Source organism: Chitinophaga sp. XS-30 (genome assembly GCF_008086345.1).
Lineage (GTDB): Bacteria > Bacteroidota > Bacteroidia > Chitinophagales > Chitinophagaceae > Chitinophaga.
Window position 1 is genome coordinate 3,056,588 of record NZ_CP043006.1, and the last position, 115,343, is coordinate 3,171,930.

At 51.5% G+C, this 115,343-nt stretch carries 101 protein-coding genes (2 of these 101 running past the window's edge); 54 read left to right on the top strand and 47 right to left on the bottom strand.

Translation table 11 applies throughout. The annotated features are described in order from the left end of the window. Positions 1-279: the end of a nucleoside triphosphate pyrophosphohydrolase gene (mazG, locus tag FW415_RS12565; protein WP_148385437.1), read on the top strand. The gene continues 486 nt to the left of window position 1, outside the view; the window shows 279 of its 765 coding nt (coding positions 487-765); its start codon lies beyond the left edge, outside the window; it ends in the stop codon at positions 277-279. Between the two features lie 4 nt (positions 280-283). Beyond that, the gene (locus FW415_RS12570) at positions 284-4,042 is read left to right on the top strand and encodes an ATP-binding protein (protein WP_148385439.1); all 3,759 of its coding nucleotides are present in this window, start codon (positions 284-286) and stop codon (positions 4,040-4,042) included. Positions 4,043-4,246: 204 nt separating this feature from the next. Here FW415_RS12570 and plsX read toward each other — a convergent pair whose 3' ends face one another. Genes plsX through FW415_RS12585 form a run of 3 tightly spaced genes read right to left on the bottom strand, consistent with a single transcriptional unit; the run spans position 4,247 to position 6,005 of the window. Next, positions 4,247-5,194 (bottom strand): phosphate acyltransferase PlsX, encoded by a 948-nt coding sequence (plsX, locus tag FW415_RS12575; RefSeq protein ID WP_148385442.1) that lies wholly within the window; start codon positions 5,192-5,194, stop codon positions 4,247-4,249. Positions 5,195-5,241: 47 nt separating this feature from the next. Further along, a complete protein-coding gene (rpmF, locus tag FW415_RS12580; RefSeq protein ID WP_146863302.1) occupies positions 5,242-5,436 on the bottom strand; it encodes a 50S ribosomal protein L32 in 195 nt (64 codons plus the stop codon). A gap of 32 nt (positions 5,437-5,468) precedes the next feature. After that, positions 5,469-6,005: a DUF177 domain-containing protein gene (locus FW415_RS12585; RefSeq protein WP_148385444.1), complete on the bottom strand. Its 537-nt coding sequence runs from the start codon at positions 6,003-6,005 to the stop codon at positions 5,469-5,471. A gap of 194 nt (positions 6,006-6,199) precedes the next feature. On the opposite strand from FW415_RS12585, the gene FW415_RS12590 reads away from it, so the two are divergent. Further along, entirely contained in the window at positions 6,200-8,665 is a 2,466-nt protein-coding gene (locus FW415_RS12590) for a PAS domain S-box protein (protein ID WP_148385446.1), read from the top strand. 3 nt (positions 8,666-8,668) lie between these two features. On the opposite strand, the gene FW415_RS12595 is transcribed toward FW415_RS12590, so the two are convergent. Continuing rightward, positions 8,669-9,547, bottom strand: coding sequence for a fructosamine kinase family protein (locus FW415_RS12595; protein WP_148385448.1), 879 nt, complete (start codon positions 9,545-9,547; stop codon positions 8,669-8,671). Positions 9,548-9,563: 16 nt separating this feature from the next. On the opposite strand from FW415_RS12595, the gene FW415_RS12600 reads away from it, so the two are divergent. Next, positions 9,564-10,637 (top strand): DUF3810 domain-containing protein, encoded by a 1,074-nt coding sequence (locus tag FW415_RS12600; RefSeq protein ID WP_148385451.1) that lies wholly within the window; start codon positions 9,564-9,566, stop codon positions 10,635-10,637. Here the strand turns inward: FW415_RS12600 and FW415_RS12605 are convergent. Both FW415_RS12605 and FW415_RS12610 read right to left on the bottom strand, forming a co-directional pair. Further along, the gene (locus FW415_RS12605) at positions 10,634-11,581 is read right to left on the bottom strand and encodes an arginase (protein ID WP_148385454.1); all 948 of its coding nucleotides are present in this window, start codon (positions 11,579-11,581) and stop codon (positions 10,634-10,636) included. The genes FW415_RS12600 and FW415_RS12605 overlap by 4 nt on opposite strands. Positions 11,582-11,615: 34 nt before the next feature. Further along, positions 11,616-12,755, bottom strand: a complete 1,140-nt coding sequence (locus tag FW415_RS12610) for an acyl-CoA dehydrogenase (RefSeq protein WP_148385457.1) — start codon at positions 12,753-12,755, stop codon at positions 11,616-11,618. A 193-nt stretch (positions 12,756-12,948) separates the two neighbouring features. On the opposite strand from FW415_RS12610, the gene FW415_RS12615 reads away from it, so the two are divergent. The 3 genes from FW415_RS12615 (at position 12,949) to FW415_RS12625 (ending at position 16,708) form a co-directional block, all read left to right on the top strand. Next, entirely contained in the window at positions 12,949-13,620 is a 672-nt protein-coding gene (locus FW415_RS12615; RefSeq protein ID WP_148385459.1) for a YggS family pyridoxal phosphate-dependent enzyme, read from the top strand. Positions 13,621-13,637: 17 nt separating this feature from the next. After that, complete coding sequence (locus FW415_RS12620) at positions 13,638-14,867, top strand: TlpA disulfide reductase family protein (RefSeq protein ID WP_148385462.1); 1,230 nt, start codon at positions 13,638-13,640, stop codon at positions 14,865-14,867. 578 nt (positions 14,868-15,445) lie between these two features. After that, positions 15,446-16,708, top strand: a complete 1,263-nt coding sequence (locus tag FW415_RS12625) for a serine hydrolase (protein ID WP_148385464.1) — start codon at positions 15,446-15,448, stop codon at positions 16,706-16,708. Between the two features lie 7 nt (positions 16,709-16,715). Here the strand turns inward: FW415_RS12625 and dcd are convergent, their stop codons facing one another. Next, positions 16,716-17,252, bottom strand: a complete 537-nt coding sequence (gene dcd, locus FW415_RS12630) for a dCTP deaminase (RefSeq protein WP_148385467.1) — start codon at positions 17,250-17,252, stop codon at positions 16,716-16,718. A gap of 69 nt (positions 17,253-17,321) precedes the next feature. Between dcd and FW415_RS12635 the strand changes: the two genes are divergently transcribed. The 10 genes from FW415_RS12635 to FW415_RS12680 all read left to right on the top strand — a co-directional run bounded on the left by FW415_RS12635 (position 17,322) and on the right by FW415_RS12680 (position 29,173). Next, a complete protein-coding gene (locus FW415_RS12635) occupies positions 17,322-17,957 on the top strand; it encodes a 4'-phosphopantetheinyl transferase superfamily protein (RefSeq protein ID WP_148385469.1) in 636 nt (211 codons plus the stop codon). Then, the gene (locus tag FW415_RS12640; RefSeq protein WP_148385471.1) at positions 17,954-18,460 is read left to right on the top strand and encodes a shikimate kinase; all 507 of its coding nucleotides are present in this window, start codon (positions 17,954-17,956) and stop codon (positions 18,458-18,460) included. The genes FW415_RS12635 and FW415_RS12640 overlap by 4 nt, the downstream gene beginning before the upstream one ends. Beyond that, complete coding sequence (locus tag FW415_RS12645) at positions 18,453-18,842, top strand: DUF423 domain-containing protein (RefSeq protein WP_148385474.1); 390 nt, start codon at positions 18,453-18,455, stop codon at positions 18,840-18,842. Before FW415_RS12640 ends, FW415_RS12645 begins: the two co-directional genes overlap by 8 nt. Before the next feature lie 84 nt (positions 18,843-18,926). Then, complete coding sequence (locus FW415_RS12650; RefSeq protein WP_148385476.1) at positions 18,927-19,145, top strand: hypothetical protein; 219 nt, start codon at positions 18,927-18,929, stop codon at positions 19,143-19,145. Positions 19,146-19,188: 43 nt separating this feature from the next. Beyond that, positions 19,189-21,777, top strand: a complete 2,589-nt coding sequence (locus tag FW415_RS12655) for a DNA translocase FtsK (protein ID WP_148385479.1) — start codon at positions 19,189-19,191, stop codon at positions 21,775-21,777. Between the two features lie 133 nt (positions 21,778-21,910). Further along, positions 21,911-22,579 (top strand): outer membrane lipoprotein carrier protein LolA, encoded by a 669-nt coding sequence (locus tag FW415_RS12660; protein ID WP_168208798.1) that lies wholly within the window; start codon positions 21,911-21,913, stop codon positions 22,577-22,579. Positions 22,580-22,836: 257 nt separating this feature from the next. Beyond that, positions 22,837-26,916 carry a carbohydrate-binding protein gene (locus tag FW415_RS12665; protein ID WP_148385484.1) on the top strand — a complete coding sequence of 1,360 codons (4,080 nt, stop codon included), beginning with the start codon at positions 22,837-22,839 and terminating at the stop codon, positions 26,914-26,916. A 157-nt stretch (positions 26,917-27,073) separates the two neighbouring features. Next, a complete protein-coding gene (gene lpdA, locus FW415_RS12670; protein WP_148385486.1) occupies positions 27,074-28,480 on the top strand; it encodes a dihydrolipoyl dehydrogenase in 1,407 nt (468 codons plus the stop codon). A 109-nt stretch (positions 28,481-28,589) separates the two neighbouring features. Further along, complete coding sequence (locus FW415_RS12675; RefSeq protein ID WP_148385489.1) at positions 28,590-28,859, top strand: AbrB/MazE/SpoVT family DNA-binding domain-containing protein; 270 nt, start codon at positions 28,590-28,592, stop codon at positions 28,857-28,859. Further along, positions 28,847-29,173 carry a type II toxin-antitoxin system PemK/MazF family toxin gene (locus FW415_RS12680; RefSeq protein ID WP_210420877.1) on the top strand — a complete coding sequence of 109 codons (327 nt, stop codon included), beginning with the start codon at positions 28,847-28,849 and terminating at the stop codon, positions 29,171-29,173. Before FW415_RS12675 ends, FW415_RS12680 begins: the two co-directional genes overlap by 13 nt. A 100-nt stretch (positions 29,174-29,273) precedes the next feature. Here FW415_RS12680 and FW415_RS12685 read toward each other — a convergent pair whose 3' ends face one another. The 5 genes from FW415_RS12685 to FW415_RS12705 all read right to left on the bottom strand — a co-directional run bounded on the left by FW415_RS12685 (position 29,274) and on the right by FW415_RS12705 (position 37,949). Further along, positions 29,274-31,106: an alkaline phosphatase gene (locus FW415_RS12685; RefSeq protein ID WP_148385494.1), complete on the bottom strand. Its 1,833-nt coding sequence runs from the start codon at positions 31,104-31,106 to the stop codon at positions 29,274-29,276. Positions 31,107-31,253: 147 nt separating this feature from the next. After that, positions 31,254-32,855 carry a RagB/SusD family nutrient uptake outer membrane protein gene (locus FW415_RS12690; RefSeq protein WP_148385496.1) on the bottom strand — a complete coding sequence of 534 codons (1,602 nt, stop codon included), beginning with the start codon at positions 32,853-32,855 and terminating at the stop codon, positions 31,254-31,256. A 75-nt stretch (positions 32,856-32,930) separates the two neighbouring features. Further along, positions 32,931-36,314 carry a TonB-dependent receptor gene (locus FW415_RS12695; protein WP_246859022.1) on the bottom strand — a complete coding sequence of 1,128 codons (3,384 nt, stop codon included), beginning with the start codon at positions 36,312-36,314 and terminating at the stop codon, positions 32,931-32,933. 41 nt (positions 36,315-36,355) lie between these two features. Further along, positions 36,356-37,321 (bottom strand): FecR family protein, encoded by a 966-nt coding sequence (locus FW415_RS12700; RefSeq protein ID WP_148385498.1) that lies wholly within the window; start codon positions 37,319-37,321, stop codon positions 36,356-36,358. A 46-nt stretch (positions 37,322-37,367) separates the two neighbouring features. Continuing rightward, entirely contained in the window at positions 37,368-37,949 is a 582-nt protein-coding gene (locus FW415_RS12705; RefSeq protein ID WP_148385501.1) for an RNA polymerase sigma factor, read from the bottom strand. A 126-nt stretch (positions 37,950-38,075) separates the two neighbouring features. Between FW415_RS12705 and FW415_RS12710 the strand changes: the two genes are divergently transcribed. Next, positions 38,076-40,259, top strand: a complete 2,184-nt coding sequence (locus FW415_RS12710; RefSeq protein ID WP_148385503.1) for a S46 family peptidase — start codon at positions 38,076-38,078, stop codon at positions 40,257-40,259. 65 nt (positions 40,260-40,324) lie between these two features. Here the strand turns inward: FW415_RS12710 and FW415_RS12715 are convergent, their stop codons facing one another. Continuing rightward, a complete protein-coding gene (locus tag FW415_RS12715; RefSeq protein ID WP_148385506.1) occupies positions 40,325-41,218 on the bottom strand; it encodes a bifunctional 2-polyprenyl-6-hydroxyphenol methylase/3-demethylubiquinol 3-O-methyltransferase UbiG in 894 nt (297 codons plus the stop codon). Between the two features lie 40 nt (positions 41,219-41,258). Then, positions 41,259-42,812, bottom strand: coding sequence for a methylmalonyl-CoA mutase (locus FW415_RS12720; RefSeq protein ID WP_148385508.1), 1,554 nt, complete (start codon positions 42,810-42,812; stop codon positions 41,259-41,261). A gap of 55 nt (positions 42,813-42,867) precedes the next feature. Here FW415_RS12720 and FW415_RS12725 point away from each other — a divergent pair, with 55 nt between their 5' ends. Then, positions 42,868-43,770 (top strand): M23 family metallopeptidase, encoded by a 903-nt coding sequence (locus FW415_RS12725; RefSeq protein WP_148385510.1) that lies wholly within the window; start codon positions 42,868-42,870, stop codon positions 43,768-43,770. A gap of 41 nt (positions 43,771-43,811) precedes the next feature. Here FW415_RS12725 and FW415_RS12730 read toward each other — a convergent pair whose 3' ends face one another. The 6 genes from FW415_RS12730 to groES all read right to left on the bottom strand — a co-directional run bounded on the left by FW415_RS12730 (position 43,812) and on the right by groES (position 49,069). Beyond that, complete coding sequence (locus FW415_RS12730) at positions 43,812-44,345, bottom strand: hypothetical protein (protein WP_148385512.1); 534 nt, start codon at positions 44,343-44,345, stop codon at positions 43,812-43,814. A gap of 71 nt (positions 44,346-44,416) precedes the next feature. Further along, a complete protein-coding gene (locus tag FW415_RS12735) occupies positions 44,417-45,838 on the bottom strand; it encodes an L-serine ammonia-lyase (protein WP_148385515.1) in 1,422 nt (473 codons plus the stop codon). Positions 45,839-45,959: 121 nt separating this feature from the next. Beyond that, positions 45,960-46,457: an FKBP-type peptidyl-prolyl cis-trans isomerase gene (locus FW415_RS12740; protein ID WP_148385517.1), complete on the bottom strand. Its 498-nt coding sequence runs from the start codon at positions 46,455-46,457 to the stop codon at positions 45,960-45,962. 17 nt (positions 46,458-46,474) lie between these two features. Next, positions 46,475-46,897, bottom strand: coding sequence for an FKBP-type peptidyl-prolyl cis-trans isomerase (locus tag FW415_RS12745; protein WP_168208799.1), 423 nt, complete (start codon positions 46,895-46,897; stop codon positions 46,475-46,477). A 146-nt stretch (positions 46,898-47,043) separates the two neighbouring features. Beyond that, positions 47,044-48,747, bottom strand: a complete 1,704-nt coding sequence (gene groL / locus FW415_RS12750; protein ID WP_148385522.1) for a chaperonin GroEL — start codon at positions 48,745-48,747, stop codon at positions 47,044-47,046. A gap of 40 nt (positions 48,748-48,787) precedes the next feature. Next, positions 48,788-49,069 (bottom strand): co-chaperone GroES, encoded by a 282-nt coding sequence (groES, locus tag FW415_RS12755; protein WP_146863411.1) that lies wholly within the window; start codon positions 49,067-49,069, stop codon positions 48,788-48,790. A gap of 221 nt (positions 49,070-49,290) precedes the next feature. On the opposite strand from groES, the gene nusB reads away from it, so the two are divergent. The 8 genes from nusB to FW415_RS12795 all read left to right on the top strand — a co-directional run bounded on the left by nusB (position 49,291) and on the right by FW415_RS12795 (position 58,386). Then, positions 49,291-50,220 (top strand): transcription antitermination factor NusB, encoded by a 930-nt coding sequence (gene nusB / locus FW415_RS12760; RefSeq protein ID WP_148385524.1) that lies wholly within the window; start codon positions 49,291-49,293, stop codon positions 50,218-50,220. Positions 50,221-50,245: 25 nt separating this feature from the next. Next, entirely contained in the window at positions 50,246-50,695 is a 450-nt protein-coding gene (locus FW415_RS12765; RefSeq protein WP_148385526.1) for a DUF1573 domain-containing protein, read from the top strand. A gap of 63 nt (positions 50,696-50,758) precedes the next feature. After that, positions 50,759-51,082, top strand: a complete 324-nt coding sequence (gene yajC, locus FW415_RS12770; protein WP_246858730.1) for a preprotein translocase subunit YajC — start codon at positions 50,759-50,761, stop codon at positions 51,080-51,082. 71 nt (positions 51,083-51,153) lie between these two features. Next, complete coding sequence (gene coaE, locus FW415_RS12775; RefSeq protein WP_148385531.1) at positions 51,154-51,744, top strand: dephospho-CoA kinase; 591 nt, start codon at positions 51,154-51,156, stop codon at positions 51,742-51,744. A gap of 102 nt (positions 51,745-51,846) precedes the next feature. Next, complete coding sequence (locus FW415_RS12780) at positions 51,847-52,398, top strand: sigma-70 family RNA polymerase sigma factor (protein WP_148385533.1); 552 nt, start codon at positions 51,847-51,849, stop codon at positions 52,396-52,398. A 176-nt stretch (positions 52,399-52,574) separates the two neighbouring features. Beyond that, a complete protein-coding gene (locus tag FW415_RS12785) occupies positions 52,575-53,516 on the top strand; it encodes a FecR family protein (RefSeq protein WP_148385535.1) in 942 nt (313 codons plus the stop codon). Positions 53,517-53,580: 64 nt separating this feature from the next. After that, a complete protein-coding gene (locus tag FW415_RS12790; protein WP_210420674.1) occupies positions 53,581-56,763 on the top strand; it encodes a TonB-dependent receptor in 3,183 nt (1,060 codons plus the stop codon). Positions 56,764-56,790: 27 nt separating this feature from the next. Continuing rightward, complete coding sequence (locus FW415_RS12795; protein ID WP_148385537.1) at positions 56,791-58,386, top strand: RagB/SusD family nutrient uptake outer membrane protein; 1,596 nt, start codon at positions 56,791-56,793, stop codon at positions 58,384-58,386. A gap of 217 nt (positions 58,387-58,603) precedes the next feature. Here the strand turns inward: FW415_RS12795 and FW415_RS12800 are convergent, their stop codons facing one another. Next, positions 58,604-59,794 (bottom strand): pyridoxal phosphate-dependent aminotransferase, encoded by a 1,191-nt coding sequence (locus FW415_RS12800; RefSeq protein WP_148385539.1) that lies wholly within the window; start codon positions 59,792-59,794, stop codon positions 58,604-58,606. A 68-nt stretch (positions 59,795-59,862) separates the two neighbouring features. Between FW415_RS12800 and FW415_RS12805 the strand changes: the two genes are divergently transcribed. After that, positions 59,863-60,507 carry a DUF4256 domain-containing protein gene (locus FW415_RS12805; protein ID WP_246858731.1) on the top strand — a complete coding sequence of 215 codons (645 nt, stop codon included), beginning with the start codon at positions 59,863-59,865 and terminating at the stop codon, positions 60,505-60,507. A gap of 163 nt (positions 60,508-60,670) precedes the next feature. On the opposite strand, the gene FW415_RS12810 is transcribed toward FW415_RS12805, so the two are convergent. Continuing rightward, a complete protein-coding gene (locus FW415_RS12810) occupies positions 60,671-61,369 on the bottom strand; it encodes a DUF4397 domain-containing protein (RefSeq protein WP_168208800.1) in 699 nt (232 codons plus the stop codon). Between the two features lie 37 nt (positions 61,370-61,406). Then, a complete protein-coding gene (locus FW415_RS12815) occupies positions 61,407-62,591 on the bottom strand; it encodes a serine hydrolase (RefSeq protein ID WP_148385544.1) in 1,185 nt (394 codons plus the stop codon). A gap of 224 nt (positions 62,592-62,815) precedes the next feature. Here FW415_RS12815 and secDF point away from each other — a divergent pair, with 224 nt between their 5' ends. Further along, positions 62,816-65,974: a protein translocase subunit SecDF gene (gene secDF / locus FW415_RS12820; RefSeq protein ID WP_148385547.1), complete on the top strand. Its 3,159-nt coding sequence runs from the start codon at positions 62,816-62,818 to the stop codon at positions 65,972-65,974. A 212-nt stretch (positions 65,975-66,186) separates the two neighbouring features. Here the strand turns inward: secDF and FW415_RS12825 are convergent, their stop codons facing one another. Next, complete coding sequence (locus tag FW415_RS12825; protein ID WP_148385549.1) at positions 66,187-66,531, bottom strand: iron-sulfur cluster assembly accessory protein; 345 nt, start codon at positions 66,529-66,531, stop codon at positions 66,187-66,189. Positions 66,532-66,642: 111 nt separating this feature from the next. Between FW415_RS12825 and FW415_RS12830 the strand changes: the two genes are divergently transcribed. Then, positions 66,643-69,429, top strand: coding sequence for a hypothetical protein (locus FW415_RS12830; protein WP_148385551.1), 2,787 nt, complete (start codon positions 66,643-66,645; stop codon positions 69,427-69,429). A gap of 9 nt (positions 69,430-69,438) precedes the next feature. Continuing rightward, the gene (locus FW415_RS12835; protein WP_148385553.1) at positions 69,439-70,488 is read left to right on the top strand and encodes an AI-2E family transporter; all 1,050 of its coding nucleotides are present in this window, start codon (positions 69,439-69,441) and stop codon (positions 70,486-70,488) included. Positions 70,489-70,491: 3 nt separating this feature from the next. Here FW415_RS12835 and FW415_RS12840 read toward each other — a convergent pair whose 3' ends face one another. The 4 genes from FW415_RS12840 to FW415_RS12855 form a co-directional block, all read right to left on the bottom strand. Continuing rightward, positions 70,492-70,938, bottom strand: a complete 447-nt coding sequence (locus FW415_RS12840) for a hypothetical protein (protein ID WP_148385556.1) — start codon at positions 70,936-70,938, stop codon at positions 70,492-70,494. A gap of 46 nt (positions 70,939-70,984) precedes the next feature. Next, complete coding sequence (locus FW415_RS12845) at positions 70,985-73,621, bottom strand: valine--tRNA ligase (RefSeq protein ID WP_148385559.1); 2,637 nt, start codon at positions 73,619-73,621, stop codon at positions 70,985-70,987. Between the two features lie 108 nt (positions 73,622-73,729). After that, complete coding sequence (locus tag FW415_RS12850; protein WP_148385561.1) at positions 73,730-75,202, bottom strand: cell wall metabolism sensor histidine kinase WalK; 1,473 nt, start codon at positions 75,200-75,202, stop codon at positions 73,730-73,732. Between the two features lie 11 nt (positions 75,203-75,213). Then, entirely contained in the window at positions 75,214-75,933 is a 720-nt protein-coding gene (locus tag FW415_RS12855; protein ID WP_148385563.1) for a response regulator transcription factor, read from the bottom strand. Between the two features lie 132 nt (positions 75,934-76,065). Between FW415_RS12855 and FW415_RS12860 the strand changes: the two genes are divergently transcribed. Next, positions 76,066-77,373 (top strand): spondin domain-containing protein, encoded by a 1,308-nt coding sequence (locus tag FW415_RS12860; RefSeq protein WP_246858732.1) that lies wholly within the window; start codon positions 76,066-76,068, stop codon positions 77,371-77,373. A 142-nt stretch (positions 77,374-77,515) separates the two neighbouring features. Next, complete coding sequence (locus FW415_RS12865) at positions 77,516-78,124, top strand: peroxiredoxin-like family protein (RefSeq protein ID WP_148385565.1); 609 nt, start codon at positions 77,516-77,518, stop codon at positions 78,122-78,124. Between the two features lie 405 nt (positions 78,125-78,529). Here the strand turns inward: FW415_RS12865 and FW415_RS12870 are convergent, their stop codons facing one another. Then, entirely contained in the window at positions 78,530-79,543 is a 1,014-nt protein-coding gene (locus FW415_RS12870) for a low specificity L-threonine aldolase (protein ID WP_148385568.1), read from the bottom strand. Between the two features lie 389 nt (positions 79,544-79,932). Between FW415_RS12870 and FW415_RS12875 the strand changes: the two genes are divergently transcribed. From FW415_RS12875 to FW415_RS12890, 4 genes are all read left to right on the top strand, one after another. After that, the gene (locus tag FW415_RS12875; protein WP_148385570.1) at positions 79,933-80,790 is read left to right on the top strand and encodes an RNA polymerase sigma factor RpoD/SigA; all 858 of its coding nucleotides are present in this window, start codon (positions 79,933-79,935) and stop codon (positions 80,788-80,790) included. A 633-nt stretch (positions 80,791-81,423) separates the two neighbouring features. After that, positions 81,424-82,374, top strand: a complete 951-nt coding sequence (trxB, locus tag FW415_RS12880) for a thioredoxin-disulfide reductase (protein ID WP_148385572.1) — start codon at positions 81,424-81,426, stop codon at positions 82,372-82,374. Positions 82,375-82,486: 112 nt separating this feature from the next. Next, on the top strand, positions 82,487-82,837 hold the full coding sequence (gene folB, locus FW415_RS12885; protein ID WP_148385574.1) for a dihydroneopterin aldolase: 351 nt from the start codon (positions 82,487-82,489) through the stop codon (positions 82,835-82,837). A gap of 130 nt (positions 82,838-82,967) precedes the next feature. Continuing rightward, positions 82,968-83,723, top strand: a complete 756-nt coding sequence (locus FW415_RS12890) for a hypothetical protein (RefSeq protein ID WP_148385576.1) — start codon at positions 82,968-82,970, stop codon at positions 83,721-83,723. 46 nt (positions 83,724-83,769) lie between these two features. Here FW415_RS12890 and FW415_RS12895 read toward each other — a convergent pair whose 3' ends face one another. Next, positions 83,770-85,104: an MATE family efflux transporter gene (locus tag FW415_RS12895; RefSeq protein WP_148385579.1), complete on the bottom strand. Its 1,335-nt coding sequence runs from the start codon at positions 85,102-85,104 to the stop codon at positions 83,770-83,772. Between the two features lie 101 nt (positions 85,105-85,205). On the opposite strand from FW415_RS12895, the gene FW415_RS12900 reads away from it, so the two are divergent. The 4 genes from FW415_RS12900 to FW415_RS12915 are packed head-to-tail and all read left to right on the top strand — an operon-like array spanning position 85,206 to position 87,584. Further along, a complete protein-coding gene (locus FW415_RS12900) occupies positions 85,206-86,075 on the top strand; it encodes a DUF3822 family protein (protein ID WP_168208801.1) in 870 nt (289 codons plus the stop codon). Further along, a complete protein-coding gene (locus FW415_RS12905; RefSeq protein WP_148385583.1) occupies positions 86,066-86,617 on the top strand; it encodes an RsmD family RNA methyltransferase in 552 nt (183 codons plus the stop codon). Before FW415_RS12900 ends, FW415_RS12905 begins: the two co-directional genes overlap by 10 nt. A 24-nt stretch (positions 86,618-86,641) precedes the next feature. Further along, on the top strand, positions 86,642-87,118 hold the full coding sequence (gene coaD / locus FW415_RS12910) for a pantetheine-phosphate adenylyltransferase (protein WP_148385585.1): 477 nt from the start codon (positions 86,642-86,644) through the stop codon (positions 87,116-87,118). Between the two features lie 34 nt (positions 87,119-87,152). Next, positions 87,153-87,584, top strand: a complete 432-nt coding sequence (locus FW415_RS12915; RefSeq protein WP_148385588.1) for a hotdog fold thioesterase — start codon at positions 87,153-87,155, stop codon at positions 87,582-87,584. Positions 87,585-87,589: 5 nt separating this feature from the next. Here FW415_RS12915 and FW415_RS12920 read toward each other — a convergent pair whose 3' ends face one another. Together FW415_RS12920 and FW415_RS12925 are read right to left on the bottom strand one after the other, a co-directional pair. After that, positions 87,590-88,321 carry a bifunctional 2-polyprenyl-6-hydroxyphenol methylase/3-demethylubiquinol 3-O-methyltransferase UbiG gene (locus tag FW415_RS12920; RefSeq protein WP_148385590.1) on the bottom strand — a complete coding sequence of 244 codons (732 nt, stop codon included), beginning with the start codon at positions 88,319-88,321 and terminating at the stop codon, positions 87,590-87,592. 3 nt (positions 88,322-88,324) lie between these two features. After that, a complete protein-coding gene (locus tag FW415_RS12925) occupies positions 88,325-88,951 on the bottom strand; it encodes an NUDIX hydrolase (RefSeq protein ID WP_210420675.1) in 627 nt (208 codons plus the stop codon). Between the two features lie 50 nt (positions 88,952-89,001). Between FW415_RS12925 and pyrE the strand changes: the two genes are divergently transcribed. After that, positions 89,002-89,637, top strand: coding sequence for an orotate phosphoribosyltransferase (gene pyrE / locus FW415_RS12930; RefSeq protein ID WP_148385592.1), 636 nt, complete (start codon positions 89,002-89,004; stop codon positions 89,635-89,637). A 47-nt stretch (positions 89,638-89,684) separates the two neighbouring features. Continuing rightward, on the top strand, positions 89,685-90,062 hold the full coding sequence (locus FW415_RS12935) for a heavy-metal-associated domain-containing protein (RefSeq protein ID WP_148385594.1): 378 nt from the start codon (positions 89,685-89,687) through the stop codon (positions 90,060-90,062). A 505-nt stretch (positions 90,063-90,567) separates the two neighbouring features. Here the strand turns inward: FW415_RS12935 and FW415_RS12940 are convergent. Continuing rightward, positions 90,568-91,023, bottom strand: a complete 456-nt coding sequence (locus FW415_RS12940; protein ID WP_148385596.1) for an LEA type 2 family protein — start codon at positions 91,021-91,023, stop codon at positions 90,568-90,570. Between the two features lie 343 nt (positions 91,024-91,366). Here FW415_RS12940 and FW415_RS12945 point away from each other — a divergent pair, with 343 nt between their 5' ends. The 3 genes from FW415_RS12945 to FW415_RS12955 all read left to right on the top strand — a co-directional run bounded on the left by FW415_RS12945 (position 91,367) and on the right by FW415_RS12955 (position 94,577). Beyond that, the gene (locus FW415_RS12945; RefSeq protein WP_148385598.1) at positions 91,367-91,996 is read left to right on the top strand and encodes a WbqC family protein; all 630 of its coding nucleotides are present in this window, start codon (positions 91,367-91,369) and stop codon (positions 91,994-91,996) included. 294 nt (positions 91,997-92,290) lie between these two features. Next, positions 92,291-93,688 carry an arginine decarboxylase gene (locus FW415_RS12950; protein WP_148385602.1) on the top strand — a complete coding sequence of 466 codons (1,398 nt, stop codon included), beginning with the start codon at positions 92,291-92,293 and terminating at the stop codon, positions 93,686-93,688. A gap of 427 nt (positions 93,689-94,115) precedes the next feature. Further along, positions 94,116-94,577 (top strand): nuclear transport factor 2 family protein, encoded by a 462-nt coding sequence (locus FW415_RS12955; protein WP_148385604.1) that lies wholly within the window; start codon positions 94,116-94,118, stop codon positions 94,575-94,577. On the opposite strand, the gene FW415_RS12960 is transcribed toward FW415_RS12955, so the two are convergent. Next, positions 94,578-95,414, bottom strand: coding sequence for a hypothetical protein (locus FW415_RS12960; RefSeq protein WP_148385606.1), 837 nt, complete (start codon positions 95,412-95,414; stop codon positions 94,578-94,580). Between the two features lie 128 nt (positions 95,415-95,542). Beyond that, positions 95,543-95,983 carry an Hsp20/alpha crystallin family protein gene (locus FW415_RS12965; RefSeq protein ID WP_210420676.1) on the bottom strand — a complete coding sequence of 147 codons (441 nt, stop codon included), beginning with the start codon at positions 95,981-95,983 and terminating at the stop codon, positions 95,543-95,545. Between the two features lie 213 nt (positions 95,984-96,196). On the opposite strand from FW415_RS12965, the gene FW415_RS12970 reads away from it, so the two are divergent. From FW415_RS12970 to FW415_RS13000, 8 genes are all read left to right on the top strand, one after another. Next, complete coding sequence (locus FW415_RS12970) at positions 96,197-96,610, top strand: BrxA/BrxB family bacilliredoxin (protein WP_148385608.1); 414 nt, start codon at positions 96,197-96,199, stop codon at positions 96,608-96,610. Between the two features lie 162 nt (positions 96,611-96,772). Beyond that, on the top strand, positions 96,773-98,080 hold the full coding sequence (locus FW415_RS12975; RefSeq protein ID WP_148385610.1) for a prolipoprotein diacylglyceryl transferase: 1,308 nt from the start codon (positions 96,773-96,775) through the stop codon (positions 98,078-98,080). 6 nt (positions 98,081-98,086) lie between these two features. Beyond that, entirely contained in the window at positions 98,087-98,521 is a 435-nt protein-coding gene (locus FW415_RS12980; protein WP_148385613.1) for a hemerythrin domain-containing protein, read from the top strand. A 409-nt stretch (positions 98,522-98,930) separates the two neighbouring features. Next, positions 98,931-101,399: a TonB-dependent receptor domain-containing protein gene (locus tag FW415_RS12985; protein ID WP_148385615.1), complete on the top strand. Its 2,469-nt coding sequence runs from the start codon at positions 98,931-98,933 to the stop codon at positions 101,397-101,399. Positions 101,400-101,583: 184 nt separating this feature from the next. Then, a complete protein-coding gene (locus FW415_RS12990; protein ID WP_168208802.1) occupies positions 101,584-102,120 on the top strand; it encodes an RNA polymerase sigma factor in 537 nt (178 codons plus the stop codon). Beyond that, complete coding sequence (locus tag FW415_RS12995) at positions 102,117-102,647, top strand: hypothetical protein (RefSeq protein WP_148385619.1); 531 nt, start codon at positions 102,117-102,119, stop codon at positions 102,645-102,647. The genes FW415_RS12990 and FW415_RS12995 overlap by 4 nt, the downstream gene beginning before the upstream one ends. Next, a complete protein-coding gene (locus FW415_RS24985) occupies positions 102,637-103,719 on the top strand; it encodes a DUF4097 family beta strand repeat-containing protein (RefSeq protein ID WP_168208803.1) in 1,083 nt (360 codons plus the stop codon). Before FW415_RS12995 ends, FW415_RS24985 begins: the two co-directional genes overlap by 11 nt. A gap of 26 nt (positions 103,720-103,745) precedes the next feature. Then, positions 103,746-104,474: a head GIN domain-containing protein gene (locus tag FW415_RS13000; RefSeq protein ID WP_168208804.1), complete on the top strand. Its 729-nt coding sequence runs from the start codon at positions 103,746-103,748 to the stop codon at positions 104,472-104,474. 189 nt (positions 104,475-104,663) lie between these two features. On the opposite strand, the gene FW415_RS13005 is transcribed toward FW415_RS13000, so the two are convergent. The 12 genes from FW415_RS13005 to FW415_RS13060 all read right to left on the bottom strand — a co-directional run. Continuing rightward, positions 104,664-104,897 (bottom strand): helix-turn-helix domain-containing protein, encoded by a 234-nt coding sequence (locus FW415_RS13005; RefSeq protein ID WP_148385623.1) that lies wholly within the window; start codon positions 104,895-104,897, stop codon positions 104,664-104,666. 156 nt (positions 104,898-105,053) lie between these two features. Then, the gene (locus tag FW415_RS13010; RefSeq protein ID WP_148385625.1) at positions 105,054-105,326 is read right to left on the bottom strand and encodes an acylphosphatase; all 273 of its coding nucleotides are present in this window, start codon (positions 105,324-105,326) and stop codon (positions 105,054-105,056) included. 700 nt (positions 105,327-106,026) lie between these two features. Beyond that, positions 106,027-106,611, bottom strand: coding sequence for a 2'-5' RNA ligase family protein (locus FW415_RS13015; protein ID WP_168208806.1), 585 nt, complete (start codon positions 106,609-106,611; stop codon positions 106,027-106,029). Positions 106,612-106,786: 175 nt separating this feature from the next. Next, positions 106,787-107,545 carry a triose-phosphate isomerase gene (tpiA, locus tag FW415_RS13020; protein WP_148385630.1) on the bottom strand — a complete coding sequence of 253 codons (759 nt, stop codon included), beginning with the start codon at positions 107,543-107,545 and terminating at the stop codon, positions 106,787-106,789. A 48-nt stretch (positions 107,546-107,593) separates the two neighbouring features. Continuing rightward, entirely contained in the window at positions 107,594-108,751 is a 1,158-nt protein-coding gene (locus tag FW415_RS13025) for a putative sugar nucleotidyl transferase (protein ID WP_148385632.1), read from the bottom strand. Positions 108,752-108,821: 70 nt separating this feature from the next. Beyond that, positions 108,822-109,076, bottom strand: coding sequence for a type B 50S ribosomal protein L31 (locus FW415_RS13030; RefSeq protein WP_148385634.1), 255 nt, complete (start codon positions 109,074-109,076; stop codon positions 108,822-108,824). A 63-nt stretch (positions 109,077-109,139) separates the two neighbouring features. Next, positions 109,140-109,631 (bottom strand): YajQ family cyclic di-GMP-binding protein, encoded by a 492-nt coding sequence (locus FW415_RS13035; RefSeq protein ID WP_148385637.1) that lies wholly within the window; start codon positions 109,629-109,631, stop codon positions 109,140-109,142. Between the two features lie 110 nt (positions 109,632-109,741). Next, complete coding sequence (locus FW415_RS13040) at positions 109,742-111,982, bottom strand: M56 family metallopeptidase (RefSeq protein WP_148385640.1); 2,241 nt, start codon at positions 111,980-111,982, stop codon at positions 109,742-109,744. A 10-nt stretch (positions 111,983-111,992) separates the two neighbouring features. After that, the gene (locus FW415_RS13045) at positions 111,993-112,376 is read right to left on the bottom strand and encodes a BlaI/MecI/CopY family transcriptional regulator (RefSeq protein WP_148385643.1); all 384 of its coding nucleotides are present in this window, start codon (positions 112,374-112,376) and stop codon (positions 111,993-111,995) included. 241 nt (positions 112,377-112,617) lie between these two features. Next, entirely contained in the window at positions 112,618-113,238 is a 621-nt protein-coding gene (locus FW415_RS13050; RefSeq protein WP_148385645.1) for an outer membrane beta-barrel protein, read from the bottom strand. A gap of 18 nt (positions 113,239-113,256) precedes the next feature. Beyond that, positions 113,257-114,126: a DUF4249 domain-containing protein gene (locus FW415_RS13055; protein WP_168208807.1), complete on the bottom strand. Its 870-nt coding sequence runs from the start codon at positions 114,124-114,126 to the stop codon at positions 113,257-113,259. Positions 114,127-114,155: 29 nt separating this feature from the next. After that, positions 114,156-115,343 carry the end of a TonB-dependent receptor gene (locus FW415_RS13060; protein WP_148385650.1) on the bottom strand. Its footprint extends 1,197 nt past the window's final position, so the window shows 1,188 of its 2,385 coding nt (coding positions 1,198-2,385); its start codon lies beyond the right edge, outside the window; its stop codon occupies positions 114,156-114,158.

The following is a 115,343-nucleotide window of genomic DNA, read 5'->3' on the forward strand; positions in this document are numbered from 1 at the left end:
GATAAGGTAAAGGAGGAGATGGAAGAACTGAAAGAAGCCATTGCGGCCGGTGATCCCGATGAAATGGAAGCCGAATTCGGCGACCTGCTTTTTTCCCTGGTCAACTACAGCCGCTTTATGAAGATCGATTCCGAGAATGCGCTGGAACGTACGAATAAGAAGTTCATCCGCCGTTTCCGCGCCATGGAGGGAATGGCTGCGGCGGAAGGGCGGCGCCTGGACGAGATGAGCCTTCCTGAAATGGACGGGCTATGGAACAAGGTAAAGGAAGGGGAATAAATTTATGCTCGATATCAAAGAAATAAGACTGTTTTTCCTCCGCAACGGCTATCTGCTCATCATCGCGGCCTGGCTGTTCACATTCGCTTTCCTGTTCAACAACTACTGGAGCTATTACTCTTCCCCGCACGGTGTGCAGCGCAGCCTGGAAGGCGATATCAGGGAACGGCAGCAGTCGTTTGCGGACCTTGTAGCGGATTCGGCTACCGTAGAAGCGTTGCTCAACGGTACCTACTCCGAAAAAACACTGCAGGATATCTACCGGGAAAACTATTATGTTTTTGCCTACGATAGCACGAATGAAGGATTGCAGTTGCGTTTCTGGAGCACCAGCAATGTAGCGCCGCCGCTTCAGCCCGCGCTGACGGAAGGGGTGAGCTTCCGGCGCCTCGCGAACGGATATTATGTAGTGCTCTGCCGGGAAGTGCAGCCGCAGCGGTTCGTTGTAGGCTTGCTGCCGGTAAAGCAGGAGTTTGCCATCACCAACGATTACCTGGGCAACCAGTTCTACGGCCGCCCCGCCATAGGCCGCGAGTATGCTATTCATCAACGCCCGCCGGGCCTGCCCGTGCTGGATATGAACGACCGGATACTTTTTTATCTCTTTTATAACCCCGGCCTGCAGGAACCTTCACCCAGCCTCATGAGCATGCTGTTGCTGGCAGTGGGTTGCATCTGCGTACTGATCTTCATCAACCTGTTTGCTACCCTCATGGCCCGCAGGCTGACGCCGCTATGGGGATTCCTGTTCCTGCTGAGCGTTGTATTGCTCTTCCGGGTGCTCAGCTACCTGTATAATTTCCCGGTAGACCTGCGCTCGCTCAACCTCTTCAACCCCTGGATCTATGCAAAGGACGATGTGTTCAAATCCCTGGGAGACCTGTTGTTGAACGTACTGCTGGCCTTCTGGCTGATCCTGTTCTTCCGGCAGCATGTGCGCACCATCCATCCCCCGGTAGTCCGTACCAAATGGCAAAGCTGGCTGATCATCGGCGCAGCGGGACTGGTGATGTTCATCGTCGGGCAGTTCCTGCTGGACCTGATCCGCAGCCTGGTGATCGATTCCAGGATATCCTACGATGTCACCAACTTTTTCAGCCTGAATGAATACAGCGTGATCGGCAGCATGAGCCTCGGTTTCATCGCCATCAGCTTTCTTTTCTTTTCCCAGATCGTCAATTATCTGCTCAACCAGCTCACGGATTTCCAGTACCGCAGCAAGTACGTTTCACTGGCCGTTGTGGGCCTGGTATGGCTGGCTTTCCGCATCAATGCGCCGGACCTCAGCGCCTCCGTGGCGTTTATGTTCTGGCTGCTGGGGTATGTGATTTTGCTGGACCTGCTGGAGCTCCGTTTCAGCCAGCGCAGCAGCACCCTGCCGTTCATCGTGTGGATGCTCATGATGACCGTTACCACGTCCGCCGTGCTCATCTATTACAACAACCTGAAGGAGCTGAGCAACCGGAAACATGTGGCGATGGACCTTTCCCGGCAGCGGGACCCCTACCTGGAAACGCTGCTGAATGATGTAGGGGAACGGCTGGTGCAGGACCCCCAGGTCCGCAGTTTCTTCCTGGAACGCACCCGCACCGGTAAACGGGCGCTGGAGCGTACCCTGCAGGAAAAATACTTCTCCCGCTATATCAGCCGCTTTAACGTGCAGTTCTTCACCTACGATGAAGAAGGGCAGCCGCTTTTCAACAGCAGCCGCACCAGCTTTGAATCGCTGCAGGACCGTATCATGACCGGCAATGAGCTGCCGCATGTGCTGGGGAGAGACCTCTATTACGACGAAAGAAGCTTCAACGATTACAGTTATATCGGAAAGAAGGAGATCTACGGGCGGGGGGACACCGTATCCGGTTACCTCTTTTATGAGGTCCGCTCGGAACCCGAGATCATGCAGCCGGACCGCTTGTATCCGGAGCTGCTCATCGAAAGCGGGGTGCGCGATCAGCAGTCGGAGTACATGGACCGGTATTCGTATGCTGTGTACAACAAAGGGCAGCTGGTCACACATCACAATAACTATCCCTTCAAGGTAAGGCTCGCGCCATCGGAAATTCCCGCCGCGGATACCGTGTTCGATGAAAATAACGGGTATTCGCTGTTATATTACCGCGAATCGAAAGACAAGCTGGTAGTGGTGGCCAAGCCCACCCGCAACTTCCTGGAGTTCATCACCCTGTTCGCCTACATGTTCTGCCTGTTCCTGCTGATCATTGGCATCTACAGCCTGGTGGACCTCTTTGTAAAAGCCCGGCTCCGGATATCCAACCTCCAGGCGATGCTCAAGCTGAGCATCCGCAACAAGGTGCAAAGCACGATCATCTTTGCCGTGGCATTTGCTTTCCTGGCGCTCGGACTTGCCACCATCCTGTTCTTCATCAACCGCTCCCGCGCGGAGAATGCGGAACGGCTCAGCCGTACCGTGCACAGCATTGCACAGGATATCGAGAAGGTTTTTTATACCCAGCGTATGCTGGACCAGGTGGAGACCATCTATGATTCCATCTTTCTGGCGGACCTCTCGCGGAGCATCGGCGCCATTGCCACCGAACATAACGTGGATGTGAATATCTATGATACCGGCGGGCATTTGCAACTGTCCGCCCAACCCCTGATGATAGAAAAAGGGCTGATCTCCGATGCCATGAACCCGCTGGCCTTTTATCACCTGTCAAAGCTGAACAAGATCCAGTACATCCAGGAGGAACAGATCGGGGAGATGAAATATATCAGCGGCTACATTCCGCTGCGGGACAACAGGGGCGTGTTCGCCTACCTCAATGTGCCGTATTTTGCCACACAAACCGAGCTGAACCAGCAGATATCCACCTTCCTGGTAGCCCTGATCAACATCAATGCGTTCATATTCCTGATCGCCGGGCTGCTGGTATTGCTGATATCCAATACCATCACCAAATCGTTCTCCCTGATCACGGAGAAGTTGCGCAGCGTGAACCTGGGCCAGTTGAATGAACCGGTTGAATGGGATAAGGAAGACGAGATAGGCCTGCTGGTAAAAGAATATAACAAGATGGTGCAGAAGCTGGAAGTGAGCGCGGAAAAGCTGGCGAAAAGCGAGCGTGAGGGCGCCTGGCGGGAAATGGCCCGGCAGGTGGCGCATGAGATCAAAAACCCGCTGACCCCCATGAAGCTCAGCATCCAGTACCTGCAACGGGCCATTGCCAACGATTCCCCGGATGTGAAAGCACTGTCCAGGAACGTCGCCAATACGCTGGTAGAACAGATAGAGCATCTGTCCAATATCGCATCGGACTTTGCGGCATTCGCCCATATCACCAAAATAAACAACGAGGAGTTCTCGCTGAGCGAGCTGCTGTCTTCCGTCACCGGCCTTTACATGAGCAACCCGGAATGCCATATCTATTTCGAGCGGAATGACAACCCCTATATGGTGGAAGCCGATAAAACGCAGATCAACCGCCTTTTCACCAATCTGCTGCAGAACGCCATACAGGCCATTCCGGAAGGCAGGGAAGGGCATATTGCCATCAGCATGGAAGATGGGGAGAGCGGAGAGACCGTTATCGTAAAGGTCACGGATAACGGCACAGGCATTCCGCCGGAGGTGCAGCCGAAGATCTTTGTACCGAATTTTACCACGAAATCTTCCGGCACCGGGCTGGGACTGGCGATGTGCAAGAATATCGTGGAGCAGGCCGGGGGAAGGATCTGGTTTACGACCGCTCCCGGTGTGGGGACCACATTTTATGTTGCGTTGCCTGTTGTAGAGTAACAACGGAGATACCGCGCATTTGTTCCCTGCGGCAGGGCAATTTCACTGGCAGGTGAGCCGTATAGGGCTGCGGCAGGCATAAAAAAGGGGATGACACAAAAATAAAGTGAAAGCGCAGAGCATTGCGTAAACGTCAGTCACGCATAAAGAAGGGGCTGTATCAAAGTTGATACAGCCCCTTCTTATATCGTTGTACGATCAATATTATTTTACTTCCACAAAGCTCTCCCTGATCTTGTCCATCAGTTTGCTGTCCACCATCCGTTTGGCGAGGTCTATCATATTTGAAAAAGCCCTGCCGTGGGAAATGCCATGCCCGATGATCACCGGTTCAGCCACACCGAGGACAGGCGTGCCGCCGTATTGCTCAAAGTCGAACTTGTCCATATAATCATCTTTGATATTCCGGCGAACGGCCACATCATGGAAGGATTCGGCCATTTTCAGCACCACATTGCCGGTAAAACCTTCGCAAACGATCACATCCACATTGTCCCTGAAAATATCGCGGCCTTCCACGTTGCCGATAAAGTCGAGATGGCTGTTCTCTTTCAGGAGGGGATAAGTGGCTTGCGCCAGGAGGTTGCCCTTGCCTTCTTCTTCACCGATATTGAGCAATCCTACCTTCGGTTTGTTGATGCCCATGATGTATTGGGAGTAGAGCGAACCGAGAATGGCGAACTGTACCAGGTTTTCCGGTTTGCAGTCCGCATTGATGCCCACATCCAGCAAAAGGCCGTTAGTGCCGTTCTCGCGGGGGAGTACGGTAGAAATGGTGGGGCGCTGAATGCCTTCGATGAGTTTGATGGAATAGATGGCACCCACCATCATGGCGCCGGTATTGCCGGCACTGATGAATGCATCAATCTTTTTGTTCTGAAGAAGATGAAAGCCGATAGAGATGGAAGATTGCGGCTTTTCTTTAAGTGCTTTGGTAGGATGTTCATTCATCCCGATTACCTGGGATGAATGAACAACGGTATATCTTGACTGGTCCAGTTGCGCATCCGTCAACAAGGGCGTTAAGGCTTGCTCATCACCTATCAGTACAAGATGCGCATCTGATGCATCACTGTCTAAAAATAATCTTACTCCTTTTACTGCTTCTGCGGGGGCATAGTCGCCACCCATCATATCTAGCCCGATTCTCATGAACTGTAGTTTGTCTGTTAGCTCGGGGGTAAAATTAGTAAAAATTATTATTTAGCAGCTGCTTGTTTTTCCAATACAACTTTCCCTTTGTAGAACAGTTTGTTCTCTACCCAGTGGGCACGGTGTCTCAGGTGCACTTCGCCGGTAGCGCTGTCTGTGCTTAAAGTGTCAGCAAAAGCCTTGTAATGCGTTCTTCTTTTAGCTGATCTTTGTTGCGAATGTCTGCGTTTAGGATTCGGCATTTTATTTGAGTTTTAATTGTTCTTGTTATTTGTTAATTGTCTCTGAATTTTTCCAGACCTTTCCAGATCGGGTTCGTCTCGTCTTCGCCCTGCCGGTTCATTTTATCCAGCATTTCCAATACTTTCGGATCGCAGCCGCTCTTGCCGTTGCTGTCAACCGGGTGGATGCGCTGCATCGGGATGCTCAGATTGATGAACTCATACACAAAAGCGGCCACATTCAGATGTGAATCCGTCCTGGAGATATAAGTTACGTCCGGGTCTTCATCCGCGCCCAGCTCACCGGGATTTTCCACCAGCTTTACCACCTGGTTGAAATCGTCCCACAACTGCATTTCAAACGGTTGTCCACAGCGGTCACAGGTCACGGTTACCGTGCCTCCAACCTCGAATTTCAGCAAAAAGAAGTTATTCTTCTTGTCAAATTGTAACTTTACCGTGGCGTTACAGTTCGAGAAATCCTGCGGCCCGTAGTTTTCAAAGAAACTATCAGTGATCTGGTATTGGAATGTATGCACTCCGGGCGTCAGACCGACAAAAGCTATGTCAAATTCGCGGAGATGCTTCATATCAAAAACCTCACTTTTAGAGGGATGCAAAGGTAAACAAATATTTCCAAAAGCAAAAATTTCCTAATTTTGCTGATACTCATATTAATTTTATATATAAAAATTTATAAAAATATCAGATATTTACGAATAGACAGTTGCATCAAATTTCCTAACTTCATATAGTAACGGTATTAATTGCTGAACAATGCCTTATGAAACCCTATAAAGTATCCTATTCAGACGACATGACACCCGACAAAGGAAGAATAGGCAGAATCAAGAAGCGTTCTTTAAAGTCCCCTTCCTCCCAGGCGGAAGGGCTGCCCCATATATTCGCGCTCCCCATCGCGGTGTATCTGCAGAATACCAATGCAGGTGTACTGGTTTCCGATGAAAAACACCGCTTTATCTGGGGAAACGATGTATTCATGGAATATTTCAATACCGGTAGCGGTTACGACGGCAATATCATCAATAAATCATTTCCCGCAATGATCTCGTTCATTGCCCCATATGTTGTGGATGCTGCAGCTTTTGAATTGAAAATGAAAGAGTTGCGCAAGCGGAAAAAGCCGTTCTTCGGTTGGGAAATGACCTACCGGGACGGTCATATCCGGGAAGTGAGCTATATTCCGGTTTTTGACGAAGGCCGGTTTGCCGGCAGCATCTGGCAGATCGTGGACGTCACCCGGCACCGCCTCTGGCAGGAGGAACTGAAACGAACGGATGAAAAATACCGGGTGATCCTGGACAATCTCAATGCAGCCCTTTGCGAAACGGACCTGGAAGGGAATATCACCAAGGTGTACGAAAGTTTCTGCCGCCTCTCCGGCTATACGGAAGAAGAATTGATCGGGCGCAATATTACAGACGTGTTCGTACCGGAGGAAAACCGGGAATATGCCCGCAATCTCCGCCGGTACCGGGTGGAAAAAAAGGTGGCGCTGCTGTACGATATGGAAATTGTGCTGAAAGACGGCTCCCGCCGCTGGGTATTGGCAAGCTCCGGCAATATTTACGACCGGGAAGGCAACGCGGTGGGTGGTGTAGGGATACATATGGACATGACGCCGCAGAAAGTGCTGCAAAAGGAGCTGGAAACCGCCCGTCATGCCGCTGAAGAAGCCCAGCGCACCCAGAAGGAGTTCCTGGCCAATATGAGCCACGAGATCCGGACTCCGCTCAACGCCATCATCGGAATGGTACATTTGCTGGAAGAAACGAATCTGGATGAAGAGCAAAAGGAGTATATAAAGATACTGAAGCACTCCTCCGGCATATTACATGGACTTATTACGGATATCCTTGATATTTCGAAGATAGAAGCCGGCAAACAGGAAGTGAACGCCCGGGAGTTTGACCTGCGGGAGCTGGTGCAGAGCATGAAGCAGACCTTTCAGGTCAAACTGGGGCAAAGGCCGGTAAAAGTGACGGTAGATATCGATAAAAGGATAGATACCCTGCTTGTAGGGGACGATATGATCCTGAACCAGATCCTCATGAATCTGTTAGGGAATGCGGAGAAGTTCACAAAAGAAGGAGAAATTGCCATCAAAGCGCAACTGGACGATAGACAGGATAATGCCCTCTGGCTTCGGTTCTCCATCTGCGATACCGGTATCGGCATCCAGAAAGACAAGCTGGAACTGATCTTCCAGAACTATAAACAGGCGGAAAAAGAGATCCGTGAGCGATATGGCGGTACCGGCCTCGGCCTGGCTATCGCCAAACAACTGGTAGAATTGCAGGGCGGCCAGATCAGCGTACAGGAAGGAGGGGAATACAGCACCTGTTTTTCCTTTACCCTGCCGTTCAGCGATACAAGAAAGCCCCTTTCACCGGGAGCTGTTGCAGACATGGAAAGCCGTAACAACAGGTTCAATTTCGCTCATGCCAGGATACTGGTGGTGGAGGACAACCAGATGAACCTCAAATACATCATCAGTCTGCTTGAAAAATACAGGGTAGACTACCAGCTGGCCACCAACGGGCCGGATGCGCTCTATTTCCTGGAATCCCGGCAGTATGACCTTGTGCTGATGGACATCAGGATACCCGGGATGGACGGATTCGAACTGGCCCGGAAGATCCGGGAGGATGAAAGCAAGCCCAATGTGGCCACACCTGTTATTGCCACCACCGCCACCGCCATGCCGAATACCGTGGCGCTGGCGCGGAACATCGGCATCACGGAGATCCTTACGAAGCCCTATACACCTGATCAGCTGTTGCAGGTGCTTAACAAATACCTCAACGAAGACGAAACTGAAATCATTATGGAAGTGCAAAATATCAGTGGTTACGAATTTCACCCGGGGCTTGACGTCCGGTACCTGAACACCCTCTATGAAAGCAACATCGGTTATGCGATCGACCTGTTCGAGATCTTTGTGATGACCATCAGGGAAGAAATGGGGAAGCTGGAAACCGTCGCAAAGGAGCACGACTGGGAACAACTGAAGTTCCAGGTGCATAAGATCAAACCGAACTTTTCCATGGTGGGGCTGACCTGGATCACGCAAAAAATGGAGGGACTGGAAACCTATCTCCGTAAAGCGGTGGAACTGGAAAAATTACCGGGTATGCTGGAAGAGATCGCCCGGGAAGTGGATCATCATTTTCCGATTATCGAGCAGGAACTGCAGAAGATGTACGACTTTGTGAAAACGCAGCCTTAAGGACTATATCCCGTTAAGGATCTCCTTTACATCACTATAATAGTTTCCACCGAACAATACGAGATGCACCAGCAGGGGGTACAGCTGACATAACCCGATGCGCTGCTGCCAGCCTGCTTCAAGGGGGCGTATGGCATGATAGGTATAGTAAAACCGGGTATCGAACCCGCCGAAAAGCCTTGTCATAGCCAGGTCCATTTCCCGGTGGCCGTAATACACCGCGGGATCGAAAATATAAGCCTTACCGTTAGTGCCTACCAGGAAGTTACCGCTCCACAGATCGCCATGCAGCAATGCGGGCGGTTCATCGGGGAACAGTTCCGGCAACCGTCTGCAGATGGATTCCAGCTGCTGCATCATTTGCTTGTCCAGCCGGTGCTGATCATAAGCCATTCTGCCGAGCGGCAGCAGCCGGTTGAACGCATAGAACACGGCCCAGCTGGAATAAGGGGTATTGTATTGTTTGATAGTACCGATGTAATTGGCGGCGCTCAGGCCGAAATAAGGCTGGGTCTGCTGGTGCAGCTTTGCAACGGCCGCCGCGAAGTTTTCCCAGAAATCATTGGCCGCCGTGCCCTTTTCGAGATATTCCGTAACGAGGAAAGCCCGATTGCCTGCCCTGCCGTGACAAATGGGTTGCGGTACGCCAATGTGCCCGGTCTGGCGCAACTCCTCCAACCCGTCCTGCTCCCGCAGGAACATGTCCGGATAACGGCGGGCATCATTCAGCTTCAGGAACCATGATCCCGCATTGGTGCGTAAACGCCAGGTCTCATTTATATCCCCGCCATGTATCCTTTCCGCCTCTTTTATCTGTATTTTCACGGATAATTCTGCGGAAAGGGCTTCGGCTATGTCCGGTTTGATTATTTCATCTATCATGTTCCTTTAAGTTAAAATGGAGACGAACGACCTGATCAGGAGACAATTCATATCCATCGCCATCTGCATATCAGCAATCCTGTTGTTGAATGGAATATTCACAGTGGGCGGCTGGCTGGCGGATCTATACTTTCATAGGTGGTACGGGTTTATCAGTACATTTTTCAGAAAAATTACCGGTCTCGTACCGGTAAGCATAGGCGACGTAATATACATCACTTTCATAATACTTGGTATTATTTTTATATTAAAAATGCTCTTCAATCTTGTCCTGGGTCTGTGGAAACCCTTGTTATACAGGACTTTGAAGGGAATAGCCGTTTTGATGTGGATGTATTTTGCATTCCTGTTGTTATGGGGAGGGCATTACCGGCGGCATACGCTGGCGGTGGACCTGCACCTGCAAATGGAGCGGTACACCACGGCCGACCTGTACCTGCTGACGGATACACTGGTGAAGCTGACGAATCGCGATAAAGCGATGCTGGAAGCCTCCGGCCTGCCGGAACTGGAAAGAGAAGAGATGTTCCGCATGGCATCGGAAGGTTTTCAGCAAATGGCTGATACCCTGCCGGTATTGCGATACCGTCATCCATCCGTTAAATCGTCCCTGTTCGGGGAATATCTGAATTATATCGGGGTGACCGGCTATATGAACCCCTTCACCCTGGAAGCCCAGGTGAACACTACGATCCCCAATTTCGTACAGCCCTTTACCACCTGCCATGAAATTGCGCACCAGGTAGGGTATGCGCCGGAGGAAGCGGCCAACTTCGTCGGCTATATCGTTGCCAGTAATACGGGCGACAGCCGTTTCCGCTATGCGGCGAACTTCGAGATGCTGTTGTACAGCGTCCGGCAGCTGGGGCGGCGGAGCGGATACCTCGCCAGGCAGGTGTGGGACAAAACGGATACCGGCGTACGGGAAGATGTGCGGCGCCTGGCCACTTTTTATCGCAAATATGAAGGGCCGATCGATGATTATTCCGCCGTGTTGTACGATCAGTACCTGAAAGCCAACCGGCAGGAGCATGGCATCCGGAGCTACAGCGAAGTGGTGGGCTGGCTGATGGCCTATTATAAGATCTAGTTCATCATCAATACGTTCACGCTGCGTTGCAGGATATTGAAAGCGATCTCGGCCATGAGGTTCTCCCGGTCCAGCGTAGGGTTCACCTCTGTGATCTCGAAACAGCAGATCTTGCGGTGCTGCATGAACTTGGAAATGAGATCTTCCGCTTCCCGCTCCCGTAGCCCGTTGCTGACGGGTGTTCCGGTACCCCTGGAAATGGAAGCATCCAGACTGTCCACATCGAACGATATGTAAATATGTTCGCAGTTGCTCAGATAACGGAACACGGAGCGGGCGACATTTTCAGCGCCCTTCCGCCGCACTTCCCCGGTGGAGATCACCTTCATGCCGTACTTTTTGATGAGATGGTCTTCTTCCTTCTCATAATCCCGCAGGGAGATGAACACAATATCTTCCGGCAATACCTTCGGCGCTATTTTCCCGATGTTTTTAAGCTGGTCCCACATCCTCACCGTATTCTCGTCCACTTCATGCACTTTATGGTCCAGATTATCTTCCGCTATGGAAACGGCCAGGGGCATGCCGTGCATATTGCCGGAGGGTGTGGTGTATGGGGTATGGAGGTCTGCATGCGCATCTATCCAGATAACACCGAGCTTCGCTTTCGGGCGGGCCATTTTAAGGCCTGCAATGGTGGCGCCGGCGGTGCTGTGGTCTCCGGATAACACAACGGGGAACCAGTTGGCCTTGATGGTATCGCAGATACTTTTGCTGATACGGTCGTACATCGTATAAGTGCCTTTGATGCGCTTGGCATATGGGGACTCTATCGGCTCGAACAGGAGTTTGTTCTCCGTTTCAATTTCTTCAGTAGGAAAATGCACGAAAAAGCTGCTCATGAAATCGAGCGCGGCGATCTTGATCGCATCCACGCCAAGGCTGGCACCACGGGTGCCGGCCCCGATCTCGGATTTGACTTCGATGATCTTGATGTTTTTCATATACTGTTTTGGTGTGGGCCGCATGTTCAGTCTCTTAACTGAGTATGCTGCGGCTGATCACGATCCGTTGTACTTCGGACGTGCCTTCATATATCTGTGTGATCTTTGCGTCCCGCATGAGGCGCTCAACATGGTATTCTTTCACATAGCCGTATCCGCCATGCACCTGTACGGCTTCGGTGGTTACCCACATGGCGGTTTCGGAAGCGAATACTTTAGCCATGGAACTGCTCAGGGTATAATCCAGTTGGTTGTCCTTTTCCCATGCGGCGCGGAGGCACAGCAGGCGGGAGGCTTCAATACGTGTGGCCATGTCCGCCAGCTTGAACTGGATGGCCTGGTGCTGGCTGATTTCCTTGCCGAATGCCTTTCTTTCTTTCGAATATTTCAGTGCCAGCTCATACGCGCCGCTGGCAATGCCCAGCGCCTGTGAAGCGATGCCGATGCGGCCGCCGCCCAGGGTTCTCATGGCGAATTTGAAACCGAAGCCATCTTCACCGATCCTGTTCTCTTTCGGCACTTTCACATCCTGGAACATCACGCTATGCGTATCGCTGCCCCGGATGCCAAGTTTGTTCTCTTTCGCGCCGATGCTCACGCCCGGCATATCTTTTTCAATGATCAGGGTGTTAATGCCCTTGCTGCCTTTCTCCGGATGCGTTTGCACCATCACCAGGTACACACTGGCGGAGTTGCCGTTGGTGATCCAGTTCTTCGTACCGTTCACCAGGTAATGGTCACCTTTGTCCTCCCCGGTAGTACGTTGAGAAGTGGCGTCTGAACCGGCTTCCGGCTCACTGAGCATAAATGCGCCGATGATCTCGCCTTTAGCCAGCGGCACCAGGTATTTCTGTTTTTGCTCTTCCGTGCCGAAAGTTTCCAGCCCCCAGCAAACCAGTGAATTATTAACGCTCATCACTACGGAAGCAGAGGCATCTACTTTGGAGATCTCTTCCATCGCCAGTACATAAGATACGGTATCCAGGCCCGCGCCCCCGTATTGCGGGTCAACCATCATGCCTAAAAAGCCAAGCTCCCCCAGTTTTTTAACCTGTTCGGCCGGGAATCGCTGGTGTTCATCCCTTTCAATTACGCCAGGCAATAATTCATTTACAGCAAAATCTCTTGCCGCCTTTTGGATCATCAGGTGTTCTTCAGTCAGTTGAAAATGCATAAATCGTGGATTGTGGTATGTACAAACCTATTTTAAAATGAGGATGTAAAAAAATCAGCCTGCCAGAATTGAACAGCATCAAGCAATTTCAATAAATTGTTGAAAAATTTGCAGGAATGTAGCCGGATATATGAGGCATTTCATAAAGCGCCTTTGTTCATAAATGCGCAAAGTCGATTATTTTTACAGGAATATGGCAGTGAATTTAACCGCCTACCGGCAGGTGCTCAGTGAAATCGACCATTACCGTGCCCGCCTGGTAGCCGTATCAAAGATCAAACCCGTTTCAGACATCCTTGCGCTGTATGAGGCCGGCCAGCGCATTTTCGGCGAGAACTACGTACAGGAACTGGTGGACAAGGCTTCGCAGCTTCCGCAGGATATCCAGTGGCATTTCATCGGCCATCTGCAAAGCAACAAAGTCAAATACATCGCTTCATTCGTGAGCATGATACATGGGGTGGACAGCCTGAAGCTGCTGCAGGAGATCAATAAGCAGGCAGCCAAACACAACCGCGCGATCGATTGCCTGCTGCAGATACATATTGCCACCGAGGAAACCAAGTTCGGGCTCGATGAGCAGGAACTTTATCAGTTGCTGGACCAGGCTTCCGGCTTACCGCATGTGCGCATGGCCGGGCTGATGGGCATGGCCAGCAATACGGATGATGAAGCGCAGATACACCGGGAATTTGCAGGGCTGAAGGCATTGCATGGCCATGTCAAAGCGAAGTATTTTCCGGATACCGGTGACTTTAAGGAATTATCCACCGGCATGAGCGGGGACTATAAGATAGCGCTGGAAGAAGGCAGTACGCTGGTGCGTATCGGTAGCCTCCTGTTCGGCGCAAGGAATTATGTGTAAAAGAATAAATGACGATAATGAAGCAACTCCTGTTGATATTGATAGCCGGCCTCGCGGCATGCGGCACGGCCCCTTCACCAAAGTTCACAACCGGCGCCTGGCAGGGACATCTGCTGCGCGAAGATGGCGGCGACATCGTTTTCAACTTTGAAGTGTCTGACAGCAACGGGCAAAAAATAATACACATCATTAATGCCGGAGAACGGATGCTGGTAGATGATATCAGGGAGGAAGGCGATTCCGTGCTCATCCGCATGCCTTTTTTTGACTCCGAATTCAAAACCGCGCTGCAGGCAGACGGGAGCCTGGAAGGCCAATGGGTACGCCATCTGGCGGACAGGGATGTGAGCATCGTGTTCAAAGCCTATCCCGGTATGGAGGAGCGATTTAAAGTGAATAACGATGCCAGGTACAATATCAGCGGCCGCTGGCCGACATATTTTACGAAATCCGGAACAGCCGACAGCAGCTTTGCGATAGGGGAATTCAAGCAGAAAGGGAATATCGTGCACGGCACCTTCCTGACCACTACAGGCGATTACCGCTTTCTGCAGGGCGTTGTGGATGGTGATACGCTGAAACTCTCTACGTTTGACGGTTCTCATGCTTACCTGTTCACCGCCCTGATCAAAAACGATTCCACACTAACCGACGGTGTTTTTCTGCCGGGCATCACCAATATCTCGTATTTCACCGCAAAGAAAGACAGCAGCGCGCGCCTGCAGGATGCGACCGCACTGGCGGGCGTAAAAGAACCCGGGGCGGTGCTGGATTTCAGCTTTCCCGGTCTTGACGGGCAAAAGGTATCCATCAGGGACGAACGTTTCAAAAACAAGGCCGTGATCGTGCAACTGGCTGGCTCATGGTGCCCGAATTGCATGGATGAAACGGCATATCTGAGCGAATGGCACAAACAGCATAAAGACCGCGGTGTGGAGATCATCATGTTGTGCTACGAACGCACACCTGATTTTGAGCGGTCAAAAAAAGCGGTGCAAAGTTTTGTGAAACGCTTTGATGTGACCTTCCCGGTGTTGCTTACCGGCGTCACGCCATCCGATCCGGAGAAAACCGAAAAAACATTGCCGCAGCTGACCGGTATCAAAGGGTTTCCTACTACTATTTATGTAGACAAAGCGGGGAAGGTAAGGACTGTTCATACAGGGTTTAACGGGCCCGGCACCGGTGTGCATTTCGAAGAATACAAGCAGGAATTCAATAGGCTGATAGATGAGTTGTTGCAGTGATTTTTGTTGCATAACTTTTTAAAAAAGAGGAATGCGGTGATGCGTTTCTCTTTTTTTGTTTAAAAAAAGGGATTAAAACGATTGCAAAAAATCAATTCCGGTTGATTGATTTTTCGTGTTGTCATTTCATTTATATTTGAAAATGTGAAGTCGTTTTTCACAGATTGGAGATGGCTAACCCGATCAACGAATTTTAGCATTGCGATCTATTGCATTGGACATGATGAGCGCGATGTTATTGGCTGACAAAACAGTCAAGTTCTGTTTTATGAATGGAACTAAAAAAAAGACCATCCAGGTTTAAAGTTATCCTGGATGGTCTTACTCGAATAGTAAGTTTAGCTACAAAACTTAAGAATCTTTTTGATTTGTTTCATTAAGATTCAAAGGCCTGGGGGAAAACGACTCCTCCGGGTTCTTTCATAAAATTACGTCATTTTTTTAGAAATAATACACCCATTCTGACATAATTCCTTTCATTTTCTCCTTCCCTGACCCGGTATGGATTAACCTCCTTCATCAGCTCATTGTTTTGATTTATCCCTTTTACAGACTATTTTTCTGCGACAATCACGATTATGAAAAGTATCCATGTTCTTTTGCTGCTGGCTATACCGGTGTTGCCTGTACAGGCCCAGCAGCAGCTTAAGCCCGCTTCCGCTGTTTCCGCAGCGGGCTTTTCCGCCGAAAGGCTCCAGCGTATCGACAGCTTTTTCAATGCCGCGGTCAGAAATGGCTATGCACCCAATGCCGTCACATTTATTGCCCGTAACGGACAGATCGTACATCATAAGGCATTCGGCTTCAGCAATCTTGAAAAACGGATACCGGCCAAAACAACCGATATTTTCCGTATCGCATCGCAGACCAAACTCATTACCACCATCGCCATGATGATGCTGTATGAAGAAGGCCGCTTCTTTCTCGATGATCCCATTGCCAAATATTTACCGGAGTTTAAGGATGTGCAAGTGCTGGTGAGTTACGACAGGGCAACCGGGAAGATAGGCACCCGTCCGCCGAAAACCCCGCCTACCATCCGTCATCTTCTTTCACATTCGACCGGGATCGGATATGGTTCGCAGCTGGACAGTCAGCTGAACGGAGGTGCTATCCCCCATCTCAGTTCCCTGGAAGCGCTTACCACGGAAGAGATCGTAAAAAAGGTCGCCAGACGGCCGCTGGAACATGATCCCGGAGAGCGTTTCACCTACGGGTTTAATACAGATATCGCCGGGCGCATCGTGGAGGTACTGTCCGGAAAATCGCTGAACGACTTTTTCCGTGAAAGGATCTTTATGCCGCTGGGCATGCAGGACACGTACTTCTATCTGCCACCCGCCAAAGCCGGCCGGTTGGTGGAATTATATGCCAAACCCTCGATGGAAAGTCCCCTTACCCTGCATCCGGACGAGTCCAACCGCAGATTCCCCGTTGCCGGAAAGCAAACGCTGCATCTTGGAGGGGCCGGACTGGTCAGCACCGCAGCGGATTACGCGAAGATCTGCCAGCTGATCCTGAACGGAGGAACATTCAATGAGGTACGGTTGCTGTCCCGCAAAACCGTAGCGCTGATGACGCGCAACCAGATAGGGGAGAGCGAGGTATGGGACAGGCATGATAAATTCGGGCTGGGCTTGCAGATCATTACGGCTGCATCTGCTTATGGGGATCAGGCGAGCGTCGGTTCCCTCACCTGGGGCGGCGCTTATTGTTCCGAATATACGATAGACCCGGAAGAGAAACTGATCATGCTGGTGTTCACGAATGTATCGCCATACGCCTATTACGGGGAGTTTGTGCGCAAATTCAGGATACTGGCCTATCAGGCGTTGAAATAGTTGGAGATCAGAACTCGTTCTTCCACATCATGCTTTCCACAGGCTTCACTGTTCGCCCGTTGTATTTGGCGTTCCCTTTCTTGTTGTAGAGCGTTTCAATTTCGCCTTCCACTGCAAAGTAGATCAGCTGCCCGATGGGCATGCCGGCGTATATCCGTACGGGCTGGGCGCAGGATATCTCCAGCGTCCAGGTATTGCAGAAACCTACGTCTCCCTTTCCCGCGGTAGCGTGAATATCTATACCCAGGCGGCCGGTGCTGGATTTGCCTTCCAGGAACGGCACATGGGCGTGGGTCTCCGTGTATTCCAGCGTTACCCCGAGGTACAGGGTGTCCGGCTGCAGCACAAAACCCTCTTCGGGGATCTCGAAATGTTCGATCTCGTTATGTTTACGGGCATCCAGTACACGGTCCTTATACGTCGCCAGGTACTTTCCCAGGTGCACGTCATATGAGTTGGTGCCCAGGTATTTGCGGTCATAAGGACTGATCACGATGGTTCCTTTTTCAATTTCCTCCAGTATCCGTTTATCCGACAAGATCATGATTGTGTTTTGTTTAGGTTAGGCCAGTTGGGTATTTCCCGTTAAATTCGCGTTTAATGCGGCGAATTTATGCCTTTAATACGTACGATACAAATAGATCAGGATACGAAGCTCGGAGTGTGGAAAATTGGTGAAGAAGAAAGCTTTTTCAGGAAAGCGGTGTCTATAGAACCGGAAGTGCATCATCCCCATAAACGCCTTCAGCATTTTGCCGGAAGGTACCTGCTGGTGCAGCTGTTCCCGGAACTGCCGGTCAACGATATCCGCATTATGGACAGCCGGAAACCTTATATTCCCGGAAATCCTTACTATTTTTCCATCTCCCATTGCGGCGATTTCGCGGCTGCCATCGTCAGCAAAAGGGAAAATGTGGGTATAGACATTGAACAAGTGCAGCCCAAGATCGGCGCTGTGGCGCACAAGTTCCTCGCTCCGCGGGAGGCCGGCTTCCTGTCGCGGGACAACACATTGTACCACCAGACCGTCTGCTGGTCAGCCAAGGAAGCCGTGTACAAATGGTATGGAATGGGCGGGCTTGATTTCCGGGCCAATATGCAGCTCCAGGCATTTCCGTTCCATACCGCCGGCATGCTTACCTGCGATTTCCTGAAAGGGGAAACAATGGCCTGCCTGGATCTGCAGTACTTATTTGATAACGACCTATGCCTGGTTTGGGTAACAGGAGCTAAAACATCATTACATTGAAACTATTCCTACTCGGTTTTATGGGTGCCGGAAAATCCTATTGGGGCAAACAGCTGGCGGAACATTACCAGCTTCCCTATTTCGATCTGGATGAAGTGATCGTGGAACAGGAAGGTATGCCCGTGGCGGATATTTTTAACGAAAAAGGGGAAGAACATTTCCGCAAGCTGGAAGGAGAGGTATTGCGTGAATTGACCCTCTCCAACGACGCCTTTCTGATCTCCTGCGGCGGCGGTACGCCCTGCTTTTCCGATGCGATGGACTTTATGAATGCCCATGGCAAAACGGTTTGGCTGAACCCTTCCGTACCCGTTATTGTAGAACGGCTGCAGCGTAAACAATATAAACGCCCGTTGATACAGGACCTTTCCAGGGAGGATCTGCTGGCCTTTTCTGAAAAGAAGCTCGCGGAAAGACAGCCATTTTATGAGCAAAGTCAGGTTGTCATCAGTGATGATGAGGTAACTTTGGAAACATTCGATAAACTGATCAACAATGCATAAAACATTTCTCGTATGGGCGGCACTGTTAGGTGCGCTTGCGGTAGTGCTGGGCGCTTTCGGCGCGCATAAACTGAAAGAAATGGTACCGCCGGAGTCTGTCAGCACCTTTCAGACCGGGGTAACCTATCATTTTTATCATGTGTTCGCCCTCCTGGCTGTGGGGATATTATATGCGCATGTTCCTTCCACGCAACTGGTATGGGCCGGAAGGTTTTTCCTGCTCGGCATACTGCTCTTCTCCGGCTCCCTTTATATCATGGGCTGCCTGGATATGAGCGCGCACGTTGGTCTGCGCAAACTCGGTATTGTTACGCCTTTCGGCGGGCTCAGCTTCATTGCCGGGTGGATAATGCTGCTGCTGGGCATACTTAAAAAAGCCTGATAGCCGATACGGCATGATCCCCGACAATGCTACCCGAAGATCAAATGCCCCGTCTGGGCCATCAACGGCCCCAGGGACATACAGGTGATCAGCGATATCAATCTGAAAGGATGGGAGAATGGATTAAAACAGGCCGGCAACAACAAAATCACCACCCGTTCGTTTGAAGGGCTGAACCATCTCTTTCAGCCATGCAAGGCCTGTACTGTACCGGAATATGGCCAGCTGACAGAGACCATATCACCGGGAGTGCCTGACGTGATCACGGATTGGATGCAACAACAGACCGGTACCCGGAAATAAATTCCCCCGATTGCCCGGGCAATAGTTAATTTTGATGTCGAATATGGCAGGTAATAAACTGAAATCAGAGAAGAAAGAACCAAAAAAGAAAAGAGAGCAGGCGCCTAACCCTGATGTACTGAAGCCCGATAAAGAAGCGGAAGTGAAGGTGAAGGAACTGGTGAAAGACGAGCGCACCCATAAAGTACTTGGCGCGTTCTTTCTTTTACTGGCCCTTTATTGCTTTATTGCGTTCACTTCCTACCTGTTTACCTGGGAGGAGGATCAGGATAAGGTATTCCGTTATTCATCCGAAGTGCTGTTCATGCACGAGATAGAGGTGGATAACCTGCTGGGGCGCCTGGGGGCTTTCGTGTCCCACTGGTTTTTCTACAAAGGGTTTGGCGTGGCTTCGTACCTTTTTTGTTATTTCTTTTTCATTATCGGTATCAATTTCATTGTAGGCCGCCGGGTTTTCCGGGTGTGGCGCAATGTGAAATACATCCTTTTCGGCCTGTTGTTCATCAGCATGGCCTTCTCTTTTTTGTCCGGCAGCGCGGTGTTCCCCTGGGGCGGTGCTTTAGGGGATGCGCTCAATAAATGGACCAGCGGTTTCCTGGGTAAAACAGGCGCGGGCCTCCTGCTGTTTGTGGCCGGGCTGAGCTGGGTGATCTGGAAATTCAATGTAGATTTCAAATGGCCTGAACGCAAACCCAAAGCGCCGGAACCGGAGCCTTTCGATGGTTTGGGCGAACCGGATGAAGAAGAGGATGAGGCCGCCGCTCCATTTGCGACCGCTGCTTCGGCGAAGAATAATGCCCTCAAAGGCGATGGCGGCAACATCACCGTGATTCCCCCCACCGAGGAGGAAGAATATGACATGGGATTGCAACTGGTGGAAAAGGAAGAGCCCGAATCGGTCATTACCTATATTCCTCCTGCACCTGAACCGGAGATACTGACCGCTGAAGAAGCGCCTGAACCAGAACCCGAACCAGAACCCGACCCTGAACCAGCACCTGCTCCGCCACCAAGAAAAAAACCTTCCGTTGCGGAGGAAGTAGCTTTTGAGATAAAGCCTTCGCATGAAGACCCGGCGGATGATGAAATAGAAGAGATCGTACCGGTAAGGGAATCGGTAACGGTAGACCCCTATGAGCCTACGCTGGACCTGCGGGACTACAAATACCCGGCGCTGGACCTCCTGGAGAACCACGGATCGGACAAGATCGTGCAGGATGCCTCCGAGCTGGAAAAGAACAAGAACCAGATCATCGACACACTCAAGAACTACGATATTTCCATTCAGAAGATCAGCGCCACTGTGGGGCCCACCGTGACCCTCTACGAGATCGTTCCGGCAGCGGGCGTCCGCATCTCTAGGATCAAGAACCTGGAAGATGATATTGCGCTGAGCCTCTCCGCACTGGGTATCCGCATCATTGCCCCGATCCCCGGCCGCGGTACCATCGGTATTGAAGTGCCGAATGTGAAGAAAACGATCGTTTCCCTGCGCAACATGCTGGCATCGGATAAGTTCCAGCATAGCCAGATGGACCTGCCCATTGCCATCGGCAAAAAGATCGATAACGAGAATTTCATCGCGGACCTCGCCAAAATGCCCCACCTGCTGATGGCGGGGGCCACCGGCCAGGGTAAGTCCGTGGGCATCAACACGCTGCTGGTATCGCTGCTGTACAAAAAACATCCTTCGCAGCTGAAATTTGTGCTGGTGGACCCGAAGAAAGTGGAGCTTTCGCTGTACAAACTCATTGAAAAGCATTTCCTGGCCAAGCTGCCGGGAGAAGAGGACGCTATCATCACCGATACCAAAAAGGTGGTGCATACCCTCAACGCTCTCTGCATTGAAATGGACCTGCGGTACGACCTGCTGAAAGAGGCCGGTACCCGGAACATCCGTGAATACAACGGCAAATTCACCCAACGCCGCCTGAATCCGCTAAAAGGGCATCGCTACCTGCCGTTCATCGTGCTGGTGATAGATGAGTTTGCGGACCTGATCATGACCGCGGGCAAGGAAGTGGAAATGCCGATTGCGCGCCTTGCACAGCTGGCCCGTGCGGTGGGCATCCACCTGATCATCGCCACCCAGCGCCCCTCCGTGAATATCATCACCGGTACCATCAAGGCGAACTTTCCCGCACGTATTGCCTTTAAAGTGTCGTCTAAAATAGATTCCCGCACCATTCTGGACATCGGCGGCGCCGAACAGCTGATCGGGCAGGGAGACATGCTGATCTCCTTCAACGGTGAGCTGGTGCGCCTGCAGTGCGCCTTTGTGGATACGCCGGAAGTGGAAAACGTGGCCGAATTCATCGGCGAACAACGCGGATATCCGGAAGCTTTCCTGCTGCCGGAATATGTGGATGAAAAAGAGCTGGAAGGGAAGGATTTCAGCCTGGCGGACCGGGACCCGCTGTTCGAAGAGGCGGCCAGGGTGATCGTACAGAACCAGCAAGGCTCCACATCACTGCTCCAGCGGCGGATGAAACTGGGCTATAACAGGGCCGGAAGGCTGATGGACCAATTGGAGGCTGCCGGTATCGTAGGGCCGAACATGGGTAGTAAAGCCCGCGATGTGATCGTGAAAACAGAATCGGACCTTGAGGAAATTCTTAACAGTATGTTATAATTTGCGGGAATGAACAGCAATGGCTTTCACTTTTGCCGGAAAAACATCAATTTTGCAAATCTTTAACAGGAGGGCTTAAACGTATCGGCATAACATTTGTCTTACATCCGGCAACAATATTAAAATTATGAGCATGAAGAAAACAGTACTTACAGGATTGATCATGTGCGGAATGGTAATCGGCAGCACAGCCCAGACGACAGGATCGCTGGGACAGAGCGACCCGAAAGCCAAAGCAGTGCTGGACAACGTGAGCAAAAAGTTCAAGTCCCTCAAGTCTGTGATCGCCAATTTCATACTGAAGATAGAAGGCGCCAATAACAGCGTATCCGATTCCCGGAAAGGCGCGGTATATGTAAAAGGCCCGAAATACAAAGTGATCATGGGCGAACAGGAGATTATCAGCGATAACAAGACTTCCTGGACCTACGCCAAAGATGTTAACGAGGTGACCATCAGCAATGTAGATCACAGCAACAGCAGCATGACCCCTGCCAAGATCTTCACCAATTTCTACGATAAAGACTTTCTCTACCGCCTCACCGGCGAAACCCGCGAGAAAGGAAAAGTGCTGCAAAACATTGAATTGACGCCGACCGACAAATCGAAAACCTTCTTCAAGGTGCTGGTGGATGTGGACAAAAAGACACAGACCCTGGCGCGGATGAAGGTATTCGAGAAGAATGGCAATAAATATACATACGAGATCAGCAGCTTTACGCCGAATGGCGCTGTCACCGACGCTACTTTCACTTTCGATCCGGCTAAATATCCCGGTGTGGAAGTGGTAGATCTCCGGTAATCGCCTTTTATTAAAACTGTTTATTTTCCCCTTCGGGCGTGGTGATTGCCGCTGAAGGGGAATTTTTATGCCCGTAACCCATCTGAAAACACTTGCTGAATAAGAAAAAATGTGTATTTTCTCCTCCTGAAATCCTGTTCCTTAACCTTCGTTTCCCCGTTATGAACCCATGATCAATATGTTCACATCCCTATTTTTTTTGCCGCCATTGCGCCGGGAACGGGTTCGCCATGTTTGCCATCTAAACGTTCCACGATATGAAAAAGATCACTATTCTGTTATGCTTGACTATCCTGCACTGGAATAGCAAGCTCTCTGCCCAGCTACGGCTGATCGATGACATGGAGGGCAATGGCCCTGGTTCAGGACAATGGATTTACAATGCCGGCCCGAATGCGACGGGCTCAGTTGTGTTCAACGAACCTAACCCGGCCCCCTCTGTAGTGAACCCAAGCACACATGTTGCCAAATTCACGAAAGACACCACCTGCTCTCCCTACATGGCGGCGGCTTGCACGCTGGGGACGCCGTTTGACCTGTCGGGCGGCAGCACCTTCAAAATGCTCGTGTACAGCAACGTACTGGAGAAGGTGCTGTTCAAGCTGCAACCGGCCAATGATTACACGCAGGCTGTGTTCCTGACCTATCAGATCCAGCAGGTCAATCAATGGGAGGAAGCGGTATTCACTTTTAGCGGCGTGAGCAGCCGGACGGATCTTGACCGTATCGCCATCCAGTTCATAGATGGCGAGCAGGCAAACGGGATATTATATTTCGACCTGATCATGGCGCCCGATCCAACGGGCATCAGGCTGACAAAAATGAATATTCCCATGGGTGAGGAAGACGGGAAGGTAATTGCCGTAACCTTGAATGGTGACGCCTTCAAGCCAACCCTCAATCCTGCCAACTGGACCATCTCCGGCCTTCCTCCCGGTGTTTCGGTCGGCAACATCCTCCGGGTAAGCGATACTACGGTGAACATCGTTTTAAGCGGCAACTCGGCTGTCAACTATTCCAGGACGGAGCTTACACTCACGGTTGATGGAGATGAACTGGTGAATGCCGGTATTCCCGCATACAACGCAACAGGAAGCGTGGTCTTTGACGGTAATCCCGACTGGACGTTGATATATAACGATGAATTTGATACGGACGGTTTGCCGGACCCATCCAAATGGACGGTTGACCCCCGGCCAAAAGGATGGATCAATAGTGAACAGCAGGTGTACACGGATGCCACGCATGATAATGCAGTCGTTCGGGATGGCAACCTGGTGATCACGGGAAAAAAGGATTATCCAAACGGCAACCCCAATGAACCCTGGTCTTCCGCCCGGGTGATCTCCCAGGGCAAAATGGACTTCCTGTACGGCAAAGTGGAAATGCGGGCGAAATTGCCGCGAGCGCGGGGATCATGGCCTGCTTTCTGGCTGATGCCAACGGTCAGTACCTACGGCAACTGGCCAAAAAGCGGAGAGATAGATATTCTTGAGCATGTGGGCAATACTTTTGGTAAGGCCATGTGCGCTGTTCATACCGAGAACAAGAACTGGACGAACGGGGGCAATCTCGGCGGCAACGAGATGCTGCCTGACCTTGACACAGTGTACCATGTGTACGGCCTGGAGTGGTCGCCGGATTCCCTCCGGTTCACCCATGACGGCAACGGGTTCTACACCTACGTAAATCCCGGGACGGACTGGCGGGACTGGCCTTTCGACAAACCGTTCTATATCATACTGAATATTGCCATCGGCGGGGGACTGGGCGGCAACATCGTGGACGCTGATTGGCCGGATAGCATGCGGGTAGATTATGTGCGCGTCTACCAGAAAGGTTTGGGTACTCCTGTACTGGATTCGGTGGAGGTTACCCCTGCCGGCATATCGGTGCTGGCCGGAGCAACACAACAGTTCACAGCAACAATACGGGATCAGAACGGGCATGTCATGAATGGTATTACGCCGGTATGGAGCATCACAGGCAGTGGCAATACCATCAGCGCTTCCGGCCTTGCCACTATCAACAGCACCGGCACAGTCACCGCAACGGCTGTACATGACAGCATCACCTTGTCCGGCACAACCAATGTGCTGGTGAGGGCTACCAATTACAAGCCGGTACCGGCGAGGATAGAGGCGGAAGATTTTGACAATTCCAATGCCTGCTGCTCCGAAACAACGGCAGATACCAGTGGCGGGCTTAACATGAGCCATATCAGCAATGAGACCTGGTTTGAATATGATATTGACGTGCCTGACTGCCAGGCCTACCGCATCAGGTTCAGAATAGCGGCCAATTCGCTCGCGGGGCTGACCGTAACAACGGACACAACGGAGCTGACAACCGTGCAACTGCCCGCCAGCGGTGGATGGCAACAGTGGACAACCGTTACCTCCGCGCCCATTGTATTGGACGAGGGGCAAAAAACGATCCGGGTAAGGTCAAATACCGGCGGCTGGAATTTCAACTGGCTGGAGATTGTTCCGGCATCAGCGCACCAGGCGGAAAGTATGGTCATAAAGCCTGATAGTGCAGTGATCTTTGCCGGCCAGTCTGTACAATTCAACGCATGGGGATATGATGCAGACAGCAACTACCTGATGCTTTCTCCCGCTCCCGCCTGGGCTGTGTCCGGCACCGGCAGCCAGATCACTGCTGACGGGCTTCTGCAGACCGATTCAGCAGGCATGTACACCATTACGGCAACTTCAGGTGCATTGACAGGAACCGCTTTTGCCGAAGTGAGAGGCGTTCCGGAGTTTTCCAGGATGGAGATATTGCCTGACACGGTAATTGTACCTGTGCATGCTTCCCAGCAATTTTCGGTAAAAGGATATGATCAGTATGACACGCAGGTGCCTATAACAGACACGGTATCCTGGTCGGTTACCGGCAGCGGCAATACGATCAGTCCGGATGGCGTGCTGACCGCGGGGAATACGCCGGGGATATTCGCTGTAACGGCCACAGCAGGCGCTGTCAGCGACACGCTGGCCGTGGAGCTGGGTTATACCTGCTCCGTGAACCATCAATATGAAGCAGAATCCGCATCTTCCCGGGCCGCAGGCCCTTACCTGGAAGCTACGGACGATGTGGGAGGAGGACAGCATTTTGCGGGCATCACCGCGGGGAAATGGTTTGCGTACAACAACCTGAAAGTACCGTCGCCCGGAAGGTACAATATCCGGCTGCGGGTATCCACCACAGCGCCAGCCCAGATAAAGATCGGCCACGGCGCATTCACTTTCGGGATCATTAATGTGCCCTCCACCAATGGCGAATGGCAAACCATTTCAGACACGCTGACACTTCCGGCTTTGTCCTATACCGGTATTCATGCCGTATCGGGCACTTTCCTGTTCAACTGGTTCACGATTGACAATTGCGCGGAAGAACCCGAACCGCTGGCCAGGATCGAGCTGACTCCGGATATCGTGCATCTCGGCGCGGGTGACTGGTACCAGTTCAGCGCGGCCGGTTATACTGCAGGTGACCAGCCGGCTTCTCTGCCGCCGCTGACATGGTCTGTGACCGGCACCGGCAATACAATTGATTCCACCGGGTTGTTGACGGCCAATGCAGTGCCTGGGCTGTACGAGGTAACTGCCGCCGCTGCCGGGCTTGCCGACACGGCACTGCTGTATATTTATGATTGCTCCGTAAACACAAAATACGAGGCAGAGAGTTTTTCTGCCCGGCATTCCGGCCCATCGCTGGAAAGCTGTACTGATATAGGCGGCGGGCAAAACTTTACTGGGCTTGCAACCGGGCACTATTTCGCCTATAACACATTGAATATTCCAACCGCAGGTTTATACCGGATCAGCTTCCGCGTATCCTCCACAGCGCCGGCCCAGGTAAAGGTGGGCCACAGCAGTTTCAATTTCGGTATCAAGACCATCCCCGCTACGGGCGGCCAATGGCAAACCATTACGGATACGATCACCTTGCCGGCGATGAGCTATACAGGCATACATGTAGTGTCCGGAACGTTCAAATTCAACTGGTTCAGTATCGACAATTGCGGAACCGGGTCCGGGCAGGGAGAGAATCTGTTGTCTGCAGCGGGCAGGGATAAGGAGCAAGGACAGGCGTTAAAAACGATCGTGTACCCGAATCCCTCCGGCGGCAACATCGGGATCACTTTCGCTGGCGATGTTTACAAGGTGATAAAAGTGTACGATACCCACGGTAAACTGATCACCGTGTGGAACATCATGCCGGGTGAAACCAGTATCAGCAGAAACATCAGCGCTTTCGCCAACGGGATGTACATTCTCTCGCTGGAAGGAACAGGTAAAAAAGAAACCCTGCGTCTTGTCAAGCAGTAAACAATAGTTTTGTTACCAGGGTGCCGGTATGGATGCTGCCGGCACCCTTTTTATGTAGCCTGCTATCTCCCGGCACTGTCATCTATACAGCCGCACCTTGTTAAACTTTACTTTTTTTTGCTACATTTGCCAAGTTTTATTATAAAAATCTAGCAATATGGCATACGACGTAATCGTAATTGGTAGTGGCCCCGGTGGATACGTGGCGGCTATCCGGGCTTCTCAACTGGGATTTAAAACAGCTGTGGTGGAAAGAGAGAGTTTGGGCGGCATCTGTTTGAACTGGGGGTGTATCCCGACCAAGGCATTGTTGAAATCAGCGCAGGTAATGGAATATATACAACATTCCAAAGATTACGGCGTAACCGTAGGCGATGCCAAAGCGGATTTTCCCGCTGTGATCAAGCGTAGCCGCGGTGCTGCAGATAAAATGAGCAAAGGCGTTCAGTTCCTCATGAAGAAGAACAAGATCGATGTGATCATGGGGAATGCAAAGCTCAAAGCAAAAGGACAGGTAGAAGTGACCGATAAAGACGGCAAAACTGCCGTACATGAGGCAAAACATATCATTCTCGCCACCGGCGCCCGCGCCCGTGAGCTGCCGAACCTGAAGTTCGATGGCAAAACTGTGATCGGCTACCGCGAAGCAATGAACCTGCCCACGCAGCCTAAAAGCATGATCGTGGTAGGTTCCGGAGCCATCGGCGTTGAATTTGCGTATTTCTACGCCAGCATGGGCACAAAAGTGACCATCGTTGAGTTCATGCCGCGCATCGTTCCGGTGGAAGATGAAGATATCTCGAAAGAACTGGAAAAGATCTACAAGAAGAAAGGCATCGAAGTAATGACCAACGCCAGCGTGGAAGCCGTAGAAGCAACCAAGTCCGGCGTAAAGGCCAAAGTGAAGACCGCCACCGGTGAAATTTCCCTGGAAGCGGATGTGGTACTGAGCGCCGTAGGCATCACCGCCAACATCGAAAACATCGGCCTGGAAACCCTCGGCGTGAAAACCGACAAAGGCAAGGTGCTGGTGGACCAGTATTACCAGACCAATGTATCCGGCGTTTATGCGATCGGAGACATCGTTCCCGGTCAGGCCCTCGCACACGTAGCCTCCAAGGAAGCCATCATTTGCGTGGAAGCCTTCGCTTACAACGAGAAAAAATACAACCACAAACCCACACCCATTAACTATAACAACGTACCGGGCTGTACCTACTGCTCACCCGAGATCGCTTCTGTTGGTTATACCGAGAAGCAGGCCAAGGACGCCGGTTACGAAATTAAAGTGGGCAAATTCCCCTTCTCCGCTTCCGGCAAGGCAGTTGGCGCAGGGGCTACAGAAGGCTTCGTAAAAGTGATCTTCGATGCCAAATACGGCGAATGGCTGGGTACGCACATGATCGGCATGAACGTGACCGAAGCCATTGTGCAGACCGTAACCGCCCGTACGCTGGAAACTACTTACCAGGAAGTGCTCAACAGCATCCATCCGCACCCGACCATGAGTGAAGCTGTGAAAGATGCGATCGAAGTGGCTTATGGCGAGGCGATACACCTGTAATCAGAACGGATTTTAATATGGAGAGGCTATTCCTGCGGGGGTAGCCTTTTTTTGTTTTGGGAATAAAAAGATTAGATGTAAATTTGTAATTACAAAATAATTACTTTTTATGCATACCAAGCTAATCCATATAGGTAATTCCATGGGAATTCGTATCCCTAAAAACCTCATCAGGCAATTTAACCTTGATAAAGGAGAGATAGAATTGACCATAGAGAAAGACGGAATACTGATAAAACCTGAAAAGTCTGTTCCCCGCAGAGAGGAATGGGATATGCTTTTTTCAAAAGCAATAGCGGCCGGAGAGAAACCGGAGAATGATGTGTTTGAAGGCCTGCAGAACAGCACTGATAAAAATGAATGGGAATGGCAGCAATAAAGCGGTTTGAAGTCTGGTTGATTGAAATGGATCCCGCAAAAGGCAGCGAAATAAAGAAAACAAGGCCTTGCCTGGTCGTATCTCCGGATCCCGTGAATAAATATTTGAATACCGTAACCGTTGTTCCAATGACAACAACGATGCGGAGTTACCCGACTCGTGTGAATTGTATCTTTAAAAAGACGGAAGGCCAATTGATGGTGGATCAGATAAGAGGTGTGGACAAATCCAGGCTGAAGAAAAAAATGGGGGTGATGGACGAAGAATATTGCAAGGCGGTGTGCGATGTTATTGTTGAAGCCTACAAGTGGTGATTGGTAACCGTTTTTTTCATCTTCACCCGTCATCCTCAAAAAAACAGTTATTCGAAATAATCGAATAACTGCCTGATAGAAAAACATATCCCTTCACTCCCTACCGCCCCGTCATCAACCGCACAATCCTGTCAAATATCCCCGTATTCTCATACATCCCCATAAACTCCGCTGCCCCCGGTCCATAAGCAAAAACCGGCACCATAATATCCGTATGATCATCCGAGCTGAAATGCCCGCGTACAAAACCCTTGCGGTAAGAAGCGTCCTGAATGCTAAGCCCCCCGGTCTCATGATCCGCCGTAACGATCACCAGTGTTTCCCCGTCATGGTCCGCAAAGCGAAGCGCGTCACCCACCAGCCGGTCGAAATCATGCAATTCCGTGATCACATACGGAAGATCGTTGGCATGGCCGCCATAATCGATCTGCGCACCTTCCGCCATGATGAAAAAGCCTTTTTTGTTCGCGGACAATATACGGACCGTGGTTTTCAGCGAAGCCTGCAACATTGCACCGCGGCCGTTTTTAACGGGACGGCAAACGGAATCATGCAGCAGCACCAGTTGTTTGCCGCTCATTGCCCAATTATAGGTTTCCAGGTCCTGGGTATAGACAAACCCTTTACGTTGCAATTTCTCCATCAGGCCGGCATCCGGGTTGGCGATGAAACTTTTCCGGTTACTGCCGATCAGTATATCAATGTTACTGTTTTCCAGGTCGGCCGCAATCTTGAAGCTGGATGAACGCTCCGGTTGATGCGCATAAAAAGCCGCGGGTGTGGCATCCGTTACATCGCCGCTGCTGATGATGCCGCTTTTGATGCCGTATGCAGCCAGTGTGTCCGGGATGGAGGTTACCGGGTTGCCGGCAGTATCTACACCTACATAGCGGTTATTGGTCTTTTTACCGCTGGCCATGGCCGTGCCGCCGGCAGCGGAATCGGTGATGTCCGAGTTCACGGCTTCCGTGCGGGAAAGCCCGATGTGCCGGAACATGCCCAGATGCAGCATGCCGCCATTAGCCGTCAGCGCCGCCTGTATCTGCGCCAGGCCCATACCGTCGCCGATCAGCAGGATGATATTTTTTACCCGCTTTTTAGCCCCGTCCGTTGCGTAAGTGGGTTGATAGATGTTGTAAGTGGCCGGACTGCTGTATTGCAGCCTTTCGCGGCCTGCATAGAAGCTGTGCAGGTCTTCCGGATGATCCGTCCCGATCCAGTCCACGCCCAGTTTCTCGAGTTCAGACCAGGTGTTGGGATTGTCTTTCGTTCCCCAGAAGCGGAACGGTTTGCCGTTATCATGTGCGCGCTGCACCACGGCGGCCAGTTTTTTCGCATCTTCCGGTGTGGGTGTTCCTTTGCCGTTCCAGACGGAATAGTTGTGCAGGTTGTCGCTGATCATAGCGATCCGCTCCAGCTGTGCTGCATTGTATTTCGTGGCCGGGCGGCCATCATAAAAAATGTAAGCCGGGTAGTCCGCAAACTTTTCCGGCGGCGGTACATTCCCGCTGAGCACAATACGCACGGCATGAGGGTTCCGTGCGGGGTCGAAATCCTGTAAATAGGGTTGCAGTTCCTTTACCAGCACGGGGATCACGTCTTTATAGCTTTCCTTGATATCGATCAGCAGCTGCAGTTTCCGTGCGGTGTCCGGCCGCTCTTTCCTGACTGTAGCAATTGGCTTCAGATAGAGACTTTCCAGGCGCTTTGCCGTAGGCAGTTCCTCTGTTTCATGGGCAACGAGCAGTTCCCCGTTTCGCAGGAACACATCCGCTTCTATAGAGCCCATACCGGCATGGTAGGCCAGCAGAAAAGGGATGTTTTGCCGGTAGTCGTTATGGCTGTGGCCATTCGCGGCGTTATAGGCCCGCTGCTGCGCAGAAGCGGATAAGCCGGTCAGGAAAGGCAGTAACAGGAAGAGCAAATACTTCATTTCAGTAAAGGTTAGCAGAGAATGTATAAAAATAGTAAACAGGATTCACGAATGAAAAGGGCTGTCTTCCCTATCCGGAGACAGCCCTTTTTGAGATCATGATCCGGAAGGCCTGTTTTTTCAGGAGTATCCGGCAAATGCGGTGATCTAGTTCCAGCCCGGCGTTTGATTATATTTCCCGTTGCTGCGGGAGATCTCATCCGGGTTGATCGGCCATGCCATATGGCGGGCGGGATCGAAGCTGCGCCGCGGCCAGATCTCCTTGATGGTATAGGGAGAAGCAGGATCGGTGGAGTTGGAGTGGCTCCGTCCGTGCAGGGGGGCATTGATCTTGTCGTAATCACCCCAGCGTTTCAGGTCCTGCAGGCGGTCGGTCCATTCGCAGCCCAGTTCTACCCGGCGTTCGTGCTTCAGATCTTCCAGCGTAGGCACACCAATGTTTCCCAGTCCCGCGCGGTTCCTGATCTCGTTCAGCGGAGCGGTGGCTTCACCGGCCCTGTTGAGGTTGATCAGCGCTTCGGCTTTGAAGAGCAGGATCTCCGCGTAACGGATCAGCGGAAGGTTCAGGCGGGTAGTGGGATAGTCGCCATTCGGATTGATATTCGGATTGCTGCCCGCATCTTCATCACTGCCATAGCTGTACGGTTCCATGTATTTATTGATCTGGAAACCGGAGAGGCTGTTGGTGGAGAAGTAAGAGCGTTCCACGCCGAAGTAGGTGAACTTGTCGTTGAATTTGAGAATGGTCACTTCACGGCGCGGGTCATTGGCCTCATATTCCTGGTACAGCTCTTCGGTGGGCTGGAAGTATCCCCAGCCATTGTAAATGCCCCAGCCTTTGTTTTCCAGGATAACGCCCGGGAACTCTGAACCGCCTTGCACACCGGAAGTAACGGACCAGATGTATTCCGGGCCCCAGTTCTGTGCGATGGTGAATACGGCGCGGTAGTTCTGCTCACCGCTGCCCATACCGGTAACGAGCCCGCGGTTGCCCTCATCCCTGATCTTGTCGCACAAAGCAGGCACCGGTTCCCATTTGGTCTGATCGTAATCCGCCCAATAAGCATATGCTTTCACCATGTAGGCCCAGGCGGCTGCTTTGTGTGCCCTGCCTCGGTTTGCAGCGTCATAGGTTTCAAAGAAAGGCAGCAGTTCTGCAGCTTTCTCCAGGTCCTGGACGATCTGTGCATAGTTGTCTTTTACAGATGCCAGCTGCGGCGGAATGCGGTCGCCATAACCTTCAAACTCCGGCCCGTCGAAAGGTACGCCCTGGTCTTCATGCCCCCAGATATACGCGATCCAGAAATGCGCAAAGCCTCTCATGAAATAGGCTTCCCCGAGTGTGCGGTCACGAACGGATTCGGAAACATTCACAGCATTGGGAATACCTTCGATGATCTGGTTGGATTTATTGATCAGCCAGTACAGATCGTTCCATGCAGTGGTCAGATAACCTTCGCGGCCGGAGGGAATGAAGTTCTTGATATTCTCCGCTTCCGCTTTTACGCGACCTACAACGAGGTCATCGCTCGCTACCTGTATCCAGAAGAGGTCACGGCCCCAGGTGGATTCGTAGCGCATGGGAACATACAGGCTGGCTGCAGCCTTTTCGAGATCTTCATCGCTTTGCCAGAAAAAAGCGGTAGTAGGTTCGCCGTTGGGTTTGGTATCCACCCAATCCTTTGTGCAGGCGCTCAGGCCTGTCAGCAGCAGTGTCAGCGATATAATATGATAAAGTGTCTTTTTCATCCGTTTAAGTTTTTTTGCTTGATCAGATCGGATGGCACATCCGGCTACCGGATGCGCCATGATGCTGTTGGTTTATCAGAGGTTCAGTTTAACACCTACGGAAAATATGCGCGACAGCGGGAATTGACCGCCATCCAGGCCTATACCGCCTACCTCGGGGTCCATGCCGGTGTATTTGGTGAAGGTGAGCAGGTTGTCAGCGCTCACGTACACACGGAGACCGGAGTTCCAGGACATTTTAGGGAAAGTGTACCCGATCAGCAGGTTCTTGAGCCGGAGGTAATTGCCGTCTTCAAGATACCAGTCGGACACTGTCTGGAAGTTTTTATTCGGGTCGTTGGCAGAAATGCGCGGGATGTCCGAGCTGGTGTTTTCCGGAGACCAGGCATCCAGTATTTTATCCCAGCGGTTGTATCCCTGTTCGGAACCGTTGAGGGTGGATTGCTTGAAGGCATGGAAGATCTTCACGCCGCCTACGCCCTGGAAGAACATGCTGAGATCGAAATTTTTCCAGGTGAGGTTAGCGGTGAACCCGTAGGTGAAATTCGGGAAAGCGCTGCCCATGAATACCCGGTCCGCATCATTGATCTGGCCGTCATTGTTCTCATCGATGAACTTCAGGTCACCTGCTTTTGCATTCGGCTGTATGCGTGTGCCGTCTTTTGAATAGGCAGCCGCTTCTGCGTCTGACTGGAAGATGCCATCGCTACGGATCAGCCAGTAGGAATAATAAGGCTGATCAACTACGGAGCGGTAAGGATTCAATACGCCTCTCCAGGCATCGCCGTGCGACCAGAAGGAGTTGGCATTGTCATCGATATAAGCTACCCTGTTCTTCAGCGTGGCGATATTGCCGCCGATCTCGTATTGCAGCATGCCCACCTGGTCCCGCCAGCTGGCGGCTACTTCAAAACCGGTGTTGCGGATCTCGCCCTGGTTGATGAGCGGTGCGCCGAAACCGAAAGTATTGGGCCAGTCGGTATCCTGTAATTTGATGAGATCGTAAGTGAGTTTATCAAAGTAATCGGCGGTAATGCTCAGCCTTTCGTTCATCAGGCTGATATCCAGACCGATATCCGATTGCCTGGATGTTTCCCAGCTGAGATTGGGATTGTAGAGGCTGTTCATGTACAGCGCGTTGGACCGCGGCGATGTTTCTCCCACCTGGAAGTTATGGTTGGAGCTGAGTTTCGGATAACCGTAGTACAGGCCAACGGAACCGATGTTCCCGATACGTCCCCAGCTGGCGCGGAACTTGATCAGGTCTACCCCCTTCACATTGAAGAAAGGTTCGGAGCTGAGCTTCCATGCTGCGGTGATGCCGGGGAAACCTTTCACCCGGTTGTCTGCCGCCAGGCGGCCGGCGATATCATAACGGTAGCTGCCGGTAACGAAGTAACGGTCTGCCCAGCTATAGGAGATCCTTCCGACGTAAGACAGGTTGCGGTCTTCCCACTGATTGTCCGTCGGGCGGTTCTGATCGAAGATGCTGGCATTGATGAAAAACCTTGACCAGTCTGCTTCGTTCTCGATGCCTTTCGCAGCGGCACTGAAGGAACGTGCGCCGTTTTCCTGCGCCGTCACGGATGCCATGGCGCCGATATTATGTTTGCCGAAGATGCGGTTGTAAGTGGCCGTGTTCTCCCATATCCAGCTATACTCCCGGTTGGTGGAGTAGGAAAGCGTGTTCTGGTTGTTCGGCTTGCCCGGCTCGGTCCTGCGCGGTTCAAAGTTTTTCCACAGCGAACTGTTATTGCGGTAAGCAAAACGGGTGAGGAAGCTGAGGCCTTTGAATATCTCGGACACAGACAGCTCTGTTACGGACTGGAGGTCGTTGCCTTTATTGAAAGGCCTGTTCCGCAGCAGGGTAGCCACGGGATTGATAGCATCCCCGTGTATGCCCAGGTAGCTGGATTCGCGGGGGCCTACGCCGCCGAATGATCCATCTTCATAATACGGCGTGGCGGAACGCGGCATGTAGATCGCAGAGAGAATGCTGCCGCTGTACCCGCTGGATGTTTCCGTACCGCGGTTATCGTTATTGTTCCAGAACAGTTCCTGGCGGAGTTTGATGTTGTGACTGAATTCGTAGAAGGCGTTGAGGCGGAGTGAAAGGTTTTTGTTGTAGGTATTGATAAGGGTGCCTTCTTCGTTTTCATACCGGGCCTGCAGGAGGGTGGAGAATTTGTCCGTTCCCGCGTTCACGCTAACGGTGTGCCGCTGAACGATGCCGGTGCGGAATATCTCATCCACCCAGTCCGTCCGGGTAACCTGGGCGTAGGGGTTCAGGGAAGCATCCCAGCCGCTGAGCGGAGTGAGGCCGGCATTGGTATAGGCGAGGTTGGAAACCTTTGCTTCATCTTCTGCGCGCAGGGATTGCGGCAGCCTCCAGGCATTCTTGATGCCGGTAAAGCCGGTATATTCAACACCTGGTGCCCCTTTTCTGGCCTGGCGCGTAGTGATGAGGATAACACCCGCGGAGCCGGAGAAAGCGCCGTAAATGGCCGCGGAAGCCGCATCTTTCAGTATGGTGATGGACTCTACGTCAGCGGGATTGTAGGGAGCATTGGGAACACCATCTACCACATACAGTACGCTTTCCGTTGCCCTTGAGCCTACGCCGCGGATCGTTACCTTGGGTGTGCTGTTGGGGTGACCGCCGTTGTTCACCACGGTTACGCCGGCTACCTTGCCCTGTATCATGGCAGGCACATTCAGCACAGGGCGGCTCCGGATCTGCTCCATATCAGGTACCACAGAAACCGCAGCGGAAAGGTCCGATTTCTTGGCAGTACCGTAACCGAGCACCACTATTTCGTTAAGTGACTGGCGGCTGTTGGCCAGCACTACGTCCATTTCGCCTGACTTTTCAACCGGCAGTTCCCGGTTCTCGAAGCCCACAGAGCTGAAGCGCAACACATCGCCTTCGCTGACAGTGATCTCGTATTGGCCGTTGGCATCGGTTATCGCTCTTTTCTCAGTGCCTTTTACCCATACGGTAACACCCGGAACGGCTTCGCCGTCTGAAGTGGCCACGCGGCCTTTCACCTTGCGGTCTTTAGACTGGACCGGGGTGCTCGCAGCGCTTTCTGCTGCCTTGCGAAAAAGTATGGAAGTATTGCTGATGTTGAACTCGATGCCGGCTTTTGTGCGCAGCAGGTTCAGGGCTTCTCCCAGGGTAATATTGTCCGCCTGGTAGTCGTTCACCATGATCTTGTCGAAATCGCCGGTGATGAAGCTGAAGGAATAGCGGCTTTGTTTGTCAAGCGCGTCCAGTACGCTGGAAAGAGACGCTTTGCTGATGCTCAGTTTTACACGTTCATTCAGGGTAGTCTGCTGGCTGAAACCGGAGGCAGACAGCATGAGCAGGCCCATGAACAGGCAGAGGCGCAACAATGTGGGAACAGCCGTCCGTTGCCGGTGGGCATGCTGTTCCGGTTTGGTAAATGTTTTCTTCATGATGTGTTGTTTTTACAGGGATACTCCAGGAGCCCTGCGTATTAATAAATAGTTACCAGCTTGCCGGAAATCCTGAACCGTTTGTGATTCATGTAGCACAGGTTGCCAAGCATTTTTTCAAAACTCTGCGGGGGGAAGGCCACCGTGATATTTTTCTCTATATCTTTTTTATTCACCCAGCGCACGCTGTAGCCGTTCTTTTCGCAGAGGCGCACCATGGCGTCATGTACAGAGAGGCCGGAGGCTGTAAATCCTCCTTCCTTCCAGGTGGTAGCCAGTTTCATATCTTCTTTCGCAATCAGCATGCGGCTGCCTTCTGGATCATACCTGGCGGCATAACCGGGTTCCAGGATGGTCTTTACCGCACTGTCCGTCCTGGCCAATACCTGCACTTTTCCGCTCAGCAGGGATACCCGGCTCATTTTTTCACCGGGATAGGCTTCCACGCTGAAGGCGGTTCCCAGCACCCTGATCGTCAGGTCCCGGGTATGAATAATGAAAGGCCGGCGGCTGTCTTTATGCACTTCAAAGAATCCTTCCCCTGTCAGCGCGATGTGCCGTTCCTGCGTTAGCGGATCTTCTTCCCAGCGTAGGGAGGCATTGGCGTTCAGCCATACTTCGGAACTGTCAGGCAGGATGACCTTTTTGATCGTTCCTGAGCCGTTTTGCACGAGCATGGCGTTGTTTTCGGATTGTGGCGGCGGTGTGCGGCGGGAATACATCCAGGCAAAGGCCAGCCCCGCTGTTAAAACAACGGAAGCGGCCAGCATGCGTTTCACGGCTGGGGGGAATAGCCGGAAAGTTTTGGGCTGCGGCAGGCTGCTGCGGAAACCGGCCAGGAAGGCTTCCCGCTTTGCGGCAGTCTCTTCGGGAGACAGGCCTTCCGTTTGCCCGTTGCCCAGGCTTTCATACCATTCGTCCAGCAAAGCCAGTTCCTCGGGCGTGCATTTGCCGGCATGAAATTTTTCCAATAGGGCTTTGGCCCCGGGGTATTTTTGTGATTCCATCTACAAAAGAATACCCGGTGCCGCAAAAATGTTAACTCAGCCTGGATTAAGGAATTGTAAACAAAATGAGGGCTGACATTAAACGGGCTGCCAGAGCAGGGTTGGCGTGGATGTAGGATTTCACCTGTTGCAGCGCCCGGGCATACAGCACCCGCGCGGAAGCGGGTTCAATATTAAGTAGTTGCGCGATTTTGCGGTAGGAATACTGGTGGCGGGTCCGCAGCAGGAAAAGCTGCCGCTGGGAGGGCGAGAGGGTTTCCAGCGCCTCATCCAGGAAAGATTCCCGGAGGGCCTGCATATCTTCCCGTACGAAAACCACTTCCAGCGTCTCCTGCAGCATATGCTCCAGGGCCTTGAGATGGGCCTGGTAACGGCTGGTGGTGCGATAATAATTGTAGATACGCAGTTTCAGGGAGTGCAGCAGGTAATATTCCAGGGTTTCGTCTTTGGGGGCCTCTTCCCATTTTTCCCATAAAGAAAGAAAAACGTCCTGCACAACGTCCGGAGCATCATCAGGGTTGGTTTTGGCCGTGGCAATGCCCAGCAACTTGTCCCAGTACCGGATCACCGATGCTTCGAAGGCGGCCTGCCGCTGTGTATGAGAAAACTGACCTTGATGCGATGTCATATCGGAAGTATCTTCAGCAAATGTAAAGGGTTAATATTAAATGAGCATTAAGAGTTGCCGGAAACACACCTTGTTAACATCTGTTATTTCCCTAAATTGCCGCTTTGATCCACTAAAAACAATCTTATGAGGCGACATCTGGCCGGGTACCTGCTCTTACCGGTACTCTTTTTTGTGCATCTTGCCGCAAATGCCACGGAAGGCATGTGGCTGCCCCATCTGCTGACCAACCTGAATGAAAAGGAAATGAAAGGCATGGGCATGAAGATCGGCGCATCCGATATCTACAATGTTAATAAAGGCAGCCTGAAAGATGCCATCGTAAGCTTCGGCGGCTTCTGCACAGGCGAGATCATTTCTTCACAGGGACTGCTGCTCACCAATCATCACTGCGGTTACGGCTCCATTCAGAAACATTCTTCCGTTCAGCGGAATTATCTGGACAATGGTTTCTGGGCCCGTAACCGGGCGGAGGAGCTTCCCAATGAAGGGCTGTTTGCCACCTTTATCGTGAGGATAGAAGATGTCACAAAGCAGGCTTTGCAGGGTGTTACAACGCAGATGAACGAAGAACAGCGGGCTTCCCTTATCGGCAAGAACCTTGGCGCTGTTCGCAGCAATATCAAAAAAGAGACTTACCAGGATGTAGTGATCAAGCCTTTTTTTGAAGGCAACCAGTACTTTCTGTTCGTTACGGAAACCTATAAAGATATCCGGCTGGTAGGCGCTCCGCCTTCTTCCATCGGGAAGTTCGGCGCGGATACGGACAACTGGGTGTGGCCGCGGCATACCGGCGATTTTTCGATCTTCCGCATCTATGCGGGGAAAGACAATAAACCGGCGGAATATTCGCCGGACAATGTGCCGCTGAGCCCCAAACATTTTCTTCCTGTTTCGCTGGATGGTGTTGCGGAGAATGATTTTACGATGGTATTCGGTTTCTCGGGCCGTACCAGCGAATACCTGCCTTCCGAAGCGCTGAAGCTCACCGTGGAAGGGCAGGACCCCGCCAAAGTGGCCATGCGCGATGCGGCATTGAAAGTGATCGACGGGTTCATGCGTAAAGATGAGCAGATCAAGATACAATATGCTTCCAAATTCGCCGGCACGGCCAATGCCTGGAAGAAATGGATCGGGGAGATGCAGGGGGTGCGTGCTACCGGCGGTATTCAGCGGAAGCTGAAATATGAGGAGCGTTTCCGCCAGCTGGCCAGCCCCGCGCAGCGCAATGTGCTGGATTCGCTGAACATCCTCTACAAACAGTCCGCTCCTTTTGCGGTAGCCCGCGATCACTATATCGAACTGACCCGCAACGTAGAGATGCTGAACTTTGCCAATGATGCGGTAACTATGCTGCAGGAGACGCGTGTTAAAGGCGAAAGCCACTACGATGAGTTGCGGGAGCAGTTCCTCGCCAAAATGAAATCGCTGTACAGCAATTACAATAATGATGTGGACCGGGAGGTGGCTGCCGCCTTGCTGGATATCTATTTTTCAGAAGTGCCGTCCCGTATGATCGGCGGAGAAGGATACCAGGTGTGGATGGAAACGAATAAGGACGGGAAGGCCACTGCAGCCCGGATGTACAGCCAGTCCGCTTTCACGGCTTACGAAAAACTGGCGGCCTTTTTTGCTCAGCCCTTCAATACCGTGTCTGAAGCGGTATGGAAAGACCCCGCCACCCGCCTGCTCATCGGCCTGCGCAATGGCTTTATCGATAACGTCGGGGAGCCGTATGACGCCCTTCAGCCGGACATCGCCAGGCTGCAGCGTGCTTACATGCAGGCGCAGATGGACGTGCTGAAAGGCCGCCGTTTTTATCCCGATGCCAACAGCACGCTGCGCATCACCTACGGTAAAGTGAACGGCTATGTTCCGCGGGATGCTGTGGAATATGGCATTTCCACCACGCTGGATGGTGTGATGGAAAAATACAAACCCGGCGATTATGAGTTCGATGTGCCCGAAAAGCTGCGCAGCCTCTGGGAGCAAAAGGACTATGGCCCATACGGAGAGAAAGGAAAGATGCCGGTATGCTTCATCGCGTCCAATCATACCACCGGCGGGAATTCCGGCAGCCCGGCACTGGATGCATACGGCAATCTCATTGGTCTGAATTTCGACCGTACCTGGGAAGGTACCATGAGCGATATCAATTACGATGCGTCTATCTGCAGAAATATTATGGTGGACATCCGGTATGTGCTGTTCATTATCGACAAGTTTGCCGGAGCAAAGCATCTGGTGGACGAAATGAAGCTGGTGCATCCGAAAAAGAAAACCGTAGTGCCTGCGCGGAAAGCGGCATAAACATAAAATGGGGCGCATTCGTTTGGAAGCGCCCCATTTTAAATATTTTTCCGTTCACGGTGGTATCAATCCGCCTGCCTGCATTCATACACAATTGAACTGCATTTGTCCACATGCCGCCAGGCCTTCCAGTAGGACCGCAGTCCGTTCCATCCCGCTTTGATCATTCCGCCGGAACGGTATTTCTCACTCAGCAGGCTCACATAGAACGCATCAAACACCATCGGATGTTTCTGCACGATGCTTAGCCCGTGCTGTTGCAGCAGTATTTGCATGGATGCAGGAGAGAAATGATAGAGATGCCGCGGCACATCGTATGCCGCCCAGTGGCTGCCGTAGCTGCGCGCATCGGTAGAAGTATAGTTGGGTACGGCAATGAGCAGCGCGCCGCCGGGTTTTAGCAGCTTGCGGATCTGTTCCAGGTAGCCGTGCAGATCATGTACATGTTCCAGCACATGCCACATGGTGATGCAGTCGAACTGCGCATGCGGCAATTGGAAAAGCGCTTCGGTGGACAAGGTATCGAGGTTGTACAGTTTCCGTGCATTCTCCCGTGCGCCCGCATCCGGCTCCAACCCGGTCACTTCCCATCCCAGCTGTTGCATGTAATGCAGGAATGCGCCGGAACCGCTGCCGATATCCAGCAGGCGGCCCTGTTTTACGCCGGCGGAGGATTTTACCCAGTTCTGCTTGGAGCGCATGGTGATCTTGCGCACACTATGGTACATCCTGTTGATAAGGCCTTCCTTTGTTTCTGAATGGGAGATGTATTCGGCGGACTGGTAATAGCTGCCGATGTGATGGATATCCGGGATGTTCTGCGTGAACCTGCCTGTACAGTCGCCGCATTCCCATATGTCAAAAGCTTCGCCGGATACGGTATGGTCTTTTGCTGTAAGCTGCCGGCTGATCTTCTGCGATCCGCAGATCGGGCATTGTTGGTATTGGATACGACTCATGTAAAATGTAAAAACTGCAAGATAAGCATTTAACGGAACCTTATATACCCCGGTATTCACCCCAGACCTTCCGCAGGGCATCTGCGATCTCGCCGAGGGTGCAATAGTTTTCCACGGCTTCCACTACCAGCGGCATCAGGTTTTCCGTGGTCTGCGCTTTTGCCTGTAAGCCAGCCAGCAGGTCGTTTGCTTTCCGGTTGTCCCGGCGGGTGCGGAGCGATGCCAGTTTTTCAGATTGCAGGGTACGGATACTGTCGTCTATACGGAATACATCATCCGCCGTTTCTTCTTTGACGGTGAATTTGTTTACGCCTACGATGACCTTTTCGCCGTTCTCGATCTCCTGCTGGTACTGGTATGCGCTGCGGGCGATCTCGTCCTGTATGAACCCCTGTTCAATGGCGCTGACGGAGCCGCCCATGGCGTCTATTTTGCCGATCAGGTCCCAGGCGCGGGATTCCACTTCATTGGTCAGCGCTTCCACGTAAAAAGATCCGGCCAGCGGGTCCACCGTATCGGCAATACCGCTTTCATAACCGATGATCTGCTGGGTGCGCAGGGCAATGCGGGCAGCGGCTTCGGTGGGCAGGGAAATGGCCTCGTCATAACCGTTGGTGTGCAGCGACTGTGTGCCGCCAAGTGTGGCCGCCAGTGTTTGCACGGCTACCCTCACGATATTGTTATGCGGTTGCTGGGCCGTGAGCGTACTGCCACCGGTTTGCGTATGGAAGCGGAGCATTTGCGCTTTGGCGTCGGTAGCGCCCAGCTCTTTCGTGATCTGCGCCCACATCCTGCGCGCGGCGCGGAATTTGGCCACTTCCTCGAAGAGATGGTTATGCGCATTGAAAAAGAAACTCAGCCGTTTGGCGAATACATTGATGTCAAGCCCTTTTTCCAGCGCCGCTTTCAGATATGCCTTGCCGTTAGAGAGCGTAAATGCCAGTTCCTGCACGGCGTTGGCGCCTGCTTCGCGGATATGGTAGCCGCTGATGGAAATGGTGTTCCACTTCGGCACTTCCCGGCTGCAATAGTCGAAGATGTCTGTGATCAGCCGCATGGAAGGCTGCGGGGGATAAATAAAAGTGCCGCGGGCGGCATATTCCTTGAGGATATCATTCTGAATGGTGCCGGAGATCTTTTGCAGGTCCGCCCCCTGCTTTTTTGCGAGGGCAATGTAAAGTGCCAGCAGGATGAAGCCTGTGGCATTGATGGTCATGGAAGTAGATACCTTTTCCAGGTCGATGCCGGAGAAAAGTATCTCCATATCTTCCAGCGAATCGATGGCTACGCCAACTTTTCCTACTTCTCCTTCGGACATGGGGTGATCGGAGTCATACCCGATCTGGGTAGGCAGGTCGAATGCCACGCTGAGCCCCATTACGCCCTGGCCCAGCAGATAATGATAACGTTTGTTGGACTCCTCCGCTGTACTGAAACCGGCATACTGCCGCATGGTCCATAATTTGTCCCGGTACATGGATGCATGGATGCCCCGGGTGAAGGGGAAACTTCCCGGCATTTCCGTCATCGGCACAGGATTGGTGTACAAGGGCTGTATTGCAATATCCGAATCGGTCCTGATCTTCTTTTCCATAGGCACAATGTTACTTTAAAAACGATAAATTGCGATAAAATTTGTTGACTGGTTTATGATCACCTATTTATTGCTGGCTATTACGATAGGATTGGGGGTACTGAGTATAACACTACTGCGCAAAGCGAGCAGGAAACCGCTGCGGGATGGCATATTAACAGCATTACTGTCCGTTTCCCTCGGCCTGTTCATCTATCTCTATGGTACCTGGGTATTCCTGAGCATTTATGCGAAGTATGTTTTTGGCGTATCGTACCTGCTGCTGGGGCTGTATTTCCTCTGGAAGCGGAAGCGGGTGCTGCGGGCTACGAATGCGCTCTACAAGGTAGTGCTCATCCTTTTTTTCGGCACCTGCTGTATCCTGTATTTCACGGGCACCACAGGAGTGCCGGAGCGGGTAGATCTGGATTTTCCGTTGAAAAAGGGACGGTATTTCGTGATACAGGGCGGCAAAGGCTTGCCTACCAACCTCTTTCATTTCAGCCTGCGCGGGGCCATTTACGCGATGGATATTGTAAGGTTGAATGATTTCGGGAACCGCGCCAATACGGTGTTCTCCCGCAACCTGGAGGATTATGCCATATTCGGGGATACCATTTACAGCCCCTGCAACGGAAGGGTTGTACGTGCGCATGGCAGCAACCCGGATAATATTCCTCCGAATATGGACCGTGGCCCGAAGAACACCAATATGGTCGTGATTGAAACGGATACCTATACCGTATTCATGGGGCATATGAAAATGAACAGCGTGATGGTAAAAGAAGGGGACAGGGTGACCACCGGGCAACCGATCGGGCGGGTGGGTAATTCCGGTTTCAGCAGTGAGCCGCATCTGCACATCCAGGTGCATAAAAGGGAAGACGGGCATCCCTGGTACCGGTCCACGCCGTTGTATATCCGTTTTAACGGTAACAGTTACCTGTTGAACGAGGTGATCAAAAAGAAGAATCTCTGACGGCAACTCCTGGCTTCAACGTTGGCGGCAGCTTTTCACTGTTATCCCTTCATCAATCGCTTCGCTTCCGCATTGATGATCGCTGCGGCAATATCCGCAGGCGATTCCTTTTGCTGCATGAACAGTTCCAGTATTTGTTTGTTCAGTTCGATGGCAGGCGCATCAGGCGGCAGTTTCAGCGCTATCTGGTTAATGATGGAGATCGTTTGTTCCTTCACTGTTTTTACAGCTTCCCAGGCCTGCTGCGTGACATAGATCTGCTGGGAAACATTATGATCGTATTCGGATTTGATGTTGGATACCATGCCGATCTGCATGTCCAGCACCGTGAAGCCGGGCTGGTTGATCCGGCTGATCAGGCTTTGAGGGGAAATGCGCTCTACGAACAGCACGATCCTTTCATAAGCCTGCAATTGCAGCGGCAGTGCAACGTTGCGCGGGTCCGCTGCAACTGGTGCAGTAGTGGCAGGGTCGGTTTTCTCCGGTTTCTTCAATGAATCTTTAAGCGTCCAGATTACCAGTACGATAGCGCCGGCTCCCAGAATAATAAACAACCACTCCTGACTGTTAGGCATAAATGAAAGGGTTTTAGGAGTACAAATATAGATTTATTTTATTATTTGTAACTGCTGATATGATTTTTATGTCAGCATTCCGGCAAGCTGAGCGGTATGTTGACCGCCAGTCCGCCGTCGGAGGTTTCCTTGTATTTTGAATTCATGTCCAGCGCTGTTTCCCACATGGTTTTCACTACGGCGTCCAGCGATACTTTTGCCAGTTCCGGGTTGCTTTGCAGGGCCAGCTGGCAGGCGGTGATCGCTTTGATGGCGCCCATGGTATTGCGTTCTATGCAGGGTATCTGTACGAGCCCGCCGATGGGATCGCAGGTCAATCCAAGGTGATGCTCCATGGCGATCTCGGCGGCCATCAGCACCTGCCTTTGTGATCCGCCCATACATTCGGTGAGCGCTGCGGCGGCCATCGCGGAAGAAACGCCTATTTCGGCCTGGCAGCCGCCCATGGCTGCGGAGATGGTTGCGCGTTTTTTGAAGATGCTGCCGATCTCTGATGCCGTCAGCAGGAACTGGATGATCCGTTCGGGATCGAAGCCATCGCAGAAGGCAATGTAGTATTGCAGTACGGCGGGGATCACTCCGGCGGCCCCGTTGGTAGGTGCGGTAACCACCCTGCCGAAGGAGGCATTCTCTTCGTTCACGGCCAGCGCGAAGCAGCTAACCCAGTCCAGCGTATAGGAAAAATGCTGCCCGCCTTCGCGGATAGCCGTGATCCAGGAATGGTAATCAGTATAAGTCCTTCCGTTTAACAGTTTTTTATTGAGTGCCGCCGCCCTGCGCCCCACTTTCAGGCCGCCGGGCAGTTCGCCGGTGGTGTGGCATCCGCGGTAAATGCATTCCTGCATTACCTGCCATATTTTCAGCACACCCTCCCGGGTGGCGGCTTCGCTGCGCCAGGCCTGTTCATTCTCCATGACGAGTTCGGAGATGGAAAAACCGGTTTTAATGCACCATTGCAGCAACTGCCTTGCCGTGTCTATAGGAAAGGGCAGGTCCACACTGTTCTGCGGGTTGCCGGCTTCGCCTTCCTTCACCACGAACCCGCCACCGATGGAGTAGTAAGTGGCCGCCAACTGGTCGCCGTTGCGGAGAGTAACGAGGAAGGTCAGGGCATTGGGATGGAAGGGGAGTGATTCCTCGAACAGGAATGCAATATCGCTGACGGGATCAAATGTTATGGTATATTTCCCGTTAAGCTGCAGTTTCCGGTCGCGGCGGATGCCGTCTATCTTGGGAGTGATCTGGCTGACATCGAATGTCACCGGATCATCGCCTGAAAGTCCCAGCAATACGGCGATATCCGTACCGTGGCCATGGCCGGTCTTGGCCAGGGAGCCGTACAGCAACACGGTCAGGCCGGTCACTTCGGGCAACTGGTCGCCGAGTTCGTCCAGGAAACGCATGGCTGCGCGCCATGGGCCTAAGGTATGTGAGCTGGAAGGTCCTACGCCGATCTTGAAGATGTCAAATACTGAGATGCACTCGTGTGGCACAATGAATTGATTTATTGGTCAAAGGTATTGAATCGTTGCTTGCTGCCGGCGAAAGGTAGGAAAAAATCAGCCCTGCCGGTTTTGGGCAGGGCTGATTATGATAATGGGATGATAATTCCCCTTAGTAATAAAAGTTATTGAGCGTGATCTCGAAAACAAGCACAGAATTGGCCGGGATGGCGGCTGAGCTGGAGGTTTTGTACCCCAGTCCCGATGGAATAAGCAGCAATACCTTATCTCCTTTGGCGATCTTCCGCAGGCCGATCTGCCAGCCCTGAACGAGGTTCTTGAGGCGGGCATCTCCCAGGGTATTGTTATCCCGGGTTTCGAAAACATTGCCGTTGAGCAGTTTGCCGGTGTAGGAAATGTTCATCCGGTCTTCCAGGGTGATCGTATCGTTCGGTGTGGTGCCGCGTGCCAGTATCTTGTAATGCAGCCCGCTGGTATCATCTTTCATGGTGCCGGTGATGCTGCTGTCAGCGATATATTGCTGTATCAGCTGTTCATCGATAGCGGCTTGTTTAACAGGATCGTGCGGCACATCGTCCTTTTTCTTTTTGCAGGCGGTGAACATCAATACCGCCAGGAGGCCGAGCAGCCCGAAATAGTGTCTCTTCATACAAATATTTAAGATGTTTATTTAAAGTCTACCAGTTTTACATCGCATACCAGTATGGCGTCCGGTGGAATGGTACCGGGAATGCCTGTTGACCCGAAGGCGAGGCTGGAGGGAATATACATGATAATATGACCGCCTTTGGTGATCAGGCGAAGGCCGATCTGCCACCCGGCGATATGATCTTTCAGCTTCCGGCCATCGAATTTTGTAGGCAGGTTCTGGGATGATTCGATCAACCGCTCTTCGCGCAGCAGGCTGCGCTTGAAAATAACGGTGGGTGTCTGGTCCAGGTGAATGGTGTCGATACCGTTGCCCGGTGCAACGATCTTGTACACGAGGCCGCTGGGGTGGATGACAATACCGGAATCACGGTTCCGGCTGCGGAGGTATTCGCGGATGGACTGGGTATCCTGTTGTACGGATTCAAAGAAATCGTTCAACGAGTTTTCCTTTTTGACGCAGGAACTTGAGCAGCAGGGCGGAAGCCAGTACTGCAAGGCCGGAATAAAAAAGTCGTCTGATCATCATACGCACAGCAGGAATTTGTCAAAAATACAACAGTTAAACGCGTTACCCGGGCAGAAAGTTACAAAAAAAAGATCCCGCTCACGGAAAACCGGAGCGGGATGATATTTTGCCTGTACCGGCGGATTAATAATCCATGCCCATACCGTGGCCGCCCGCCCGGCATTGCGGGAGCTGCGGATTTAGGTTCCGGTTTGTCAGCGATCACGCATTCTGTGGTCAGCAGCATACCAGCGATGGATGCGGCGTTTTCCAGGGCAATGCGGGTTACTTTTGTAGGATCGATTACACCTGCAGCCAGTAATTTTTCAAATACTTCCGTGCGGGCATTGAAACCAAAGTCGGCTTTACCTTCCTTCACTTTCTGAACGATGATAGATCCTTCGATACCTGCGTTGGCAGTGATCTGGCGCAGCGGTTCTTCGATCGCGCGTTTCACGATGGCAATACCGGTCTGCTCGTCTTCGTTCTCACCTTTCAGTTTTTCCAGTGATTCGATAGAGCGGATGAACGCTACACCACCACCAGCTACGATACCTTCTTCAACGGCAGCGCGGGTAGCATGCAGGGCATCGTCCACACGGTCTTTCTTCTCTTTCATTTCCACTTCGGTAGCAGCGCCAACGTACAGTACGGCAACACCACCGCTCAGTTTCGCCAGGCGTTCCTGCAGTTTTTCGCGGTCATAATCGGAAGTGGTCACTTCGATCTGGGACTTGATCTGGCCGATACGGGCCTGGATGTCCTTTTTACCGCCTTTACCGCCAACGATGGTGGTATTGTCTTTATCGATGATGATGGATTCAGCGCGACCGAGGTAGGTCAGGTCGGCATTTTCCAGTTTGTAACCTTGTTCCTCGCTTACCACGATACCAGCGGTGAGGGTAGCGATATCCTGCAGCATTTCCTTTCTGCGGTCGCCAAAGCCGGGAGCTTTAACGGCAGCTACTTTCAGGGTGCCGCGGAGTTTGTTCACCACCAGGGTGGCCAGTGCTTCACCGTCCAGGTCCTCGGAGATGATCACGAGGGGAGCGCCCTGCTGTGCCACTTTTTCCAGGATGTGGAGGATATCCTTCATGGTGCTGATCTTTTTGTCGTAGATCAGGATGTAAGGATTCTGCAGTTCAGCCTGCATTTTCTCGCTGTTGGTGATGAAATAGGCGGAGAGGTAACCGCGGTCGAACTGCATGCCTTCCACTACTTCTACGGTAGTTTCGGTGCCTTTCGCTTCTTCAACGGTGATCACACCGTCTTTGGTCACTTTACGCATGGCTTCAGCGATCAGCTTGCCGATCTCGCCGTCGTTATTTGCAGAGATGGAAGCTACCTGTTCGATCTTTTTGGTGTCGCTGCCAACTTTTTCGGATTGTTTTTTCAGGCTTTCCACAACGGCTTTCACGGCTTTGTCGATACCGCGTTTCAGGTCCATCGGGTTAGCGCCTGCTGCTACGTTCTTCAGGCCTTCTCCGATGATGGACTGGGCCAGAACGGTGGCAGTGGTGGTACCGTCACCGGCAATGTCAGCGGTTTTGGAAGCTACTTCCTTCACCATCTGCGCGCCCATGTTCTCGATAGCGTCTTCCAGTTCAATCTCTTTTGCTACAGTAACACCGTCCTTGGTTACGCTGGGGGCGCCGAATTTCTTTTCGATCACCACGTTGCGGCCTTTGGGGCCGAGGGTTACTTTCACGGCATCTGCCAGGGTGTCTACGCCTTTTTTCATTTTGTTGCGGGCGTCCGTATCAAAGAATATTTGCTTTGCCATAATGGTAATTGTTTTCTTGGTCTTTTAAGTGGAATGATGTTTAGATGATGGCCAGAATGTCTGATTCACGCATGATCAGGTATTCTTCACCTTCAAAGGGGATTTCCTGGCCGGAGTATTTGCCATACAGAACGGTGTCGCCTACTTTTACGGTGGTGGGCTCGTCCTTTTTGCCCGGCCCGGCCGCTACCACAGTACCACGTTGAGGTTTTTCTTTAGCGGTGTCGGGGATAATGATACCACCAGAGGTTTTTTCTTCTGCTGCTGCGGGTTTTACGATCACCCTGTCTGCCAGAGGTTTAATACTTAATTTTTTAGCCATTTTGAATCTATTTTTAAAAAGATGTGTTGAAATGGAATAATTTGACGGAAATTCCCTTAACGAAGATTATGCCAACAGACATTCAGGTCAAATTTTCAGGAAGCAAAGATAAGTAAAGTTCTCAGGGACTGTCAAAAAATGACATTTTTTCAGTCCGCCGTAACTATTTTTTAAAAAGTCCCTCTAAAACAGTAGATTTGCGGCCATTTTCCTTAGCGTACATGATCAGTAGAAGAAACATCCGGGTAAAAGTAATGCAAACGCTGTATGCCATGGACACCATGGAGCAGGGCTCCCTGAAACCAGGCACCGCCACCAGTTTGCTGAATGAGAAGTTAGACCAGACCTGTCAGATATTCACTTATTTGCTGTATTCCATTGCCCGCGTAGCACAATACGCGGAAACGGATGCACAGGCCAGGGCCTCCAAACACCTGCCCAGCGCGGCAGACCTTGTCGTCAATACCAAGATCGCCGGTAATGACTTCATCTTCCAGGTATTGGGGGACAAGGGGTTCCAGGTGAACCTGGACAGCTGGAAACTGCGCCACCTGGAAGACCCGGAACTGACCCGGAAACTCTACAACCGGCTGGCGGAAAGTGAATTATATAAGACGTATATCAGCGAACAGTCCCGCAACAAAGCTTCCGAGAAACAGATAATAGAATATATCTATAAAGACATCCTGGAAAAGAACGACCTGTTCCGCCAGCATATGGAAGACAGTTTCCTCCACTGGGGGGATGATGAAGATATGATGGGCATCCTGGTAGGCAACTACCTCTCCAAGCCCCAGCTGTTCAATTTCCTGCAGCTGATCAGCCGGGAGAAACTGGAGTATGCCCGGGAGCTGCTGCTTACGGTGATCGACAAAAAGGACTATTGCCTGGAACTGATCAAGCCCAAGCTGCAGAACTGGGACCCGGAGCGCATAGCCGCCATCGATATGCTGCTGATGGAAATGGGGGTTTGCGAATTCCTCTATTTCCCTACCATTCCTACCAAGGTGACCATCAACGAATATATCGATCTGGCCAAAGGCTACAGCACACCGCAAAGCGGCCAGTTCGTGAACGGCATCCTGGACAATATCCTGAAAGACCTCGTACAGGCCAATCAGGTGCAGAAGACAGACCGTACCCGGAAATGATCCAAAACCATAAATATTCCTGTTCATGAAATCGTTCTTATCCTCATTACTGTTGGCCGCCGCGGTACTGACCGCCTGCAACAACAATGCGAAAGAAACCGGCAGCGACCAGGCATCGACCCTTAACAGCGCTTCCGACTCCGCTCAGGGCCTGTACCCGGTGATCACTTTTGAAAAAGAAAGCCATAACTTTGGGAATATTGAAGAAGGCGAAGTGGTAGAGTACTCCTTCAAATTCACCAATACGGGCAATAAAGACCTCCTGATCACCAGGGCGGAGGCCAGTTGCGGCTGTACTGTACCTGAATGGCCGAAAGAACCCGTTAAACCCGGGGAAAGCGCCTATATGAAGGTGAAGTTCGACAGCCGGGGAAGACCGGAAGGATATACCGAAAAGGAGATATATATCCAGGCCAATACCAATCCTCCCGCAGTGAACGGTCCGAAGATCCAGTGCACGGTCGTAAAGAAATAGTAACTTTATTCGTTTCAAATCAACAAACAACATACGATGTACAACTTATTAAATGTATTCTTAATGACGCCCCAGCAAGGCGGCGGTCAGGGCGGTTTCGGCGGAATGGGCTCCCTGCTGTTCTTCGGCGGTATGATCCTGGTAATGTGGTTCTTCATGATCCGCCCCCAAACCAAAAAAGCCAAACTGCAGAAACAGTTTATCGATAACCTGAAAGAAGGGGAAAAAGTGGTGACCATTGCAGGTATCCACGGAAAAGTGAAAAAGATCAACGAGAATAATACCCTCCAGATCGAAGTGAGTCCCGGTACTTTCCTGACCATCGAGCGCTCTGCTGTAAGCATGGAATATACCAATGCTGTTGCGAAAGCTGCGGAAACGAAATAAGGGACTACGGTCCGGAAAATAAAAAACGGGGTTTCATCACAGGGAACCCCGTTTTTTTTTATTTTAGTTCAATGTACATCATCGGCATAACAGGCGGTATCGGTTCGGGAAAAAGCACAGTCGCCAGAATTTTCGGTTTATTGGGGATTCCTGTATATTCTGCGGATGACGCAGCCAAAGAGATCATGGTCAGGGACCCGGTCCTCGTAGCACAGATCAGGGAACATTTCGGCCCGGAATCGTATCTTGCAGACGGCAGCCTGCACCGCAAATTCATCTCCGGTATCGTTTTCAACGACAAAGCGCAACTGGAAGTACTGAATGCGCTGGTACACCCCGCCACTATCCGTCATTCCGAAGAATGGGCCGCCAGGCAGCAAGCGCCCTACGTCATCAAAGAAGCTGCGCTGATGTTTGAAACCGAATCTTTTCATCATGTAGACAAAGTGATCTGCGTATATTCTCCCGAAGCGCTCCGGGTCCACCGCGTTATGAAACGGGACAATATCACCCGTAACGAAGTGCTGGCAAGAATGCATAAGCAGATCGATGACAGGATCAAGATGAAACTGGCTGACCACGTGATCTGCAACGATGAGCAGCAGATGGTCATTCCCCAGGTCCTGGCGTTGCACCAGCAGTTCCTCGCCACCCTGAAGTGATCGCCCCCTGCAGGGCTATGTTAAGCCTGTGCAAACTTTTTCTGAAGGGCATTTTTCTGTCTGCAGCATCTTATACCTTTAACCACGTTATTAAATTGAGATATGACCCTGATGCAAGACAGCCTCCTGACCCGGTTCCGGGAAGGGCATTTTGATGCATGCGAAGCGCTTTTCAATACCTACTGGGATGCCCTCTACCAGTATGCATTGCGCATTCTCGGCAGCGAAGAGGATGCACAGGACCTGGTACAGGATCTTTTCGTTGAACTTTGGGAGCGGCGGGAATACCTGGAGATCAGCACACACATCCGCATCTATCTCTTCAGCGCTACCCGGAAAAAAATACTGCGCAAATTCCGGGACGATGGCCTGAAGCAAAAACACCTGGAGAAATTCATCCTCCACGGAGAGCTCCGTTCCGAACTGACCCTCAGTACATTGATACATAAAGATATCCTGTCCCAATTGCAGGAAGATCTGCAAACACTTCCCGCCAAAGAGAAAGCCGTGTTCGAATGTTACTATTTTGAAGAACTGAGCATCCGGGAGATCGCCATTAAAAACGGCACGGCGGAACAAACGGTGCGCAATCAGCTCAGCAATGCGCATCGCAAGGCATTGCCGCTTATTCATAAATTGCTGATGCTGATCTAAGGGCGATCGGCTTGCGCCTTTCCGCCACCGGTGCCGGTCAACATGGCCAGCTTTGGTCTTCCATCATCCCCGCGCTATCCTCCTCAAACCCGTCAGCCAATATTACCAAACTGTTAAGCGCAGCATCCCGATAGTTAAAAAAGCAAGGTTGTGGAACTTTATTGAAAACGACCACCTTGATCCGTTCCGCAGTTGAAAAATTGATCGACCGTTACCTTCGCGGGAATGCCACACCGGCAGATGAAACGCTTGTAGAACAATGGCTGGATTCCCTGGCCTCAGAAAGCAGCCATCCCGGCCAGCACCTCTCCCCGCAGGAGAAGGAACTGCTCCGCAGGAAGATGTTAAAGAGCATCCGCAAAAGGACCATTAGCCAAGGTTCCCGATGGAAGCCGGTGGGCATCGCTGCCGCAGTGGCGGGATTGCTGCTGGGCGGTTACCTGCTGCTGCGGCTCCAGACACCCGCGCCAACGCCTGTCTACCAGGTCTTCCGCACCGGCGTGGGCGAACAGAAAATGATCCTGCTGCCGGACAGCTCCCGCATCTGGATGGCGCCAAATTCCGAGTTACAATATCCGGAACGCTATGCCAGCATGCGCAACATCATCCTGGTATCCGGGGAAGCTTTTTTTGACGTGAGGCCGGATGCGCTGCACCAGTTTACCGTACAGGCAGACAGCCTGCAGGTAGCCGTGCTGGGTACTTCCTTTAACGTCAGGGCATATCGTAATCTGCCGGGCCTGAACATCGCGGTAAATACCGGAAAGATCAGGGTCACCCGCAGCGGGAACGTGCTGGGCATGCTGTCAGCCGGCGAAACCATGCAATACGACCGCCACCACCGTGCCGTTGCGCTGGGAACGTTCGATCCCGGAGAAGCCAGCGGATGGAAGAACAACCGTCTTTATTTTGATAACACACCGCTGGCGGAAGTGCTGCATATGCTGGAGAACTATTACCCGGTAAAGTTCAGGCTGCAACACCCGGAGCCGTTGGTGGTCAGCGGTTCCCTCAACATGAAAATGAAACCTGAGCAGGTCATGAACATCCTGCAGGAAATCACCGGTAACAGCATTCGATTCACAAAACGGTCCGATCAGTTATACATCGTACAATAGTCCATCCTTTAATGCTTACTATATGAACAAGATCATTACTCCATTATGCAGTAAAATCTGCAGCATGCTGATGTTTGCAGCCTTGCTATGCACCCTGGGCCTTACGGCGCAGGATGTTGCAGCCCAACAGGTCAAACAGGCCGTCAGCTCCTTACAGATAAAGAAAGGGCCGCTTGCGGCAGCGCTGAAACAACTTCAGGCGCAGACCGGCATTGATATCATGTACAATGCCGCCTTGCTGGAAAAATTCCAGGTACAGGATGCTTCCTACAGCAACCAGACGGTGGAAGCTGTGCTGCGCGACCTGCTGAAGCGCACCGGTCTTGAGTTCACCGAAAAAGAAGGGGTGATCATCATCAAAGCGCCGGAAAAGCAGCGCGTGCCTGTGAGAGGGGCGGTGACCGATGCCGGGAACGGTATTGCTCTCCCGGGTGTCAGCGTACAGGTGAAAGGCACATCTTACGGCGCCACTTCTGATGGCGAGGGCGCTTTCACCGTGAATGCGGACCCCGCTTCGGACACACTCTTGCTGAGCTATTTAGGCTACCGCAACATGCAGGTGCCGCTGGCGGGCCGCAGGGAACTGAGCCTGAGTTTAAAGGCCGATGCCAGTATGCTGAGCAGTGTAGTGGTGGTAGGGTATGGCGAAACAAAAAAAGACCACCTTACCGGTGCTGTCAGCCATGTATCTGAAAAAGATTTTAACCAGGGTGTGTTTTCCTCTCCCGAGCAGTTGCTGCAGGGAAAAGTAGCGGGCCTTAACATCACCCGCAGCGGTGACCCCAACGGTACGCCGGCAGTTATGCTCAGGGGCCCGTCTACCCTGCGCAGCGGTGAAGCCCAGGAACCCTTCTACGTTATAGATGGTGTGCCGGGCGCTTCCATTCAGCTGGTGTCGATGAATGACATCGTATCCATTGACGTATTGAAGGATGCATCTTCTACGGCTATCTACGGCGCCCGCGCGGCTAACGGTGTGATCATGGTGACCACCCGCAGGGCAAAGGAAGGGCAGAAATGGATCAGCTACAACGGCTACGGCGCCCTCGAACAGGTGTCCAACCGCATTGAAATGCTCTCCGGCGACCAGCTGCGCCAGTGGCTGGATGAAAACGGCAAAAGCCTTAACCCGAATCACGAGGACGGCGCGAATACCGACTGGCAGAAAGAAGTGACCCGCAACGGCATTTCACATAACCACAATCTTTCGCTCGGCGGCGGCGCCGGCAATACCGTGTACGATGCCAGCATCAACTACCTGCAGAACGAAGGGATCATGAAAGGCTCCTCGCTGGACCGCATCAATATCCGCGCTAACCTGGAGCAGCGCGCTTTTGATGACCGGCTGAAGATCAATGTGGCCCTGAGCAACAGCGTATCCACACAGCACCGCATTCCGCAGCTGGTGTTCCAGAACATGCTGTTGTACATGCCTACCGTGAACGTTAAAAATGCGGATGGTACCTACAAGGAGGATTTCTCCGCTACCAGGGATTATTACAACCCGGTTTCGCTGATCGAAAATAATGAAGACCGGACCAAAACAAAGATATTGCTGGGTAATCTGCGCGCGGAGCTGAAACTGCTGCCGGGCCTCAATTACACGGTCAACCTCTCCATGCAGGATGAGCAGATCAACCGCGATGTGTACTACAAACAAGCTTCCGCGCTTGCCCAGAATATTGGCGGAAAGGCCATACGGGGCGCTTACAGCAATACCAAAAAGATACTGGAAACATATTTTAATTACGACAAGACCTTCGGTCGCCATGGCCTGAAGCTGCTGGCCGGTTATTCCTGGCAGGAAGACCGCCGCAACGACGGGTTCCAGTCGTCCAACCAGGGCTTTGTATCCGATGCATTGAGTTATAACAACCTTGGGGTGGGCAACCTGCCGGTGGGTGTGCTGCCGGATTATGGCGGAACCACCATCGATGTGTACCGTTTCATTTCATTCTATGCCCGTGCGAATTATGTGTATGCGGATAAATACCTGTTGCAGGTTTCCGCCCGCCGCGACGGTTCTTCCGTGTTCGGCGCCAACAACCGCTGGGGAATTTTCCCGGCAGTGTCCGCAGGCTGGAGGCTCAAACAGGAGCCGTTCCTGAAGGATGTGAGCTGGCTGGATGATCTGAAGCTGCGCGCAGGTTACGGTGTAACCGGTAATGCATTGGGCTTCGGCGCATTTACTGCCGTGCTGCTGTACAATTCTACCGGCAAGTTTTACTACAACGGCGGCCTGGCCAATTCCATCGGCCCTACGCAGAACGCCAATCCGGACCTGAAATGGGAGAGCACCGGCATGGCAAACATCGGGCTGGACTTCTCTTTCCTCAACAACCGTCTCGGTGGCTCGGTGGATTTTTACGACAAACGCACGTCTGACCTGATCTGGGAATACAGTGTGCCAACCACCCAGTATTTCCTGAACAAGCTCATTGCCAATGCCGGCAAAATGAGCAACAAAGGTGTGGAGATACAGCTCAACGCCGTACCGGTAAGGAACAGGAAATTTTCCTGGTCCACAGCCCTGAACCTGGCCCATAACCGGAACAATATCGAGTCCCTGTCCAACGACAAATTCACGCTCACTTCCATCCCCACGGCAGTACTTGGCGGTAAAGGCCAGTCCGGCAACACGTCGCAGATGGTTGTGGAAGGGCAACCGGTAGGATCGTTCTATATCTGGAAATACATGGGTAAAAATGATAACGGTGTATCGCAATTCCTGAAAAAGGACGGAACGCTGACCACATCGCCCACATCGGATGATTTCCTGTATGCGGGAAGCGCACAGCCGAAATTGTCCTATGGCTGGAACAACAGTTTTACCTACGGCAATTTCGATTTCAACTTCTTCCTCCGCGGTGTTTCGGGGAACAAGATACTGAATGCAACGCTTGCGAACCTGAATAGCCCGAGTGACGCCGCCATTCACAACATACCGGTGTACACCCTGCAGGAATCCGCGCTGGACGACAAGGCTTTCTATCTCTCCGACCGGTATATGGAAAGCGGCTCTTATCTGCGGATGGATAATGCCACGCTGGGATATACCGTGCCGCTGCAAAGCAAATATGTGCGGAACCTCCGATTCTATGTTGCTGCCAACAATCTTTTTGTGATCACAGACTATTCCGGCATCGATCCCGAGATCAATCTTGGCGGCCTGGAGCCGGGTATCGACAACAGCAATTTTTATCCCAAGACCAGATCATTCCTGCTGGGCGTGAACATGAGTTTCTAACCATTAATACTATCAGACATGCTACATATGAAAAACAGAATCAGATTGTCCGTTGTGCTGCTGGCGGTTGCTGCGGTCAGTTCCTGCACGAACCTGGATGTTCCCATAGAATCCGTGTACACGGAGGAAAATTTTCCCACTACCTCGGAAGGGTTCATCGCAGCTACCGGTCCGGTGTATACCCAGCTGGCTTCGCAGTATGCGGTGCAATACTGGCGGATGCAGGAGTTTTCCACGGATGAAGCCATCATTCCGGCGAGGGACGGCAACTACGATGACGGCGGCCAGTACCGGGTGCTGCATAAACATACCTGGAATCCTGACCATACCAACGTGAAAAGCGTATGGGAATGGGGTTTTGGCGGCATCAACACCACCAACCGCATCATGCGCCTTTTTGAAGCCGCACCGGAAAGTGCGGCCAAGACCACGGCCATTTCCGAAATGCGTACCATGCGCGCATTGTTCCATTTCTTTATGATGGACCTCTACGGCAATATCCCGTTGGTGACCACATGGGGCAGCAGTGAGCCACCAGAGCAGAAGACCCGGCAGGAAGTATTCGCTTTCATTGAAACCGAACTGAAAGAATCCATTCCCGGTCTTGCTGCCGAAACCGGCGCCCTTACCTACGGCCGCCCTACGAAATGGCTGGCATATGCCATTCTCACCAAATTATACCTCAATGCCGGTTATTATACCGGTACGGCGAAAAATACGGAAACAGTGGCGATGGCGGACAGCATCCTGGCAAACGGCAGGTACGCCCTGGAGGAGTCCTTTGCGTCTATCTTCCTGCCGGATAACGGCCCCCAGATCAAAGAGATCATCTTTGCCGTGCCATACGATGCCAACCAGATCAACGGCAACCAGTTCTCCCGGTTCGGTCTGCATACGGCTTTGCTGAACAAATTTGAACTGCCGTTCCGCCCCAGTATCGCGCAAAGCACTATCGCATCTTTTTATGCGAAATTCAATTTGCCGGGCGATGAACGGAATGATACCTGGCTGGCGGGCAAACAGTATGAGCGCAATGGCGATCCCATCCTGATCTCCACCACCAACAAAGGGCTGGATAACAGTTACAGCGGCCCTAATCCTAATGCCGCCATTCAATGGCACCTGGAGTTCTTCCCCGAGATGCCGCTGGTGCGGGAAGAAACGATGGATGTGGGTAATGATGAACTGGGCAAGGCCCGTGGCGTCCGCTCCATCAAGTATTATCCTGACAAGAACGCCAATCCCCAGTCCCGCCACTCCAACAACGATGTGCCGGTGTTCCGCCTGGCGGATATCATGCTGATGAAAGCAGAGGCGATCCTTCGCGGGGCCGCGCCCACTACGGTAAATGGCGAGCTGCAGACAGCGCTGGTGCTGGTGAACAAGGTGCGCGACCGGGCAAAAGCACCGTTGCTCAATGCCGTTGCCCTTAATGATATGCTGGATGAACGCGCCCGCGAACTGGCATGGGAAGCCTGGCGGCGCAACGATCTGATCCGCTTCGGGAAGTATGAGGACAGCTGGGGCTATAAAACGAATAATGACGTGAATATGCGGTTGTATCCGATCCCCACCAGTGAACGTGCATTGAACCCGAAACTGGAGCAGAATCTGGGGTATTGATGGGAAAGCGTTTTAGGGGATTCATGAGAGAATAAAAAGGTATATCACCTGCCGCCGCAGATCATAGGTATGGCGGGAAAAGGAATCAATACAAAGGGCTGACCAAAAAAATAATGGTCAGCCCTGATTTTTCGGGTGCCTGATGATGGCCTGTTATCGTTTAAACAATCCTCGAAGCCTTCATTTTTTTAGTCAGCCACTATAATTTCTTATTTCTCTATTTCAGTTTCCCGAGCCATTCCTTCATCCGTTTAATCCCTTCTTCAATGCGCGGCATGCCGGTGGCGTAGGAAATGCGGATGCACTCCGGTTGCTGGAAGGCAGCGCCTGTTACCACGGAAACATTGGCTTTGTGCAGCAGGTACATGCAGAGATCATCGGCATTGGCTACATGGCTGTCTTCATAAGACTTTCCAAAGAAAGCGCTGACGTTCGGGAACATATAAAAAGCGCCGTCCGGCTCATTTACTTTCAGCCCGGGAATATCCTGCAGGGCTTTATAGATGTAGGCACGGCGTTCGCGGAAAGCAGCTACCATTTCTTTTGCCGTGTCCAGTTCCCCGCGTAATGCCGTGATGGCGCAGCGTTGTGTAATGGAACAGGTGGCAGAGGTGATCTGGCTCTGTACCATATCGCAGGCTTTGGCCACTTCAGGGGAAGCTGCCAGGTAGCCAAGGCGCCAGCCGGTCATCGCAAAACCTTTGCTGAGGCCATTGATGATAATGGTGCGGTCTTTCATATTGCCGATGCTGGCAATGCTTTCATGGGGACCAACATAATTGATGTATTCGTAGATCTCATCGGAGATGATAAAGATATCCGGATGTTTTTCGAACACGGCGGCAAGGCCTTCCAGTTCCTGGCGGGAGTACACGGAGCCGGTAGGGTTGCAGGGAGAGGAGAACATGAACAGCCTGGTGCGCGGCGTAATGGCTGCTTCCAGCTGTTCCGGCGTGATCTTGTAATCATTTTCAATCCCGCCGGGCACAAATTTCACCACACCCTGGCACAGCTTTACCAGTTCGGAATAGGTGACCCAGTATGGCGTGGGGATGATCACTTCATCTCCGGGATTGACGATGCTCATCACGGCGTTGGCAATGCTCTGCTTGGCGCCGGTAGACACTACGATCTGCTCCGGGCTGTAATCAAGCCCGTTATCTCTTTTCAGCTTGAACGCCACGGCCGCTTTCAGGTCCGCATAACCGGCCACGGGCGTATAATGCGTATAACCTTCGTCGATGGCTTTTTTTGCGGCTTCGCGGATGTGCGCCGGTGTATCGAAATCCGGCTCGCCAATGCTGAGATCCACAATATCTATTCCCTGAGCTTTCAGCTCCCGGCTCAGCCTCGCCATTTTGATGGTTTGCGGCACGGAGATGCGCGTTAATCTTTCTGCTAGTTGCATATACAATGATTTTTTCGGGTTGACCGCGGCAAACCTACTGCAAAAAAACCAGAAATGAAGGCAGCTATATGCAAGTTTGTAAAGATGCTGCTGTCAACAGAAACAGATTTTATTATAAATTTGAGGGGTACCCAATTACGAATACGATGACTAGCCACAAAAAAGCGTTGCCGCCAAAACAACGCGAAGAACTGATCAACATACTGAAAAAACGTTTTGAGAAAAATATGCACCGCCATAAAGGCATCGATTGGGCTAAAGTGCAGGCAAAGCTGGAAGTTAATGCCGAAAAACTTTGGTCGCTCAACGAAATGGAAATGACAGAAGGAGAACCGGATGTTATTGGCTATGATAAAAAGACGGGCGAGTACATATTCTGCGATTGTTCCGCGGAAAGCCCCAAAGGCCGCAGAAGCATTTGTTATGATCACGAGGCATTGGAATCCAGAAAAGAACACAAGCCAAAAAATAACGCGATTGATATGGCTGCCGAGATAGGGATCGAGATGCTGACGGAAGAACAGTACCGCGACTTGCAGAAACTTGGTGAGTTTGATTTGAAGACCTCCAGCTGGGTAAAAACGCCTTCAGATGTCAGGGAGCTTGGGGGCGCCCTGTTCTGTGACCGCCGCTTCGGCAAAGTTTTCCTGTATCATAACGGCGCGGAATCATACTATGGGGCCAGGGGATTCCGTGGTTTGCTGAGGGTCTGAATCAGACCAATAGCTCATTCAAGCGTGCGCATAGCAATGGCAGCGTCAGCGGGCACTGCATCTGAGGACAGTTCGTCGTTCCCAAAAGAAGATCCCGGATCCGTCAGCAGCTTTTTCAGCCGCTGCAGATCCGGGATCGATCATTATTGCGATGAATGGAAAATTAGTGGTTCATGATCGCGATCTTGGGCTTGAAATCCCCGGTGTTGCCTTCAAGACCGGCCAGGAATATCGTTTGCGCGAATCCGCGACCCAAAGTAACGTCTGTTTTAACAGCGATCTCTGTATCGGTACCTGCCGCTTTGGCCCGGACGGTAACGGTATTGGCATCCGTGGGTACGAAAGAGTCGTACACACCGCCCAGAAAATCCATGTTCTGCCGGCTGGAAGAAACCTTGGTGTCGTTGATATAGAAATCTACAGGGCCCAGATCGGGGCTGAGATTGAAGAAACGGACATTTGATTTTTCCGTGCTGAGATCGTCAAATGTATAGGCTTCGTTGATCGTGTACACATCGATCGGGGACTGTCCGTAAAGAATGTGGGTGTGATAGTCCAGCGTATCGTATATGCCGGTGGTTGTAGCCAGGATGCTGTCCCCGCCGGCTTTTTTGAAATCTATCTTGAGGGAACCGAGAGTTTCAGATGTAAAACCGCCGTACACGGCAAATCCCAGGTTTGCCCCCTCTTTTGCGTTGTTGACATAGATATCAGCCGCATACGTGGTGGGAACACCGCTGATGAAAGCCAGCGAAGTGTAAGGTTTTTGCGGTGTCGTGTTGTTCTTCAGGCAGGAAGACAATCCTGCAAATGCCACTACCAGGGCCAGCATTGCCCAGATCCGGTTTTTCTTTGTTACCATGCTCTCTTTTTTATTGATGAATTGTGTGAGTTGACGATTACTGTTTATCATACTTTATTTTATAACGTTCCAGATCAGGTTTGTATTTTCTGAGCCTTTGCCGTTCCGCTTCGTAGATCACTGTTCCCAGTTCCCTGAGGAAGGGGCGGCCGATGGACTCAAAATCGTATGTGTTGTCGCCGATCACCCCATTGCTGTTTACATACACGGTAGCGGAAAGCAGGAACTCCACGCCATGATCGAAATCCGCCACATACGCCACATCGGTCAGGAACCCATATGCCCAGCCGGGTTTGTTGAATATCCGCATCCCGGGAGGCAGCTGTACGGCTTTATCGGCCCCGCCGAGGAGATATTTCACATAATTGTTGTGAAATTCCGTGGAATCGTAGGCCGGATAGCTGGTTTCCGTGGGTTGTTGCGACATATACCGGTATAAAAACCGGTAATCATCCTCTGTTAAACGAAAAGCTTGCCGGGATGTTACACTTTCCGGAAAAATTATGCTTTTCAGGATATTATGAAGGTCTGCCAGCAGCATCCGGTTCTTGGCGGAGAAGTCGAAAGGGGAGGGTATCAGCTGTTTGTCAACATAGTGGGCCTTCCCCGCAAAGTCCCGGCGCACGGGGAATTGCAGGGTACTGAGCTGCGCCGGTTGCCGGCACAGCTGTTTTCCGTCCTTTTCAAACCATACGGCGTTGGTGGACCGGTTGGCTTCCGGGGAGAGGGGAACGCTGAGGCGGTGGAGGACCTGGGACTGCGGGTAACCTTTTTCCCATAATGCCCGGTTGAATTCCTCCTGACCGATAAATTCATAGAGCCGGTTAAAAGCGTCATTATCGCTTACAAGAAAGATTTTTTTGATATAATGGGCAATTGAGGGCTGCAGATCGGCCGCACTGCTGTCTGCCGTCACGCCATCTGAAATACCTTGCAGGCTGTCCGTGTACATGGGTGTGAATTTGTCCAGCCCCAGCCGGTTCAGCTTTTCCAGGGCCAGGAAGGCGGCGGGCATTTTAACGGTGGATGCGGGATAGAAATAGCGATCCGGCTGCAGGTGGAAGGCATGGTCCGTGAAAACAGGCCTGTTCTCCGCGTCCCGGTCAATTTGCGTATAGATGATCTGAAGCCTGTATTCTTCCGGGTTTTGCCATACAGGGGAGAGCCTGGAGGCATTGGCCCCGAGCAGCGAATCCAGGTATTTCTGGTTGTTAACGGCCATGGAAGCAGAATTTATGCGCCCGGGAGTTTGGCAGTTCATAAAAAAAACCAATATTGCAACTGCCGTCAAAAAACGGTGCATCATGATAGGAAAATTTTAAAGCCTGAATCAGCTCAAAACCAGCCAGATATTGATTCTGTAACTGTTTTTATCCGGGCTTTAATATATCAATTTAAATTCTATCTTTGCAACTCTTAAAAAATTTATATTTAATCCGAAACAAAATGCAACTAAAAGGACTGGTTAGATTTTTTGCTGTCGCACTGATCCTTATCTCTTTGTATCAATTGTCCTTCACGTTCGTGGTGCGGAACTATGAGAAAAAGATAAAGACCGCCGCCGAAGCGTTTGTGGCCGGGCAACACCCGACTGCTGAACAGAAGTATCCAGGTAACAAGGAATTACAATCCTTCTATCAGGACACGCTCAGCAACCTGGTAAAAGAGAGAACGGAGTATATGCTGGACAGCGCCAGTGGCAAGCAGATTGCGGGATTTCCCTGGTTTACCACCTATACCAAAGCGAAAGAAAGACAACTGAACCTGGGTCTTGACCTCCAGGGCGGTATGAATGTGGTACTGGAAGTGAGTGTGGAGGACGTTGTTCGCGCGCTCGCCGGCCATTCCAAGGATGCTGCTTTCAACAAAGCCATTCAGAAGGCCATAGAACGCAAAAAGAACAGCCAGGCCGATTTTGTGACCCTGTTCGGCGAAGCCTACAAGGAGGAAGCCCCCAACGGGAAACTGGCTTCCATATTTGCCACCGCCCAGCAAAAGCAGATCACTTTCAACACCTCCAATGAGCAGGTGCTGGATATCATCCGCAATGAGGCCAGGGCCGCTATCAGGAATACTCATAAAGTACTGCAGAACCGTATAGACAAGTTCGGGGTAGCTTCCCCTTCCATCAACCTGGATGAGAACCGCGGCATTATTTCCGTGGAACTGGCCGGTGTGGATGATGCTGACCGTGTGCGCAAGTACCTGCAGGCCAGCGCTAACCTCGAATTCCGGGAAACATATAAAGCCAGCGCCGAGTTCTTTAACGGCGTGCTCGGCCCCATGAATGAAGCCGTGAAGCTCGCATTGGGTGGTACAGCCACGAAAGTGGACTCCTCCGCAGCTGCTGAAACAGCACCTGCAGCCAGCGATGCTCCGGTAGCCGCAGACACCACAGGCAGTCTCTCCAGCCTCCTGGCCGGAGATTCCGCCACAGCAAAGACCGGTGATTCCGCCAGCCTGGAAGCCCTCGAAATTGAACAGGCCAGGAAAGAAAATCCCCTGTTCACCATCTTCGCTCCGGCTATTGACCAGAACGGCCAGCCCTTCGCCGGTCCCGTTCTTGGCCGCATGCTCCCCCGTGATACCGCCACCTTCAGCAAATACCTGGCACTGCCTGGCGTAAAAGCCACATTGCCCCGCGACCTGGTATTCGTTTTCGGCCCTTCCAACAAGGAAGACCGCAACCTGCCGCTGGACGTATTTGCCATCAAAGTGAACCCGGCCAACCCCAAGGCCAAGATCAGCGGTGAACGCGTGATCGCTGCCCGGGCAGACTATGGTCAGGATGGCCAGCCGGAAGTATCCATGAGCATGGACAATGTAGGTACGCGCGACTGGCGCAACCTCACCCGCGCGCTGAAGCCGACGAACATGGAAGACCGCTCCACCTATAATTATGTAGCGATCGTACTGGATAATGTAGTGTATTCCGCTCCCTCCATCCAGAACGAGATCCCGAACGGTAATTCCTCCATCAGCGGCAGCTTTACTACTGAAGAAGCCACCGACCTTGCCAACATCCTCGTATCCGGCAGAATGCCTGCCCCTGCGAAGATCGTTCAGGAACAGGTAGTAGGCCCCACATTGGGACAGGAATCCATCGAAGCCGGCGCCAAATCATTCATCATCGCTTTTGGCGTGATCTTCATCCTGATGCTGGTATATTTTAACACCAGCGGCTGGATCGCCAATATTGCCCTGATCCTTAACCTGCTCTTTACCGTAGGCATCCTGGCATCACTGGGCGCTACGCTCACCATGCCGGGTATCGCAGGCCTTGTGCTTACCATCGGTATGGCGGTAGATACGAACGTAATCATCTTTGAAAGGATCAAGGAAGAATTGAGCCGCGGGAAATCCTATCCGGATGCCGTGAAGGACGGTTATAAACGTTCCTACGCACCCGTGCTGGATGGTCACATCACCTCCCTGCTCACTGCCTGCATCCTGTTCTACTTTGGTCTCGGCCCGGTACTGGGCTTCGCTACCACCCAGATCATCGGTCTGTTGCTCTCCATGTTCTGCGGTATCCTCGTATCCCGTATGCTGACCGACTGGTGGACCAACAAGAAAAGGCACCTGGAATATTTTACACCCATTTCCCGCAGGATATTCAAACATGCCAGCTACAACTTCGTAGGCATGCGCAAATACACCTATATCATTTCCATCGTAGTGTTCATCCTGGGTATCGGCTCCTTCTTCAATGGATTTGACCGTGGGGTGGACTTCAGCGGTGGCCGCAGCTATACCGTACGTTTCGATAAACCGGTGAATCCGGAGCAGGTACGGGAAACGCTAAGCAATATCTACGGCTCTGAACCTTTCGTGAAAACGATTGGGGAAAACAACCAGCTGAGCATTACCACCGCCTACCGGATCGATGAGAATTCAGACGAGGCTTCAGCAGAAGTAAGCCAGAAGCTCTATGAAGGCCTCAAGGCCAATTTCGATGGGAATGTTGACTATCAGACATTCACCAGCAAATACATTGTAGGCTCACAAACCGTTGCCCCCACGATTTCCGATGACCTTCGTTCGGGAGCCATCAAGGCCACCATCCTTTCATTGATCGTGGTATTCCTGTACATCCTGCTGCGCTTCAGCAAATGGCAGTATTCCATCGGTACGATCTTCTCACTGTTGCACGACGTGATGGTAACCTTGGCGGTATTCTCTTTCTGCCGCAGCTGGGTACCGTTCGCACTGGAAATAGATCAGCACTTCATTGCGGCTATCCTTACCGTGATCGGTTTCTCCATGAACGATACCGTGATCGTGTTCGACCGTATCCGCGAGAACTTCAGGTTAACGAAGAACGGCGATACCGCAACCATCATCAACCGTTCTATCAATGATACGCTGAGCCGTACGATTATGACGTCTGTAACGGTGTTCATCACGATCCTTATCCTCTTCATCTTCGGTGGCGAGGTGACCCGCGGGTTTGCCTTTGCGATGCTCGTAGGTGTGGTGACCGGTGTATATTCCTCTATCTTCGTAGCAGCGCCTATCCTGGTGGACTTCGACAAGAAGAACACCCTTTCCCAGGAGAAAGAAGCGGTGAAGATCGAGAAGGCGCCGCCTTTATCCGCCAAATAACCCCCGGGGTTTAATGCATATGGCAACGGCCGCTTCAGCAATGGAGCGGCCGTTGTGTTTCCGGCAAAAAATGCCGTCCTAAAAATCCGCAGGCATTTCGGGGCCCTCCCCAAAAGCTGCAATCAACACTTGCCCCGTTCAGGCAGCCTGCCCCGCCGCAAAAAAAAGCCCCCGCAAGCGGGAGCCTTTATCTACATACAAATTATTTGCGCTTATACCGCGAATGACGTTCCGCAACCGCAGCTGGAACTGGCATTGGGGTTACTGAAAGTAAACCCGCGTGCGTTCAGCCCATTCTGGAAGTCTACTTCCATACCCATCAGGTAAAGGCCATGTGCTTTCTTCATCACTACCGGAATGCCTGCTATCTCGTACACTTCATCATCTTCCATCTTCGCATCAAAGCCCAGTACATAGGTCAGCCCCGAACATCCGCCGCCTTTCACGCCAATGCGCAGGTACTGCGACTGGTCGAAGCCATCTTCCTGACGGATGCGCGTCAGTTCCTGTATGGCGCCCGTTGTCAATTTTATCGGTGATTGCGTGATTGTTTCCATATCTAAACTATTTATCTTACAAAAATACGGAAAAATGCAGGATGTACGTTGTCACATGAATGTCAGCGTTCTTAATATAGAATTTAAAAATTGTATGTAATTTACTTCCCTATGCGAAAACTTCTATGCCTGGCGATCACCATTTTCCTGTTGAAACAGGCCGTGGCGCAGCAATTCGGCGGTAATCCACCGTCCCTTAAATGGCAGCAGATCAATACCGATACGGTAAGGGTCATTTTTCCCGCAGGCATGCATGCCGAAGGGAAGCGTGTGGCGGATATCGTTCATCACATCAGCCGTTACAACCGGGCTCCCATCGGTGATCTGCAGAAGAAGGTAAGCATCGTGCTCCAGAACCAGACCCTCCAGTCCAACGGCTATGTGCAGATGGGCCCCTTCCGTTCAGAGTTCTTCCTCACCCCTCCGCCCTCCAGCAACGATGTGGGCGCGCTGAACTGGGTGGACCAGCTGGCGCTGCATGAATACCGCCATGTGCTGCAAAACAGCAATTTCCGGAAAGGGCTGAGCAAAGTGTTGTATTATCTCGGTGGTGAGCTGGGGCAGGCAGCAGCTACCAATATCGCCGTGCCGGACTGGTTCTGGGAAGGGGATGCTGTTGTTACCGAAACGGCGCTCAGCAACCAGGGGAGAGGACGGCTGCCCGCTTTTTTTGAAGACTACCGTTCGCTGGCCCTGGCCGGCAAACAATACGCTTATATGCAGATCAGGAACGGCTCCTACCGCAATTATATTCCCAACCACTACGCCACGGGTTACCTGATGACCAGCTATGGCCGCAAGCAGTATGGTCAGACCTTCTGGAAAGAAGTGACCGATGATGCCGTCCGTTACCGCCGCCTGTTCTATCCCTTTTCGCAAAGCCTGAAACATCGCACCGGCCGGAATGCTGCGGGGTTCTTTGCCGCCTCGCTGGACGATTACCGCCGGCAATGGACATTGAAAACGGACCAGCAGGCGGATACGCTTACACCGGCCACCCGCACGGTGACCCATTACAAGTACGTGTACGCCCTGGAGAACGGTGGCCTCATCGTTTCCAGACGCTCCTTCAAACAGATACCTGCCTTTTATGAACTGGACGCGGAAGGCCGGGAAACAAGGATCACAGCGCCGGGTATCGGTTTTGATGACTATTTCAGCTACCGCAACGGGCGGCTGTTATGGACGGAAAGCCGGTACGACCCGCGATGGGGTTGGAAGGATTATTCCGTTGTAAAAATATACGACCGCCAGACGGGCAAAACAGCCACCCTCCGGCAGCAGCGCCGCTGCTTCTCCCCGGATCTCTCATTCGATGGCAGGCAAATAGCGGTTGTGACCGTATCCACCGCCCAGGAATACGCCCTGAGGATACTGGATGCAGCAACCGGCGCAGTGACCCGAACGCTGCCCAACCCGGATAACTGGTATTACACCTATCCGAAATTCACGGAAGACGACCGGTTCATCATCAGCGCCGTAAGGGATACGACGGGCAGGATGGCCCTGATACGCCAGTCCCTGCAGGATGGCGCAACCGAAATGCTGATCCCCTTCCGCACACAGACCATCGGCATTCCCGCGGTGAACCGGGACACGATCTATTTTACCGCCGCATTTACGGACGTCAACAACGTATTTGCCTATCACAACGGCCGGGTGGAACAGGTAACGGACCGCCCGAATGGCGTGCAGCATATGGCTTTATCAGGCCAGCGGCTGGTGTTCAGCGAGTTCACGGCGGACGGCTACAAGCTGCTGCGCACCGATGCCGCCGGCACAACTTTCGATCCGGGAAAAGACCATCACAGCGCCTGGCTGCAGCCTGATTTCGGTGAGGAGAATATCCTGGACAAGTTACCGGCCAGGGAGTACACGATCAGCAAATATCCCAAAGCCCACCGGATCTTCAATTTTCACAGCTGGCTGCCGCGTATAGATGATCCGGAATACGGGTTGTACCTCTACGGGGAGAATGTGCTGGGCACCCTGCAAAGCAACATCGGTTACTATTATAATACGAACGAAAGAAGCTCCGGCCTGGGCGCAAGCCTGCTGTACGGGGCCTGGTACCCTTACCTCCGGCTGGGCGGGGATTACCGGATGCAGCGTTACCTCGGCGTGAGCGATACCGTGCAGGTGATCTGGAATGAACTGGACTGGTACGGAGGGCTGAGCCTGCCGCTCAACTTCACCTCCGGCAAATATTACCGTTATCTTACCCTGAGCGGCAATTTTCACCAGCTGGCCCGTTACCGCGCGGCCAATTCCAAATACCGGTTCACGGACGATAATATACAGTATGTGGATGCCGGCCTGAGCTTCTCCAATCAGCGCATCCGCGCCGGGCAGAACATCTTCTCGCATTTTGCCCAATCCTTGTTGCTGCGGTATTATAAAACCGTCAATCATGTACCCGCAGAGCAGTGGCTTGGGCGGCTGGACCTTTACCTGCCGGGACTTTTCGCCAATCACAACCTGGTGCTGCAAGGCGCCTGGCAGCAGCGGGATACCCTGCAGCGGTATGCCTTTTCAGATAACTTCGTGTATGCGAGAGGGTATGAGAAGCCTTTCTATGAGCATATCTGGAAGCTGGGCGCGAATTATCATCTGCCGGTAGCTTACCCGGACTGGGGATTTGCGAACATCCTGTTCTTCATGCGGCTGCGCTGCAACATGTTTTACGATCACAGCGTAACCTGGCATTTTCGCCGGAAACAGCACTATACTTATGCCTCTGCCGGAGGCGAATTGTTCTTTGATACAAAGATCGGCAATGTACTGCCCTTTACTTTCGGGATGCGGTACAGCCAGCTCCTGAACGATGATCCCTATGATCCTTCCCGGAAGGGCCGTTTCGAGGTGATCGTGCCGTTGCAGCAGTTGTTCAACTATTAAACTGTAAACATGAGAAATACACACAAACAGCCGTTTTATCAGAAGCTGAGCCTGACCTTGCTGAGCCTTGTGCTGATCGTTGTCATCCTGCGCACAACGAAGGAAATACTGGCGCCGGTAGCATTCGGTTTCCTGTTTGCATTGCTGCTCCTGCCGATAGCGCAGGGCCTGGAACGGTTACGGGTGCCGAGAGGACTTGCCGCTACGCTGGCGGTGCTGATATTCGTGATCTGCATGCTTGGGCTGTTGTATTTCATCTCCTGGCAGACCACCAATTTCCTGTCTGACCTGCCCACGCTGGAAAGGAACCTGATGGCCCAGGCCAACCAGCTGACGATCTGGATAGATGAAAAGTTCAGCATTGATTCCGATCAGCAGATCGCGTGGATCAACGATACGGCCGCAAAAAGTATCACCACGGTATCCCAGTTCGCCGTAAATACACTTTCTTCGCTTTCTTCCCTCGTGCTGTTCCTGGTGTTCATTCCCCTGTACACATTCTTTTTGCTGTATTACCGCAAGCTGCTGGTAGTATTTCTGCTGAAGCTTTTCCGGCGGGAGCATGCGGATGAAGTGCATGACGTGATCTCCAAAACGCGTGTGGTGGTGAAGAGTTATGTAGTGGGACTGTTCATAGAGATGGTGGTGGTGGCCGCGCTGTATATCACCGCGCTATTATTGCTGGGCGTGAAATATGCGGTGCTGCTGGGTACTATTGGCGCTATCTTCAATGTGATCCCCTACATCGGGATGGTGATCACCATCATCATAACGGTACTGGTTACACTGACCACCGGTACCTTAAGCCAGGCGCTCTGGGCGGCATTGGCCCTCTTCCTTATTCATTTGCTGGATGCGAATGTGCTGCTTCCGAGGATCGTGGGTTCCAAGGTATCCATCAATGCCATGATCACTTTGCTGGGTGTATTCGTGGGCAGCATGATATGGGGGATTGCCGGGATGTTCATTTCGATTCCGGCCATGGCCTTGCTGAAGGTTGTTTTTGACAGGATACCGAATATGAAGCCCTGGGGGATATTGATGGGATCGGGGGAATAAGGTTCAGCGCACAACGATCTTCAGCTCCGGTGCGCGGTAATACTTGTCGTCTGCATACCTGATGACGATATTGTTGAAGAAAAGCACTTCGCCTTTCTGCACTACTTCTTTCAGGCGGGTACGCCATAGTTCGGACAGTCTGCTGTCCCGGAAGGAATCTCCGGTCACTTCCGTATAAAAGCCTATTTCGTTGGTGGTATCGTTCAGGTAAGGTTCTTTCTGCTCATAGGTGAAGTCAAAGGAAACAACGGGGAATTTGTTGTTTCGGGCGTCCCTGACCACCAGTGCGGAATCCAGTATTTTCAGCACTTCCGGGCGGGGCAGGGAATCGCTGAGGTAAATGCCCCAGGTGGTGCGGAAACGCAGGGGCTGTTTTGCCGGTTTGGTCTGTGCCGAAGCATGGCCGGCGCAGCAGAGGAATATGACGGTATGAATGAATCTTTTTATCATAGGGTGGAGGATCGTCCGGTTACTTAACGCCGGACGATCCCTGAAATTATAATGATCTCAATGTTTCTTCGATCGCTTTTATCTTGGCCGCACAATCTTCCTTTTTGCGGCGTTCGTTTTCAACCACTTCCGGTTTGGCGTTTTGCACGAACCGCTCATTGGCCAGTTTTTTCTCTACGGACAGCAGGAACCCTTTCTGATACACCAGCTCCTTTTCCAGTTCGGCTTTTTGCGCGGCAGGGTCTACCTGTATGTCTGTGACGATGTAGAACTTGTCTTTCTGCACCACCAGTGTAATGGCGCCCGGCACGGCTTCTTTCGTATAGCTCACCGCGTTGGCATTCACCTGTTTGGAGATGATGGCCTCTATGCGGCGGAATGCTGCTTCGCTGGCGGTTTCAATATGTACGGCTACGGTGTCTTTCGGTTTTACCTGGTTTTTATTGCGCACATCGCGGATGCTGCTTATCACTTCTTTGGCCAGTGCGCCTTCCGCCAGTATGCTGCTGTTCACCGCGGAGGGGGAAGTGAATTGGCGGATCACGAGGTCGTCCCCGGCCTGTCGTTCCCGCAGCAGATGGTAAAGCTCTTCGGTCACAAAGGGCATGAAGGGATGGAGCAACTGCACCAGCCTTTCAAAGAAACCGATCGTTTTCCGGTACACACCGGCGTCTATCGGTTGTTCAAAACCGGGTTTGATCCATTCCAGGTACCAGCTGCAGAAATCGTCCCATATGAGGCTGTAGATGGATTTCAGGGCTTCGCTGAGGCGGAAGTCCCGGAAGAGCCTTTCCACTTCGGCATGCACTTCATTCAGGCGGTTCTCGAACCATTCCACGGCGAAGTCCGGTACCGGTGCGCCGGTATTCTCCTCCGGCGTCCACATGGTCACCAGCTTCAGGGCATTCCACATCTTGTTATTGAAGTTGCGGCCCTGCTCGCAGCTGGCATCATCGAATAACAGATCGTTGCCGGCAGGAGAGGAGATCATGATGCCGAAACGAACGGCATCCGCGCCATAACGGTCTATCAGCTCCAGCAGGTCCGGCGAGTTGCCGAGCTGCTTGCTCATCTTGCGGCCCAGCTTGTCCCGCACCATGCCGGTGAAGTACACATCGCTGAAAGGCTTTTCCTGCTTGTATTCCAGGCCCGCCATGATCATGCGCGCCACCCAGAAGAAAATGATGTCCTGCCCCGTTACGAGCACGGAAGTCGGGTAATAGTATTGAATATCCGGATTGTCAGGCTGGCTGATACCGTTGAATACCTCCATGGGCCAGAGCCAGGAGGAGAACCAGGTATCCAGGCAGTCTTCATCCTGTTTCAGCTGCGTTGCCTCAAGGCCGAACTGGCTGGCGTACAGCTGCAGGGCCTCTTCATGGGTTTCCGCTACCACGAACTGGCCGCTTTCGTCGTACCAGGCCGGGATCTGCTGTCCCCACCAGAGCTGGCGGGAAATACACCAGTCCTTCACATTTTCCATCCAGTATTTATAGGTGGCCAGGAAGCGGTCGCCGGGGTGGATCTTCACATCGCCATTCACCACGGCGTTCAGCGCGGGTTGCGCCATATCGGCCATTTTCACGAACCACTGGGTGGAAATGCGCGGTTCCACCACGGTATCCGGATTGCGCTGGCTGTATCCGAGACGGGTGGCATATTCTTCTTCTTTCACCAGCAGGCCCTGCTCTGCCAGCGCCGCCACCACTTTTTTACGGGCGCGGAACCGGTCTTCTCCCACAAATACTTCAGCCGCGGCGCTGAGCGTGCCATCGTCGTTCAATGTGTCTACAACGGGAAGATTGTGTTTCAGGCCGAGATTATAGTCATTGATATCATGCGCCGGCGTTACTTTCAATGCGCCTGTACCGAATTCCTTATCTACATAACTGTCAAAGATGATGGGCACTTTGCGGTTGACGAGGGGAACGATGGCGTAGTGATCTTTCAGATGCGCATAACGTTCATCTTCCGGGTTCACACAGATGGCCGTATCGCCCATGATGGTCTCCGGCCGCTGTGTGGCGATGGTGATGAACTCGCCGGTAGCTTCCCCGGCGGCATTGACAATTGCATATTTGCAGTGGTACAGCTTGCCGTTCAGCTCTTTGTATTCCACCTCTTCGTCACTGAGGGCGGTTTTGGCTTTCGGGTCCCAGTTGATCATGCGCGCTCCGCGGTAGATCAGCCCTTTTTGATACAGGTCGATGAACACTTTGATAACGGCCTTGTAATAATGGTCATCCATCGTAAAGCTCACCCGGTCCCAATCCACGGAACAGCCCAGTTTCCTGATCTGGTGGTAGATGATGCCGCCGTATTTATCTTTCCACTCGTAAGCGTATTTAAGGAATTCTTCGCGTGTCAGCTGGCTTTTCTCTATGCCTTTCTCTTCTTTCAGCATATTCACCACCTTGGACTCGGTGGCGATGGAAGCATGGTCGGAACCCGGTACCCAGCAGGCATTGAATCCGCTCATACGGGCGTGGCGGACGAGGATGTCCTGCACGGTTTCGTTGAGGGTATGGCCCATGTGGAGCACACCTGTAACGTTAGGCGGGGGGATAACAATGGTGAACGGAGGCCTCCCGTCCGGAACGGAGCGGAAATACTGTTTGTCCATCCAATACTGGTACCATTTGTCTTCTGCCGAAGCAGGGATATAATTCTTCGAAAGTTCCATCAGTTCATGTAATGAGTCCGCAAAAATAGCGGAGATTGGGGAGAGATGGAAATTTGCACCATAATATATTGAGAATCATGTTGATGCGGAATGCCGGTTTTGCGGGTCTTAGCTGGCCGGGAGGCTGAACCAGAAGGTGGTGCCGTCACCGGGTGCGCTCCTGATATGGATCGTGGCCTGATGCAGGTCCAGTATTTTTTTAACGATAGCCAGACCGAGGCCCATGCCTTTGTTATTGTCCGCTTCCGCCCCTTCCACCTGCCGGTAACGTTCGAAGATCAGGGACTGTTTGCCTGCGGGTATGCCGGAACCATTGTCAGAAACGGATATGGTGATCTGATCGGTCTGATTGATGAGCCTGATGCGAATGCTTCCGTTCTCCGCGGTAAATTTCAGGGCATTATCCAGCAGATTTTGTATCACCCTTTCCATCAGCGCAACATCTGCAAACACCTGCGGCAGGTCTTCCGGCGCGGCAAATTCAAGGGAAATGCGTTTGTCTTCTGCCAGTATCTGGTATTTCAGCAGGATGTCGTTCACCAGTTCGCCGATCGCTACCGGTTCTTTTTGCGGCACGATCTGGTTGGCCTCCAGCTTGGAATACTCGAAGAGCTGCTCCACCAGCCGGCCCAGGTTGCGGGAACTGTCGAATATGATGTGCAGGTACCTGGTCTGTTCTTCCGGCGGCAACTGTTGCTGCTTGATGAGCAATGTTTCGATATATCCCTGCATGATGGCCAGCGGGGTACGGAGATCATGGGATACGTTAGCGATCAGTTCCTGCCGCAGGCGGTCTGTTGCCGATATCTGTTCCATGTTGGCCACGATGGTGTCCGCCATTTCGTTGAACGTAGTGGTGAGTAAACCCAGATTGCCTTTTCCGTGGCCTTCTATTCTGGCGGTATAGTCGCCTTCCTTGAAGCGTGCAACGGTGGCGGCTACACGGTTGATGCTGTTCGTGATCAGGAAGAAGGTGATAATGCCCACGAGGAGCGCGATCACCAGGGTGGCGATGAAAATGTTGCCGCCGAGGCTGAGAAAGAAACTGGTTTTCAGTGTGGAAAGCACACTGGCCTGCTGCTCACTGGCCAGTACGGCATAGACGTAGCCGCTGAGCCGGCCGTTCTCATGCACCGGCGCGGCGGAGAAGATGCTCCGCTCACCCGGAACTTTGGGGTTATCCCCGGAGATGTAGCTGCGTCCGCCTTCATCTATATAACGCAGTACGGGCGCGAGGTCTACCGAATGCCGGTGAACAGATTTGTCCGGCACCACGTAATCCAGTATCCTTCCGCTGGTATCCAGCAGGTACACCTCCACACCGGGGTTGATGACCATGATGGAGTGAATGATGTCGTGCGTGACCAGGGTATCCGGCCGGCCATCCCGGAATGGCTTGGAAGTGCTGGCAAGGTGCCCGGCAATATTCCCGTAAAGCTGCTGGTTCACTTCATAAAAATATTGCTGCGAGACGGCCGAGGCCATGATCACGTAAGCGATGCCCAGCAGCAGGAGCAGGCCGGTGAATACACCGGATATTTTCCAGAAAAGCAGATTGCCGCGTATTGTTTTGAAAGACATGCTGGCCTTTTTTAAAGTTCTTCATTAAACCGGTAGCCTACGCCCCAGGTGGTGAGAATGTATTGCGGACTGGCAACATTTTGCTCGATCTTGCCGCGCAGCCGGTTGATATGCGAGTTGACGGTATGCTCATAACCTTCGAAGTCGTACCCCCACACCAGGTTAAGCAGGCGCTGGCGGCTGTAGCTCTTGCCCGGACTGGAGGCCAGGAGTGCCAGCAGATCGAATTCCTTTGGGGACAGGTCGATGCGTTGCCCGCCCAGGGTGACTTTCCGTTTGTCCATATCTATTTCCATATCTCCGAATTTCATTTGCAGCGGCGCCTGCGGGCTGCTTTCCTGCCCGAGCTCATGCCTGCGGCGAAAGATCACCTTCACCCTGGCAAGGAATTCCCTTACGCTGAAGGGTTTGGTGAGATAGTCATCCGCACCTGTCTCCAGGCCCAGCACCTTGTCTATTTCTTCCGACTTGGCGGAGAGGATCATAATAGGCGTAGTGCGGTCCGACTGGCGGACGCGGCGGCAGATCTCCATACCGTTGATGCCCGGCAGCATAATGTCGAGAATGATCAGGCTGTAGGTTTGCCGGGCGATAGCCGCCATGGCGTCGATACCGTTCTGTACGCTGGAGACCTCGCAGCCGAGATCTCCCAGATGTATTTTCAACAGGCCGGTAATGTTCAGGTCATCTTCGATGATCAGCACTTGATGTGGGCTGTGCTTTTCGTTCATGGGCCGAAAGATCGGTAAAATATGCTGAAAGGCCGGGGCTGTGATACTTTTGTTATAATTCCGGGATGATTACGGGATATACAAATAGTTGCTTTGCCTTATCATTCAAACGCAAACCTAAAATTAGCTGTTATGAAGCATTGCAACCACCGGGTAACCCTGTTGGCAGGCGGTCTTAGCCTGTCTATGCTATTCGCGTCCTGCATGAAGGACGATATGCCCGAAAAGATGGGAACAACGTTCTCTGTTGAAAATGTACTGATGTCCCGCCCGCTGGCACAGTCCGGGACCTTTAAGGGAATGGGGACGGACCCGGTGCCGCCCGTCATCTTTCCCGGCCAGGAAATCAGCATCCGTTTCTCCGCAGGCAAAGGCCAGGCGCTGAGTTTTGCTACCATGTACGGATGGTCCAACGATCTTTTCTTTGCACCCGCCAATCCGGGCATTGCTTTGTTTGATGAAAGCGGTATGCCGGTAGAAGGAGATGTGTCCGCCCAGATCCGTTTGTGGGACAATGGTACCCGCGTGAACCAGGCGCCGGGCATGAGTGTTGACCACCCCGGCGCCGTCGAAACTGCGCCGGTGATGGAAGTGAGCGGTACCGACATGCAGGGGAATGCTTATGTGCCGGCCAGCCAGCTGATGAAAGGAACGCTGGCATACGAAGGCAATTCTGTATTTACTTTCACCATCAGGAATATTTCCGGCGGCACGGCCAATGAAACGCCATTCAGTCCGGGTGTATGGGCAGTGTCCAATATGCTCGGCGGCAACCTGCTCAGCGCGGCTCCCATCTATGAAAGCGGGCAGCCCACTGCTAATGGCCTCACCATGCTGGCCGAAGCAGGTGACAACAGCACGTTGTCTGCTTATCTGAATGATCAGACAAAGATATTCACGCCATTATCGCCTGTGCTCATCGTGGTGTACAGCGGTATGGAAAACCCGCTGTACAAACTGGGGGAGAAAGACCGTGGCAAAGGCCTGGCGGATATTGCGCAGACAGGCGATGCTACCGCGCTGGAACAGTCCCTGATGGCTTACCCGGGCGTTAAAAAAGTATATGTGGTAAAGGCTGCGGCTACAACGGTTTTGCTGCCATTTCTCGGGGACGATGCCGGAGGCAGCATTGAGCAAAGGATCGAGTATTCGGAAGGGGACCGGATCACCTTTGCGACTATGTTCGGGTACTCGAACGACTGGTTCTATTCTTTTGGTGATGAAGGGGTGAGCGCCGCGGCATCAGGGGATCTGTCCGATAAGGTGAAACTGCTGGACAATGGTACCGCAGTAGACCAGTATCCCGGAGCGGGCAACAGCCAGGGCGCGTTCGGCGGTATGCCGCAAACGCCGGAAAGCAAACCGATACAGGTAGTTGGCATGGAAACATACCCTGTTCCTGCAGTGCAGGACATTATCAGGGTGAAACTGATGCAATAAAGATCAAAAATGGTTATTATGCTTCCGGGGCTGGCATGGATGTTGGGTTTGCCGGCCCCGGGTGTTTTTTGTGCCCGTAAAAAATAAATTTGAACAGATGAAATACCATTCCATCTGACCCGTAAAAAATAAAAATGAACAGATGAAAAGATTTATGTCAATGTTTGCAGCCAGCCTGCTTGTTGTTACGCTTGCCTGCGCGCAGTCAGGCAGTTTACCGGAAAAAGCGGAAGCTGTGAGCCCTTTGCTGGAAGGAATGCAGATACCTTCTGTTATGATCAGCAGTACTGCCGGAAAAATGGTGGATATCCGGGAAGTTATCTCGGCAAAGCCTGCGATTCTTGTTTTTTACCGCGGTGGCTGGTGCCCGTATTGCAACAAACATCTGAGTGAACTGGCGGGCATTGAAAAAGACCTGAAAGCCCTGGGTTACCAGGTCGTAGCGGTCAGTCCCGATACGCCCGGGAACCTTCGCGCCACCATGGGCAAAAATAAAACCGGTTATCAGCTGTACTCGGACAGTAAGGGCATGTTGATCAGGGCAATGGGTATTGCATACCAGGTGCCGGCCAATTATGCGGGTATCATTCGGGAAGCTTCAGGAGGAGAAAATACTACGTTGTTGCCCGTGCCTGCTGTTTTCATCACCGGTAAAACGGGCCAGGTACTGTTTTCTTATGTTAATCCGGACTTCCGTCAGCGCATGAGTGGAAAGTTGCTGCTGGCGGCAGCTGCGGCATTGAAAGAGTGAGGGGGAATGAAGAGGCGGTTAGCTGTGCATCATCAGCTTTAGCCGGATGATCCGATGCCGGTCAACAGTTTGAGGATAAAGTGAACTTTAAGGCGACTTCCCGTACCGGGCATGGCGTCACCTCTTTTGGGGGGATGGTTTGGGGCGGTGTGTGGGCAGGCATTCCAGACGCTGCACGGCGAAGGTCGCTAACGGAACAACGGAGGGTAGATGGAGGAACAGCGGGTGGTCCCCGGAGTATCCATGGAGGGAAGGTGGAGATGAGGTGGACTTGATCTGTACGCCTTGCCTGGTAAAGGTTACAGCGGAAGCTATATGTCAAATAAGAAATTACCACATTCAATATTAATTGAATGACAGTTGTTTATGGATTAATATGCGTTTTTAGGAATGTGCCGGTCCGGCTTACTCCATAGACCGGATCACCTTGCAGGTCCGTTCCACCATTTCCGGCGTGATATCCAGATGGGTCACTATCCTGATTTGCGTTGGCGATATCGCCATCACCTGTATGCCTTCTTTGGCGAGGTAGTCCCGGAATTTGGCCGGCGTCCATTCCCCTTTGACGTCGAAGATGAGGATATTGGTTTCCACCGGCAGCATATGGCCTGTAAATTCCTTTTCCAGCAGGGCAGCGGCGATCATCTTGGCATGATGGTGGTCTTCCGCCAGCCGGTGCAGGTGATTTTCCAGGGCATAAATAGCCGTTGCGGCCATATACCCGGCCTGTCGCATGCCGCCGCCCAATTTTTTGCGGATGCGGCGGGCCTCTTTGATGAAAGCCGCAGAACCCATCAGCACGGAGCCTATAGGGCAGCCCATGCCTTTATTGAAGCAAACGGAAATGCTGTCGAATGTGGCGCCATAGGCGGCGGCTGTCTGGCCGGTGGAAAGGAGGGCGTTGAACAGCCTGGCGCCGTCAAGATGCAGTTTAAGGCCATGTGCGGCGCAAACGCTTTTGATCTGCAATATCTCCTCCCAGTCGTAGCAGCATCCGCCGCCGCGGTTGGAAGTGTTTTCGAGGCAGACGAGGGAGGTCCTGGCTTTGTGCACATCATCCGGATTGATGGCTGCTTCGATGTCCGATGCGGAGATCATGCCACGGTCGCCTTCAATGGGGCGTACCTGTGCTCCGGCGTTGAAGGCAATGCCTCCCCCTTCGTAGATGTACACATGGGCGAGGGAACTGCAGATCACTTCATCGCCCGGCAGGGTGTGCACTTTGATGGCGATCTGGTTGCTCATTGTGCCGGAAGGGCAGTAAAGCGCCGCTTCCATGCCAAAAAGTTCTGCCATCATGGCCTCAAGTTTGTTGACGGTGGTATCTTCTCCGAAAACGTCATCTCCTGTGGGTGCATCCAGCATGGCTTGCAACATGCCGGGTGTGGGTTTTGTGAATGTATCGCTCCTGTAATCCATTGAAAAATTTGCAACGGGTATTATAATAAATTAGAGAAGTTACTAATTTAAATGTGTTTACTTCTCAATTGTTAAAATTTGCCTAAAGCCTCGCAAATAGTGACGAAAACGCTATAAAATTTCGTTTATATGCTGTACTTTGTTATAGCGTACAGGCATAGAGACTGTATGGACAAAGTGCGGAACAGTTGACAGTGAAACGTTTAGCGCACGTCTTGCCCCGGTAATTCGTAACCCATCCTGAACCATATCAAGTTATTTGGAAGAGTGGGGGATTAGCACGATCTTTGCAGGCTAATTTCGCAACCGTGTAAGATATAGCATTTAAATGTTACAACAAAATATTCTTTTCGGCTGTTATAATATTCGTAAACCAATACTTTAAAAATATGAGGCAACTTAAAATTGCCACCCAGATCACCAATCGTGATTCGCAGGCGGTAGAAAAATACCTGCAGGAAATCTCGAAGATCCCTTTGTTAACTCCAGAGGAAGAGACCATACTGGCCCAACGTATAAAAATGGGGGACCAGCGGGCGCTCGAAAGATTAACTACAGGAAACCTTCGTTTCGTTGTTTCTGTGGCCAAACAATATCAGCACCAGGGCTTAAGCCTCAGCGACCTGATCAATGAAGGGAATTTAGGGCTGATCAAGGCGGCACAACGTTTCGATGAAACCAAAGGTTTTAAATTCATCTCTTACGCCGTATGGTGGATCCGCCAGTCCATTTTACAGGCTTTGGCAGAGCAGGGCCGTCTGGTTCGTCTGCCGCAAAACAAAATTGGCACTTATAATAAGGCGAACAAGGCTTATATGGCCTTTGAGCAGGAGAACGAACGCGAGCCTTCTACCGAAGAGCTGGCCGAGATCCTGGAGATGTCTGAATCGGAGATCAACAATATCTTCCAGAGCAATACCCGCCATATGTCCCTCGATGCACCTGTGCACGAAGCGGAAGATGTGGCCATGGGTGACCTTCTTGAAGGTGGGGATGTAACCGATGATGATGTGATGCATGATTCGCTGAAAGAAGAGATCCGCCGCGTGCTCAAATCCCTGAGCCCCCGTGAAGCGGAAATCGTGAACGCTTACTTTGGTCTGGATGGCGAGAACGGCGCAACCATTGAACAAATAGGACAGAAATACGATTTGACGAAGGAACGTATCCGCCAAATCAAGGAAAGGGCCATTAAAAGGCTGCAAAAAGCCCGCTATAGCGGCGCACTCAAATCCTATCTGGGATAATTGGTTTAAAACAATCTACAAATCTGGGATAAAAGCATCCCGCCTGTAACAATGGGCGGGATGCTTTTTTTTATGCTGATCGGCAATTACGCAGGAAATCCTTAACCGGTTCCGGGGAGGCCAGCGCAGAAATGATGATCCGCTACCCCGGGAGTGACCGGATACCTTCGCTGATCAAAGGCCCGTTGCGGCCGACGGCGTGCATGCATACAAAAGCGATACAACTGAGGTGGTAATTTTGTACTTTTATGCCCGGAATACGGGCTGACAGATACTGTATTCACGGGTCAGCCGAATGTAAACCATGCCACCGGAAAGCGGGAACAGGGGAAGGGAACGCGGACGGTTTATGTCAGAATGTCCTGTACAGCCAACGGTACAACCTTTGATATATGACCACACGCAGCAGCAGACATGAGCCAGTCAATAGACTTTGATACGTATGGATATTTTAACCGGGAAACACCGTCCCGGAATGCTATCATGTTGATCACAGTACCTATGATATCTGGCAGGCGGCCGCATCGTATTTACCGGCGCCCGGAAATCTTTTGCCACGTTACCCGCGTCGTCGTCAATGCGATGGCGCTATCAGCATAATCAAATCAAAAACCAACAACAGCTAACAACAGCATGGAAAACAACACATCACAGGAACATGTACATGTACTGATCATCGGTTCAGGGCCGGCAGGCTATACCGCGGCGATCTATGCCGCACGCGCCAACCTGAAACCCGTATTGTACCAGGGTATTCAACCCGGCGGTCAATTGACGATCACCACAGAGGTAGAGAACTACCCCGGCTATCCCGAAGGCATTCAGGGACCCGAAATGATGGTGGACTTTGAAAAGCAGGCCAGCCGCATGGGTGCAGATATCCGCTATGGCATTGCAACGGCAGTCGATTTTACCGCACAACCCTATAAAGTAACAATAGACGAAGAAAAGACCATCACCGCCGATGCGATCATCATTGCCACCGGCGCCTCCGCCAAATGGCTGGGGCTGCCCTCCGAGCAACGCCTTAACGGAAGCGGCGTATCCGCCTGCGCGGTATGCGACGGCTTTTTCTTCCGCGGCAAGGAAGCCGCCATCGTGGGCGCGGGAGATACCGCTGCAGAAGAAGCGATCTATCTTTCCAAAATATGCTCCAACGTACATATGCTGGTTCGCCGCCATGAAATGAGGGCCTCCAAGGTCATGCAGGACAGGGTGCTGAAAACATCCAACATCATGGTGTACTGGAATACCGAAACCGTAGAAGTGCTTGGCGAGAACAAAGTGGACGGCGTTCGCATAAGGAACACGGAGACCAACGAGGAAAAAGACATCGCCGTCAGCGCTTTCTTCGTGGCTATCGGCCACCAGCCCAATTCCGATATCTTCAAAGGCAAGCTGGACATGGATGAGCAGGGATACATCAAAACCGTTCCCGGTACCAGCCGTACCAGCGTGGAAGGCGTATTTGCGTGTGGCGATGTGCAGGACAAGATCTACCGCCAGGCCGTAACTGCTGCCGGCAGCGGATGTATTGCCGCACTGGATGCAGAACGTTACCTCTCCGCGAAGGAGCATCAATAAGAGATCACGGGCTGTATTGAAAGTCAGATGATGCGCTTTTGATACAGCCCTTTCATTTTCACGCGGGCGTGAATGGCCACAGGCACTACAGCGCGCGCTAATCCTGCTGATTATGCTGACCATCGCACTGGAGGGACTGCAATGCTACGCTCATCATGGTTTATACCCTGAAGAGCAGATCATCGGTAACCATTTTACCCTGGATATCCAGGTGAGCATCCCTGAACCCGAAGATCCGGCGGACCTCGACGAGTCGGTCAATTATGAGATGCTGTACACCATTGCCCGCCGGATTATGCAAACGCCTCAGCCCCTGCTGGAAACCGTAGTGCATGATATTTCCACGGCCATCAAAACCGCCTTCCCCGCTATTCATCATTCAAGGGTCACCCTGAAAAAACAGGCCCCCCCGCTCGGTGGCGATGTGGCCCGCTCGGTCGTAACACTGGATAAATCATATTGACCACCATCCGCCACAACCCCCATCCATCTATTTCCCCGTTTATATAATATATAAATATTTTCTGCATATTATCTTCATTTTCCAATGATTAAACCTTAAATTTGGTTACCTATTAAAATTTTATCGTCCTATGCTGAAGAAAATGATACTGCTTTTCCTTTCCTGCGGGGCACTTTTGTCCGCCCGGGCACAGTCTGCCGAAGAGTTGCTGGCGGAAGCGCAGCAGCTTGAAAAACAGATGAAGGAAATGGAAGCGCTCGGCAAGTACAGGGAATTGTTGCAGGTATCGCCGGGCCATGCCTATGCGCAGAGCCATTCGAGCCTGATCTGCTCACGCGAAGGGCAGCGCCGCAAGGAAAAGGCCGAAAAGCAGGAGTTTTTTAATGAAGCGAAGATATTTGCCTACGAAGCCCTCAAAGTAGAGCCGGAAAACCCCGAAGCGAATTATGCGATGGCGGTAGCGCTGAACAATATTGCCCTGATCTCCGGCGCCAAGGAAAAAGTGGCCGCATTCAAGGAAGTGAAGAAGTATGCGGACCTGGCCCTGAAATTCAACGCGGAGTATGGGGAAGTTTATCATCTGCTCGGTAAATGGAATGAGGAGCTTTCCAATCTCAGCACGATAGAAAAGGCCGCGGCCAAAGTGTTATTCGGCGGCGTGCCGCCGGGAAGCATCGAGGCGGCTATAACCGATTATGAGAAATGCAGGAAACTGAAACCTTCTTATATCCTCAATTATTATGACCTCGCCAAAGTGTACCGGCAAAATAACCAGGAAACGCAGGCATTTGAAATACTGAACAAAGCCATGCGCCTGCGGCCCATCTACCAGGACGATCCGGCCATCAAGGCGGAATGCAAAAAAATGCTGGAAGATATGCAATGATGCCCGGAATGGCTTTTCACAAGAATGCTGCGGTGCAGAAACCAGCTTAATTGATCACCTTACCTTTCCATTTCCCGCTTTTCAGGTACAGCAATGCCAGCAGGCACATGGTGGACCAGTACACGAATTCGGCACCCCATGCCCAATGCAGGGGACTGCGCCAGCGTTCTATCACAATCACGCAATATACCAGGTACACCGTCACCGCGGCAAATTCGATCGCCAGGTTCACACGCGTATTGCCCGTTCCGGTCACCCCGTTGAAAACCACAGCGGTCACCGCAGACAGCAGGGTCACCATCGTGCATACCCTTATGGAAGGGATCGCTTCGCTGATCATCGTGATATCCGTGGTATAAATGCGGAACAGCTGATAGGGGAAGAGGTTGATCAGCAGGCTGACCCCAACAGCGCAAATGATCGCAAATCCTGCTATCTTCTTTACCACTTTCAATACATCCGCTTCTTTACCCTGACCGATAAGATTGCTTACCATGGTATTGCAGGTGGCCGCCAGCGCCCAGGTAAAAATGCCGAACAGGCCGAAAATGCTGCGCATCATATTGGAAATGGCCAGCGGCCGTTGCCCGAGGTGCTCAATAAAAATGAAGAACACCAGCCAGCTGCCGATGCCGAAGAGGAACTGCACGATAAGCGGGGCCGAAATGGCGAGGATATTGCGGATAGCCGCCCAATCCGGTTTCAGCCGGGCAAACAGCTGGTAAGTATGGGGGAAGCGTAGGCCGAATAAGAGCAGGAACGCCACGGCGCAGCCCAGTATCTCCGCCATCACAGAAGCATAGGCTGCCCCGTTCAGCCCAAGTTGCGGCAAACCCATCTTGCCGAAGATCAGCCCGTAATCCAGCACAATGTTCAGCACCTCCTGGAAAACAGACGTGATGACCAGCAGCCGCGTGTTGCTCGTACCGATGTAGAGCGCATTGCATAAGCCCATCAGCATCAGGAAGGGAAGTCCCCATATACGGATGCGCATAAACGAAGCAGCGGCATCCCGGATAGCCGGATCATGCAGGGTACGGGCAAAGAACATGGGTACAAAAAGTGCGGTGACCAGCACGGCCGCGGCGGAAAAGATCAGCGCCAGCACAAGGCCATTGGAGAAATACCGGCCCATACCGGCATAATTCAATTCCCCTGCCCGCCGCGCGAACAACACCTGCAGCCCGTTATTCAGCCCGTGAGCGATCATATACATGACCAGGTAATAGATGCCCGCGATCCCGTTCACCGCAAAGGGGAATTCCCCCAGATGCCCCAGGAAAGCGGCATTGGTCATGTGATTGATCTGCGGTAATACGAGCGCAAGGCTGATGGGGCCTGCGATGGAGATGACCTGCCTGTTGGATAAGTTGACTTGCATATAGTTTCGGGCGACGCAAAAGTACACCCTTTCCCTTGTTCCGCCTCATTCCAACAATTTTGATTATTATTGTGCTTTGTACAATTGAGAAATGCATGCCCGTGGCTTATACGATACAACCGACATATGCGATAGATGATGCTACCCTGCTGGAAACGGATCTCACGACCTGCACACTGCTGGTACTGATCGGCAGTGGTACATTCAGTTATGCCGTGCTGTCCCCCGTTGCCCGCAAGTTCCTGGCCCTGAAGAGTTACAGCTACCAGCCGAAGACCCTGGCGGTGGCGGACCTGGAAATGATCGAACAGATATTTGATGCCGACAAGCTGTTATTCACCGCATTCCGCGATGTGATACTGGCATTTGATTCGCCGGACAGTACCCTGGTGCCGGAACCGCTTTATCAGTCTGCGCTCAAAAAGGAATTTCTGCATATCACCCACCTGGAGAAAATGCAGGAAGCCGTACTGGCGGATACCCTGCCCGAGCTGGGTATGGTGCACGTATTCGCCACGGATAAGGATATCCTGGGTTTCCTGCGCAAGGAGTTCTCGTCTGACCGTGTGGTGCATGCCGGCAGCGCCCTGCTGAAAGCTTACCGGCAGGATGGGGATGTACAGTTCTCTGACGGTGTGGTATTCATCGAAATACAACCGCAACATTTTGCCCTCACCATCTATGCCGCCGGCAAGCTGTTGCTGCAACAGCAATTTGCCTACCGCAGCGGGCTGGATATCGTTTATTATATCGTCAATTCCCTGCGCCAGCTGGGCCTGAACGAACAGCAGGCAAAGATCAAACTGGGAGGGGCCCTCACACATGATTCCCAGGTGTACCAGGAACTCAACCGCTTTCTGCCGCGGCTGGACTGGGTGCGCAAACCGGACAACTTCCTGTACATCGCCAGGATGAACGATGTGCCGGCACACCATTTTCACAATCTTTATGCACTGGCATTATGCGTATAATAGGAGGAGAGATGAGCGGAAGGCGCATCAGTCCACCCGCCAATATGCCGCATACCCGCCCTACTACAGACCTGGCCAAGGGTGGCCTCTTCAACATCATCGAAAACAACCTGGATATATCTTCGCTGAAAACACTGGATATATTTGGCGGTACCGGCAGCATCAGCTATGAACTGGCCTCCCGCGGGGCAAAGGACCAGACCATTGTGGAGAAAGATGCCGCCATGGCTGATTTCATCAGTAAAACCGCCGCCAATCTGAATATTTCGCTTAAACTGGTGCGGATGGACGTGTTCAGGTTCCTCCGGGAATGTAATGAACAGTTCGATTTCATTTTCGCCGGCCCGCCCTATGCGCTGGCCACCATCGACGAACTGCCGAAGCAGGTATTCGAAAGGGAATTGCTGAAGCCGGAAGGATGGTTTGTGCTGGAACACACACCGCGCAATAACTATAAACAATTCAGCTACTACCGTTCCGAACGGAATTACGGGACCACTATTTTTTCTATATTCATCAACCGGGAAGAACTGAAAAAGTGATCCCGGCCATAATAAACCATTGACATGCAACGTATCTGCTTATTTCCCGGTACCTTCGATCCCGTTACACTGGGGCATACCGATATTATCGACCGGGCGCTGCCGCTGTTTGACGAGCTGATCATCGGCATCGGGATCAATGCCACCAAAGTACCGATGTTCAGTGTGGAACAACGGGTGGAATGGCTGAAGGAGATATACCGGAATGAACCGAAGATCAGGGTGGCATCCTACGAAGGGCTGACCGTGAATTTCTGCAAGGAGGTGAATGCAAGGTTCATTTTGCGGGGAATCAGGTATGTGAGTGATTTTGAATACGAGAAAGCGATCGCGGACATCAACCGGAAGATGGAACACGAAGTGGAAACGATCTTTCTTACCTGCTCGCCGGAATATTCCACTATCGCTTCCACACTGGTGCGCGATGTGATCCGCCACGGTGGCGATGTGGCGCAGTTCCTGCCTGACCCCGTGGCCAGGACCATCAAGCCGAAGAAGTAACGTCAATCCTGAATGATCCATAAAAATCATTATCATGAAACCGATCTGGTTTTCCCTGGATATTTCCCTCGAACATCTCAACGAAAATGCGCAGAACACTATGGGCGCCTATCTGGGTATGGAGTTCACCGAGATCGGTCCGGACTATCTGCGGGCCATCATGCCCGTTGATCATCGTACCGTTCAGCCCTATGGCCTGCTGCATGGCGGGGCTTCGGCGGCACTGGCGGAGACGGTGGGCAGCGTAGCTTCCGCATTGATCACTGACCCGGAGAAGCAAATTTGTGTGGGAATGGAGATCAACGCCAATCACATTCGCGGGGTGCGGGAAGGATATGTTCACGCCGTGGCGAAGCCCCTGCATATCGGCAGCTCCACCCACGTCTGGGATATCCGTATCTGTGACGATCACGACAAGCTCGTCTGCGTCAGCCGGTTGACGGTCGCCGTTCTCCCCAAACGATAGCCAGCCTAGCCCTTCAGTTTCTGGGCCACCAGGTAGTGCATCCGCTGGATCACTTCATGGTCCTGCACGGCAAAGCCAGCCGCCGTGAGCATGATCTTCACCTGCTCGATGCCCAGCCGCAGCTTCTGGTAGCTGCTGACTTTCTGGATCCATTGACCGTTCTGCTTTTCCATCAACACATCAAATACCCTTACATACCCCGGGAAGTACTCCAGGAAGCAGGTATGGATACGTTCATCTTCCGCCCGGATGGGGATGAAACGTTCTTCTTTTTCCAGTTCCTGGGTGAGATCGCGAAAGGATAACACCAGTTTTCCACCCGCAGGCAGCATGCTGTACCATTCCCCGAACAGGGTATTCACCTGCTGCACGCTTTCCAGATGGGTCAGCGTATCACCCATGCAGGTGATCAGCTCGGCATTCATGGTGCTGTACTGCGTGGTGTTGGCGATGTTGGCGAGAATGGTGCGTACCGTCATGCCTTTGGCCCTGGCATTCAATTCCGACAGGAGGTGCTGGTTGAAATCCACGGCATAGACGGTGAAACCCAGGTTGGCCAGTGAGATGGTCTGCAGCCCGTGCCCCGCGCCGAGATCAATAGCCACGGCATTCCCGGCAGGCTTGATGTGCTTGCCGGAGAAATAGGTTTCCTGCTCCTGCTGTTTGGTGTCGAAATTACCTGTCATCCAGGCATAAAAAGCCGCCAGGTGGTTGTCATAGTGGGATTGAGCATTCATAGGTTATAGTTTATAGCCAGCTTTGAGAAGCACATCGATGATGTTCTGATAGGAATACTGCATGTATTTGCCCAGGTTTTCCGGGCGTATCCATTGAATATCCAGGATGTCTTCCTCTATCTGTGGTATGGTTAATTCCGTTCCGGTGAACTGCATGCGGTACCAGTGACTGTGCTTGAGCACCTTTTTGTCTTTCCAGGGATAATAGTGGAATGTTTCCGTGATCTTGCCTGTAAGCTGTATATTAATAAGACCGGTTTCTTCCCGCACTTCCCGGAGGGCGCAGGCCTCCAGTGTTTCCCCATCGTCCAGCTTCCCTTTCGGAAGGTCCCATTTACCGCGCCGGAACATCAGCAGCACCTCTTCCGCCGGGTTGCTGATTACGCCACCCGCTGCTTCAAATACGGTAAAGTGGCTTTTCACCTGGTGGAATAAAGATACAGGGTTGGAATGACGAAACACAGCTTTTGGCAATTCATTTTTGTCCAGCTGCATGATCACCCTGCCGATCTCCTCATCGCCGGGTGAAAAAAGGGTGAGGCTGTTTGCATCATCCGCAGGCAATACGTCCGTTTCCGCGGCGATGACCAGCGGCCGCTCGTTGATATATATATTAACCGGTGTTTCCATCCTCCAAAAATAATCCTTCCCTGCATTCAAATTCGTACTTTTGCGCCGTTATGAACAATGTCAGTGAAAAACAGGTAGCAGAGAAACTGCTGCAGATCCAGGCGATCAAGCTAAGCCCGGCCAATCCTTTTACCTGGGCCTCCGGCTGGAAATCTCCCATTTATTGCGACAACCGTACGGTTTTGTCTTATCCCTACATCCGCGATTACATCAAATCCGAGTTGTGCAACACCGTATTCGAGACCTTTCCGGATGCGGCGGTGATAGCCGGCGTAGCCACGGCGGGTATTCCTCATGGGGCCATGGTGGCGGACCAACTCAAATTACCTTTTATTTATGTACGTTCCAAGCCAAAGGAGCATGGCATGGGCAATATGATCGAAGGGGTTTTGCAGCCGGGGCAGCCGGTAGTGGTGGTGGAAGACCTGATCTCCACCGGTAAAAGCAGCCTGGAAGCCGTGCAGGCGATACGGGCAGCAGGAGGGGAAGTGATCGGGATGGTGTCTATATTCAACTATGGTTTTGATGTAGCGGTGAAGGCTTTTGAACAGGCAGGGGTGCCTTTCAAATCCCTCAGCAACTATAATGCAATGATAGAACTGGCTGTGGAAAAGGGACTGGTATCCGCGGATGATCAGGAAACCCTGCAGGCCTGGCGCAAGGCGCCGGATGTCTGGGGCCGGTAGGTCGATATATTCATTTATTTCGTATATTGTATAAAATAAATCATGCTATGCGTATAATCAAACTCATGCTTGTGCTCCTGATTGCCGGAGCAGGAGCGGCAACTGCCCAGGTGAAAAAAGGCACGCTGGCTACTGCCAAGATCAGTGTGCCAACAGTACAGTGCAATATGTGCAAAGACAGGATCCAGCGCTATTTTCTGAGAGAGGAAGGAGTGAAGTCTATGGTGGTGGATGTAAAGAAGAAAGTGGCGACGGTGAAATATTATACAGACCGTACCAATATCGAGAATATCAAAACTGCTATTGCCAATGTGGGATATGATGCGGATGATGTAACGGCGAATGAGGATTCCTATAATGAGCTCCCGACGTGCTGCAAGAAACCGGAAGATGGCGGCGGCCCTCCTCCCAAAAAGAAGGGTTAGGGAATCAAAAAAGAAAGAAAAATTTCAGACCGGCGGGGAAACCTGCCGGTTTTTTTATGGGCCGGAGCGGCGAAGCCGGCGGCCTTTGTCGGCCTTGCTCACCTCTGCGGCACCCTGTTCAATCCGTTTTTTCGCGTCTCCGTTTACCCGGTAACGTCTTCTTGTCGTCCGCCGGGTCAGCGAAAAACTGCTTATTACGGTTCTAAGTCAGGGAAAATAGTCTTGGTTTTCATCAGAAAAAAGCGCTTTTCTGCCACCTCTTCAGCCGGTAAAATTATTTTATCCCTGCTATTGAAGTCCGAAAATCCGGCTTACCGAGTCCTCGTTCACCAGGAATAGTACATGTTATTCATCAAGAAAAAAGCACTTTTCTACCACCTCCTCAGCCGGTTAAAATTATTTTATCCCTGCTATTGAAGTCCGAAAATCTGGCTTCCCGAGTCCCCGTTCACCAGGAATAATCCTTTTTCTTCCACCGAAAAAAGCACCTTTATTCCCCAAAAACTCAGAAAAAGTCAATTTTCTGCCTGGTCTCACATTTGATCGGAAATGGCAGAAATACCCCCTTTTTGCCCACTTTGCAATTACCGGCAGCCTTGATGGTTACCTCTTTATTGGTCAGCGCACCGAGCACATTCCGGAAAACATTCCCCATATCTACCTCCAGTTTCACCGGAAAATAGAAGGTATCCTTCGCCGGAATATCGATCAGGGTGTCCTGAAGGGAATGCCCCACTTTGGTGTCATCGAGGAAAAGATCAAACTCGGCATCTTTCAGCCGTAGCGAAAAATTGTTCGGATTGTAATAGGCGAGCTCCATTTTTACCACGCTTTTGGAAAATCCCAGCTGATCGAAATTCACGCTGGCTACCCGGACAAATTCCAGGTCTTTCACATTCCCGCATGCGCTGATCGTCCCCCAAATGAGGAGCACTAAAATTGGCCAATGATATCTTTTCATGAATGGCGGATAATTGAATTTCTCCAAACCTACGAAACTATGTTCTAACAAGAAGTTAAGATTTGCCCTTTGTCGGAGTCGGAGAGGCCCCGCTCTACTTGAAGTTTTACTTTAAATAAAACAACCCCAAAATCATGTATTTTTCTAACTAATTACTTTAGTATTTTTGTAGACTTTTAAATTTCAGCTTGAAATGGTATTTTACTAATGAAAATAGCATATTTATTATAATTCTATGATCTGTTTTACAACAAATTATGAAGTTACAACTGATATTTAATATTTAATTTCAACAGACCTCCAACAATGAATTTTGTTCCTTTTAAACTATAATCGTGACGATATGACAGAGCAGTCAAAATTAAGTACTTTACTTATTGAATCTCAATATTTTCCACCAATTTCCTTTTATAAAACTTTAATTAGTGTTGACATATTAAATATTGAACGATATGAACACTACCAAAAGGTGAGTTACCGGAACAGATGTTATGTTGCGGGGCCTAACGGCGTCATCCTTTTAAGCGTTCCCCTGACGAAAGGAAAAAACCAGCGGACGATCATGAAGGACGTCCGGATCAGCAATGAGGAAAAATGGCAGGCGCTGCATTGGAAGACTTTGACATCCGCCTACCGCCGCTCCCCCTGGTTTGAATATTTTGAGGAAGATCTGCAGGCACTTTACGCGCGGAATTTCAGTTTTCTGCTGGACTGGAATATGGCCTGCCTGGAGTGGGCGAACAAGGCCGTGGGGATGGAGCGGCCGGTGAGCCTTACGGAAAGTTTCCGGAAGACGTATGATCCGGCCTCCGGGGTGCTGGACCAGCGGGATGTGATGATTCCGGGGAAAAGCCAGGCGGACCTGCCGCAGTACACCCAGGTATTCGGGGAAAGGACCGGGTTTATGCCGGACCTCAGCATTCTTGATCTGCTGTTTTGTGAAGGGAAGCGGGCGCTGGAACTATTGAAATGATAATGAACACATTGTAAAACAGGAGGGACGAAAGGATAAAACGGTATTTTGTTGCTATTTTTATTTAAGTTAAATGTGTTTAATTGATTTATAGACAATTATTTATGTCAAGTATTGGCCTTTCATAAAAAAGATCGAAGATTTTTGGCAATCCATTCGAACAAAATAGTAGATTTGCATCCGATTTTGCTGGTGAAACGACTTACGTAGGTGTATAAACCAGAAGTTTCCAGCTCATTTATAATGTGGTTTAAGTTTTATTATTTAATCCTTAACAATCATTCACAGCGTTAAATGAACAACACCTACACGGATCTCGTTAACCAGACCTTTGAATTTCCCCAGGAGGGCTTCGAAGTAAAGGATAACAACCTGGAGTTTAATGGATTGGACATCCGGGCATTGATTGACAAGTATGGAACACCTTTCAAACTGACGTATCTTCCCAAGATCGGGATGCAGATCAACAGGGCGAAGAAAATGTTCCAGGACGCCATCAAGAAGAACAGGTACGACGGCAAGTATTATTATTGCTACTGCACGAAAAGTTCTCATTTCTCCTTTATCATGGAGGAGACCCTTAAACATGACGTGCATATTGAAACATCTTTCGCTTACGATATAGATATTATCAACAAGCTATATGAGCGGAAGAAGATCACGAAAGATACCTTTGTGATCTGTAACGGGTATAAGACCAAAACTTACACCCGGAGCATCGCAAAACTGATCAACAGCGGTTTTACCAATGTATTGCCGGTGCTGGACAACAAGGCGGAGCTGGAGGACTATTCAAAGTTCGTCCGTTCCAAGGGGCCGGTGAAGCTGGGTATCCGGATCGCGGCAGAAGAGGAGCCGACATTTGATTTTTATACATCCCGTTTGGGCATTGCCTCCCGCGACATCCTCGAACTTTACGTGGACAAGCTGAAGGGAAATCCGAAGTTCGAGTTGAAAATGCTCCACTTCTTTATGAACAAAGGGATCAAAGACGATATATTTTACTGGAGCCAGTTCAATAAAGTGATGAACCTTTATTGCCAGCTGAAGAAGATTTGTCCGGAACTGGAGAGCATCAATCTCGGCGGCGGCTTCCCGATCAAACACTCCCTCGGGTTTGACTATGATTACGCTTACATCGTGAACGAGATCGTGGCCAATATCAAGAGTGTTTGTAAAAAGAACAAGGTGCCCGTACCGGATATTTATACCGAGTTCGGTTCCTTCACGGTAGGAGAGAGCGGAGCAGTGATCTATAGCGTACTGGGAGAAAAGATGCAGAACGACCGGGAAAGCTGGTACATGATCGACAGTTCTTTTATTACCACGCTGCCGGACACCTGGGGTATCGGGGAGAAGTTCCTGATGCTGCCCATTAACAAATGGGACCAGGAGTACCAGGAGGTGCATCTTGGAGGGCTGACCTGTGACGGGTACGACTTCTACACCTCGGAAGAACACATCAATGCCGTGTTCCTTCCCAAACTGACGAATGGGGAACCGCTGTATATCGGGTTCTTCCATACCGGAGCTTACCAGGATCAGCTGAGCGGCTACGGCGGTATCAAACATTGCCTTATCCCGTCTCCCAAGCACGTGGTCGTGGGGTACGACAAAAACGGACAATTAAAAGACTGGCTATATGCGAAGGAGCAAACCTCCCAAAGCATGCTGAAAATTTTGGGTTATTAAAATAATGGGTTAGTAATCCACTTAAAAACCCCTCGGTTCTCCGAGGGGTTTCCTGTTTAATGCGGGTTCCCCCCTCAAAAATGAATACCTTCCCAAAAAAACAGGCCCCCTTCTCAGGAAGCCCATAATTTCATAGGATAGATCGATCCAACATTCATAGTAAGGGATAAACGATTTCATGGCATAGTGTAAAAACGGACATATCTCATGGTAAGGAATAATGAACACTTCATGGTATAGTAATAAAAAGGATCTCTCAGGAAAACTTCCGGTAGGGAATAAAAAGGAAAGTGCTTGACAATGGGCCGTAGTAACCCCGCTCATGGCAAAAATAGTTGTAGTAACACCGATTACAAATACCAGTTAGTTGTATCTTTTGAGCACGGTGGAGGACCATCCTGTTATCAATATCGTTATTTTTAACATTATGAAATATTTGCATTTATTCCCGTTGATTTTATTAATCATATGTTCAAATCCGGCAAGGGCACAGTCTTCAGAGGAGGAGTTTGTTAAGAGTGCCATTAACAAACTGTTTGAGGGGATGAGGAGCGGGGATAGCGCAATGGTAAAGGCTGTGTTTGCGGAGGGAGCTGTCATACAGACCATTTCTACGAAGAAGGCAGGTGTTCCGGAAGTGGTTACTGCGCCATTGCAGCAATTTCTCAATGCAGTAGGTACGCCTCACACGGACGTGTGGGATGAGCGGATCACGGTGGACAGGATTATGGTGGACGGACCGCTGGCCAGTGTGTGGACGCCGTACCGTTTTTATATCGGGGAGCGGTTCTCTCATTGCGGGGTCAATTCATTTCAGCTGATGAAAACTGCCGGGGGCTGGAAGATCATATATCTTGTGGATACCCGCCGGGCGGGCGACTGCCCGTAGTCAATGCTCGGGGTTGCTGCCGTCCAGGTAATTGATCGCCGTATCGCACTGTTTTTCGATCTCCGAGAAGCAGGCATCCAGCAATTCGATATTTCCTTCCATGTATTCACTTTTCCCTGAACGGGAGAGGCCTTTGAGCAGCAGGAACTGTTTGGTAAGGTTCTGGGTCACCAGGGCCGAGTATTGCTGTTGCTTTTCCCGGGCCTGAAGTTCCTCCTGCCTGGCAAGGTTGCGGTAATAGTAACCCCAGACCCGCAGGCTGATCAGGAGGTACCCGGCCATAATGAAAGGAGTGGCCACATATTTGTCCGGCCTGGAATACGGGGCGGCCAGGAAAACCGGGATATCGTTCACTTTAATAAAGGCTACAAGCCCCAGGTACAGGAACACGGCGCAACCAAGTGCGAGCGCCGCGCGTATGCCGATCACGAAGTACCCGAGCAGGCAGGCCATCATCCAGGGAATGGCATATAAGAGGGATACGTCCAGATCATTCGCAAAGGAAGACAGCATGGGCATGAGCAGGGTATTCAGCGCGGCTATCGTGCCGGTGACAGCTGTGCCGGAACCGGCGGCCATCATGCCTCCGCATAGCACAAATACAGCAAGAAAGGCGCTGTGGATAGCCAGGTTCGTATAGTCCTGCCCGTACATCAGCATAAAGAGGACAGGCAGCAGGAGCAGGCTGTAGAAGAAGATGAAATCAAACAACATCTTCACGCGCGCCCGCTCGAAAGGGTCCGGTGTTTTTGACAAGAGCTTGCCCGTGACCGTTGATTCGGTGTTTCTGTAGAGTGTACAGGCAAAGGTCTGTATGCGTTTGATCGCAGGGGTCATGCAGGCGGTGTAAGCTCAGGCAAGGTAGCATCATCCCGGGTCCTGCCTATTCAACGTTCGTGGTAATTTCGGCGCATAAAAAAAGCCGCCCTGGAGAGAGCGGCTCTTGTACTTACTATTCCTAACCCTTATGCAACTGTAATATCTTTAACGGTGTTCTTCTTTTCCTCTTTCTTGGGAAGGGTCAGGTTCAGGACGCCGTTGTCATACTTCGCGTTGATCTTTTCAGCGTCTACGCTCTCATCCAGCGTAAAAGAGCGGGAGAAGGAGCGGAAGCTGAACTCGCGGCGGATGTGTTTTTCGTTCTCATCTTGCTTTTCGGCCTTTTTCTCCGCCTTGATGGTCAGGGTCTGACCGTCGAGGTTAATGGAAAAATCAGCTTTTTCAAAGCCCGGCGCAACTACCTCAAGGGTATATGCGTCTTTTGTTTCACGGATGTTCACCGGAGCACGGCTGCCGAAGAAATCCTGATCGATGAAATCCCTGTTCAGGAATTTGCTGGAAAAAATGTCGTCCATAATGCCACTAAGGGTTTTGGCGGGCTGATGATTGAATTTTACGAGTGTCATAGTCTTTATTTTTTAGTGTTAAACCATTTTTTCAGTTACAACGGGTATAGATCAAAGGGGATACCAATGCCAAAAGACTGCAAAAAAGCCAGCAATACGGGCGTATTAACAGACAATTTGTCGTTTTTTCATAAACAGGGAAGCCATATTGTCATTTTCTTAATTTATTGAAGAATATCGATATATTGTGTAACTTTGCAAAAAACATATATTATGTACCCTGCGGAACTCGTGATGCCGATGAAGGCTGAACTTACAGATAATGGTTTTGAGGAGTTGCTGGACCCCTCTAAAGTAGACGAAGTGCTGGCTCAGAAAGGCACTACCCTGGTGATGATCAACTCCGTATGCGGATGCTCGGCCGGTACGGCCAGGCCGGGTGTACTGATGGCGGTAGCCACCAGCGAAAAGAAACCGGACAGGCTGACGACCAGTTTTGCCGGTTTTGATTCCGATGCGGTGAAACAGATCCGTACTCACCTGATGCCTTACCCGCCCTCTTCGCCGGCGATCGCATTATTTAAAGACGGGCAACTTGTCCATTTTATAGAACGCCATATGATAGAAGGCCGTTCTGCACAGCTTATTGCAACCAATCTGGTGGCTGCATTCGATGAGTACTGTTGAGACCGGTTGCGGATCTGCGGATTACGGAAAAGTTAATTGATTTACAAAACGTAATTCGTAATTGATTATTCGCAATTGAAATGTAACTTGGTGGTTTGATTTTCCTTTTGATATAATTCGGCTTTGTTCATAGGAAAACTCAGATCACCATTTTTTTTATCTATGTATCCTAATTTATACTACGCGTTCAAAGATCTCTTCGGGATCGAAATACCGGTTTTCAAGATATTGCAGACATTCGGCTTTTTTGTAGCCGTTGCTTTCCTGGCCGCTGCCTATGTGTTGACCTCGGAACTGCGCCGCCGGGAACGGCTGGGCCTCCTGTCCGGCGTAAAGGAAACGATAACAGTGGGGAAGCCCGCGTCCGTAGGGGAGATGCTGATCAGCGCTGTGATCGGTTTTATTCTGGGCTTCAAGCTGCTTGGCTTGATACCCGGACTTGGCGGGGATAGCGGAGGAGACCTGAGAGCGTATATTTTATCGGGGCAAGGCAGCCTGATCGGCGGTTTGCTCGGCGCTGGCGTCATGGCGTACTGGAAGTACAGCTCGAAGAAAAAGACCGCGCTTGATAAGCCCAAACAGGAAGAAGTACTGGTCATGCCGCACCAGCGGGTGCCGGATTTTACCATCCAGGCTGCTGTTGCCGGGCTGATCGGCGCCAAGATATTTCATAACCTGGAGAACTGGGGCGAGTTTACAAGAGACCCCTGGGGCTCCCTCTTTTCCGCCAGCGGCCTAACCTTCTACGGAGGCCTCATTGTGGCCGCTTATGTGATCATCCGTTACGCACGCAAAAAAAATATCCACTGGAAGCACCTGGTAGACAGTGCCGCGCCTGCCCTGATGCTGGCCTACGCCGTTGGACGGATGGGCTGCCAGTTTTCCGGGGACGGGGACTGGGGCATCAATAACAGTGCCTACGGCACCAACCCCACTGGCAAAGTGGAAAAGATCACCGCAGCGCAATACCAGGAAATCCTGCACCGGGACTCGGCTTACTTCGTCCGGCAATTCGGCAGCCTGGAGAACGTTCCGCACCGCTCTTTTGAAAAACCGGCATCTCTCGACTTCCTGCCCGATTTCTTTTTTGCCTACAGCTATCCGCATAATGTGGTGAACGATGGCATGCCGCTGCAGGGCTGTGACCATGAATATTGCAGTGCGCTCCCGGTGGGCGTGTTCCCCACACCGTTATACGAGATCATCGTTTGCGGCCTTTTCTTTGTTGTGCTGATGGCTATCCGGAAAAAGGTGACCACTCCCGGCGTGATCTTTGGCATCTACCTGATATTGAACGGCATTGAGCGCTTCTTTGTGGAGAAAATAAGGGTCAATACCAAATACGATATTTTCGGGTTTCATCCCACGCAGGCCGAGATCATCGCCAGCCTGCTGGTGATCGGCGGTGCCGTGCTGATCTGGTACGCCCGTAAAACGAATCCGCAGAAAACAGCCCAAAGCACATTATAATAGTATATGCAGCGCCATCCGAACCTGATTCCACTATCGCATGAGCATAAAAGCCTCCTGTTTGTTTGCAGGTATCTGAAAAAAGATGCTGCACCTTATGAAGGGTACCCCCTGGACGCCCAGTCAAAACTCGCCTACATGGTAAAGGTCTTTCAGGAGATCATGGTGCCGCACATCCAGAAAGAAGATCATCTCTTTGAGCAATGCTACGGCCGGAGTGCCGCTATCGACGTGATGCTGGACGAGCTGCGGGAAGAGCACCGCATTATATCCGGTATGTACAGCGCCTTGGTGGACCATCCCGATCTGGTGGAAGCCATGCACACCATCGCCGTCAGTCTTGAAGCCCACATCCGCAAGGAAGAACGGGTAGTGTACGAGAAATTGCAGGAGGAACTTCCAGATATTATCAACACGATCAGCTTTGATAACCATCCCTGATATGCCGGTTGTAATAACCTCAGTATAAAAGGGGAGACGTCATAGGCATTTCAGCCCATTCCTGCGGCATGAATGCTTTCAAATTTCCGCCAAAATCTGAAGAGCCCCCCAAGCCACTCAGCCCCATTTCGTCCCTTTCATACGCATTTCGTCATTTTCTCTGTAACAAAACATGCATCCCCTCGTCTTTCCTGTAACCCGGTATTATTCATCCCGCTTTTGCAGGGGTTTATAACAAGTTCTTACCAATCGTCACCGAAATACGACCATTTGTGCAAAGTTATGTACTATGTAAAGCATAATACCTACTTTTACACTGTAGTTGTTAAAGAAAGGAACTACAATTAAGAAAGGAACTGTATGAATTTAAAATTACCAGATTAACCTAATCTATTTACATCCTCCTTATATGAAAAAGATCATCAAATTGTTGACCCTGAGCGTTTTACTAATTAATGTAAACAACATGGCTCAGGCACAGGACGCAAACGGCCAGCAAGTCCGGAAGGGCCGGATCAGCGGATTCGTGCAGCGGGAAGACCGTAAACCGGTTGAATTTGCCACGGTCACACTCCTCCGGGTAAAGGATTCTTCCCTTGTAAAAGGCGCCATTGCCGATATCGAAGGCAAATATGAGTTCGAAGGCATTCCGGGAGGCCGCTACCTGGTGGCAGCCGTGAACATGGGCATGAAAAAAAGCTTCAGCGCGCCGTTTACCCTGAACGGTCAACCCGTAAAAGTGCCGGCATTGGTACTGACAGCGGAAACCCATAACCTGAAAGAAGTAAATGTGACCGCAAAAAGGCCATTCATCGAACAGAAAGCCGATAAAATGGTGGTCAATGTAGAAAACAGCATCGTGGCTGCCGGGGGCACCGCCATGGAAGTGCTGCAACAATCCCCCGGTGTACAGGTAGATAAAGACGACAATATATCCATGCGTGGCAAGAACGGTGTGGTCATTATGATCGACGGCAAACCCACGAACATGTCTGCCCAGGACGTTGCCCAGCTGCTAAAAAACATGCCCAGCTCTAATGTAGACCAGATAGAGCTGATCGCCAATCCTTCCGCCAAATACGATGCAGCGGGCAACGCCGGGATTATCAACATCAAACTGAAAAAGAACAATAGTTATGGCACTAACGGCAGTGTGAACATCGGCGGTGGACAGGGCAAACTGCCCAAATTCAACACCGGCCTCAGCCTGAATCACCGCAACGAACGCCTGAACGCCTACGGTTCTTATAATTACAATTACAACGGGAACTTCGAGAACCTGCTGATCTACCGCGATAATATGGAGGAGAGTGGCCGTATGGTTTTCGACCAGGAGACCTATATCGACAAACGGTCCAATTACCATGGTGCCAAAGCCGGAGTGGACTACTTCATCAATAAAAATCACACGATAGGGGTAATGGCGAATCTTGCGCTGGGAGACTGGCATGGTGATGGAAACAGCGTAACCTGGATCGGCAACGGCATGGCGATTGATTCCAGCCTGAAAACGAAAACGGATAATACGTCCCGCTGGGACCGCCAGTCATACAACCTCAACTACCGCGGCAAACTGGATACTACGGGGAAAGAGCTGAATATCGATCTGGATTATTCGCGCAACGTAGACAAACGCGACAATCACCTGTACTCTGCTTTTATGGACGGCTCCGGCGAGGTGTACTACCGCGGGGATACCACCCGCAGCCTGCAACCCTCCATCATCGATATAAAAACGGTGAAGATCGACTACACCCATCCGCTGAAGAAGGATGCGAAGCTGGAGGCCGGTATAAAACTAAGCTATGTCAATTCCGATAATAATTCCCGCTTCGATTCCATGAAAGTGGCGAAATGGGAATATGATGTGAACCGCTCCAATTATTTCATCTACGAGGAGAATGTGAATGCTGCGTACCTTAACTACAGCAGGCAATTCAAGAAACTGGGCGTACAGGCTGGTCTCCGTGCCGAGCAAACCAACGTGAAAGGCAATTCCATAACGCTGCAACAGGTGAATGATACCAGTTATCTGAACTTTTTTCCGAGCGTGTTCTTCAGCTATCAGGCCAGTGATAACCACCAGTGGGGGATTTCCTACAGCCGCAGATTGCAGCGCCCGAATTATAACAACCTGAACCCGTTCGAATTTTTCCTCGACCGTTATACCAAGGCCGGCGGCAATCCGAACCTGCGCCCGCAGTATTCAGACAACTTTGAGCTGCGCCATACTTTCAAATCGTTCCTGAACACGGCCATCGGTTACAGTCACACGAGCGACATGCTGTCCCGCATCCTGGAACCGGGTGTGGACCCGAAGACAGGGGACACCACGATCCTCGTCTATAAATATATGAATGTGGCCGAGCGGGACAATGTCAACCTGAACATTTCAGCTCCGCTGCCTGTCACCAAATGGTGGAAGAGCTTTACCAATATCTCTGTATTCTACAATGCTTTTGAAACGGTGGTGAGCGGAGAACTGATCAAGCGTTCTTCCGGAGGGTTCTACGGGCAGACCCAGCATACCTTTACGCTGACCAAGAGCCTGTCCGCCGAAGCCTCCTTCGACTATGTATCTCCACAGATATCCGATGAAGGCCTGTTCAAAATGAAAAGCATGTATGCCCTCAACATCGGGTTCTCTCAGCAGGTACTGAAGAAGAAAGGAACCGTGCGGCTGAATGTGAACGATGTTTTCAATAACCGGCGTTTCAGGGGTGAATATACCACCACCAACCGGGAGGTTAGTCTTGCTAACCGCTGGGATAGCCGCCAGATAAGGGCTTCTTTCACCTATCGCTTCGGCAACTCCAATGTAAAAGAGGCCCGCAAACGCAGGACCGGACTGGAGGACGAGCTGAACCGGGTGAATTAGTATCAACAGCGTACCTAATCATGTTTTAGGTATATAAGGATGGAAGGAACGCAGTCTCTCGCAGGCTGCGTTCTGTTTTATGGCCGCGCCTTCGTATTTTCAGAAAAAATATTCCGGCCCCGTGCAACCATTTTTATGAACCACCGTCTTTAATATGAGTTCATTACCACAAGCCTTGGAAAAAATGCCTGTAACAGATCAGATCGTGGTGCGTTGCCGCAAGGGCGACGCGCGGGCTTTCCATGAGCTGTATGAGGCGTATTCCAAAGCGATGTACAACATCTGTCTCCGGATGACGGGGCATGCCAGCGATGCGGAAGATGTGCTGCAGGAAGCATTTGTGCAGGTTTTCCGGAACCTGGAGAAGCTGGAATCGGACAGCAGCCTCACCGCCTGGATCAAACGCATCGTGGTGAACCATTGCCTGAGCTATCTGCGCAGGAAAAAGGTGTACTGGGAAGAAGTAGGGGATACGGAAGCTGCGGCGGAAACAGGGGTGGATGAAGAGGAGCACGCGCTCACGGTTTCCATTGTAAAGGATGCCATCCGGGAATTGCCGGACGGTTACCGCACGGTACTGAACCTTTACATCTTTGAAGAATATTCTCACCGGGAGATCGCCGGCATGCTGGGGATCACCGAGTCAACCGTTAAAACACAATTCATGCGTGCCAAGGAAAAAGTGAGGCAGCTGGTAAAACTAAAAACAGGGCAAGGATGAAACTGGAGGATTTTATACATCAACATCGCAGCGATTTCGAGGAAGAGGGGCCGGGGCCGCGCGTCTGGGCTGCCCTGGAGAAAGAACTGCCCCGCAGCCGGCCTCCCATAGTGCGTATGATGGCCCGGCATTGGTGGAAAGCAGCCATACTGGTAGCGCTCATTGCCAATGCAGGCATCCTGCTGAAAATGATGGACACCCCGAAAACAGTAGGTGTTGTGTTGCCGGAAATGCAGGAGATGCAGGTGTACTATTCCTCGCAGATAGAAAAAAGGCTGGATGAACTGCATGCCTTGCCGCCTGAACAACTGGGGCTGGACAGTACCACCCGCAAGGAACTGGAACTGCGGAACGATACTTATAAACTGCTGGAAAAAGAACTGCTGAACAACCCGGGGAATGAGAGGATACGTGCAGCCATGATCCGGTATTACCAGATGAAGCTCGAACTGCTGGACAGGATCTTGTCCGAACAGGAAAAATATAACGAAACTGACACACCTTTAAACAGAAAAGATGTTATCTAAATCTACCATATTGTTGATTTTATGCTTTCCTGCAGCCGCTTTCGCGGGGAAAGGGAATCAGGAACACCGGATCAGGCTGACGAAGGAATTCAGCGTATCCCCCGGTTCAAGGGTGGAAGTGAATAACAAGTATGGCAAGATCGTCATCAATATATGGAACAAACCGGAATGCAAGGCCGAGATAGAGATCGTTGGCTTTGGAAAGACAAACGAACAGGCCCGTAAAATTGCCGAAATGGTAGAGATACAGGCCACTTCGCCGGGCGGCCAGGTAAAGCTGGAAACCAAATACAATCCTTCAGCAGGCGGTTCCTGGCTCTGGGGCGGGAAACGGGATTCGAGGGATTATGTGAACGTGAACTATGTGATCTCCGTACCGCCTAACCTTGGTGTACTGGCGCTCAGGAATAATTTCGGGGATATCCTGGCGAGGGAACTGCCCTTCCGGGTATCGGATATCGCTATCAACTACGGATTCCTGGACATCGGGAATGCAGCGCATCTGCTGAAAGTGACGATGAATTATACGGATAAAGCCCGGGTAGGGAAAGCGGTACAGATGCAGGTCAACGCCAACTATTCCAACCTGCGCTGTGAGAAAGTGGACAAGCTCCAGATCAATTCCAATAACAGCAACTATACCATCGGAAATGCGGAGGTGCTGCGGCTCAACTGCAATTACGATGACTACAAAATAAATACGACCGGCAATATCAACCTGAACGGCAATTATACGGACGTGAAAACGGAGCAGTTGAAGAACACCGGCGTATTTTCCACGAACTATTCAGATGTGGTGATCGGCCGCCTGCATCCTACCTTTACCGCGTTGACCATCAGCGGCAGGTATTCCGACTACAAGATCGGTATGGACAAAAATACCCCCTTCCGGGTGACGGCTTCCCTGCGGTATGGGGACCTGAGTGCCAAGAGTTTCGAATGGAAGGATGTGAAGTCCGAAAAAAAGAATCAAAACCTCTCCTTTTCCGCCATAACTACCAATGCTACAAACGCAGCTGCACTTATCAGGATCAATGGGTCTTACTGCGATGTAAAATTGGGAGGAGATTAATCTCAAACCATTCTAAAATCAATTTTATGAAAGTGCAAGCACTGATGATGCCTGTGTTGTTATCCGCATGCCTGTTGGTTTCTGCAGCAGTGAAATCCCAGCAGAAGATCAGCGGCAACGGCAGCATCAAAAAAGAAACGCGTGATGCGAAACAGCCTTTTAACGAGATCTCCGTTTCCGGGGAGTACAAGGTGTACATAAGCCAGGGCAGTACGCAGTCAATTGAGCTGGAAGCCGAAAGTAACCTCCTGCCTTATATTGAGACCGAGATACAGGGGGATGATCTGCGTATTCGCGTAAAACGCGGCCATAATATCCGCCCTTCCAGGGAGGTAGTGGTCCGTATTACGGTGGTGAAACTGGAGGGGATCGCCTCCAGCGGCAGTTCTCATTTTTCCAGCCAGGGCACCCTTAAAGGCAACAGCCTGGAAATTGCGATGAGCGGTAAAAGTGTAACGGCGCTGGACCTGCAGTACGACAAGTTGGAAGTAAGTATTTCCGGTTCGGGTAAAGTGACGCTGAATGGGCAATCTGACAAGACGGAGATCGCTATTTCCGGGGCTGCGGATATTTTTGCGGCAGATATGAAATCCAGGGATGTGGAAGTAGCTATTTCCGGCAGCGGGAATGCGCATGTGCAGGCTACAGGCAAACTGGAAGTGGCCATTTCCGGTTCCGGCAACGTGAAATATCGCGGCTCTCCTGCAAGTGTGGAACAAGCCGTTTCCGGTCAGGGCAGGATAGTGAAGGAGTAGGGATATGTAAAACGAAAAGATATTGAACGGGGCACCTGCCCCGTTTTTTTTGTCCCCGGGCGTTCGCTAAAAGCATTATGCAACAAGGGTTGTAGGAATGCGCAGAAATCTGTCTGAATCAGGGAGCGCAATAATTTCCGGATTGAAAAGCGGAAATTCAGATACCGAAGCAGGGCTTAGCCCGGTGCGTTACTGTTGATGATGGATGGTGAGGAGTTCCAATATGGCTACATCGAGAGCGTTCGCCAACTGTTCAAGGGTTCTCAGGGTGATATTGATATCCCCGTTTTCCATCCGTGAAATATCGGCATTGTCCACATTACAGCGCGCAGACAGTTCCCGCTGGCTAAAGCCTTTCTGCATTCTGATCCTGCGGAGGTTTGTACTGAATATAAAGATGATGTCTGTCGGCTTATTTCTCATCTACATTGCTCTGAGATCGTTGAAGATGCTTGATTTTGTTCTATTTTATGTTGGGCATTGGCCCATCGTGCCTGTTTTTATTTTTCAGGGTTAATGAAGAGGCCTTTGGGGCAAGGGTTTGAGGGGTGCGGAGTTATCGGAGCAATATAAACTTTATTATCTGCGAAGGATATTGAAATCTGCATAGTGCCGGAGAGGGCCGTCGGTGATCACCAATCCGGTTACCCTTGCCCCCGGGGGGCCTTGTTCGCACCAGCTGATAAATTCTTCCATGGCTTCGCCGGGGCCTTCGGCAATGATGGATACCTCTCCGTCCAGTGTATTTTTGACGGTGCCGTGGATTCCCAATCTGTCTGCAACGGATTTGGCGGTAGCCCTGAAGTAAACGCCCTGTACCTTTCCTTTTACCAGTATTTCCTTATGGATCATGACCTGCGTAGATTAATGAAAGATGTTTAATGATAGCAATATGCTTCAGTTGTCTTTTCCGGCGGCAATACCTGCTGGATATCCTGATTTCAACAAATACTGTACCGCCGCCGGGAAAGTCATCGGGATCAGATCAATAACGTTCCGATCTCCATACTTCATAAACCTGTATATATTCATTGGATGAAAGTTAAATTATTCCCGCAATATTTCATTGCGGTGCGGGGCCCGTGCGGTGGGGCCTGTGCCGTGCGGGTCTGCCGGGTCTGTTCCGGCAAGATCGTCCGGCGTCCATGCGCGGGTGAATAATAATGGGTGTCAGGCATGGATGCGCCGTTGCCTTATGGGGCGTGACCGGTTATTTGTTATTCGTCCCGGGTGCCGAACTGCGCCAACTCACCAGCTCACGTCTAACACATTAAATACGCCGGCTCACGCGAAACATGTTAAATACGTCCGCTCACGCAAAACACGTTAAATACGTCCGCTCATACGAAACATATAAAATATGCCCGCTCACGCAAAACATGCAAACACGCAAAACATGTTCAATGCGCTAAACATGCATTGTCTGAACAATGGTGGTAAGTAGAATAATAGTATAAAATAGCAGAGTCAGGAGATAAACGCCCGACCCGTCATTTTGGGATATATGATACTGACTGACTCTTGAAAAACTATTCGAATATTGTCTGTTATATCAGGCCGCGTGGTTAAACAGCGGGTGATCGGAGGGTACATCTTTCCCGAAGCGGAATTCCCTCACCACCTCATACCTGTCATTACTGCCGGCCGGCTTCCTCAGCAGGCTGAAGCTGTGGCAGTGAAAGCTGCGCACAAACATTTTATTGGAAAAATAAGGAGCGAGCTGATTGAACTGCTGGTGGCTGATCGCCCGCGCCAGTGTGATATGCGGTTTGTAGCCGCCGGGTTTCAGCTCGAAGGCCTGCAGTATCTTCCGGTGCAGATCTTCCACTGGTTTGGGGTTCGCTACATTCACATACAACATGTGCCTGGTATCGCCCTGTTTGCAATGATCAATGCGGGAAGTATAGATGGTAAAAGCGGTCTGATCACCTACCACCTGCTCCAGCATGTTTACAAAATCCGTTTCATACTGCCGGGGAAATTCCGATCTGAATAAGGCAATATGCGCCTGCGTAGAGGTCCCCGGAAGAGCGCCCAACTCTTCCGAGATCAAATGCCTGAACATACTTACGTCCTGCACGGTCTGTGCATCCGGCTGAATGACCAGCATGTAGTCATAAATTACTTCCTGTTCCATATTATATGATTTTTCAACCATCAATTTGAGAAGTTTGCCATCATCAACAGCAATTGGATAGCATCCCTTTTTTCACAATACGAATATACGAACATTTTTAGTAATTACTAATAAAATTAGCAAAAAATACTAAAAAAAGTGGCTGCAAGGTTGTAGTCCGGCAGCCACGGTTATATCAGAAGCTTTTAACGATCGCTGTAAAGTCAGCCGCCACAAGGGATGCGCCGCCAATCAGGCCGCCATCCACATCAGGGCAGGCAAAAAGTTCCGGTGCATTGGAAGGCTTCGCGCTGCCGCCATACAGGATGGCGATGCCCAATGCGGCTTCCTGGCCGTATTTCTCGGCGATCTGTGACCGGATGAACGCATGCATGTCCTGCGCTTGCTGGGCACTGGCGGTAAGCCCGGTGCCAATAGCCCAGATCGGTTCGTAAGCGATCACGATGTTCTTCAGGCTTTCGGCATCCAGGTGAAACAGGCTTTCCTGTAACTGTTGTGCCACAAAGGCATTCTGGGTTTCCGCTTTCCTGATCTCCAGCGGTTCCCCGCAGCAGAAGATCGGCTTGATGCCGGCTGCCAGCGCCAGATCTATTTTTTTCGCCAGTTGCGCATTGCTTTCAGCAAAGTATTCGCGGCGTTCCGAATGGCCGAGGATCACATAATCCACACCGATGGACTGCAGCATATCCGCGGATACCTCGCCGGTGTAGGCGCCTGATTTTTCACTGGCGCAGTTCTGTGCCGCTACCAAAATGCCGGGATAGTGCTTTGTCAGTTGCTTTACCTTGGTCAGGTAGGGGAAAGGCGGCGCTATCACCACTTCCTGTTCTGCTGACAACTGGATGCCGGCCGCTACGATGTCATTCACCAGTTGCTCGCCTTGCGCGAGGGTGAGGTTCATCTTCCAGTTGCCTGCTACGATCTTCTTTCTCATATGATTTTAATATTTCAGATTCGGGTTTGAGGCGCGAAAAATACGGCTTTATCCCGGAAAAACATATGTCAATATTTGGGTATCGCCATCGGTGAGAGATTGTCCTTTCAGCTGCATCCAGGCATCGGCATCCCGCAACGCTTCATCCAGCCGGTAGCGGTCTGTGCCGCCCCAACTGAAGGAGGGGAGGAATTTCGGGGGAAAAACAGGGCCGAATACGTTGCAGGACACACCGATCACCGTGCCTGTATTGAACATCGTATTGATGCTGCAACGGCTGAAATCTCCCATCAATACACCGCACTTCGGGCCGGCGGACCAGGCTTCCTGGCGCGCTTCCATCCAGATGCGCACTTCCCGGGCGTTGTTCTTCATATTAGAGCAGCAGGTGTGCGCTCCGAGATTACACCATTCACCGATCACGGCATCTCCCAGATAGCCGTCATGGCCTTTATTGGAATGATCGAAGATCACGGAATTCTTGATCTCACCACCCGCCACGCACCGGCTGCCGATGGCCGTAGCCCCATAAATACGGCTGCCCATTTTCAGCACGGAGGATTCGCCGAGCCCGAACGGGCCACGGATCATACTGCCTTCCATGACCTGGGCATTTTTGCCTATATAAATGGGCCCTGCCGTGGCGTTCAGTATGCTGCATTCTACTACTGCGCCCGGTTCTATAAAAATATTTTCGTGATTGAGCACCTGATTGGTGGAGGAAAGGGGAGCGGAAACACGGCCTGCGGTCAACAGGGCAAAATCGTCCCGGATGGCCGCATCGTTGTACTGGAAAATATGCCAGGGCTGATCGATCCGGAGAATATCGCCTTCATAGTTCACACGTTCCGAAGTGGAGGGGGAAAAGAAATCTTCCCCGCTGATGACCTTTACCAGCAACCGTCCATCCTTATACAGTTCCTGACCGGGTTCCAGCTTGCGGATCACTTCCAGGAGCGGGGCGGAGGGCAGCAGATGGCCATTGAGCAGTATGGTCACAGCGCCTTTCGGGGCTTTTTGCAACGGGTATTTTGTCTGAAGATAATCAGTGGTGAAATAGCTGATGGGGGAGGTATTCAGCCAGCGCTCCCATTTTTCACGGATCGTGAGAAGGCCGACCTTGAAGGCAGCCACCGGCCGTGTATGGGCGAAGGGGTATAACAGATCCCGCTCAGGCGTGTCAAACAGGATGTAGTGTGGATTCATAGCTGGCTAAAATAAATAAATCCCGCCGGTTATAATCGGCGGGATCCGTAAAGATATGCACAAAAAGGGCTTATTTAGCCTCTTTCTTGTAACGCTTGTTAAATTTGTCGATACGGCCTGCAGTATCCACCAGTACATTCTTACCGGTATAGAAAGGGTGAGAAGTGTTGGAGATCTCAAGCTTTATCAAGGGATACTCGTTACCATCTTCCCATTGCACCGTTTCGCGGGAAGGCGTAGTGGAACGGCTCAGGAAGCTATGCCCGTTAGACATATCCTTAAACACTACGAATCTATAATTTTCCGGATGAATTCCTTGTTTCATATCAATAAATTAAAAAAATACAGAGTGCAAAGGTAGCAGGTTTTTTTAAAATAGCCAAGAAAATCATGATTTCATATTTACAAATTGCAGGGGGATGCCCAGGTTGGCTTCCTTGCATTTTTGTATAACTTCCTGTAAATCATCTATCTTTTTGCCTGTTACCCGTACAATATCGTCCATGATCGAGGCTTGTACCTTCAATCCGGCATCCTTGATCATCTTTACGATCTTTTTCGCATCCTCCTGTTTGATACCATTCCTTACCGGCACCTCCTTCTTGTACACCTTGCCGCTCTGGTAGGGCTCCTTGCTCTGATCAAAGATAGTGGCGTCCAGCCCCTGGCGCATGGATTTGCTGATCAGCACCTCTATTACCTGGTCGAGCTTCATATCGCTTTCCACCTCCAGGTTCAGCACGAGGTCTTTTTTATTCAGTTCGATGCTTACATGGGAATCCTTGAAATCATACCGGGTGGTAACCTCCTTTTTAACGGTATTGATAGCGTTATCGAGGGTTTGCAGATCTACTTTGCTCACGATGTCAAAAGACGGCATAAAAGGGTTTTTAATGGTGACGAAACGAGGGGCAAATATAGGAAAAAAGCCGCTACCGGTAAAGGCGACGGCTTTTTTTTAGCTGATAGAATGGCGAAAATGGATTGAGATTATTGTTTGTTTCGTGCGTCTATATGGAGATTTGTCTTATTGCCTTTAATTGAAACGTTATCTTCCTTCAAATATTGCGAGTACTTGCTTTTAATGTCATCGGGCTGCTTCTTCCCGTTGATATAGAGGTCATCCCCCTTTTTTTCGATCTCGAACTTTTTGTTCCGGTCAATAAGCTGGTCGCTTTCCAGGTCGTTCAGCAGCTTATTGACGCTGGAGGAGCGTTTGTTGGCTTCGGCCCTTGCCTGATCCGCCAGGAGCGCATGCCTTTGGGCCAGTTGAGCATGCCGGGCGAGGGCGTCTTCATTCCGTGTCTTCAAACTGGCCAGCATGGCTTCCTGTTGAGCCCGTAATTCATGCACGCGGGCCATTTGCCGGTCGCGGATGGCCTCCAGTCTCCCGTGCTCCGCCTGCCGCATGGCTTCCATCTGCTGCGCCCTGATCTCCTGCCAGTTGATCTTTTCAAGCGCTTCCTGCATATTTTTCCGGAGCTTTTCCCAGTCGGCTTTATCCATTTTCTGATGCAACTCATCCTTTATCTTGTCCCACTGCACTTCCTTCATCTTTTGCTGTACCTCCCTGCTCATTTTGCTCCAGTCCACTTTTTTCATGCTTTCGGTGATCTCCTTATTGATCTTGTCCCAGTTCACCTTTTTCATGCCTTCGGCGATCTGCTGGTTGATCTCCCCCCAGTTGACGTTTTTCATGCTCTCGGCGATATCTTTGTTGATCTTCTCCCAGTCTACCTTTTTCATGCTTTCAGCGATCTGCTGGTTGATCTGGTTCCAGTCCACCTTTTCCATGTTTTTCATGATATCGGCGGTGGCCTTTTGGAGTTCCTGTTGTTGCTGCCGCAGCCGGCGGTTCGTTTCCTCCATCCTTTTGCGGTCAGCTTCGGGCATTTCCTCAATGCTGTCGTAGGTTTTGACTTCTCCCTTTTCATCCGCGACAATGATCTTCCTTTTTTTGCCGGGAAGGGTGTCCTGGTCAAAATCAAAACTGAAATCAAAGGTCATGGCAGCCGGCGGGGCAGGGGGAGCTGGCGGCACCGGCGGTTCAGCCGGGGCTGTGGGCAGTTCCGGGGCCGGAGGAGCAGGTGGCACAGGCGGCGCAACCGGGGCGGACAGGGAGGCTGCCGCCGGAGGGGCAGGAGACGCAGGAGGAACAGTATCCTTGTCCCGCCTGAAAAAGGTTTTTGCCCCGGCGGCGCTGTCAGCCGGCGTCAGCCAGGCTATGGATACCAGTCCCACCACAATGATGAGCATGGCGAGGAGACGTTGCGTATAGTTGAGATGTTTCTTTTTCATTTCCATGATTCTTTTGATGCGGTGAAGTAAATGATGTTTGTCATCTGCCGCCGCCATGGCCATCGGGTTGACTGTAAGCCGGTATTCTTCCAGCGCAACCAGCGCCCTGGCGTATTGCAGGGGCTGAACGGTGCCTGCTATTACAAGATCGTCGCAGCAATGTTCCCTTTCCAGGCGGATATTTTTCGAGATCCACCAGATGAAAGGATTGAAGAACAGGATGGTTTCAACAATGGATTGGAAGATATTCAACAGGTAATCATTACGTTTGATATGCGCCAGCTCATGCAACAGGATGGCTTCCAGCTGATCCGGGGCCAAATTGTTGACCATGGCTGCCGGCAGCAGGATAACCGGGCGAAGGAAGCCGATCATCACGGGCACCTGCAGATGCTTCGAGATCAGCAGCTGAATCTTCCGGGTAATCCCCATCCGCTTTGCCAGCTGGACAAAATGCTGTTCCCATACATCCCCCATCCGGGAGACGTCCCGTTGCCTGATCTGCCCCAGTTGTGCGAGGTCTATACATAACCTGATGGTCATCACCACTACACCAATGGCGTAGATGGACACCAATACCGGGAAGTACCCCTCCATGCCGGGAAGCATCAGCTGCAGGCCACTGGTTTCCTGCGACAGCGATTGTGTAGCCATGGCCAGTGTAGAGGCATCCAGGTTTATCGCCAGCTGTTCTATGGCATGTTCTGCCTTGATGAGCGACAACTGGTGAAAGAAAGTATAGGCAAACCATCCGCTGATACCGGCCAGCGAAAGGAACGACAAATGGTATTTGATAGCGGCGCTGGCCATGGGCCAGATCTTCAGCACTATTCTCAGGCATGCATACACGCAGAAGGCCTGCCACAAAGAGTGCAACAACGTCCATCCGAAAGCGCGGATAAGGTCAGTGGTCAATGGTAGCAAGGATGTCATGGCAAAAAGTTTAAGATTGCTTTTTTTCCATTTCGTTCAGGTATTGGCGGATCTGCTCCAGTTCTTCCTGCGAAGAACGGTGGTGGCCCAGGGCCTGCATCACCAGCTGGGTAGCTGAACCGTTAAATACGGTATTGATCATCTTGTTGAGTAACTGCTGCTGCGTATGCTCCTGCGAAATACTGGCTTCGTAGATATGCGTTTTTGCACTGGCATCCCGCTTCAACAGCCCCTTTTCATGCATGATCTGCATCAGCTTGAGCGTTGTGGTGTAACCAGCCTCTTTGCTTTGCTCCAGTATTTCATGCACTTCCCTCACCGTACTGGCCCCGCGTTCCCACAAAATGCCCAGTATCTCCAACTCACTTTCCGTTGGTCTGATCTGCTTGTTCATAATCAAAATTTATAATGATCCTGTTCTACGAATATCTTCGTAAACAAATGTACGATACTTTTCGTAATGACAAAATATAGGGGGATATTTTTATTTAAATGGCGGAAGAATGGGAGGAATGGCGGGGAAGGGGGGAAATGAAAAAGGCTGACTAAAAGCGCGGCGATATTTTCACTTTGCTTTTAGTCAACCTGTGGAGTCGGCCTGTGGAGTCACCCTCCGGATAAATTTTGTCTGCGGACTAGAAACGTCCGGCTTTCAGCGTAAAATGCGCTGCTGGACCGCTCAGCTGGCTGTCAGTGATGCCGGCGGTGCTGGAGCCGCTGATGAAGCGGTAGGAGCCGCCAACGGCTATACGCAGATAGTTGGTGATATTCATTTCAAAGTTGACATGCGGCTCGCCAACAAAGAAACCGCTGTAGTCCCATTCGGTATTATTTTCATCAAACCCGTGATAGCGCTCGCTTTTATATACGCCTCCGCCTCCGATCAGCGCACCTACGGCAATATGGAACAGCTTATCCGAATTAATAGTGTATTCCGGTACGAACCCTGTGTACCACATGTTCCAGTATTGGGTGGCGCTGCCGGGTATGGACAGGGCGGGCGCTTCGATATTGTTGACCAGCGCGTAGGCCCCGGCTCCCAGCATCATACGGCTGTTGAGCATCACCCCGGCATACCCGCCGAGCAGAATGGCGCTTTTGTCGTTAAAAGTGGTGTACTTGATCGTGGGCGCACCGAAACCGCCGACCCGGATGCGGGATTTGCCGGCAAGGCTTTCGATCTTCCCTTCCTGCGCCTGCACGGAGCAGGTCAGTAGTAATGCTGTTATGGCCAGCAGCCATGTTCTTTGTTGCATATCAGTGGAATTTCGGGATTATCTGATCACTTTTTCTTTATAATTCACGCTTGACGCACCGAACCAGCCCAGCACCCGCGCTTCGCTGGCGGCATTGGTATTCACGAGATTGCTTTTCACATTCTGCAGAATGGTAGCGAACAGCCCGCCATTTTCCAGCTGCGATTCCACATGCGTCAGAAAGGTATGGCTGGCCTTGGTGCAGGAAGCGATCCGTACAATAACGGTCTCATTCAGCTGGTAAGGCTTGTCGAATTCCGTAATGCCTTCGCTGATGGGAACGATGAACGCGGAGCTGTCTGCCATGTTCTCATTGAACGCGCCGTCGATGGCAAATACATCGGCTTCGCGTTTGTCAAGCGTATTACGGTAGCTGCGGATCCAGTAATAGTCCGTTTGCCCGGGCAGATCCCTGCCGTGAAAGCTTGCGTAGTAACCTTCCTCATTGCTTGCAGCATCCTCTTTCGATTTGTATTCATAGGTGATGGAATCGATCACCGGCACATTGCGGATGGTATCTATGGCTTCAAAAACCTCGGTTCCCAGCGTTATCCGCAACCTGTAGGCATGATTGAGCTGGCCGATGCTGTTGCCTGCCCCGGGATCATAACTGTACAGGCCATTGGCAAACGTAAAGTCATACGTGATGCCGTCCGTCAGGTCCGTAAGGGTGACTACAGCGTCATCCACTATCGGTGCGGGTTGGGTGCTGGTATATGGCGCGGTTTGCGTAATGCGGATATCCTGCCGGCCGGGGGCATTGGTGATCCAGGCATCCACCACGGTAAAGGTCTTGCCTTCCGGAACCTCCAGGTCTATAACATCTTCGCAGGCGGTAAAGCCCGCTGCGGCAATGAGTATAGTGATGATGCTGACGGTCCTTTTCATTGGTAAAAATTTATGCAGACGTTTCATGATCAGAATTTAAAATTATAAGTAATACCCGGGATGATGGAGCCGATGATGGAAAGGCGCACGGCTTCCTTCTGCTCCGGATTGTCCGGATTCTGCCTGAAATACACGGTATAGGCATTCCGGCGGGCATACACATTATACAGTGAAAACACCCATTCTCCTTTCCAGCGCTTTTCCTGCTTGCCTTTCAGGGTAAAGGAAAGGTCCAGGCGGTGGAAAGGAGCGAGGCGGTAGTTATTGCGTTTTTCGGTCGTGTTGTAGGGAATGTCCCAGTCCTGGTACTCCATTCTTGCATCTGCAAAAGTGGCCGGCGTACCGGAGGCGAATACCCAGTTGGCCCCGAGGCTGGTGCGTTTGGAAAATTCGTGGGATACCACCAGGTTCACATTATGCGTACGGTCGTACCTGTTCAGGAACCATTCGTTTTTGCTGATGCCGGGCGTCTGCCGTTCCGTGCGGGAGAGCGTATAGCTGAGCCAGCCCGTGGTTTTGCCGATATCTCTTTTGGCATAGATCTCCAGGCCGTAGGCTCGGCCTTTAGCAGCCAGCAGATCGGCTTCCAGCTGCTCATTGAGATACATGTCCGCATTATCAATAAAGTCAAGCTGATCCTTCATTGTTTTATAGAACACCTCTGCGGATATCTCGAATTTATCGCCCGGCGCATTGTAGAAATAACCGGCGGTCACCTGGTCGGTCACCTGTGGTTTTACGTTATTGCTCACCGGCGTCCAGATGTCAACAGGTGTTGGAGAAGCTGTAGTGCTCAGCTGATGCATGTATTGCGCCGTACGGGCGTAAGATACCTTTACGGATGATGTGGTGTTCAGGCCGTAACGGGCGGAGAGGCGCGGCTCCAGGAAATAATAGTCCGCAATGGTCTTGCCCGCGGCAAAGTCTTCCGTACTGACCAGGCGTTTGCGGATTCCCGGTGTGGTATCAGCATAATGGAAAGCAGTGCCTTTGCCGATGAACTGAAAACCGGAGAAGCGCAGACCGTATTGCATGCCGAACTTCGGGGTCGGTTTCCATTCATGGTCCAGGTACAGTGCAGATTCCACGGCGTTCTTGTTCCGCAGGTTGATCTCGCTGGACCGCTCGTCTTCCCGGGCAATGCTTCTGCCGGGTTTGAAAGTATAGTAGGTGGACTGCAGCCCGAAATGCAGCGTGTTTTTCGTATTGATGTAGTA

What these genes read in the sequence shown, in the direction of transcription:
- FW415_RS12570 (WP_148385439.1), top strand. Translation starts at nt 284, where the DNA reads ATGCTCGATATCAAAGAAATAAGACTGTTTTTCCTCCGCAACGGCTAT.
- plsX (WP_148385442.1), bottom strand. Translation starts at nt 5,194, where the DNA reads ATGAGAATCGGGCTAGATATGATGGGTGGCGACTATGCCCCCGCAGAA.
- rpmF (WP_146863302.1), bottom strand. Translation starts at nt 5,436, where the DNA reads ATGCCGAATCCTAAACGCAGACATTCGCAACAAAGATCAGCTAAAAGA.
- FW415_RS12585 (WP_148385444.1), bottom strand. Translation starts at nt 6,005, where the DNA reads ATGAAGCATCTCCGCGAATTTGACATAGCTTTTGTCGGTCTGACGCCC.
- FW415_RS12590 (WP_148385446.1), top strand. Translation starts at nt 6,200, where the DNA reads ATGAAACCCTATAAAGTATCCTATTCAGACGACATGACACCCGACAAA.
- FW415_RS12595 (WP_148385448.1), bottom strand. Translation starts at nt 9,547, where the DNA reads ATGATAGATGAAATAATCAAACCGGACATAGCCGAAGCCCTTTCCGCA.
- FW415_RS12600 (WP_148385451.1), top strand. Translation starts at nt 9,564, where the DNA reads ATGGAGACGAACGACCTGATCAGGAGACAATTCATATCCATCGCCATC.
- FW415_RS12605 (WP_148385454.1), bottom strand. Translation starts at nt 11,581, where the DNA reads ATGAAAAACATCAAGATCATCGAAGTCAAATCCGAGATCGGGGCCGGC.
- FW415_RS12610 (WP_148385457.1), bottom strand. Translation starts at nt 12,755, where the DNA reads ATGCATTTTCAACTGACTGAAGAACACCTGATGATCCAAAAGGCGGCA.
- FW415_RS12615 (WP_148385459.1), top strand. Translation starts at nt 12,949, where the DNA reads ATGGCAGTGAATTTAACCGCCTACCGGCAGGTGCTCAGTGAAATCGAC.
- FW415_RS12620 (WP_148385462.1), top strand. Translation starts at nt 13,638, where the DNA reads ATGAAGCAACTCCTGTTGATATTGATAGCCGGCCTCGCGGCATGCGGC.
- FW415_RS12625 (WP_148385464.1), top strand. Translation starts at nt 15,446, where the DNA reads ATGAAAAGTATCCATGTTCTTTTGCTGCTGGCTATACCGGTGTTGCCT.
- dcd (WP_148385467.1), bottom strand. Translation starts at nt 17,252, where the DNA reads ATGATCTTGTCGGATAAACGGATACTGGAGGAAATTGAAAAAGGAACC.
- FW415_RS12635 (WP_148385469.1), top strand. Translation starts at nt 17,322, where the DNA reads ATGCCTTTAATACGTACGATACAAATAGATCAGGATACGAAGCTCGGA.
- FW415_RS12645 (WP_148385474.1), top strand. Translation starts at nt 18,453, where the DNA reads ATGCATAAAACATTTCTCGTATGGGCGGCACTGTTAGGTGCGCTTGCG.
- FW415_RS12655 (WP_148385479.1), top strand. Translation starts at nt 19,189, where the DNA reads ATGGCAGGTAATAAACTGAAATCAGAGAAGAAAGAACCAAAAAAGAAA.
- FW415_RS12660 (WP_168208798.1), top strand. Translation starts at nt 21,911, where the DNA reads ATGAAGAAAACAGTACTTACAGGATTGATCATGTGCGGAATGGTAATC.
- FW415_RS12665 (WP_148385484.1), top strand. Translation starts at nt 22,837, where the DNA reads ATGAAAAAGATCACTATTCTGTTATGCTTGACTATCCTGCACTGGAAT.
- lpdA (WP_148385486.1), top strand. Translation starts at nt 27,074, where the DNA reads ATGGCATACGACGTAATCGTAATTGGTAGTGGCCCCGGTGGATACGTG.
- FW415_RS12675 (WP_148385489.1), top strand. Translation starts at nt 28,590, where the DNA reads ATGCATACCAAGCTAATCCATATAGGTAATTCCATGGGAATTCGTATC.
- FW415_RS12680 (WP_210420877.1), top strand. Translation starts at nt 28,847, where the DNA reads ATGGCAGCAATAAAGCGGTTTGAAGTCTGGTTGATTGAAATGGATCCC.
- FW415_RS12685 (WP_148385494.1), bottom strand. Translation starts at nt 31,106, where the DNA reads ATGAAGTATTTGCTCTTCCTGTTACTGCCTTTCCTGACCGGCTTATCC.
- FW415_RS12690 (WP_148385496.1), bottom strand. Translation starts at nt 32,855, where the DNA reads ATGAAAAAGACACTTTATCATATTATATCGCTGACACTGCTGCTGACA.
- FW415_RS12695 (WP_246859022.1), bottom strand. Translation starts at nt 36,314, where the DNA reads ATGAAGAAAACATTTACCAAACCGGAACAGCATGCCCACCGGCAACGG.
- FW415_RS12700 (WP_148385498.1), bottom strand. Translation starts at nt 37,321, where the DNA reads ATGGAATCACAAAAATACCCCGGGGCCAAAGCCCTATTGGAAAAATTT.
- FW415_RS12705 (WP_148385501.1), bottom strand. Translation starts at nt 37,949, where the DNA reads ATGACATCGCATCAAGGTCAGTTTTCTCATACACAGCGGCAGGCCGCC.
- FW415_RS12710 (WP_148385503.1), top strand. Translation starts at nt 38,076, where the DNA reads ATGAGGCGACATCTGGCCGGGTACCTGCTCTTACCGGTACTCTTTTTT.
- FW415_RS12715 (WP_148385506.1), bottom strand. Translation starts at nt 41,218, where the DNA reads ATGAGTCGTATCCAATACCAACAATGCCCGATCTGCGGATCGCAGAAG.
- FW415_RS12720 (WP_148385508.1), bottom strand. Translation starts at nt 42,812, where the DNA reads ATGGAAAAGAAGATCAGGACCGATTCGGATATTGCAATACAGCCCTTG.
- FW415_RS12725 (WP_148385510.1), top strand. Translation starts at nt 42,868, where the DNA reads ATGATCACCTATTTATTGCTGGCTATTACGATAGGATTGGGGGTACTG.
- FW415_RS12730 (WP_148385512.1), bottom strand. Translation starts at nt 44,345, where the DNA reads ATGCCTAACAGTCAGGAGTGGTTGTTTATTATTCTGGGAGCCGGCGCT.
- FW415_RS12740 (WP_148385517.1), bottom strand. Translation starts at nt 46,457, where the DNA reads ATGAAGAGACACTATTTCGGGCTGCTCGGCCTCCTGGCGGTATTGATG.
- groL (WP_148385522.1), bottom strand. Translation starts at nt 48,747, where the DNA reads ATGGCAAAGCAAATATTCTTTGATACGGACGCCCGCAACAAAATGAAA.
- groES (WP_146863411.1), bottom strand. Translation starts at nt 49,069, where the DNA reads ATGGCTAAAAAATTAAGTATTAAACCTCTGGCAGACAGGGTGATCGTA.
- nusB (WP_148385524.1), top strand. Translation starts at nt 49,291, where the DNA reads ATGATCAGTAGAAGAAACATCCGGGTAAAAGTAATGCAAACGCTGTAT.
- FW415_RS12765 (WP_148385526.1), top strand. Translation starts at nt 50,246, where the DNA reads ATGAAATCGTTCTTATCCTCATTACTGTTGGCCGCCGCGGTACTGACC.
- yajC (WP_246858730.1), top strand. Translation starts at nt 50,759, where the DNA reads ATGACGCCCCAGCAAGGCGGCGGTCAGGGCGGTTTCGGCGGAATGGGC.
- coaE (WP_148385531.1), top strand. Translation starts at nt 51,154, where the DNA reads ATGTACATCATCGGCATAACAGGCGGTATCGGTTCGGGAAAAAGCACA.
- FW415_RS12780 (WP_148385533.1), top strand. Translation starts at nt 51,847, where the DNA reads ATGACCCTGATGCAAGACAGCCTCCTGACCCGGTTCCGGGAAGGGCAT.
- FW415_RS12790 (WP_210420674.1), top strand. Translation starts at nt 53,581, where the DNA reads ATGCTGATGTTTGCAGCCTTGCTATGCACCCTGGGCCTTACGGCGCAG.
- FW415_RS12795 (WP_148385537.1), top strand. Translation starts at nt 56,791, where the DNA reads ATGAAAAACAGAATCAGATTGTCCGTTGTGCTGCTGGCGGTTGCTGCG.
- FW415_RS12800 (WP_148385539.1), bottom strand. Translation starts at nt 59,794, where the DNA reads ATGCAACTAGCAGAAAGATTAACGCGCATCTCCGTGCCGCAAACCATC.
- FW415_RS12805 (WP_246858731.1), top strand. Translation starts at nt 59,863, where the DNA reads ATGCAAGTTTGTAAAGATGCTGCTGTCAACAGAAACAGATTTTATTAT.
- FW415_RS12810 (WP_168208800.1), bottom strand. Translation starts at nt 61,369, where the DNA reads ATGGTAACAAAGAAAAACCGGATCTGGGCAATGCTGGCCCTGGTAGTG.
- FW415_RS12815 (WP_148385544.1), bottom strand. Translation starts at nt 62,591, where the DNA reads ATGGCCGTTAACAACCAGAAATACCTGGATTCGCTGCTCGGGGCCAAT.
- secDF (WP_148385547.1), top strand. Translation starts at nt 62,816, where the DNA reads ATGCAACTAAAAGGACTGGTTAGATTTTTTGCTGTCGCACTGATCCTT.
- FW415_RS12825 (WP_148385549.1), bottom strand. Translation starts at nt 66,531, where the DNA reads ATGGAAACAATCACGCAATCACCGATAAAATTGACAACGGGCGCCATA.
- FW415_RS12830 (WP_148385551.1), top strand. Translation starts at nt 66,643, where the DNA reads ATGCGAAAACTTCTATGCCTGGCGATCACCATTTTCCTGTTGAAACAG.
- FW415_RS12835 (WP_148385553.1), top strand. Translation starts at nt 69,439, where the DNA reads ATGAGAAATACACACAAACAGCCGTTTTATCAGAAGCTGAGCCTGACC.
- FW415_RS12840 (WP_148385556.1), bottom strand. Translation starts at nt 70,938, where the DNA reads ATGATAAAAAGATTCATTCATACCGTCATATTCCTCTGCTGCGCCGGC.
- FW415_RS12845 (WP_148385559.1), bottom strand. Translation starts at nt 73,621, where the DNA reads ATGGAACTTTCGAAGAATTATATCCCTGCTTCGGCAGAAGACAAATGG.
- FW415_RS12850 (WP_148385561.1), bottom strand. Translation starts at nt 75,202, where the DNA reads ATGTCTTTCAAAACAATACGCGGCAATCTGCTTTTCTGGAAAATATCC.
- FW415_RS12855 (WP_148385563.1), bottom strand. Translation starts at nt 75,933, where the DNA reads ATGAACGAAAAGCACAGCCCACATCAAGTGCTGATCATCGAAGATGAC.
- FW415_RS12860 (WP_246858732.1), top strand. Translation starts at nt 76,066, where the DNA reads ATGAAGCATTGCAACCACCGGGTAACCCTGTTGGCAGGCGGTCTTAGC.
- FW415_RS12865 (WP_148385565.1), top strand. Translation starts at nt 77,516, where the DNA reads ATGAAAAGATTTATGTCAATGTTTGCAGCCAGCCTGCTTGTTGTTACG.
- FW415_RS12870 (WP_148385568.1), bottom strand. Translation starts at nt 79,543, where the DNA reads ATGGATTACAGGAGCGATACATTCACAAAACCCACACCCGGCATGTTG.
- FW415_RS12875 (WP_148385570.1), top strand. Translation starts at nt 79,933, where the DNA reads ATGAGGCAACTTAAAATTGCCACCCAGATCACCAATCGTGATTCGCAG.
- trxB (WP_148385572.1), top strand. Translation starts at nt 81,424, where the DNA reads ATGGAAAACAACACATCACAGGAACATGTACATGTACTGATCATCGGT.
- folB (WP_148385574.1), top strand. Translation starts at nt 82,487, where the DNA reads ATGCTGACCATCGCACTGGAGGGACTGCAATGCTACGCTCATCATGGT.
- FW415_RS12890 (WP_148385576.1), top strand. Translation starts at nt 82,968, where the DNA reads ATGCTGAAGAAAATGATACTGCTTTTCCTTTCCTGCGGGGCACTTTTG.
- FW415_RS12895 (WP_148385579.1), bottom strand. Translation starts at nt 85,104, where the DNA reads ATGCAAGTCAACTTATCCAACAGGCAGGTCATCTCCATCGCAGGCCCC.
- FW415_RS12905 (WP_148385583.1), top strand. Translation starts at nt 86,066, where the DNA reads ATGCGTATAATAGGAGGAGAGATGAGCGGAAGGCGCATCAGTCCACCC.
- coaD (WP_148385585.1), top strand. Translation starts at nt 86,642, where the DNA reads ATGCAACGTATCTGCTTATTTCCCGGTACCTTCGATCCCGTTACACTG.
- FW415_RS12915 (WP_148385588.1), top strand. Translation starts at nt 87,153, where the DNA reads ATGAAACCGATCTGGTTTTCCCTGGATATTTCCCTCGAACATCTCAAC.
- FW415_RS12920 (WP_148385590.1), bottom strand. Translation starts at nt 88,321, where the DNA reads ATGAATGCTCAATCCCACTATGACAACCACCTGGCGGCTTTTTATGCC.
- FW415_RS12925 (WP_210420675.1), bottom strand. Translation starts at nt 88,951, where the DNA reads ATGGAAACACCGGTTAATATATATATCAACGAGCGGCCGCTGGTCATC.
- pyrE (WP_148385592.1), top strand. Translation starts at nt 89,002, where the DNA reads ATGAACAATGTCAGTGAAAAACAGGTAGCAGAGAAACTGCTGCAGATC.
- FW415_RS12935 (WP_148385594.1), top strand. Translation starts at nt 89,685, where the DNA reads ATGCGTATAATCAAACTCATGCTTGTGCTCCTGATTGCCGGAGCAGGA.
- FW415_RS12940 (WP_148385596.1), bottom strand. Translation starts at nt 91,023, where the DNA reads ATGAAAAGATATCATTGGCCAATTTTAGTGCTCCTCATTTGGGGGACG.
- FW415_RS12945 (WP_148385598.1), top strand. Translation starts at nt 91,367, where the DNA reads ATGACAGAGCAGTCAAAATTAAGTACTTTACTTATTGAATCTCAATAT.
- FW415_RS12950 (WP_148385602.1), top strand. Translation starts at nt 92,291, where the DNA reads ATGAACAACACCTACACGGATCTCGTTAACCAGACCTTTGAATTTCCC.
- FW415_RS12955 (WP_148385604.1), top strand. Translation starts at nt 94,116, where the DNA reads ATGAAATATTTGCATTTATTCCCGTTGATTTTATTAATCATATGTTCA.
- FW415_RS12960 (WP_148385606.1), bottom strand. Translation starts at nt 95,414, where the DNA reads ATGACCCCTGCGATCAAACGCATACAGACCTTTGCCTGTACACTCTAC.
- FW415_RS12965 (WP_210420676.1), bottom strand. Translation starts at nt 95,983, where the DNA reads ATGACACTCGTAAAATTCAATCATCAGCCCGCCAAAACCCTTAGTGGC.
- FW415_RS12970 (WP_148385608.1), top strand. Translation starts at nt 96,197, where the DNA reads ATGTACCCTGCGGAACTCGTGATGCCGATGAAGGCTGAACTTACAGAT.
- FW415_RS12975 (WP_148385610.1), top strand. Translation starts at nt 96,773, where the DNA reads ATGTATCCTAATTTATACTACGCGTTCAAAGATCTCTTCGGGATCGAA.
- FW415_RS12980 (WP_148385613.1), top strand. Translation starts at nt 98,087, where the DNA reads ATGCAGCGCCATCCGAACCTGATTCCACTATCGCATGAGCATAAAAGC.
- FW415_RS12985 (WP_148385615.1), top strand. Translation starts at nt 98,931, where the DNA reads ATGAAAAAGATCATCAAATTGTTGACCCTGAGCGTTTTACTAATTAAT.
- FW415_RS12990 (WP_168208802.1), top strand. Translation starts at nt 101,584, where the DNA reads ATGCCTGTAACAGATCAGATCGTGGTGCGTTGCCGCAAGGGCGACGCG.
- FW415_RS12995 (WP_148385619.1), top strand. Translation starts at nt 102,117, where the DNA reads ATGAAACTGGAGGATTTTATACATCAACATCGCAGCGATTTCGAGGAA.
- FW415_RS24985 (WP_168208803.1), top strand. Translation starts at nt 102,637, where the DNA reads ATGTTATCTAAATCTACCATATTGTTGATTTTATGCTTTCCTGCAGCC.
- FW415_RS13000 (WP_168208804.1), top strand. Translation starts at nt 103,746, where the DNA reads ATGAAAGTGCAAGCACTGATGATGCCTGTGTTGTTATCCGCATGCCTG.
- FW415_RS13005 (WP_148385623.1), bottom strand. Translation starts at nt 104,897, where the DNA reads ATGAGAAATAAGCCGACAGACATCATCTTTATATTCAGTACAAACCTC.
- FW415_RS13010 (WP_148385625.1), bottom strand. Translation starts at nt 105,326, where the DNA reads ATGATCCATAAGGAAATACTGGTAAAAGGAAAGGTACAGGGCGTTTAC.
- FW415_RS13015 (WP_168208806.1), bottom strand. Translation starts at nt 106,611, where the DNA reads ATGGAACAGGAAGTAATTTATGACTACATGCTGGTCATTCAGCCGGAT.
- tpiA (WP_148385630.1), bottom strand. Translation starts at nt 107,545, where the DNA reads ATGAGAAAGAAGATCGTAGCAGGCAACTGGAAGATGAACCTCACCCTC.
- FW415_RS13025 (WP_148385632.1), bottom strand. Translation starts at nt 108,751, where the DNA reads ATGAATCCACACTACATCCTGTTTGACACGCCTGAGCGGGATCTGTTA.
- FW415_RS13030 (WP_148385634.1), bottom strand. Translation starts at nt 109,076, where the DNA reads ATGAAACAAGGAATTCATCCGGAAAATTATAGATTCGTAGTGTTTAAG.
- FW415_RS13035 (WP_148385637.1), bottom strand. Translation starts at nt 109,631, where the DNA reads ATGCCGTCTTTTGACATCGTGAGCAAAGTAGATCTGCAAACCCTCGAT.
- FW415_RS13040 (WP_148385640.1), bottom strand. Translation starts at nt 111,982, where the DNA reads ATGACATCCTTGCTACCATTGACCACTGACCTTATCCGCGCTTTCGGA.
- FW415_RS13045 (WP_148385643.1), bottom strand. Translation starts at nt 112,376, where the DNA reads ATGAACAAGCAGATCAGACCAACGGAAAGTGAGTTGGAGATACTGGGC.
- FW415_RS13050 (WP_148385645.1), bottom strand. Translation starts at nt 113,238, where the DNA reads ATGCAACAAAGAACATGGCTGCTGGCCATAACAGCATTACTACTGACC.
- FW415_RS13055 (WP_168208807.1), bottom strand. Translation starts at nt 114,126, where the DNA reads ATGAAAAGGACCGTCAGCATCATCACTATACTCATTGCCGCAGCGGGC.